The organism is Pontibacter vulgaris, from assembly GCF_022758145.1.
Classification (GTDB): Bacteria; Bacteroidota; Bacteroidia; order Cytophagales; family Hymenobacteraceae; genus Pontibacter; species Pontibacter vulgaris.
The window spans coordinates 1-115,343 of sequence record NZ_JAJVDH010000008.1 but is presented as its reverse complement, the minus strand read 5'-3'; the positions used below and the strand labels follow the sequence as shown (position 1 = coordinate 115,343).

At 44.6% G+C, this 115,343-nt stretch carries 109 protein-coding genes and 1 tRNA gene (1 of these 110 running past the window's edge); 59 read left to right on the top strand and 51 right to left on the bottom strand.

The features are described 5' to 3' along the window. Positions 1-2,491: the 3' portion of a SusC/RagA family TonB-linked outer membrane protein gene (locus LWP20_RS17610; RefSeq protein ID WP_242929497.1), read on the top strand. Its footprint begins 701 nt before the window's first position; the window shows 2,491 of its 3,192 coding nt (coding positions 702-3,192); its start codon lies off the left edge, out of view; it ends in the stop codon at positions 2,489-2,491. Between the two features lie 21 nt (positions 2,492-2,512). Then, on the top strand, positions 2,513-3,979 hold the full coding sequence (locus LWP20_RS17605) for a SusD/RagB family nutrient-binding outer membrane lipoprotein (RefSeq protein WP_242929496.1): 1,467 nt from the start codon (positions 2,513-2,515) through the stop codon (positions 3,977-3,979). Between the two features lie 228 nt (positions 3,980-4,207). Here the strand turns inward: LWP20_RS17605 and LWP20_RS17600 are convergent, their stop codons facing one another. From LWP20_RS17600 to LWP20_RS17580, 5 genes are all read right to left on the bottom strand, one after another. After that, a complete protein-coding gene (locus LWP20_RS17600) occupies positions 4,208-4,924 on the bottom strand; it encodes an SAM-dependent methyltransferase (RefSeq protein WP_242929495.1) in 717 nt (238 codons plus the stop codon). A gap of 192 nt (positions 4,925-5,116) precedes the next feature. Next, positions 5,117-5,887: an alpha/beta fold hydrolase gene (locus LWP20_RS17595; protein WP_242929494.1), complete on the bottom strand. Its 771-nt coding sequence runs from the start codon at positions 5,885-5,887 to the stop codon at positions 5,117-5,119. A 94-nt stretch (positions 5,888-5,981) separates the two neighbouring features. Continuing rightward, positions 5,982-7,034, bottom strand: coding sequence for a selenide, water dikinase SelD (gene selD / locus LWP20_RS17590; RefSeq protein ID WP_242929493.1), 1,053 nt, complete (start codon positions 7,032-7,034; stop codon positions 5,982-5,984). A gap of 2 nt (positions 7,035-7,036) precedes the next feature. Then, positions 7,037-8,065 carry a tRNA 2-selenouridine(34) synthase MnmH gene (mnmH, locus tag LWP20_RS17585; RefSeq protein WP_242929492.1) on the bottom strand — a complete coding sequence of 343 codons (1,029 nt, stop codon included), beginning with the start codon at positions 8,063-8,065 and terminating at the stop codon, positions 7,037-7,039. 2 nt (positions 8,066-8,067) lie between these two features. Further along, entirely contained in the window at positions 8,068-8,781 is a 714-nt protein-coding gene (locus tag LWP20_RS17580; RefSeq protein WP_242929491.1) for a pyridoxine 5'-phosphate synthase, read from the bottom strand. Between the two features lie 168 nt (positions 8,782-8,949). On the opposite strand from LWP20_RS17580, the gene LWP20_RS17575 reads away from it, so the two are divergent. From LWP20_RS17575 to LWP20_RS17510, 14 genes are all read left to right on the top strand, one after another. Continuing rightward, entirely contained in the window at positions 8,950-9,411 is a 462-nt protein-coding gene (locus LWP20_RS17575) for a GatB/YqeY domain-containing protein (RefSeq protein ID WP_242929490.1), read from the top strand. A 114-nt stretch (positions 9,412-9,525) separates the two neighbouring features. Continuing rightward, a complete protein-coding gene (locus LWP20_RS17570; RefSeq protein ID WP_242929489.1) occupies positions 9,526-10,044 on the top strand; it encodes a CvpA family protein in 519 nt (172 codons plus the stop codon). Positions 10,045-10,280: 236 nt separating this feature from the next. Then, a complete protein-coding gene (locus LWP20_RS17565; protein ID WP_242929488.1) occupies positions 10,281-10,850 on the top strand; it encodes an anthranilate synthase component II in 570 nt (189 codons plus the stop codon). Positions 10,851-10,903: 53 nt separating this feature from the next. After that, the gene (locus LWP20_RS17560; RefSeq protein WP_242929487.1) at positions 10,904-11,680 is read left to right on the top strand and encodes an alpha/beta fold hydrolase; all 777 of its coding nucleotides are present in this window, start codon (positions 10,904-10,906) and stop codon (positions 11,678-11,680) included. Next, positions 11,677-12,342 carry a CBS domain-containing protein gene (locus LWP20_RS17555; RefSeq protein WP_242929486.1) on the top strand — a complete coding sequence of 222 codons (666 nt, stop codon included), beginning with the start codon at positions 11,677-11,679 and terminating at the stop codon, positions 12,340-12,342. The genes LWP20_RS17560 and LWP20_RS17555 overlap by 4 nt, the downstream gene beginning before the upstream one ends. 8 nt (positions 12,343-12,350) lie before the next feature. Further along, positions 12,351-13,742: a BamA/TamA family outer membrane protein gene (locus LWP20_RS17550; RefSeq protein WP_242929485.1), complete on the top strand. Its 1,392-nt coding sequence runs from the start codon at positions 12,351-12,353 to the stop codon at positions 13,740-13,742. 11 nt (positions 13,743-13,753) lie between these two features. Continuing rightward, positions 13,754-14,641, top strand: a complete 888-nt coding sequence (locus LWP20_RS17545; RefSeq protein ID WP_242929484.1) for an NAD kinase — start codon at positions 13,754-13,756, stop codon at positions 14,639-14,641. A 119-nt stretch (positions 14,642-14,760) separates the two neighbouring features. Then, positions 14,761-15,750 carry a DUF6089 family protein gene (locus LWP20_RS17540; RefSeq protein ID WP_242929483.1) on the top strand — a complete coding sequence of 330 codons (990 nt, stop codon included), beginning with the start codon at positions 14,761-14,763 and terminating at the stop codon, positions 15,748-15,750. Positions 15,751-15,797: 47 nt separating this feature from the next. Next, positions 15,798-16,562 carry a type IX secretion system protein PorG gene (porG, locus tag LWP20_RS17535; RefSeq protein WP_242929482.1) on the top strand — a complete coding sequence of 255 codons (765 nt, stop codon included), beginning with the start codon at positions 15,798-15,800 and terminating at the stop codon, positions 16,560-16,562. Positions 16,563-16,622: 60 nt separating this feature from the next. Then, complete coding sequence (uppS, locus tag LWP20_RS17530; RefSeq protein ID WP_242929481.1) at positions 16,623-17,366, top strand: undecaprenyl pyrophosphate synthase; 744 nt, start codon at positions 16,623-16,625, stop codon at positions 17,364-17,366. An 8-nt stretch (positions 17,367-17,374) separates the two neighbouring features. Further along, a complete protein-coding gene (bamA, locus tag LWP20_RS17525; protein WP_242929480.1) occupies positions 17,375-19,852 on the top strand; it encodes an outer membrane protein assembly factor BamA in 2,478 nt (825 codons plus the stop codon). Between the two features lie 15 nt (positions 19,853-19,867). Then, complete coding sequence (locus LWP20_RS17520; RefSeq protein WP_262914634.1) at positions 19,868-20,551, top strand: OmpH/Skp family outer membrane protein; 684 nt, start codon at positions 19,868-19,870, stop codon at positions 20,549-20,551. 27 nt (positions 20,552-20,578) lie between these two features. Next, positions 20,579-21,199, top strand: a complete 621-nt coding sequence (locus tag LWP20_RS17515; protein ID WP_242929479.1) for an OmpH/Skp family outer membrane protein — start codon at positions 20,579-20,581, stop codon at positions 21,197-21,199. A gap of 85 nt (positions 21,200-21,284) precedes the next feature. Beyond that, positions 21,285-22,313 carry an RluA family pseudouridine synthase gene (locus tag LWP20_RS17510; protein ID WP_242929478.1) on the top strand — a complete coding sequence of 343 codons (1,029 nt, stop codon included), beginning with the start codon at positions 21,285-21,287 and terminating at the stop codon, positions 22,311-22,313. 143 nt (positions 22,314-22,456) lie between these two features. On the opposite strand, the gene LWP20_RS17505 is transcribed toward LWP20_RS17510, so the two are convergent. The 9 genes from LWP20_RS17505 to mazG all read right to left on the bottom strand — a co-directional run bounded on the left by LWP20_RS17505 (position 22,457) and on the right by mazG (position 30,640). Further along, positions 22,457-24,067, bottom strand: coding sequence for a tetratricopeptide repeat protein (locus LWP20_RS17505; protein ID WP_242929477.1), 1,611 nt, complete (start codon positions 24,065-24,067; stop codon positions 22,457-22,459). Between the two features lie 52 nt (positions 24,068-24,119). Then, positions 24,120-25,067 (bottom strand): PstS family phosphate ABC transporter substrate-binding protein, encoded by a 948-nt coding sequence (locus tag LWP20_RS17500; RefSeq protein WP_242929476.1) that lies wholly within the window; start codon positions 25,065-25,067, stop codon positions 24,120-24,122. After that, positions 25,048-25,239, bottom strand: a complete 192-nt coding sequence (locus tag LWP20_RS17495) for a hypothetical protein (RefSeq protein WP_242929475.1) — start codon at positions 25,237-25,239, stop codon at positions 25,048-25,050. Before LWP20_RS17495 ends, LWP20_RS17500 begins: the two co-directional genes overlap by 20 nt. A gap of 196 nt (positions 25,240-25,435) precedes the next feature. Then, a complete protein-coding gene (locus tag LWP20_RS17490) occupies positions 25,436-26,266 on the bottom strand; it encodes an energy transducer TonB (RefSeq protein ID WP_242929474.1) in 831 nt (276 codons plus the stop codon). Between the two features lie 189 nt (positions 26,267-26,455). After that, complete coding sequence (locus LWP20_RS17485; RefSeq protein WP_242929473.1) at positions 26,456-27,280, bottom strand: energy transducer TonB; 825 nt, start codon at positions 27,278-27,280, stop codon at positions 26,456-26,458. Between the two features lie 3 nt (positions 27,281-27,283). Then, complete coding sequence (locus LWP20_RS17480) at positions 27,284-27,751, bottom strand: ExbD/TolR family protein (RefSeq protein WP_367615756.1); 468 nt, start codon at positions 27,749-27,751, stop codon at positions 27,284-27,286. A gap of 78 nt (positions 27,752-27,829) precedes the next feature. After that, positions 27,830-28,435 carry an ExbD/TolR family protein gene (locus LWP20_RS17475; protein WP_242929471.1) on the bottom strand — a complete coding sequence of 202 codons (606 nt, stop codon included), beginning with the start codon at positions 28,433-28,435 and terminating at the stop codon, positions 27,830-27,832. 18 nt (positions 28,436-28,453) lie between these two features. Further along, positions 28,454-29,326: a MotA/TolQ/ExbB proton channel family protein gene (locus tag LWP20_RS17470; RefSeq protein ID WP_242929470.1), complete on the bottom strand. Its 873-nt coding sequence runs from the start codon at positions 29,324-29,326 to the stop codon at positions 28,454-28,456. Positions 29,327-29,830: 504 nt separating this feature from the next. Continuing rightward, on the bottom strand, positions 29,831-30,640 hold the full coding sequence (mazG, locus tag LWP20_RS17465; RefSeq protein WP_242929469.1) for a nucleoside triphosphate pyrophosphohydrolase: 810 nt from the start codon (positions 30,638-30,640) through the stop codon (positions 29,831-29,833). Between the two features lie 197 nt (positions 30,641-30,837). On the opposite strand from mazG, the gene glmM reads away from it, so the two are divergent. The 4 genes from glmM to LWP20_RS17445 all read left to right on the top strand — a co-directional run bounded on the left by glmM (position 30,838) and on the right by LWP20_RS17445 (position 34,703). Further along, the gene (glmM, locus tag LWP20_RS17460; RefSeq protein ID WP_242929468.1) at positions 30,838-32,229 is read left to right on the top strand and encodes a phosphoglucosamine mutase; all 1,392 of its coding nucleotides are present in this window, start codon (positions 30,838-30,840) and stop codon (positions 32,227-32,229) included. A 145-nt stretch (positions 32,230-32,374) separates the two neighbouring features. After that, a complete protein-coding gene (locus tag LWP20_RS17455) occupies positions 32,375-33,517 on the top strand; it encodes a cysteine desulfurase family protein (RefSeq protein ID WP_242929467.1) in 1,143 nt (380 codons plus the stop codon). A gap of 102 nt (positions 33,518-33,619) precedes the next feature. Continuing rightward, the gene (locus LWP20_RS17450) at positions 33,620-34,201 is read left to right on the top strand and encodes an LOG family protein (RefSeq protein ID WP_242929466.1); all 582 of its coding nucleotides are present in this window, start codon (positions 33,620-33,622) and stop codon (positions 34,199-34,201) included. 16 nt (positions 34,202-34,217) lie between these two features. Further along, positions 34,218-34,703: a hypothetical protein gene (locus LWP20_RS17445; protein WP_242929465.1), complete on the top strand. Its 486-nt coding sequence runs from the start codon at positions 34,218-34,220 to the stop codon at positions 34,701-34,703. A gap of 75 nt (positions 34,704-34,778) precedes the next feature. Here LWP20_RS17445 and hemH read toward each other — a convergent pair whose 3' ends face one another. Continuing rightward, on the bottom strand, positions 34,779-35,807 hold the full coding sequence (gene hemH, locus LWP20_RS17440) for a ferrochelatase (protein WP_242929464.1): 1,029 nt from the start codon (positions 35,805-35,807) through the stop codon (positions 34,779-34,781). 228 nt (positions 35,808-36,035) lie between these two features. Here hemH and era point away from each other — a divergent pair, with 228 nt between their 5' ends. The 4 genes from era (at position 36,036) to LWP20_RS17420 (ending at position 38,985) form a co-directional block, all read left to right on the top strand. Further along, the gene (era, locus tag LWP20_RS17435) at positions 36,036-36,923 is read left to right on the top strand and encodes a GTPase Era (RefSeq protein WP_242929463.1); all 888 of its coding nucleotides are present in this window, start codon (positions 36,036-36,038) and stop codon (positions 36,921-36,923) included. Between the two features lie 72 nt (positions 36,924-36,995). After that, entirely contained in the window at positions 36,996-38,306 is a 1,311-nt protein-coding gene (gene der, locus LWP20_RS17430; RefSeq protein ID WP_242929462.1) for a ribosome biogenesis GTPase Der, read from the top strand. Between the two features lie 77 nt (positions 38,307-38,383). Beyond that, on the top strand, positions 38,384-38,584 hold the full coding sequence (locus LWP20_RS17425) for a hypothetical protein (protein WP_242929461.1): 201 nt from the start codon (positions 38,384-38,386) through the stop codon (positions 38,582-38,584). Positions 38,585-38,781: 197 nt separating this feature from the next. Continuing rightward, a complete protein-coding gene (locus LWP20_RS17420; protein WP_242929460.1) occupies positions 38,782-38,985 on the top strand; it encodes a hypothetical protein in 204 nt (67 codons plus the stop codon). Between the two features lie 77 nt (positions 38,986-39,062). On the opposite strand, the gene LWP20_RS17415 is transcribed toward LWP20_RS17420, so the two are convergent. Next, a complete protein-coding gene (locus LWP20_RS17415) occupies positions 39,063-39,632 on the bottom strand; it encodes a hypothetical protein (RefSeq protein ID WP_242929459.1) in 570 nt (189 codons plus the stop codon). A 277-nt stretch (positions 39,633-39,909) separates the two neighbouring features. Between LWP20_RS17415 and LWP20_RS17410 the strand changes: the two genes are divergently transcribed. Then, entirely contained in the window at positions 39,910-40,998 is a 1,089-nt protein-coding gene (locus LWP20_RS17410) for a hypothetical protein (RefSeq protein ID WP_242929458.1), read from the top strand. A gap of 80 nt (positions 40,999-41,078) precedes the next feature. Here LWP20_RS17410 and murQ read toward each other — a convergent pair whose 3' ends face one another. From murQ to LWP20_RS17390, 4 genes are all read right to left on the bottom strand, one after another. Then, complete coding sequence (murQ, locus tag LWP20_RS17405) at positions 41,079-41,897, bottom strand: N-acetylmuramic acid 6-phosphate etherase (RefSeq protein ID WP_367615755.1); 819 nt, start codon at positions 41,895-41,897, stop codon at positions 41,079-41,081. Between the two features lie 52 nt (positions 41,898-41,949). Next, on the bottom strand, positions 41,950-42,822 hold the full coding sequence (locus LWP20_RS17400; RefSeq protein ID WP_242929457.1) for a hypothetical protein: 873 nt from the start codon (positions 42,820-42,822) through the stop codon (positions 41,950-41,952). A gap of 44 nt (positions 42,823-42,866) precedes the next feature. Then, positions 42,867-43,139 (bottom strand): cytochrome b5 domain-containing protein, encoded by a 273-nt coding sequence (locus tag LWP20_RS17395; protein WP_242929456.1) that lies wholly within the window; start codon positions 43,137-43,139, stop codon positions 42,867-42,869. Between the two features lie 122 nt (positions 43,140-43,261). Continuing rightward, on the bottom strand, positions 43,262-44,419 hold the full coding sequence (locus tag LWP20_RS17390; RefSeq protein WP_242929455.1) for a formimidoylglutamase: 1,158 nt from the start codon (positions 44,417-44,419) through the stop codon (positions 43,262-43,264). A 235-nt stretch (positions 44,420-44,654) separates the two neighbouring features. Between LWP20_RS17390 and LWP20_RS17385 the strand changes: the two genes are divergently transcribed. From LWP20_RS17385 to LWP20_RS17360, 6 genes are all read left to right on the top strand, one after another. Further along, positions 44,655-46,418 (top strand): AMP-dependent synthetase/ligase, encoded by a 1,764-nt coding sequence (locus LWP20_RS17385; protein ID WP_242929454.1) that lies wholly within the window; start codon positions 44,655-44,657, stop codon positions 46,416-46,418. A 238-nt stretch (positions 46,419-46,656) separates the two neighbouring features. Continuing rightward, the gene (locus LWP20_RS17380; protein WP_242929453.1) at positions 46,657-47,091 is read left to right on the top strand and encodes a MarR family winged helix-turn-helix transcriptional regulator; all 435 of its coding nucleotides are present in this window, start codon (positions 46,657-46,659) and stop codon (positions 47,089-47,091) included. Between the two features lie 24 nt (positions 47,092-47,115). Beyond that, positions 47,116-49,518: a 3-hydroxyacyl-CoA dehydrogenase NAD-binding domain-containing protein gene (locus tag LWP20_RS17375; RefSeq protein ID WP_242929452.1), complete on the top strand. Its 2,403-nt coding sequence runs from the start codon at positions 47,116-47,118 to the stop codon at positions 49,516-49,518. A 34-nt stretch (positions 49,519-49,552) separates the two neighbouring features. After that, complete coding sequence (locus tag LWP20_RS17370; protein WP_242929451.1) at positions 49,553-50,731, top strand: acetyl-CoA C-acyltransferase; 1,179 nt, start codon at positions 49,553-49,555, stop codon at positions 50,729-50,731. Between the two features lie 42 nt (positions 50,732-50,773). Continuing rightward, entirely contained in the window at positions 50,774-52,570 is a 1,797-nt protein-coding gene (locus tag LWP20_RS17365; protein WP_242929450.1) for an acyl-CoA dehydrogenase FadE, read from the top strand. A 201-nt stretch (positions 52,571-52,771) separates the two neighbouring features. After that, positions 52,772-53,503, top strand: a complete 732-nt coding sequence (locus LWP20_RS17360) for a glycosyltransferase family 2 protein (protein WP_242929449.1) — start codon at positions 52,772-52,774, stop codon at positions 53,501-53,503. Position 53,504: 1 nt separating this feature from the next. On the opposite strand, the gene LWP20_RS17355 is transcribed toward LWP20_RS17360, so the two are convergent. The 7 genes from LWP20_RS17355 to mutY form a co-directional block, all read right to left on the bottom strand. After that, positions 53,505-54,962 carry a hypothetical protein gene (locus LWP20_RS17355; RefSeq protein ID WP_242929448.1) on the bottom strand — a complete coding sequence of 486 codons (1,458 nt, stop codon included), beginning with the start codon at positions 54,960-54,962 and terminating at the stop codon, positions 53,505-53,507. Positions 54,963-55,495: 533 nt separating this feature from the next. Then, complete coding sequence (gene recG / locus LWP20_RS17350; RefSeq protein ID WP_242929447.1) at positions 55,496-57,592, bottom strand: ATP-dependent DNA helicase RecG; 2,097 nt, start codon at positions 57,590-57,592, stop codon at positions 55,496-55,498. Positions 57,593-57,765: 173 nt separating this feature from the next. Next, positions 57,766-58,242 carry a Riean_0653 family protein gene (locus LWP20_RS17345; protein ID WP_242929446.1) on the bottom strand — a complete coding sequence of 159 codons (477 nt, stop codon included), beginning with the start codon at positions 58,240-58,242 and terminating at the stop codon, positions 57,766-57,768. Between the two features lie 216 nt (positions 58,243-58,458). Next, the gene (gldD, locus tag LWP20_RS17340; protein ID WP_242929549.1) at positions 58,459-59,010 is read right to left on the bottom strand and encodes a gliding motility lipoprotein GldD; all 552 of its coding nucleotides are present in this window, start codon (positions 59,008-59,010) and stop codon (positions 58,459-58,461) included. 25 nt (positions 59,011-59,035) lie between these two features. Then, positions 59,036-60,319, bottom strand: a complete 1,284-nt coding sequence (gene gldE, locus LWP20_RS17335; protein ID WP_242929445.1) for a gliding motility-associated protein GldE — start codon at positions 60,317-60,319, stop codon at positions 59,036-59,038. A 113-nt stretch (positions 60,320-60,432) separates the two neighbouring features. Beyond that, positions 60,433-60,894: a single-stranded DNA-binding protein gene (gene ssb / locus LWP20_RS17330; RefSeq protein ID WP_242929444.1), complete on the bottom strand. Its 462-nt coding sequence runs from the start codon at positions 60,892-60,894 to the stop codon at positions 60,433-60,435. Positions 60,895-61,004: 110 nt separating this feature from the next. Beyond that, positions 61,005-62,096, bottom strand: coding sequence for an A/G-specific adenine glycosylase (gene mutY / locus LWP20_RS17325; protein ID WP_242929443.1), 1,092 nt, complete (start codon positions 62,094-62,096; stop codon positions 61,005-61,007). Positions 62,097-62,438: 342 nt separating this feature from the next. Here mutY and LWP20_RS17320 point away from each other — a divergent pair, with 342 nt between their 5' ends. The 3 genes from LWP20_RS17320 (at position 62,439) to LWP20_RS17310 (ending at position 65,507) form a co-directional block, all read left to right on the top strand. Then, positions 62,439-62,744 carry an HU family DNA-binding protein gene (locus LWP20_RS17320; protein WP_007655567.1) on the top strand — a complete coding sequence of 102 codons (306 nt, stop codon included), beginning with the start codon at positions 62,439-62,441 and terminating at the stop codon, positions 62,742-62,744. Positions 62,745-62,809: 65 nt separating this feature from the next. Further along, a complete protein-coding gene (locus tag LWP20_RS17315) occupies positions 62,810-63,697 on the top strand; it encodes a tetratricopeptide repeat protein (protein ID WP_242929442.1) in 888 nt (295 codons plus the stop codon). 211 nt (positions 63,698-63,908) lie between these two features. Then, on the top strand, positions 63,909-65,507 hold the full coding sequence (locus LWP20_RS17310; protein WP_242929441.1) for an Rne/Rng family ribonuclease: 1,599 nt from the start codon (positions 63,909-63,911) through the stop codon (positions 65,505-65,507). A 70-nt stretch (positions 65,508-65,577) separates the two neighbouring features. Here LWP20_RS17310 and LWP20_RS17305 read toward each other — a convergent pair whose 3' ends face one another. Then, entirely contained in the window at positions 65,578-66,249 is a 672-nt protein-coding gene (locus tag LWP20_RS17305) for a porin family protein (RefSeq protein ID WP_242929440.1), read from the bottom strand. A 76-nt stretch (positions 66,250-66,325) separates the two neighbouring features. On the opposite strand from LWP20_RS17305, the gene gldB reads away from it, so the two are divergent. Together gldB and LWP20_RS17295 are read left to right on the top strand one after the other, a co-directional pair. Then, a complete protein-coding gene (gldB, locus tag LWP20_RS17300) occupies positions 66,326-67,315 on the top strand; it encodes a gliding motility lipoprotein GldB (protein ID WP_242929439.1) in 990 nt (329 codons plus the stop codon). Positions 67,316-67,343: 28 nt separating this feature from the next. Continuing rightward, a complete protein-coding gene (locus LWP20_RS17295; protein WP_242929438.1) occupies positions 67,344-68,555 on the top strand; it encodes a glycosyltransferase family 4 protein in 1,212 nt (403 codons plus the stop codon). Between the two features lie 16 nt (positions 68,556-68,571). Here LWP20_RS17295 and LWP20_RS17290 read toward each other — a convergent pair whose 3' ends face one another. Further along, on the bottom strand, positions 68,572-69,144 hold the full coding sequence (locus LWP20_RS17290; protein ID WP_242929437.1) for a pentapeptide repeat-containing protein: 573 nt from the start codon (positions 69,142-69,144) through the stop codon (positions 68,572-68,574). Between the two features lie 182 nt (positions 69,145-69,326). Between LWP20_RS17290 and LWP20_RS17285 the strand changes: the two genes are divergently transcribed. Beyond that, on the top strand, positions 69,327-69,788 hold the full coding sequence (locus LWP20_RS17285) for a DUF4890 domain-containing protein (protein WP_242929436.1): 462 nt from the start codon (positions 69,327-69,329) through the stop codon (positions 69,786-69,788). 97 nt (positions 69,789-69,885) lie between these two features. Here LWP20_RS17285 and LWP20_RS17280 read toward each other — a convergent pair whose 3' ends face one another. The 8 genes from LWP20_RS17280 to LWP20_RS17245 form a co-directional block, all read right to left on the bottom strand. After that, positions 69,886-70,440 (bottom strand): YdeI/OmpD-associated family protein, encoded by a 555-nt coding sequence (locus LWP20_RS17280; protein ID WP_242929435.1) that lies wholly within the window; start codon positions 70,438-70,440, stop codon positions 69,886-69,888. A 106-nt stretch (positions 70,441-70,546) separates the two neighbouring features. Beyond that, positions 70,547-71,239, bottom strand: coding sequence for a hypothetical protein (locus LWP20_RS17275; protein ID WP_242929434.1), 693 nt, complete (start codon positions 71,237-71,239; stop codon positions 70,547-70,549). A gap of 192 nt (positions 71,240-71,431) precedes the next feature. After that, the gene (locus tag LWP20_RS17270; protein ID WP_242929433.1) at positions 71,432-72,040 is read right to left on the bottom strand and encodes a hypothetical protein; all 609 of its coding nucleotides are present in this window, start codon (positions 72,038-72,040) and stop codon (positions 71,432-71,434) included. Between the two features lie 180 nt (positions 72,041-72,220). Next, the gene (gene nth / locus LWP20_RS17265) at positions 72,221-72,904 is read right to left on the bottom strand and encodes an endonuclease III (protein WP_187033989.1); all 684 of its coding nucleotides are present in this window, start codon (positions 72,902-72,904) and stop codon (positions 72,221-72,223) included. Between the two features lie 19 nt (positions 72,905-72,923). After that, complete coding sequence (locus tag LWP20_RS17260) at positions 72,924-73,154, bottom strand: hypothetical protein (protein WP_242929432.1); 231 nt, start codon at positions 73,152-73,154, stop codon at positions 72,924-72,926. After that, positions 73,129-73,731, bottom strand: coding sequence for an RNA polymerase sigma factor (locus LWP20_RS17255; RefSeq protein ID WP_242929431.1), 603 nt, complete (start codon positions 73,729-73,731; stop codon positions 73,129-73,131). Before LWP20_RS17255 ends, LWP20_RS17260 begins: the two co-directional genes overlap by 26 nt. A gap of 481 nt (positions 73,732-74,212) precedes the next feature. Beyond that, complete coding sequence (locus LWP20_RS17250; protein ID WP_242929430.1) at positions 74,213-74,578, bottom strand: group III truncated hemoglobin; 366 nt, start codon at positions 74,576-74,578, stop codon at positions 74,213-74,215. Positions 74,579-74,806: 228 nt separating this feature from the next. Continuing rightward, a complete protein-coding gene (locus LWP20_RS17245; RefSeq protein ID WP_242929429.1) occupies positions 74,807-75,148 on the bottom strand; it encodes a hypothetical protein in 342 nt (113 codons plus the stop codon). 416 nt (positions 75,149-75,564) lie between these two features. Between LWP20_RS17245 and LWP20_RS17240 the strand changes: the two genes are divergently transcribed. Next, positions 75,565-76,833 carry an MFS transporter gene (locus LWP20_RS17240; protein WP_242929428.1) on the top strand — a complete coding sequence of 423 codons (1,269 nt, stop codon included), beginning with the start codon at positions 75,565-75,567 and terminating at the stop codon, positions 76,831-76,833. An 86-nt stretch (positions 76,834-76,919) separates the two neighbouring features. Here the strand turns inward: LWP20_RS17240 and LWP20_RS17235 are convergent, their stop codons facing one another. Together LWP20_RS17235 and LWP20_RS17230 are read right to left on the bottom strand one after the other, a co-directional pair. Beyond that, on the bottom strand, positions 76,920-77,054 hold the full coding sequence (locus LWP20_RS17235) for a 30S ribosomal protein THX (RefSeq protein WP_242929427.1): 135 nt from the start codon (positions 77,052-77,054) through the stop codon (positions 76,920-76,922). Positions 77,055-77,193: 139 nt separating this feature from the next. After that, the gene (locus LWP20_RS17230; protein WP_242929426.1) at positions 77,194-78,258 is read right to left on the bottom strand and encodes a T9SS type A sorting domain-containing protein; all 1,065 of its coding nucleotides are present in this window, start codon (positions 78,256-78,258) and stop codon (positions 77,194-77,196) included. Between the two features lie 465 nt (positions 78,259-78,723). Between LWP20_RS17230 and uvrA the strand changes: the two genes are divergently transcribed. The 8 genes from uvrA to LWP20_RS17190 all read left to right on the top strand — a co-directional run bounded on the left by uvrA (position 78,724) and on the right by LWP20_RS17190 (position 91,309). Beyond that, complete coding sequence (gene uvrA / locus LWP20_RS17225; protein ID WP_242929425.1) at positions 78,724-81,528, top strand: excinuclease ABC subunit UvrA; 2,805 nt, start codon at positions 78,724-78,726, stop codon at positions 81,526-81,528. A gap of 107 nt (positions 81,529-81,635) precedes the next feature. Then, positions 81,636-81,941: a hypothetical protein gene (locus LWP20_RS17220; RefSeq protein WP_242929424.1), complete on the top strand. Its 306-nt coding sequence runs from the start codon at positions 81,636-81,638 to the stop codon at positions 81,939-81,941. Between the two features lie 238 nt (positions 81,942-82,179). Further along, positions 82,180-82,941: a triose-phosphate isomerase gene (tpiA, locus tag LWP20_RS17215; protein ID WP_242929423.1), complete on the top strand. Its 762-nt coding sequence runs from the start codon at positions 82,180-82,182 to the stop codon at positions 82,939-82,941. Positions 82,942-83,035: 94 nt separating this feature from the next. Beyond that, a complete protein-coding gene (locus LWP20_RS17210) occupies positions 83,036-83,398 on the top strand; it encodes a 7(1) septoil knot domain-containing protein (RefSeq protein ID WP_242929422.1) in 363 nt (120 codons plus the stop codon). A gap of 9 nt (positions 83,399-83,407) precedes the next feature. Further along, entirely contained in the window at positions 83,408-84,238 is an 831-nt protein-coding gene (gene prmA, locus LWP20_RS17205; RefSeq protein ID WP_242929421.1) for a 50S ribosomal protein L11 methyltransferase, read from the top strand. A 10-nt stretch (positions 84,239-84,248) separates the two neighbouring features. Continuing rightward, positions 84,249-89,057, top strand: a complete 4,809-nt coding sequence (locus LWP20_RS17200) for a hypothetical protein (protein WP_242929420.1) — start codon at positions 84,249-84,251, stop codon at positions 89,055-89,057. A gap of 157 nt (positions 89,058-89,214) precedes the next feature. Beyond that, entirely contained in the window at positions 89,215-89,859 is a 645-nt protein-coding gene (plsY, locus tag LWP20_RS17195) for a glycerol-3-phosphate 1-O-acyltransferase PlsY (protein ID WP_242929419.1), read from the top strand. 88 nt (positions 89,860-89,947) lie between these two features. Beyond that, the gene (locus LWP20_RS17190) at positions 89,948-91,309 is read left to right on the top strand and encodes a dipeptidase (protein ID WP_242929418.1); all 1,362 of its coding nucleotides are present in this window, start codon (positions 89,948-89,950) and stop codon (positions 91,307-91,309) included. A 61-nt stretch (positions 91,310-91,370) separates the two neighbouring features. On the opposite strand, the gene LWP20_RS17185 is transcribed toward LWP20_RS17190, so the two are convergent. The 10 genes from LWP20_RS17185 to LWP20_RS17140 form a co-directional block, all read right to left on the bottom strand. Continuing rightward, on the bottom strand, positions 91,371-92,009 hold the full coding sequence (locus tag LWP20_RS17185; RefSeq protein ID WP_242929417.1) for a porin family protein: 639 nt from the start codon (positions 92,007-92,009) through the stop codon (positions 91,371-91,373). Between the two features lie 143 nt (positions 92,010-92,152). Continuing rightward, on the bottom strand, positions 92,153-92,815 hold the full coding sequence (locus LWP20_RS17180) for a porin family protein (RefSeq protein ID WP_242929416.1): 663 nt from the start codon (positions 92,813-92,815) through the stop codon (positions 92,153-92,155). Between the two features lie 195 nt (positions 92,816-93,010). Then, positions 93,011-93,604 (bottom strand): porin family protein, encoded by a 594-nt coding sequence (locus LWP20_RS17175; protein ID WP_242929415.1) that lies wholly within the window; start codon positions 93,602-93,604, stop codon positions 93,011-93,013. 189 nt (positions 93,605-93,793) lie between these two features. Then, positions 93,794-94,384, bottom strand: a complete 591-nt coding sequence (locus LWP20_RS17170) for a porin family protein (RefSeq protein ID WP_242929414.1) — start codon at positions 94,382-94,384, stop codon at positions 93,794-93,796. Between the two features lie 243 nt (positions 94,385-94,627). Next, complete coding sequence (locus LWP20_RS17165) at positions 94,628-96,166, bottom strand: YifB family Mg chelatase-like AAA ATPase (protein WP_242929413.1); 1,539 nt, start codon at positions 96,164-96,166, stop codon at positions 94,628-94,630. 110 nt (positions 96,167-96,276) lie between these two features. After that, positions 96,277-96,954 (bottom strand): hypothetical protein, encoded by a 678-nt coding sequence (locus LWP20_RS17160; RefSeq protein ID WP_242929412.1) that lies wholly within the window; start codon positions 96,952-96,954, stop codon positions 96,277-96,279. Between the two features lie 97 nt (positions 96,955-97,051). Next, positions 97,052-97,624, bottom strand: a complete 573-nt coding sequence (lpcA, locus tag LWP20_RS17155) for a D-sedoheptulose 7-phosphate isomerase (RefSeq protein ID WP_242929411.1) — start codon at positions 97,622-97,624, stop codon at positions 97,052-97,054. Between the two features lie 12 nt (positions 97,625-97,636). Then, positions 97,637-97,972, bottom strand: coding sequence for a hypothetical protein (locus LWP20_RS17150; RefSeq protein ID WP_242929410.1), 336 nt, complete (start codon positions 97,970-97,972; stop codon positions 97,637-97,639). 129 nt (positions 97,973-98,101) lie between these two features. Continuing rightward, complete coding sequence (locus LWP20_RS17145; protein WP_242929409.1) at positions 98,102-99,940, bottom strand: ABC transporter ATP-binding protein; 1,839 nt, start codon at positions 99,938-99,940, stop codon at positions 98,102-98,104. A gap of 276 nt (positions 99,941-100,216) precedes the next feature. After that, positions 100,217-101,893 (bottom strand): hypothetical protein, encoded by a 1,677-nt coding sequence (locus LWP20_RS17140; protein WP_242929408.1) that lies wholly within the window; start codon positions 101,891-101,893, stop codon positions 100,217-100,219. A 340-nt stretch (positions 101,894-102,233) separates the two neighbouring features. Between LWP20_RS17140 and upp the strand changes: the two genes are divergently transcribed. Together upp and LWP20_RS17130 are read left to right on the top strand one after the other, a co-directional pair. After that, on the top strand, positions 102,234-102,890 hold the full coding sequence (gene upp, locus LWP20_RS17135) for a uracil phosphoribosyltransferase (RefSeq protein ID WP_242929407.1): 657 nt from the start codon (positions 102,234-102,236) through the stop codon (positions 102,888-102,890). 210 nt (positions 102,891-103,100) lie between these two features. Further along, positions 103,101-103,508 carry a small multi-drug export protein gene (locus LWP20_RS17130; RefSeq protein ID WP_242929406.1) on the top strand — a complete coding sequence of 136 codons (408 nt, stop codon included), beginning with the start codon at positions 103,101-103,103 and terminating at the stop codon, positions 103,506-103,508. A 64-nt stretch (positions 103,509-103,572) separates the two neighbouring features. Here LWP20_RS17130 and LWP20_RS17125 read toward each other — a convergent pair whose 3' ends face one another. After that, positions 103,573-104,916 carry a DEAD/DEAH box helicase gene (locus LWP20_RS17125; protein WP_242929405.1) on the bottom strand — a complete coding sequence of 448 codons (1,344 nt, stop codon included), beginning with the start codon at positions 104,914-104,916 and terminating at the stop codon, positions 103,573-103,575. Positions 104,917-105,160: 244 nt separating this feature from the next. On the opposite strand from LWP20_RS17125, the gene LWP20_RS17120 reads away from it, so the two are divergent. The 6 genes from LWP20_RS17120 to LWP20_RS17095 all read left to right on the top strand — a co-directional run bounded on the left by LWP20_RS17120 (position 105,161) and on the right by LWP20_RS17095 (position 109,337). Further along, entirely contained in the window at positions 105,161-105,598 is a 438-nt protein-coding gene (locus LWP20_RS17120; RefSeq protein WP_242929404.1) for a hypothetical protein, read from the top strand. Between the two features lie 297 nt (positions 105,599-105,895). Next, the gene (locus LWP20_RS17115) at positions 105,896-107,230 is read left to right on the top strand and encodes a dihydroorotase (protein ID WP_242929403.1); all 1,335 of its coding nucleotides are present in this window, start codon (positions 105,896-105,898) and stop codon (positions 107,228-107,230) included. A gap of 2 nt (positions 107,231-107,232) precedes the next feature. Beyond that, on the top strand, positions 107,233-107,601 hold the full coding sequence (locus LWP20_RS17110; RefSeq protein WP_242929402.1) for a DUF6980 family protein: 369 nt from the start codon (positions 107,233-107,235) through the stop codon (positions 107,599-107,601). Positions 107,602-107,863: 262 nt separating this feature from the next. Then, a tRNA-His gene (locus LWP20_RS17105) sits at positions 107,864-107,940 on the top strand. A 128-nt stretch (positions 107,941-108,068) separates the two neighbouring features. Further along, on the top strand, positions 108,069-108,992 hold the full coding sequence (locus LWP20_RS17100) for a PfkB family carbohydrate kinase (protein ID WP_242929401.1): 924 nt from the start codon (positions 108,069-108,071) through the stop codon (positions 108,990-108,992). Between the two features lie 144 nt (positions 108,993-109,136). Then, positions 109,137-109,337: a hypothetical protein gene (locus LWP20_RS17095; RefSeq protein WP_242929400.1), complete on the top strand. Its 201-nt coding sequence runs from the start codon at positions 109,137-109,139 to the stop codon at positions 109,335-109,337. Positions 109,338-109,418: 81 nt separating this feature from the next. Here LWP20_RS17095 and LWP20_RS17090 read toward each other — a convergent pair whose 3' ends face one another. Then, positions 109,419-111,140: a M61 family metallopeptidase gene (locus LWP20_RS17090; protein ID WP_242929399.1), complete on the bottom strand. Its 1,722-nt coding sequence runs from the start codon at positions 111,138-111,140 to the stop codon at positions 109,419-109,421. A 161-nt stretch (positions 111,141-111,301) separates the two neighbouring features. On the opposite strand from LWP20_RS17090, the gene rpmH reads away from it, so the two are divergent. The 5 genes from rpmH (at position 111,302) to LWP20_RS17065 (ending at position 114,949) form a co-directional block, all read left to right on the top strand. Continuing rightward, the gene (rpmH, locus tag LWP20_RS17085; protein WP_242929398.1) at positions 111,302-111,460 is read left to right on the top strand and encodes a 50S ribosomal protein L34; all 159 of its coding nucleotides are present in this window, start codon (positions 111,302-111,304) and stop codon (positions 111,458-111,460) included. Positions 111,461-111,495: 35 nt separating this feature from the next. Further along, a complete protein-coding gene (locus tag LWP20_RS17080) occupies positions 111,496-111,912 on the top strand; it encodes a ribonuclease P protein component (protein WP_242929397.1) in 417 nt (138 codons plus the stop codon). A 28-nt stretch (positions 111,913-111,940) separates the two neighbouring features. Continuing rightward, positions 111,941-113,590, top strand: a complete 1,650-nt coding sequence (locus LWP20_RS17075; RefSeq protein WP_242929396.1) for a S41 family peptidase — start codon at positions 111,941-111,943, stop codon at positions 113,588-113,590. A gap of 140 nt (positions 113,591-113,730) precedes the next feature. After that, positions 113,731-114,429, top strand: coding sequence for a tRNA (adenosine(37)-N6)-threonylcarbamoyltransferase complex dimerization subunit type 1 TsaB (gene tsaB, locus LWP20_RS17070; RefSeq protein WP_242929395.1), 699 nt, complete (start codon positions 113,731-113,733; stop codon positions 114,427-114,429). Positions 114,430-114,436: 7 nt separating this feature from the next. Then, complete coding sequence (locus LWP20_RS17065) at positions 114,437-114,949, top strand: DUF2480 family protein (protein ID WP_242929394.1); 513 nt, start codon at positions 114,437-114,439, stop codon at positions 114,947-114,949. The last annotated feature ends 394 nt before the right edge of the window (positions 114,950-115,343 follow it).

Genomic DNA, 115,343 nt, shown 5'->3' with positions numbered 1-115,343 from the left:
TCCTACAGTAGAGCTGAACCTTTCCGCTGCTTTTGAAAACCCATCGGTAACCATGCCTTACCAGAATAGTTATGCAGGTGGTTATACTTCTAACGCTAAATCTCCGGGTACTACCTACGATGCTGAAGGTTATTACATATTCAGATATAAGCCAGGAACGCACCCTGCAGAATGGGCCGCTTTTGATGGCCAGCGTATATTAGACTATGGTGCCGATGAAAGCTGGGGTCCTAAAATGAATGGCCAGCCTTATCGCCCATACTATTCATGGTACCCTGGCGCTGACTTTGGTAAGCTAAGCCCGCTTACTCCGCAGCCGGATAACATCAAGAACTTTTACAAAACAGGTAAAAACTTAAACAATAGTATCGCTTTCAGTGGTGGTGCTGATAATTATACTTACCGCCTGACCTACGCTAACCAGCAGCGTACGCTTATCATACCTAATGCAGAGCGTAACCAGCACCAGGTAGGTTTAAATACCACGTTGGATGTTACTAAAAAGCTGGCAGTTTCTGCTGATATGAGCTTTACATCAAACAAACAGGATGGTCGTCCGCAAGAAGGATACCGCCTGGATGGTTTGAACGTGACGCAGAACTTTAACCAGTGGTTCCAGCGCCAGCTTGACCTGGAAAGATTGAAGAACTATCGCAACGCAGATGGCTCGCTTCAGTCATGGAACATAGGCGACCCGAATGGTACAGGCGATCCGTCGTTATACCTGGCTCCACAGTACTGGGACTCTCCATACTTTGTAGTTAACGAGAACTATGGTACATCAAACTCTAACCGTTTGGTTGGTAACCTTGGATTAAACTATAAAATAAACGATTACTTCAGCTGGCAGTCTTATGCCCGTATGAGCTTAAGAAATGGCGAAGGTGATTTCCGTATCGCTTCAGGTGGTTTGAACACAGACGAATACTCGCTCTACCAGAACACCTTCCGCGAAATGAACTACGAATCGAACCTGAACTTTAAGCGAGCGTTCGGCGATTTTTCAGTAGACGCCCTTGTGGGTGGTAACCTGCGCAAGGATAGCTACAACCAGCTGGAAGAAGTTACGCAGGGTGGTTTGTCTTTCCCTAACTACTTTGATATTAACGCTTCTATTGCCCGCCCTTACATAGCAAGAGGTTATTCTAAGAAACAGGTTCGAAGCGTATACGGCCGTGCATCGTTTGGCTATAAGAGCTTCCTGTTTATAGATGCCTCTACAAGAAACGACTGGTCTTCGGTACTTCCGGTTAAAAACAACTCCTTCCTGTATCCATCTATAGGCGGTAGCTTTGTATTTACCGAACTGATGAAGAACAGCCCGATCACTAACGTGCTGACAACTGGTAAATTAAGAGCCTCTTGGGCACAGGTTGGTGCAGACTTAAGTCCTTTCCAGGTTTATACTACTACAGATAATAAATCGCCTTACGGTTCTACTCCTTCTGCTGAAGTGGGCAATGAGTACAGAACAGGTAATATTATGCCTGCGCTTACAACATCAAGAGAATTTGGTGCCGATTTACGCTTATTTAACGCTGTAGGTATTGAATTTACTTATTACCAGGATGATAACACAGACCAGATCCTGCCTCTGAACATCGACCCTTCAACAGGTTTCAGCAACTACCAGATTAACGCAGGTAAAATACAGCGTAAAGGTATAGAGGCAAGTATAAATGCGACTCCTTTAAACGGCGATTTCAAGTGGGATGTAAGCCTGAACATGGGTAGAAACCGCTCAAAAGTAATTGAGCTTTCTGATGGCCTTACAAATTACTTAGCAGGTACACAGCGTAACGATACCCGCCTGGAGCACCGTGTTGGTAAAGAGTGGGGTATGCTGGTAGGCCGTATGTGGCAGCGCGATGAGCAGGGTAATGTTAAAGTTGGTTCTAACGGTATTCCTCTGTATGATATTAACAAAGAGAGAGGTACTATACAGCCAGACTTTACCGGTGGTTTGTTCAACAACTTCAGCTACAAAGGCTTTAACCTTGCCTTCTCTATCGACTTCCAGAAAGGTGGTTTGTTCCACTCGCTTACTAAAATGTACGGATATGGTACAGGTCTGCATGAGAACACAGTTGGTGTAAACGATAAAGGCCACGATTGGAGAGATTTCCCATCAAATGGTGGTGGTATCCTGATCCCGGGCGTTTATGCTGACGGCAAACCAAACACGACTTACATTCCTGCGCGTAACTACTTCTATACTTCACTTCAGCGCGATAACATCAACCAGATGGTTATAGATGCTTCTTACCTGAAACTACGCGAAGTACGCCTGGGTTACGACCTTCCTAAATCATTACTTGGTAACACAATCAAAAGTGCTAACCTTGGTGTAATGGTAAGCAACGCATGGCTGATCAGCGCTCCTGGTAAAGAGTTCGGCGTTGACCCATCAGAATTGGAAGAAACATGGTTCGAAGGTGGCCAGTTGCCATCTACCCGCACAATGGGTATTAACCTGAAAGTAAGACTGTAATTTTTTAAAGTTTGATCTTATATGAAAAATAAATTTATATTATTCATCGCGGTGCTTTTTGCTATGGTCGCGTGCGATCCTAGTGATTTTGACGACACGAACGTCGATCCAAGACAGGTGAAAGAAGCGCCTACACGCACCCTTTTAACGTTTGCCTTACAGCAGCTTCCTTTCACGGTTTGGAATGCTCCAATCCGTAACGTAGCCGGCTATGGTACCGAGTACCTGGACCTGTATGCCCAGCATTTGGCTGAAGGCCCGTATCCTGCCAGCTCGTTGTATTCAGTTAGAAACCTGTCGTGGACGGCATGGTATACAGGCCCGCTTTACAACCTGCAGACCATCATCAACCTGAACAACGAAGACAGCAAACTGGCTGATATCGGTAACGGCTCTAAAAACAACCAGATTGCTGTAGCCCGTATCATGAAGGCTTATTACTTCTGGTTCCTGACTGATATTTATGGCGATATTCCTTACTCTGATGCGCTGAAAGGCAACCAGGTACTGCAGCCAAAGTATGACAAGCAGGAAGATATTTACAACGACCTGTTTAAGGAGCTGAAAGAAGCGCAGGCTATGATCAATACTGGTGAGGCTGGCGTTACCGGCGATATCCTGCTAGGTGGAGACATGGCTGCCTGGAAGCGTTTTGCTAACACAACCCGTTTGTTCATGTCGCTTCGCCTGATGAAGAAGAACCCTGCAAAGGCTCAGACTGAAATGACAGCTGCTTTAACTGATGGTGTAATTGAGAGCAATGCACAGAACATTACCTATAAGTTTATCGGCGGAGACCCTAACAACTGGAACCCTTGGTACGAGAACTACTCTAATGACAACCGTAATGACTATGCCATTAGCAGCACTTTAGGTAACTACATGCTAGCTAACAACGACCCACGCGTGTTTGTATATGGTGAGGTTCTTAACGGTTCTGAGGTTAAGCCTTTACCATATGGTAGCTCAGCAGCTAAAAACATACCTGGTATCTACAGCCGTATAGGTGCACGCCTACAGGCTTCCGATACAGAAGCGCCAATCTTTACTTATGCACAAGTTCAGTTTGTAAAAGCAGAAGCTGTACACAGAGGCTTTACAATTCCGAACGGCGGTGCTGTAGCAGACCTGTATAACAGCGCGATCAAAGCTTCTTGGGAATTCTGGGGTGTGTATGACGAAGCAGCTTATAATGCTTTCATAGCTGATGCTGACATAGCTTATACTACTGCCAATGGTTTAGAGAAAATTATCTCTCAGAAGTGGGTGCACCAGTACCTGAATGGCTTTGAGTCATGGACAGACTGGAGAAGAACAGGTTTCCCTGTACTTGCACCAGCTCCTGATGCAGTAGACTCAAGAGGTATTCCGCGCAGAATGGGTTATCCATCAAACGCGAAAGCACTGAATGAGGCTGGCTATACTGAAGCTGTTACCCGCCAGGGTGCTGACGACAACTACACCAGAGTATGGTGGGATGCACAATAGCCTAAAAGATATTTTAAGTTAGTAAAGTGAATAAATTAGAAAACTAAGTAGTAGTCTTCTTCACAAGACAAAGGCCTCCGGACTCCGGGGGCCTTTTCTATTTTATACTTTAATCGATTTAGAATTTAAGTTCACGTTAAATTAGCTGGCCAATAAATGCTCTCGCTCACCTCTGGCGCGTGTGAGCATCAGCTGGAACTTAAAAACGTTAATCTAAAATCGAGGGGACTATTTATAGATCAGGAACACGGCTGGCTGCTTGTGAATGTCGGGTAGTTTGCCTTTCCATTCTGCTATGGTTTTAGTTTGGATAAGCTCGTGCTCAGGTGATGTGATGTTGGCTGCGATGCAGAGACGCGTGCTGCCACTTAGGTTATGCACCAGATCTTCGAGCAGCTTATTGTTGCGGTAAGGCGTCTCCATGAAAATCTGTGTCTGGTCGCGCTGGAGCATTTCTTTTTCTAGCTGGCGAAGGGCCTGCAGGCGCGGGCCTTTTTCTATGGGCAGGTAACCATGAAAAGCGAAGTGCTGCCCGTTAAATCCGCTTCCCATTAAGCTTAAAAGTATAGCCGAAGGTCCGGCAAATGGCACCACTTTTATACTTTTCTGGTGGGCATACTTTACAACTTCGGCACCTGGGTCGGCTACGCCGGGGCAACCAGCTTCCGAAATTATACCGGCATCTATACCTTGTTCCTGCAATGGCTTAAGCGAAGCCTGTACCTGTGCAGGCGTGGCATCTTTATCAACCTGAACAAAATTCAACTCCTCTATAACCAGCTCAGGGCAAATGCTTTTTACGAAGCGGCGGGCCGTGCGCAGGTTCTCAACTATAAAATAGGTAAGGTGTCGAACCGTGTCTTTTACTTGTGGCGAGATCACCTGCTCAGCGGTGCCTTCAGCAAGTATGGTTGGGATTAAGTATAAAGTGCCGGATTTTTTCATGGTGCAAAAGTATAAAGTATAACGGTGCCAAAATAAAAAAGCTGCCACAGCCATTTTGCCGCGACAGCTTTTAAGTTATCTGCAAGTATGCAATTTAGGTTTTAATTGCTTTTACATCTTCACAGGTATAAATCTGGGCCAGTAAGGAAGGTGCAGATGCAGTTTGAAAATTTCTGGTAAATCAGTATTTGTTTACTGAGCTTCCAAAAAATTTGAAACCAGTTCGTATACCTGGTCGGGTGCTTCGGCATGTACCCAATGGCCGGCATTTGGCACAGTTTCAACCTCAACCAGCGTAAACAAATGCTCTATGCTGCTGTAAATATCTTCCGGCAGAATATACCGGGACCTGCCACCTTTTATAAACAGGGTGTGTTTTTTGAAAGGAACATCTGACGTAATAGCTGCAGCAATTTTACCGTAGTTCTTCTCAATGGCATCCAGGTTCATGCGCCAGCCGAAAGTGTTATCTTCTTTGCGGTACAGGTTTTTCATCAGGAACAGGCGCACCTCATCTTCTTTAATAGTTTTAGCCAGCTGTGCATCTACTTCGCCACGGCTTGTAACAGTGCTTAGGTCTACCGACTGCAATGCGTCTATTATCTCATCGTGATGCGGTGGGTAAGCTTTAGGCGCAATGTCTACAACTATAAGTTTGGTAAGACGGGTTGGGTATTTAAGCGCATAATTCATGGCTACTTTGCCGCCCATCGAGTGGCCCATAATGGCTGGTGTTGGAATTTGCAACTCATCTACGAGCGCCAGCACATCGGCTGCCATTACATCGTAGTCGTGCTGGTCACTGTGTGGCGAGCGGCCATGGTTTCGCAGGTCTACAAGAAATACGTTATAGTTTTCAGCCAAACGCTTGGCCAGTGTTTGCCAGTTATCGGATGTGCCAAACAAGCCGTGCAATATTAGCAGTGGTTGTCCATGGCCCATTTCGCGGTAGTGTAATTTCATACTTTCAGTTAACAGTAAGTACAGTGAGCAGTTATTAGTAAACAGTAATCAGTTTTAAGGCTTACGCAAGTATAGGCTTATTAGATAGCAGCCTTTATACTACCTGAATTAATTTCTCATCAGCTCCGCGCTCTTTTAAAACACCTAATGGCTGAAGGTCCAGGTTATACTTTGCAAAAAGCTGCAATACTTCTTCACGGCCGGCAGGGTCAACAGCTACTAGCAAGCCGCCGCTGGTTTGTGGGTCGCAGAGCAGGTGTTTCTGGTCTGGGGTGAGGGCTGCAATTTTGTGGCCGTAGCTATCGAAGTTACGGTTTGTGCCGCCAGGTATAGCTTTCTGTGCCAGGTACTCCAGCGCCTCAGGTATAACCGGTACTTTATCAAAGTATACTTCTGCTGTAAGGTTGCTGCCTTCGCACATCTCTGACAGGTGGCCTAACAAACCAAAACCTGTAACATCGGTCATGGCTTTAACCTGCGGTAGCTTACCCAGTTCTTCCCCAATTTTATTCAGCTGCATCATTTGCTGAGGTGCCAGGTGCGTGTGCTCCGGCTTAAGTATGGCTTTTTTCTGCGCGGTGGTAAGTATGCCTACGCCAAGCGGTTTTGTTAAGTATAATTCGCAGCCAGCGGTGGCGGTATCGTTTTGTTTCAGGTTAGGGATATCGAGCATGCCGGTTACAGCCAGGCCAAAAATAGGTTCGGGGCTATCGATGCTGTGGCCTCCGGCTAAAGGTATACCTGCTTCGTGGCAAATACTGCGGCTGCCTTCTATTACGCGTTTAGCTACTTCAGGGGCCAGTTTATCAATGGGCCAGCCTAATACCGCAATGGCCATAGTTGGCGTGCCTCCCATGGCATAGATATCCGAAATAGCGTTAGCCGATGCAATACGACCAAAATCATAGGCATCATCCACAATTGGCATAAAAAAATCGGTGGTGCTGATAACGGCGCGGCCATTGCCAATGTCGTACACGGCGGCATCGTCGCGGGAGCTGTTGCCAACCAGCAGGTTTTTGTTTTCGGGATAAGTGATATCGGTGTGCAGGATAGTATCGAGCACTTTAGGCGATATTTTGCAGCCGCAACCAGCGCCGTGGCTGTATTGGGTAAGCTTTATTTCTTGTATTGATGTTTCTTCCATAACTAAATCAGCTGATGCATTTTTGCAAATTCTACTATCTGATGTGCATTCTCTTCCGGGTTTATACTAGGTAAAGGGAGCGACAGCACACGTTGTTTTTTGTCGAGGTCAAAATTATAGGCTTTGTCGTAGTAGCTTAGGGCAATGTCTACCATCTTCTCCATATCGCCGGCGGCAATGGCCTCAAGCGCTTCTTTGGTAGCCAGGCCACCGAGGCGTTTCTGAATTTTAAGTATGGCTGTTTCCAGAATTGCTTTATCGGTATGGCAGTATTCGGCGGCTAATTTCTGCACGCGCGCTGCCTTCGGAATCTCTAGCTGTATAACAGTAGCCTGCTGCATCTGGTCGTAGAATGGTTTGGGCATAACTACTTTGCCTATGGTTACACTTTCATCTTCCAGCCAAAGCGGTTGCTTCCGGTTAATTTTTAATAGCTCTGTGCCCAGCAGGTTCTCAAACATTTCGGTGGATGGTTGCGGCGGCATGTGTATACTTCCGAAAGCCGAGCCTTTGTGGCAAGCCAGCCGTTCCAGGTCAATTGTTTGTTGCCCTAGTTTTTGCAGGTAAGGCAGCAGGTCGGTTTTGCCGCTTCCGGTAAGGCCGCCAAGTATAACCAGGTGCTGCGGACCCGAGAACTGCTCTTGTATAAAATGGCGGTATGACTTATAACCGCCCTCTAATAAGTTTACTTTGAAACCGGCGAAATCAAGAAGCCAGGCCATGGCACCGCTTCGCATACCACCACGCCAGCAATGTACAAGCAGTTCTTTTTCCGGAGCCAGTTTAGTTGCTTCTTTCACAAACTCCGACATTTTTGGGCCAAACAAGTCCAGGCCTATTAGTACTGCCGGGTCGTGGCCTTGTTGTTTGTAGGCAGTGCCAACAGTGGCGCGCTCTTCATCCGAAAAGATAGGAAAGCTTCTGGCTACCGGGATATGGCCTGTTGCATACTCTTTGGGTGCACGGGCATCCAACACTGGCAGACTTTTGGCCTTCTCCAGAAACTCCTGTATGGTTATCGTATTTACCACGGTTATTTAAGCTGGCGCAGGTAAAGCTGAATTGTATTCTCCAGCCCAAAGTATAGCGCGTCGCAGATCAGGGCGTGGCCTATACTTACTTCCAGCAGCCCCGGTAATGTATCTTTCAGGTATTTCAGGTTATCCAGATCAAGGTCGTGTCCGGCGTTCAGGCCAATTCCAAATTCCTGTGCCTTGATGGCAGCCGCTAAGTATGGTTTTATGGCTTCTTCACGGTTGCTGTGGTAGTTGCTGGCATATGCTTCGGTGTAAAGCTCTACCCGATCGGTGCCAACCAGTGCCGCACCTTCAATCATACTTTCCTCCGGATCAACAAAAATAGAAGTTCTGATGCCCAGTTCTTTGAGCTCCAGAATTACATCCGTCAGAAAATCTTTATGCTTAAGCGTGTCCCAGCCGGCATTGGACGTGATGGCGTCAGGTGCATCGGGTACTAATGTGGCCTGTTCAGGGCGCACTTCTTTTACAAGCTTTAGAAAGTCAGGTGTCGGGTTGCCTTCGATGTTAAATTCTGTCGTAACTATGTCTTTCAGGTCGTATACATCGCGGTAGCGAATGTGGCGCTCGTCGGGGCGCGGATGCACGGTTATACCTTGCGCACCAAAGCGTTCGCAATCTTTGGCAACCTGCACCACATTGGGCCTGTCGCCGCCACGGGCGTTACGCAGCGTGGCTATTTTGTTTATATTTACACTCAGTTTGGTCATGTGTATGGTAATGGCGGCTTTTGGGGCCGGGTTATACTTTCTGTTACAGCAGACTAAATTAGCTGAATTTTGTTTAAGATGATAACCTAAAGCTACGGCTATAGTAGTGTATAAAATACAGGCAACACCTAAGTGCCTCGTCTTGAAGTATAAATTAACATTAAAACTATGAGCTTAAAACAAAGAATTGAGGCAGACATAAAGCAGGCCATGCTGGCAAAAGAAAAAGGCCGCCTGCAGGCATTGAGAAGTATAAAATCGTTGATACTGCTGGCCGAAACTGAAAAAGGCGGTGGCGAAGGGCTTACACCAGACACGGAGTTAAAGTTACTTACAAAAGCTGCGAAGCAGCGCCGCGAATCGGCGGAAGTATACGCCAAGCAAGGCCGCGCCGACTTGGAAGAAATTGAATTGGCAGAATTGGCCGTGATTGAGGAATACCTGCCAAAGCAACTGGATGAAGGCGACCTGCGTGCAAGATTGCTTGAAATTATTCAGCGTGTAGGTGCTACCGGCCCGTCTGATTTAGGGAAAGTAATGGGTGTTGCATCGCGTGAGCTGGCTGGGCAGGCAGATGGCCGTGCAATTTCCAGCGCAGTAGGCGCCTTACTGAACAACACAGATTTTTAAGTTTTAAAAGAGCTACTACAGCTGCAAAAGCTATTGAGTAGTGCTTCTTTTTAAAGTATATTTGAAGGCAGAAGTGGCTGGTGTTTGGCTGCTTCTGCCTTAATTTTTTCTGTTGTGAGCACGTTTGATATTTTCTTAGCCATCCCGATTGCCTTCGGTGCTTTTCAGGGTTTCCGGAAAGGTTTGTTATTGGAACTGGTGTCGTTGGTAGCGCTGGTGATTGCTATACTTGGCGGCCTTAAATTACTGGATACGGCATTGCCCGTAATGCGCGGTTTTTTTGGCGATGCCGGTGGCCTGTTGCCTTATGTTACTTTCCTGGTTGTGTTTGTGGGTATTATTCTGCTGGTAAGATTAGCAGGCATTATACTTAAAAAAGCTGTTGATTTCACGCCTTTCGGCATGTTCGATAACCTGATGGGCGCTATACTTGGGGCGCTGAAATGGTGCTTTGCTTTAAGCCTGCTCTTCTACGTTTCAGGTATGGCAGGTATAAGTATAACAAAAGGCACAGCCGATGCTTCGATCATTTACCCGGTTGTTCTTAAATCCACTCCTTACGCATTAGATACATTGGGCTATGTACTTCCGTTTATAAAAGCGCTGCTGACATCCCTGAAAAATAATTTCTAATAACTGAATTTGAAGCTACCGGACAGAGTTTATACTTATAGTATGAGTATGGCTCGCTCGTCATTTTATACTTTGAAGCTGTTTACGGATGTAAGTTATAGCCATTGGTTGGCATTTTTACCAACAATCTATAAATGCAGTTTTTCAGAAGCTATGAAAACTATAAGTCCAACTATAGAAATCATTTGTAAATAGTAACGCATTAAATAATTTACACATTAGCACATTCATCACCCATGTTGCTGCTGCTCGATAATTTTGATTCTTTTACCTATAACCTGGTTGATTATTTCGGGCAGCTAGGGGTGGAGGCGCATGTAGTCAGGAATGATGTGCCACTGGAACAAATTACGAAGTTACCGGTAACTGCCATTGTGTTGTCCCCGGGGCCGGGCACGCCTGAAAATGCCGGCATTATGATGGACGTGATCAGGTATTACCATGAGCAGGTGCCCATGCTGGGTATTTGCCTTGGGCACCAGGCGCTGGGCGAGTTTTTTGGAGCCAGACTTGAGAAAGGCATAAGGCCTATGCACGGCAAAATTTCAGAAATGATATGTGAAGAAGACCTTATCTTTGCAGGCTTGCCAACACAAATGCCAGTGGTACGCTACCACTCGCTGGTGCTGCGGCATTTACCCGAAAGTATACTTGCACTGGCCCATACGCAGGATGGTGAACTGATGGCTTTCAGGCATAAGGAGCTGAATTTGTATGCTTTGCAGTTTCATCCGGAGGCTGCTCTTACCACTTATGGTTTGCAGATGCTCAAAAATTGGGTTAGTATTGTTAATATTGCATCATAATTACACCGTATACCAACTTTTACACGTTGGGTATACATTAGTTTCTTTACAACATGAATCTACAGGTCAGACAAGAAGGCGATTTCCAATACATTGATGAAGGCGAAGGTGAAGTATTGCTGTTGTTGCATGGGCTCTTTGGGGCTTTAAGCAACTGGCATGGCGTTGTAGATCATTTCTCGAAGCAGTATCGTGTGGTTATTCCGCTGATGCCGATTTACGAAATGGCGCTGCACAAAGCCGGCGTTCCTGGCCTTGTATCTTTTATTGAAGACTTTGTGAAGTTTAAGCAGCTGGATAACATGACGCTGCTGGGTAACTCGCTGGGTGGCCACGTAGGTTTGGTTTATACATTAGACAATCCGAAAAAAGTGAAGCGACTGGTACTGACCGGAAGCTCTGGCTTGTTTGAAGACTCGATGGGTGGCTCGTTCCCGAAGCGTGGTAACTATGATTATGTAAAAGAGCGTGTAGCGTATACTTTCTATGATCCGGAAACGGCCACAAAAGAACTTATTGACGAGGTGTTCAACATTACGAATAGTAATGCTAAATGCCTGCGCATAGTAGCAATTGCAAAATCTGCGCAACGACATAATATGGCCAAAGATGTCACTAACATTAAGGTGCCAACGTTGTTAATATGGGGACTGAATGATACGATTACACCGCCTGTAGTAGCACATGAGTTTAACAGGCTTATCGAAAACTCCGAACTCCATTTTATAGATAAGTGCGGACATGCGCCAATGATGGAACATCCCGATAAGTTTAACAGTATCTTAGATAAATATCTAACAAAAACAGCCCAAACAACCACCGCCACATGATAGCAGAAGAGCTCATTAACCAAATGATTCCACCGCTGAAGTACTACGATACCGTAGAAAAGGCTTTGCGTTGGATGGATGAGTTTCGGGTAAATGAGCTGCCTGTGGTAAAAAACCGCAAGTATATGGGGCTGGCCACCGAGGGTAACCTGGTAGAACTGAATGACCGTTCCCAGAACCTGGAGCAGGTGCCGCTTGAGTTTCAGGATGTTCATGTAATGCATTTCCAGCATTTTTATGATGTGATGGAAGCTGCTATCAAAAATAAAATTCAGGTAGTACCCGTGCTGGATGAAGAGCAGGAGTACATGGGCATTATCACGATTAACGATACGCTGGCGGCTTTCGGGCAAATGTCGGCATTGCAAGGGCAGGGAAGTATACTGGTGCTATCGATGCCGGAGCGCGATTATTCCCTCAGCCGCATCAGCCGCCTGATAGAAGAAGAGAACACCAAAATTCTGAGTGCCTATGTATCTCCGGATGAGTTGGACCCTTACAGTATTAAGCTTACCCTAAAACTCAATACAACCGATCTGAGCCGCATTATTGCTACACTGGAGCGTTTTGAGTACCGCATTACAGCTCAGTTTAACGATGGCAGCAAGTATGATGTCGGCCGCGACCGACTCGACATGTTGCTCAAGTACCTCGATATTTAGCCAGACAGGTGCAGCCGCGCTACTTCCTGTTTTTTATACTTTCATTGTTTTGTACTGGCTTGGTGCATGCAATGCCCTGTGCTGTTTCGGTTGCTGTAATTGATAGCGTTAGCCTGAATGGCAACGATATTACCAAAAACCAGGTGCTGCTTGCCGAACTTACTTTTAAAGTTGGCGATAGTATTGCCACATCTGACCTGGAGCAGGTACTGGAACAAAACCGAAAACGTATCTCAAACCTTCGCTTATTTCATGAAGTGAGCTATACTTATACTTGCACGGAAGGGCGGGTAGCTGTAGTATACACTATGCAGGAGCGTTGGTACCTTTACCCGATTCCTATACTTGAACTTGCCGACCGGAATTTTAATGCCTGGCTCGAAAAGAAAGATTACAGCAGAATTGATTACGGTATAAACCTGGTCAGGCGCAATTTCAGAGGGCGCAACGAAGAAGTGCGTGTGCGATTACAACAGGGCTTTAATAAAAGGCTTGAACTTGGTTACCGTGTGCCATACATTAGCCGCACGCATAAAGTAGGTATAGATCTGGGTGTAGCAGATTATCGCAGCCGGACTATAAACTATACTGTCCGGAATAATAAACAGCGTTTTTTTGAACAACAAAATGGTTTGCCAATCCATAGAACTTCTTTTTCGGGTGCGGTAATACGGCGGCAAAGTGTGGAGCGGCAAGAAGGCCTGCGTTTATCGTATCATCAGGAAAAAATTTCAGACTCAGTAGCTTATTTAAACCCTGATTATTACCGGGATAATATTGAGCAGCGGCAGTACCTGAGAGCAGAGCTTTTTAAGGCCATTAATTTGCGCAATAACTTCGCTTACCCCTTAACAGGCAGCTATTTTGAGGCAGCTGTTTCGCATACTTTGTTCCTTAACCAAACGGGCAGTGCATTTACAGCTTTGAGGGCAAAGTATGTTAACTACAGCAAATTATCGGAAAAATTTTATTATACTGTGGGTGCCGAAGGCCAGCTTCGCCTTGCAAAACGCCATGCCTTTGCTGATAACATAGCATTAGGTTATCGCGCATTGGTGCGGGGTTATGAGCTTTATGTGGTAGGCGGGCAGCATTACGCATTGTTTAAGCAAGGGGTGTCGTATGAGCTTTTGAAGCTGGAAAGCATGCGTGTAAAGCAAATTAAGAACCCTAAATTTAACCGTATACCGATAGCAATATACATGAATGCGTTTACCGATGCGGCCTACGCAGCTGATAAAGTATACAATCAGGAAAACCCATTAGCCAACCGCTTGCTTGCCGGTGGCGGGTTTGGGTTGCATTTTGTAACGTTTTATGATATTGTGCTGCGGCTGGAGTATACTCTTAACCGCGAAGGCGACAGAGGATTTTACCTGAACGGCAGATTCCCGTTTTAACACATTGGCTTATGAAAATTGCTATACTTGGAAAACCTTTTGAAGACAACATAGCTCCATTTATACAAGCGCTTTTTGATGAACTGGTACGCCGCGGCGCAGAGCTTCTGGTAGTAGAGCATTTTAAACTATACTTGGGCAACACCATTAATCTACCTTCTGATATAGCAATTTTTAGCAGGGGCGATAGTTTAGTTGGTGTAGATGTGGTTTTAAGTATAGGCGGAGATGGAACCTTGCTGGATACAGTAACTTATGTAGGAGCAGACCAATTGCCTATACTTGGAATTAACACCGGGCGCCTGGGATTTTTAGCAACTATACCTTACGATAGCATAAATGCTGCTATTGATGCGTTGTATAAAAATGAATATACGCTGGATGAGCGTAGCCTGATCAGAGTAGATGCTAACCAGGATGTTTTTGATGGTATTAATTTTGGCTTAAATGAGTTTAGCATTCAGAAGCGCGATACATCAGCCATGTTGGTGGTGCACACGTATATAGATGGTGAATACCTAAACTCCTATTGGGCTGACGGGCTTGTTGTAGCCACTCCTACCGGATCTACTGGCTACTCATTAAGCTGCGGTGGCCCATTAGTGCTGCCTAAAACCAACAATTTCATTATTTCACCCGTATGCCCGCATAACCTGAACGTACGACCTATGATCGTGCCGGATAGTAGTGTGATCTCTTTTGAAGTAGAGGGGCGCAGCAGCAGCTTCCTGGCTTCTCTCGATTCACGGTCGGTGCCTGTTGATATGACTGTACAACTTTCCGTGCGGCGGGAGGATTTTGTGGCTCGACTTGTAAAGCTACATCATGTTGATTTTTTATCGACTCTTCGTAGCAAACTTAACTGGGGACTAGACAAAAGGAATAATCTTCTTCGCTAAATAATATTAAATATATCATATTGTTTTTATGATAGTTATTTATCTTTATTTTTGTAACGGTTAAGTAGGGGAGAAGTATTTTGTTTTGAGGAATTACCACAAAAAAGATATCACATTTTATGAAAAAATTAAGTACCCTTTTTCTGCTGCTTATTGCCGTTGTATTGGTAACTGCTATTGATGCAGATGCACAGCGATTTACTAAACGTAAGCGATATGGCTCAATTGGGGTAAGCCTTAATGCCATGAACTACTTCGGTGATATAGTGCCGGAGCCTGATTTTACCAGCTTACGATTTAAGTCTACGCGCCCCAATGTAGGATTAAGCTATACTTATCGTTTCTATCCGCGTGTGTCTGGCCGCGCCAGCCTTAACTGGGGCCGCATAACAGGTGATGACATGAAAAGTGCCTCTGAGAATGAGGGCGAAAACGTAGGCCGTTTCAAAAGAAACCTGTCCTTCAGAAACGATATAGTGGAATTAAGCGGCGTTGCAATCATCGACTTATTCGAGAACCGTAGTTTCTATCGCCGTCGTCCGGATTTTGTACCATATGGTTTTGTGGGTCTTGCTGTTTTTCATCATAACCCTAAAGCATACTACGAAAGAGGTTCGCACCCCGGCCTTTCCGGCAACCAGGATATCCCAACGGGCTGGTATGAATTGCAACCACTTGGCACCGAAGGGCAGTATGCTAATGGCGAAGGTTATCCAACACCTTATAAGCGCTTACAGGTTTCCATACCTTTTGGCTTAGGTGTAAGATACAGGCTGGACAGAAACTGGGATATGAGCTTTGAAGTGGGCTGGAGAAAAACATTTACAGACTACCTGGATGATGTAAGTACAGACCATGCTTCGAAAGCTGAAATACTTGCTGGAGGTGGAAGTAACCCTAAAGCAGCAGCTATATTAGCTGATAGAAGTGCAGAAAGTGGTTTTGCTACCCGCCCTGATCCTAGTGGCACTCCATATAGCAGCGTGCCATACTATGGTGAAAAAGGTGATATCCGAGGCAACAATTCAGATAAAGATTGGTATATCGTATCTGGTTTATCAGTAAATTATATTCTTGCACCACGAATCAGAAGCCCGAAGTTTAGATAATACAACAGGCAACTATTCGTTGTTCTCCTAAACTCCGCTTTGAATACATGACGTTACATACGATTAAACAGGCACTCCTTATTTGTTCAATGCTGCAAATAGGGAGTGCTTTTTTTGGCACTTCTGCATTTGCGCAAAACTCTGTTACCACCAGCGAAGTTGGTGTTGGTATAGGTGGCGCAAATTACAAAGGCGAATTAGCGCCTAACTACAGGTTTTTAAATAACCAGCCTGCCATCACAGCCTTCTACAGGCGCGATATCTCGGCACCTATCACCTTGCGTGGAGGTGTTATGCTCAGCCACCGTATTTTTGATGACAATACCATCAGCGACGAATCTTATGATCTGCCGCTCCCCAATCATCGTCAGGCTGAAATGCGCCTGAGCCTGGCGGAGCTATCTGCTGTAATGGAGTACAATTTTCTTGATTATTACGACCTGAAGCAGAAGCCACGCGTATCTCCGTATTTTTTTGCAGGGGTAGCAGGGTTGCTCTATAACATTAAGACTACTATTGCTAACCCAGAGTATGAAGATGTGAACGAGCCCTTCAGAACACGGCTTACGTTTGCAGTACCGGTAGGTGTGGGTGTGAAATATGCCCTAAACAAGTACTGGAATCTTGGACTGGAGTTCGGAGCTCGTAAACTCTTTAACGACCGCCTCGACAACCTGGCAAAGCAAGATAAGCGAATCGCCAACCCATACGACAAAGACTGGTATTTCTACAATGGCATCAGCCTGTCTTATACTTTCTATAGAATCAATTGCCCTGCTCCTTATAAGCGCACACCAGGAATTCTGGATTAGCATGTATAAATTTCACAAATTTGTCTTGCTTTTTGTAACTTGCAAGGAAATTGCGATTAAATGAATCTTAGGGAGCAAGTTGATTTAGACAATTTACCTAAGCACATTGCCGTTATTATGGACGGCAACGGGCGATGGGCAAAACAGAGGGGCGGACTACGCATTTTTGGTCACAAGAGTGCCATTACTGCAGTACGTGAAACAGTTGAGGCAGCTGCTGAACTCGGAGTTGATTACCTGACACTGTATGCATTTTCTACCGAGAACTGGTCGAGGCCTGCCGGAGAGGTAACCGCATTGATGCAGCTTTTGGTTTCTTCTATCAGAAAAGAGACATCTACGCTAAACAAGAATAATATCCGGTTGCTAACTATAGGAGATACAGCCAGTTTGCCCTCTTCTTGCCAAAAGGAGTTGCGTGAGGCAATGGATATCACTAAAAATAATACCCGGATGACGCTGGTATTAGCACTTAGCTACAGCGGCCGCTGGGATATTACGCAAGCCGTTAAGAAAATGGCGCTTGAAGTAGAACAGGGTAATCTTACTGCAGGTGAAATAGAGGAATCTACCATAGCGCAATATCTTGCTACAGCCGGCATGCCAGACCCTGAACTCCTTATCAGAACAAGCGGGGAGCAGCGCATTAGTAATTTCTTGTTGTGGCAAATGGCTTATACCGAACTATATATTACCGATTTGCTTTGGCCTGACTTCAGAAAAGAGCATCTTTACAAAGCAATATTAGCTTATCAGAGCCGCGAGCGTCGCTTCGGCAAGACCAGTGAACAACTAATCAAGTGAAAATATTAATGACAAGATGCATCTGGGTGCTTGTGTTTCTGCTAATCACAGGCACAGCTTCGTCTCAAGTGTTAAAAACCCCTACACAGACTAGCCCCATCGATTATTCACAGCCGAAACAATATCGCATTGGTGGTATTACTGTAAGCGGTGCCAATTTCCTGGATCCTAATGCGCTGGTTTCTGTAACCGGCCTGAAAGTGGGTGATGAAATTACAGTGCCTGGCGAAGATTTAAGCCGTGCTATACAGAAACTATGGGACCAAGGTATACTTGGCGATGTGGAAGTATACATTACTAAAATCGAAGGTAACCAGATTTTCCTTGATTTTAATTTGAAAGAGCGCCCGCGTCTTTCCCGTTTTACTTTCTCAGGTATAAACAAAACGCAGCAGGATGCCCTGCGCGAAAAAATAAACCTGATAAGGGGCAAGGTGGTTACAGATGCTGTGCTAAACAGCACACGTAATGTTATCCGCAATTATTACCTGGAAAAGAGCTACCTGAATGTAAAAACCACCATTACACAGAAGCCCGATTCTTTGCTTCCTAACAGTGTGGTATTAAACATTGCTATTGATAAAGGCGATAAAGTTAAAATAGCAGAAATTGATTTTGTTGGCAACGAGGCTTTTAAAGAAGCTAAGCTGGCAAAACAGATGAAGAAGACGAAGGAGAAGCGCATCTACAAGTTTTTCACTTCCTCTAAATATCAGAAGAACGAGTACGAAGCGGATAAAGAAAAGCTGATAGCCTTTTATAACAAAGAAGGTTACCGTGACGCAACCATCGTTTCTGACTCAGTTTACAAGATCAGCGAAGACCGTTTAGGCATTCAGATAAAACTAGATGAAGGCCAGCGCTATTATTACCGCAACATTACCTGGAATGGCAATTACCTGTACGATGACGCATACCTGTCAAGAGTTTTAGGTATCAGCAAGGGCGATGTATACAACAAAGAAGAACTGGATAAGCGACTAAACTATAACCCGACAGGTATAGACGTTTCAGCGCTTTACCAGAATGACGGTTACCTTTTCTTCAACATCGATCCTGTAGAAGTGAACGTTGATGGCGATTCTATTGACATAGAAATGCGCATGACTGAAGGCCCGCAGGCAACTATAAATAAGGTAACTGTAAGTGGCAATACAAAAACCAGTGACCACGTAATTCTTCGCGAAGTACGTACGCTGCCTGGCCAGAAGTATAGCCGCGACGACCTGATCAGATCAAGAAATGAATTGGCTGCACTTGGTTATTTTGACCCTGAAACTATAGGGCTTAACCCGATTCCAAACCCGGCGGAAGGTACAGTTGATATTAACTATAGCGTAGTAGAGCGACCGAACGACCAGATTAGTTTATCCGGTGGTTGGGGTGGCCCGATCGGTGCTGTAGGTACTGTAGGTTTAACGCTTAATAACTTCTCTACCCGTAAAATTACTAAGCTATCAGAGTGGCGGCCTATTCCGAGTGGCGATGGCCAGCGCTTGTCATTGAATGTGCAGGCAAACGGTAAATACTATCAGTCTTACTCATTGTCGTTTACAGAGCCATGGTTGGGAGGCCGTAATCCGAACTCGTTAACTGTAAGTATATTTAAAACAGTACGCCGCGACCCTAACTCTGACGTAGATAGCAGGTTAAATGTAGATGGTGGTTCTGTTAGCTTAGGCCGCCGTTTAAACTGGCCGGATAACTACTTCCATATGAGCCACTCGCTATCTTATAACCGTTATAACCTGAATAACTTCAGACTTTTTGGCGAGTTTGATAACGGAACATCTAACAGTATATCGTTTGTTAATACAATATCGCGTGTAAGTATAGATCAGCCAACATTCCCACGTCGTGGTTCTTCTATCTCGCTAAGTCTTAACCTTACACCACCTTATTCACTGTTTACAGAGCAACGTAACAACTATGAGTTTGTAGAATTTAACAAATGGATGTTCGATGCATCGTATTTTATAAACTTGGCAGGGAATTTGGTGTTGAATACAAGAGCACACTTTGGTTTTCTGGGCAAGTATAGCTCTGAAACAAGTATAGGTCCTTTTGAGCGATTCAGATTAGGTGGCGCTGGCTTAGGTGGTGGTAACATATTTGTTGGTACAGAATACATTGGCTTGCGTGGTTATGATGATGAGAGCGTTGTGAATAACGATGACCTTACGTTACAGTCTGCTGGCGGTATTGCGTATAACAAATTTGTACTGGAGGCGCGTCAGCTTATATCTCCGAACCCGGCAGCTACCATTTATGGTCTGGCGTTTTTAGAGGCTGGTAACAACTTTGGTTCGTATGATCGTTACAATCCGTTTAAGCTGTACCGCTCAGTAGGTGTGGGTGCTCGTATCTTTATGGCTGCCTTTGGCCTACTTGGCTTCGACTATGGTTGGAGACTGGATGATGTGCCTGGCCAGCCGGATATGAAACGTGGACAGTTCCACTTCATTATCGGACAGCAGTTACGCTAACAAGAAGGAATTTGTATGAAGAAGTTTTTGTTCATCTTTTTAGCAGGGTTTTTACTTTCCTATGTTTCGCAAGCACAGAAGTTTGGCTATATTGACTCAAATTTTATTTTGAGCAAGATGCCTGCTTATAATAAAGTGCAGCAGGAACTGGATAAGCAAGCCGAAGCCTGGCAGAAAGATATCGAAGGCATGCACCAGAACGTGGAAAAACTCAAGCAAGAGTATAAAGCGGAAGAGGTGCTGCTGACCGAGGAGATGAAACAAAAACGGCAGGCTGACATTGCTAAAAAAGAAACAGAAGTACGGGATTACCAGCGCAAGATATTTGGTTACGAAGGTACCATGTTTAAACGCCGCCAGGAGTTGATCAGGCCAATACAGGATGAAGTTTTTACTGCGGTTGAGAAAGTAGCCAAGGCCAAACAGCTTCAGATCGTATTTGATAAATCCGGAGATCTGGTAATGATTTATACAAACCCGGTACACGATTATACAGAGTATGTGCTGGAAGAATTAGGGCTTGCATCTGATAAACAAAATGCACCTGCAGCCAAACCAGCAGCCGGCGCTGTAGATAGCCCTGAAAACCTGCCGGAAACTAATGACACGGATGCTGAAAACGAACAGCAAAAGCAACCGGAAAAGCAAACTAAAACGCAGAAGACAAAGCCTGCGCCTAAAAAGAAGTCTAATAACTAACTACTATATTAATTAATCAACCCAACCATGAACAAAATTAAAACTTTAGTTGTAGCGTTCTTATTGATCAGCTTCGCCTCTTTTGCTCAGACAAGCGATAAGCCAATTAAAATCGGTTATACTAACGTAGAATATATCCTGCTTCAGATGCCAGAAAGCAAGCAGATCGAGTCTCAGCTTAAAGATCATAGCACACAGCTTGAGAATCAGTTAAAGAACAAATACTCTGATTACGAAGCTAAAATGCAGGCTTACGAAAAGGGTGCTGCAACTATGGATAAAGTAGTACGTGAGGATAAAGAGAAAGAACTGATGAACCTGAACAACTCTATCCAGGAGTTCCAGCGTAGTGCTCAGGTTTCTTTACAGCAGAAAGAGAAGTCTTTGGTTGATCCGGTTATCACTAAAATTGATAAGGCAATCAAAGAAGTAGCAAAAGAGAACGGCTATACTTATGTTATCAGCAACCAGGCTTTATTAGCAGGTCCTGAGGATGGGGATATCTCTCCGCTTGTACTTAAGAAATTAGGTGTTGACCCAACTAAGGTTAACACTCAGCAGCCAGCAGCTGTTAAACCAGCAGCAACTGCTCCAGCTAAAACTACAACAACTACTAAGTCTTCAAAGAACACAAAGAAGAAGAACTAAGTAAAATCTTGATTTTATAGTTTGAAAGCCGATGTGTTAAACTTCGGCTTTCTTTTTTGCCATACCATTACCAGCTTAATTAACAGTGATAGATTACGAGGAACAAGAAACTGCTGAAGATTCGGACGAATTATATGAGCACCACCGCATTGTAGTAGACAAGGGGCAGGCTTTACTTCGCGTAGATAAGTTTTTGATGGACCGCTTGCCTAATGTAACGCGTAATAAGTTGCAGAGTGCCATTAGGTCAGAATCGGTGCAGGTGAATGAGAAACCAGTAAAGGTAAGCTACAAGGTAAAACCGCTGGACGTGATTACGATTACGCTGGCTGAGCCCCCTCGCGACACCGATATTGTACCTGAAAATATTCCACTTAATATACTTTACGAGGATAACGAGCTGCTGCTTGTAAATAAAGCTGCCGGCATGGTGGTGCATCCTGCCTATAACAATTGGACAGGTACTTTAGTAAATGCCCTCACATACCACCTGCAGAACTTACCTACCACCCGCAACGGCGAGGGCAGGCCAGGTTTAATACATCGTATTGATAAGGATACCTCTGGCTTACTAGTAATTGCTAAAACCGAGTATAGTATGGCGTACCTGGCAAAGCAGTTTTATGACCATAGTATAGAGCGAACCTATTACGCTTTAGTTTGGGGTGTGCCTAAACAGGATGCCGGAACTATAGTTGGGCATGTTGGCCGTAGCCCCAAAGACCGCAAAGTAATGACTGTGTATCCAGAGGGCGATTACGGGAAGCATGCTGTAACGCATTACAAGGTGCTCAGGAAGTTTAAATACGTTAGCCTGGTACAATGCAACCTGGAGACTGGCAGAACGCACCAGATACGTGCGCATATGAAGTATATCGGGCACCCGTTATTTTCAGATGCAACATACGGAGGCGATAAAATACTGCAGGGCGTTCCTAATGGTACCTATAAATCGTTTGTTGAAAATGCATTCAAAATAATGCCCCGGCAAGCATTGCACGCTAAATCGTTAGGTTTTATACATCCTGAAACAAAAGAATTCCTACAGTTCAACTCTAATCTGCCAGAAGATTTCAGGAGCGTTCTGGAGAAATGGGAATTATATGAAGAGTAATAAAGTATAATTAGTTAAAATGCCGATAAGGCGAGGCTTTAAGGTTATACTTTTTCAGGCTTAATAAAAGTTTATTATCTTAAGTATAAAAACAAAAAGGCCGGTTCTATCAGAACCGGCCTTTTTGTTTTTATACTTAAGAATTACTTCTTCTTTTTTGGCTTAGCAGATTTGTTGATTTCGGCTAAAGCTGTATTTGCTTGCTCGTTTGCTGGGTCTAAAGTTTTAACTTCTGTCCAGTGCTTCACAGCATTTTCTCTATCACCTTTCAGGTAGTAGAAGTAACCCAGGTAAGAGTTAGCTTCAATCAGGTCTTTCTTATACTTGTCCTTTTCACCACCTGTCAGCTTAATAAACTCCTCGTAATGAGGTTTAGCAAGGCCTTTAGTAGTTTCAGGGTCTAAGTTAGCCTGCGCGCGCGCTCTCCATAAGTGACCGTAAGCATACGTAGGGTTCTTGGTAGTTATCTGGCTGTATGTTTCATCAGCTTTCTGATAGTTACCAGCCATCATGTAAGCATTACCTAAGTAATAGAAGTCTGTATTAGCTACGCCAAGTTTTTCCTGTTTCTTGCTATAAACTTCTATTGCCTTGTCAAACTGCTTGTTGCTGGCATACATGTTAGCCAACTCGTAGTACAGTTCCGGCTTGTCAGGCTGTAATTCAATTGCCTTATTCAGGTTCTCGATTGCTTGCGCTGTTTTACCGTTTTTAGCTAAGATTCTGCCATAGTACTCATAGTCGCTGGAGATAAGTTTGTTCTTATCAACTTTAGACAGGTAAGTTTCCATGGCTTGCATAGCTTGCTCAGGCTGTCCTAACTCCAGGTATGAATATGCCTGAAGGCGATTCATAGTGGTGTTGTTAGGATCAGTTTTAAGTACTTCCTGAACTTCTGCTAATGTACCTTTATAGTCTTTAGTCAGGAACAGGAACGAAGCATACTTTGCGCGTGTTTCAGGCGTTTTCTCAGCCATGTCCACATATTGCTTAAATGTAGATAAAGCTCTGTCATACTGGCCTGCAAAGTAGTAAAGCTCGCCCAGGTCGCGGTAAGCCGGAGCATACTGCGGATCTAATTCAATTGCTTTTTTGTAAGCTTCTTCAGCCTCGTTATAGTTACGTGAGCTGGTATAAAGCTGACCTCTGCGTAAGTGAGCTTTTGTATACTTAGCATCTATCTGAGTAGCTCTGTCATAAGCAGTCATTGCTTCGCCACCATTTTTAAGCTTCAAATAGGCATCACCCAATACTACATAAGCCATAGCGTTATTTTTGTCACGCTTTACAGCTTCTTGTAAGTAACCAACAGCTTTGTTCAGGTCTTGCTCAGTTGAAGCTTCATCTTCTACATAGGCTTCTGCAATCATAGCCAATACATAAGGATCTTTCTTCTTGCTGGCTTTTAAAGCTTTGCCAAACTGGTTCTCAGCCTCTGCCTTATTGCCTTTTTCTAAAGCAATTTTACCAAGGCCTACCATGTTTATAGCAGACTTAGAATTTTTAGCTAAACCCTGGTTAAAGTATATAGCTGCTGAGTCTGGTTTTTCTGTTCTAAGATATACATCGCCCAATGCAAAGTATGCGTTATCTGCTTTTTTTGCACCAAGCTGAGACTTATAGTATGTTTTAGCCTCCTGATATCGCTCTAAATCTACGGCTCTGCGACCTGCATCTCCTCCTGTCTGTGCAAATGCTGCTGCAGTAGGGAATGCTGTCGCCATCAGCAGGATGTACTTCCAGTTATTCGTCATTTTAATTAAAGTTTAGTTTTTAGTTTGTAATAGTTTTATTTAGAGTTAGGGACTAACGTAAGCCTACTATACGTACTGGCATTGTGGCAGGTACTAATCCCGACTTAAGAATTATACGTTGTCCTTGGTCTCCGGCTACAAAAGCTACAAAACCTGTGCCAAGTCCTGCGCGGCCTTCTGTATTGATAATGTATAAGTTACGTCTTAATGGGTATACAGCCTGTGCAATATACGCCTGGTATGGCTGATAATAGCTTTCTGTAGTAAGTGGGGCAGGGTCTGAGCTTATGCCAACAACTTTTACTTTTTTCAGGAAACCTACTGCTGTCGAGTCATCCTGGTCGCTTATCCAGTTTACACCGATTACACCTATGGCATTATTATTTTTAGCAACGTAATCTATCAGCGCTTTATTTGAATTGGCTGCGAAAGTATTCGCCGGCAATGGTACTTTATTCAGTAAGGAGTCTTTTACAAAGCGAGCTGTGCTGGAACTGTTATTGTCAAAAACTATAGTAACATTCTGTAACGGGTTTTTTGAATTAAGCTTGTTCCAGTTGTTTACCTTACCGCTGAATAACGATTTCACTTGTTCCATTGTCAGCAGCGTATCCGGGTTATTGTTGTTAACTATGAGTGCTATTGCATCAACAGCAATTTTCGTAACCCGCGGAATTTTCTTTTGCTTTTCAAATACAGCTTTTTCGTCAGCACTCAGCTCTCTTGATAGTACTGCAATTCTAATGCTGTCGTTAAGTAAATCTTTTACAATAGCACCTTCTGCTTTATACGATGGCGTTATTGATGCGTACTTATATATACCTTCAAAAGTATTTACCTGACTTTCTAAAATAGGTTCAAAAGATTCGTCAACACCAATTTTTAATTCGCCAGAGGTAGGTGTGTTGTCAACTTTACCAGACTGGTTACATGACATTACCAGCCAGGCCATACTTGCTGCCAGTAAGTAGTTTAATCTGTTAATCTTCAAACCTGCCATGTTTTTGTTGCTTGTGTTGTTGATATGTTCTTACAAATCTAACAATTCCATATAAAATCAATGTTCCACCAAGAATATTTTTGGCAGTATCCGGCATATCCAGGTTCATTTGCTGTTCATTAGCGAATATAATGAAGAGCCCAGCGCCTACATAAACCAGTGTCATGATCATGCTAAAATAGCGCACGAATTTATTGAATGTTGAAGACACATCTGGCCTTTCTTTTCTGGGTCTTATCATTTGGCAGGTAGCTTATACTTATACTACGTATTTTGATTTTTTAAAAATAAGCTACTTAACCCAAAAATGAAAGCAGGAGCCATAATTGATCCTTTATGTGCTCCTGCTTTATACTTTAACTTATACTTTAACGTTGCAGGCTAAACCTGATTGGTAATGTAAATCTTACGGGTACAGCTTTTCCGTTTTGTTTACCCGGGTTCCAGTCCGGCATTTTGTTTATTACACGTAGTGCTTCTTCGTCTGTACCATAGCCCAGGCTCTTTATTACTTTAGCTTCGGTGATATCTCCTGATGGCGCAACTATAAACGTTACTACTACCAGCCCTTCTATTTTTTCCTGTTGCGCTACATGCGGGTAGCGAAGGTTTCTGGATAAGTATAAACTTAACTCTTTCTCGCTTTTTCCGAAAGATGGCATTTCCTCTGCCCAGTCAAGTGTTGTAGGCTCTTCTGCTGTCGTTGTGTTTTCTATTCCTGTTGGTGGGCCTTCGGCTAATGCAATTGAAGGGTTTTCTCCGGTTCCTGCTTGTGTCGCTGCTGCCGTATTTACACCTTGAAAAGCACTGTTGTCCTGTTGTATTTTTTCTTTATCAGGGCTGTTATCGGGCACAATTTTCTGCTCAACAAATGTTTTGGTTTCTGTTTTTGGAGAAGTAGGTGCTGCTGTTTCTGTAAGAGGTTTTATTTCTCTTTGCGGTGGCGGTGGTAGAATCACCGGTTCTACCAGTTCAAAAACAGTAGTATAGTCTTTGTCGGTTGGTGGTGTAGGGGCAAGCCTTGCTTTTACTAGCGGTATTACCAAAGCTGCTGAAAAAGTTGCTGTTGCCAGTAGGGCAGCTAACAGTAGATTTTTACTATACTTCCGGCGCAGGTAATAGGCTCCGTACGCTTTGTTTCGGCCTTGAAACACAATGTTGTTAAAGACCATGTTGAGTAAATCGCTGCTCTCTTTCATAAGCTTTGGGGTTTATGGTTAGTAAAATATTAATCCGGCATTGTTATCTGTTTTTTGTTTGTGATTGGTTATAAATATTAAGTATTGTTAATATACGTAATTATTAATAATAGTATGCATGCAGCATAATTTATTTTTAAATAAAAAAGGCCCTGTTGCTGCAGGGCCTTTTTGTTGAGCTTTATAAGCTTACTTAATTGTAAATCGTACTGGAAGTGTGTAGCGAACTGGTACTGTTCTGCCGTTCTGCTTACCTGGAGTCCACTTCGGCATTGTTTTCACAACACGTACTGCTTCTTCGTCGGTACCAGAACCAAGGTTTTTGATTACCTGAATTTCAGAAATCTCACCTGTTTTGCTAACTACGAAAGAAAGAACTACCAGACCTTCTACACCGGCACGTTGCGCGGCTGCTGGGTATCGGATGTTTTTGCCCAGGTACTTAAGCATTTCACTGTCTCCACCAGGGAAAGACGGCATTTGCTCAACATACGTGTAAGGCTTCTCCTCTACAACTTCAGCAACTACATCGCTGGTACCATCAATATCACCAAGATCAACTTTAGCATTAGGGTCACCTTCTACTGTTTTAGTACCGGCGTCTATTTCTGCTAATTTCTCCTGATCCGGAATTTCTTCCTCTTCTCTTACTTCTTCGTCACGCTTTACAACCGGAGGTGTAAACTTAACCGTTGCACGTACTGGCGGCGGCGGTGGCGGAAGATCAGGTGGCGGCGGCGGCGGTGGCGGCGTTGCCTCATCTATTGGAGGTGGTTGGGCCAGTTCTACTTCTGTCACAACTCTGTCAATTGTTTCAACCTCTTCGTCGCCTTCAATCATTTTCTTAATCAGTGGAATACTGATGAAGAAGAAAAATAATAATGAAGCGATTATAGCGGCTTTAGTAATATGACTGTTGTACAGTTTGCGTAGTAGGTAGGCGCCGTATGCTTTGTTTCGTCCGGCAAAGACGATATCATCAAGCGATGCGTTTGCTAACTTACTAGATTCCATATTCTATTGTCCTAATTTTGTGCTTACCAATTTTTTGTCGTTCTCAGTTATGTCAACTAAGGCAAACTTTTTGGTGTCCGTGATTTTCATCTCATCCAGAATATCAACTACGTTTTTGTAGCGCGACTTCTCCATTGGTTTGATCAGAACTGTCATCTTATCGTTGCCTCTCACTTTTGGCGAGATCAGAACTTTTCTGATGCCATTAGCTGAGTAGTCTGACTCAATAACTTCTGGGTTATCAGCCGGATCTCCAAGACCGTAATAATAAAACAACTTGTCGTTTTCCCCCATGATGATCGTCAAGGCATTACTAGCTTTAAGAGGCATTTGTTCCTCTTCGTTCTCAGGCTTAACAGGCATGTTAATTTCCATGGTCTGTGGCTTGCTGAACGTAGTAGTAAGCATGAAGAACGTTAATAGAAGGAAGGCAAGGTCTACCATTGGCGTCATGTCGATCTTAGTCGACATTTTCTTGGCACGTTTCTTTCCTCCTTTACCGGAGTCGGCCTGCTGTTGTACTTCTGCCATTGTATTATGTCCTTTCTATTAAAGTTTAGCCGGTCTGGTTTCCATATCTGTAACCAGGTTAAACCTGTTTACTTTCTGGTCTTGCAGCGTTTTTACCACCTTCTGAACCGTTTCATAGTTCACGTTAACATCACCTTTGATAGCGATAATCACTTTCTGGTTTAGTTTACGTGTCTCCAGTATCCAGTCTTTCAGTTCATTACGAGCTGAATCTACCGGTATACCTGGCTGATTAACTTTCTTACGCTCCGGAGTTTCCATTGCTAAGTAAGACTTAAGCTGGTTTACCGGTACGCCGAAGTTGGTCATCAGAGAGAATGTTTTGGTCTCTTCCGGGGTAAAGTTGACACCGTACTTTTCGCTTATTTTGCCAAGCAGGGCTTCCTTTGTCTGCTGACCATCTATACCAAAGAATACCCGGTTTTCGCCGTCAACACTAAGCGTGATAACGTTTGAGTCGGGCAGTTTGATCTCCGAAACAGAAGAAGGCGTATCTACGATAACAGCTTCTTCCGGAGCAAACTTTGTAGTCAGCATAAAGAAAGTAACTAGCAAGAAAGCCAAGTCCACCATTGGCGTCATGTCCAATGAGGGGTGGGTTCTTTTTACTTTTACTTTAGGCATTTCTTTTGGTTAAGATGATTATACAGTGTGTTGTCTGATCGGAGCACCAGTTGTCTCGTGCTGAGAAGCAAAGTTAGAGATGATGCTGAAACCAGCTTCGTCGATGCTGTAAGTCAACTCATCAATTTTGCTTGTGAAGTAGTTGTAAGCAATGATCGCAAGAGCAGAACCAGTAATACCGATCGCTGTGTTGATCAAGGCTTCAGAGATACCGTTAGAAAGAGCTGTTGCATCCGGAGTACCTGCTGCTGCAAGAGCGGCGAAGGCCTTGATCATACCAAGTACAGTACCAATCAAACCAGTAAGCGTTGAGATAGAAGCGATAGTAGAAAGAACTACTAGGTTTTTCTCAAGCATTGGAAGCTCCAGTGCAGTTGCTTCTTCGATTTCTTTCTGGATAGCAGCAACTTTCTCAGCTTTTAAAAGCTCAGGCTCGTTCTGCATTTCTCTGTACTTAAGCAAACCAGCTTTAACTACGTTTGCTACAGAACCTTTTTGTGAATCGCAAGCAGCAAGAGCACCGTTCAGGTCGCGCTGACCTAATTTGCTAGAGATTGTGCGAACAAACGCAGGAACGCTCTTAGTACCTTTTGCTTTGCTGATAGTCATTACACGCTCGATAGCGAAGATAAATACCATCAGTACTAGTGCCATCAGGATAGGAACTACCCAACCACCTTTATAAACTATACCCAAGTAGTTACCTGGCAGTGGGTGATTAGCGTTGTCTCCACCTTCGAAGTTAGCAGGGTTGCCCAGTACAAACATATAGATAAGTACGCAAGCAATGATAGACAGCGGAATTACGATACTCGCAAATATAGAGCCTGCTGTGCTGCTCTTTGCATCTACATTAGCATCCTTGCTTACTACTGCAGTCTTTTTTTCCATTTTCTTAAAGTTTAAAGTTTAGCTGTTTGTGTTGTAATTATTTTGTTGTGTAATATAAAAATGTAATTGTTTCGTTTTTAGTTCTCTAAAGGTTTTGCAATTTCTGCTTTTTCCTGAGTATTCAAACAATTGAAGACTTTAATATTTTACATCTGGCATTCTCCCAATATCAGGAAAGGCCCGTAATCGTTTTTTATAGTTAAATTCCGTGTGGCAACAATAACACCATTACAAATGTAAAAATTATAGTATTCTTTTCAAAGTTGTGGCCAGAGCTGTTACCTTATTGCCTTATCATGTTACTGCATTAATGAAATTTTAAATTGCTGGTTATTCAGTATTATAAAATTTCACTACATGGTGGCATAACCACAATACTGTTTATACTTACGTTTCTTCTAAAATATAATTAGCCAGAAGGAGCTGCCTTTTGAGTATTATACTTGATTTTAGTGAAAAAAGTGCTTTAAATATAATAGGTGTAGATTTAAAATGTATGCTAGCTTACATTTTTTTCGCCTTATTCCAGTAAAAATCCATTTCTTCCAAGCTCATGTCCTTTAACTGTTTGCCATCTTTGGCTGCTGCAGTCTCTATAAAGCGGAATCGCTGGATGAATTTCAGGTTAGTTTTTTCAAGCGCTTCTTCCGGGTTTATATCTATAAAGCGTGCAAAGTTTATTAACGAAAACAAGAGGTCTCCAAACTCACCGGTTGCTTTTTCTTTATTTATAGTTGCGGTATCCTGTACGTTAAATTCTGCTTCAAATTCTTCCAGCTCCTCCTGTACTTTCTGCCATACCTGCGATTTATCGTCCCAATCGAACCCGGCGCCCCTAGCTTTCTCCTGTATACGCATTGCCTTTACTAAAGCTGGCAATGAGGCCGGGACTCCGCCTAATACTGATTTATTACCTTCTTTAAGTTTAAGTTGCTCCCAGTTTTTCTTTACCTCTTCTTCGGTGTCGGCCTTGGTATCGCCGTAAATATGTGGGTGCCTGAATATCAGTTTCTCGCAAAGTGTATTCAGAACATCTGCTATGTCAAAGGCCTTCTGCTCTGACGCTATCTTGGCATAAAACACCATGTGAAGCATAATGTCGCCCAGTTCTTTCTTGATCTCCGGCATATCCTCACGTAAGATGGCATCCGAAAGTTCGTAGGTTTCTTCAATGGTAAGGTGGCGGAGACTGGCTATAGTTTGCTTACGGTCCCAAGGGCATTTTTCGCGCAGCTCTTCCATAACATCCAATAATCTGTTAAAGGCTTGCAGTTGTCTGCCTCGCGGGCTATCTTCAAAATGTGTATTCTCCATAAGGGCAAATATACTAAAATCCTGTCAGGTCGTTTTAAAGCTGCTATTAGGTGCACCCGGCATAGTTTGGTCTTCTTTAGTATGTTAAGTATAAAGCAGGAATCAGGTTTATGCATACTGTTAAAGTTTTAACAACTTTATACTTCTGAATGTAGAACTATAATTACTACTTTTGTGATCGTAAACATATACTTCAAGTGGCTTTAATAAAATCAATTTCAGGAATCAGAGGTACAATAGGCGGACAGGCAGGTGAGGCACTTACCCCTTTGGATGTTGTTAAGTTTTCCGCTGCTTTTGGTACCTGGGTGTTGCAGACTACAAATAACAACACCATAGTAGTTGGCCGTGATGCACGTATCTCCGGCGACATGGTAAACAAGCTGGTATGCGCTACGCTGCAAGGGCTGGGTATAAATGTGATAGACCTGGGCTTATCTACCACGCCAACTGTAGAAATGGCAGTGCCTGCACGCAAGGCCGGTGGTGGTATTATACTTACAGCCAGCCATAACCCCAAGCAATGGAATGCGCTGAAGCTGTTAAACAGCACAGGCGAATTTATATCGGAAGAGAACGGTAAACTGGTGCTGGAACTGGCCGAGAAAGAAGCTTTTGACTTTGCGCAGGTAAATGACCTGGGCTGGTATGAGCAAAGCAACACTGAGCTTAAAGATCATATCCAGGCTATACTTGATTTGCCTTTGGTAGATGTGGCAGCCATTAAAGCAAAAAACTTCAGAATTGCTATTGACTGTGTTAACTCAAGTGGCGGTTTTGCTGTGCCGATGTTACTGGAAGCACTGGGTGTTTCTGAAATAGAAAAACTATACTGCGAGCCGGATGGTAATTTTCCGCATAACCCGGAGCCGTTGCCAGAAAACCTGCGCGAGATATCTAAACTGATAGAAAAAGGTAAGTTTGACCTGGGTATAGTTGTAGACCCGGATGTAGACCGCCTGGCGCTGATAAACGAGGATGGCAGCATGTTTGGCGAAGAGTATACTTTGGTAGCTGTAGCTGATTATGTGTTAAAGAACACGGTAGGTAATACAGTTTCTAACCTCTCCTCAACAAGGGCGCTGCGCGATGTAACCGAAAAAGCCGGTGGTAATTATTATGCTGCTGCAGTGGGCGAAGTTAACGTGGTGAACATGATGAAAGCTAATAACGCTGTAATTGGTGGCGAAGGTAACGGAGGTATAATTTACCCTGAACTACACTACGGTCGTGACGCGTTGGTTGGCATTGCCCTGTTCCTGACACACCTGGCTAAATCAGATATGAGCATTTCGCGTTTGCGGGCATCATACCCTAATTACTTTATCTCAAAAAATAAAATTGAGCTTACGCCGGATGTAAACGTGGACGAAGTGCTGGTGCAAATGCAGCAGCGTTATGCCAAGCAGCCTATAAATAAAGTAGATGGTGTTAAGATCGAGTTTGGTAAAGAGTGGGTGCACCTGCGCAAATCAAATACAGAACCTATCATCCGTATTTATGCCGAGTCTGACAGCAATGCCACTGCCGACCACCTGGCTAATAAGATCATAGCCGATATCAAGGAAATAATTTCGGTTAAAGCCTAATGTGTTGCTGTAAGCACATAGCAAATTATAAGGCGTAACAGGTTGCGCCAAGGGAAAAAGAGAAACACCTCTTACCCTTGGCGCAACTTTTTTTTATAGATTAGCGGTTCATTAAGTATAGAATATTAAAAAGTAAACTTGCCCCATGCGTGTATATTTAGATAATGCTGCCACCACTCCACTTGATAAAGAGGTTTTTGATGCTATGGCTCCCTTTATGCTGGAACATTTTGGCAACCCTTCATCCATTCATTCGCATGGGCGCGAAGTAAGGGCAGCTATAGAGAATGCACGTAAAACGGTAGCGCACCTGCTCAACACATCACCAGCTGAAGTTTTCTTTACTTCGGGAGGTACCGAGGCTGATAACTCAGCTATTGTCTGTACTATCCGCAGTCTGAACATCAAACATGCCATTTCTTCACAACTGGAGCACCATGCTGTGTTGCATACATTGGAATCTTTGGCAAAAAGCGATGAGCTTGAACTAAGTTTTATCCGACACGATGACCGCGGCGTGCTGGATCTGGAGCACCTGGAAGAAATGCTGGCATCGCAACCTCAAACGTTTGTGTCGGTAATGCATGCAAACAACGAGCTCGGTAACCTGAACGATATCGAGGCAATCGGTGCGCTTTGCAAGAAGTATAATGCGATCTTCCATTCTGATACTGTTCAGACAATGGGGCATTATAAGCATGATCTGCAAACACTGGGCGCAAATTTTATAGTTGGCTCTGCGCATAAATTTCATGGACCTAAAGGCGTAGGTTTTTTATACACCGATGCCAGCCTGAAAGTACAGCCACTTATACATGGCGGAGCCCAGGAGCGTAACATGCGTGGCGGTACAGAAAACGTGTATGGTATTATTGGCCTGGCCAAAGCCCTTGAAATTGCTTACCGCGACATGGCTGAGCATCAGCAACACATTCAGATGCTGAAAGACCGCCTGATCTTTAAATTAAGAGAACAACTCGAAGATGTCAGCTTTAACGGTATGTCTGAGTTTGGTGATAAGAGTTTGTATACAGTATTAAATGTAAGCCTGCCGCCATCCGAAATAAATGAGATGCTGTTGTTCAGCCTTGATATAAACAAAATTTCAGCATCAGGCGGAAGCGCTTGCAGCAGTGGCGCCAATGCCGGTTCGCATGTGCTGCGCGCTATTAACGCTGATCCAGATCGAGGTTCTGTTCGCTTCTCTTTCAGCAAGTATAACACCGCCGAGGAGGTGGATTATGTAGCTGAAAAAGTAGCACAGCTTTATAAGAAAGTAACAGTGTAAGCCCGCTTATCTGCAAAGTATAAAAGGCTCCGGCAGTAATGTCGGGGCCTTTCTTTATCTAAAAGTATAAATTCAGATTTTAGCCAAAGTATAAAGTATAAAATGAAAAGTATTGGTGTTTTCTGCGGAGCTAATTATGGCAGCAACCAGGTATACCGGGAAGCAGCCGACAGATTTGGCCAACTGATGGCCGCACAAAGTATAGCGTTGGTGTATGGTGGTGGTAATGTGGGGCTGATGGGCCAGATTGCTGATGCCGTACTGGCTGGCGGTGGAGTTGTAGTTGGTGTAATTCCGCAGAGCCTGGTAGACAGAGAGGTGGCGCACCAGGGCTTAACAGAACTACATGTAGTACAGACCATGCACGAACGCAAAGCCATGATGGCTGCCCGCTCCGATGCGTTTGTAGCCATGCCAGGTGGTTTTGGCACCTTCGATGAACTCTGTGAAATTGTAACCTGGAATCAGTTAGGCATTATTCGCAAGCCGGTAGCACTGTTCAATGTAAATGGTTACTTCGATAAGTTTCTGGAGATGATTGACCACAGTGTGGCAGAAGGATTTTTGAAATTTGACCAGCGCGAGAACCTGATTGTGGAAACAAATGCCGAGGTTTTACTGACTAAAATCCGAAATTTTTCGGACGCTACTTCAGATTATTGGGTAGATTTCAAACGCATTTAATAACTGTTAAAAATCTATGCATCTGAAAAGTATAAAACTGAAGCTGCTGTTAGTAATTACAGCAGGTATGTTTGCCAGCGAGGTAAAAGCACAGGATGCTTTCTCGGTAGGCCCTATGTTGCATTATAATTTTGGAAGTAAGAAACCTAAAATAAGCTGGGGCGTGGAGGCTGCCGTTTGGTGGTATGAAAATGGTTTTCCTGTGAGTGGCAACTTTGGCTTCGATCGCCGGAAAGGCAGTACAGCGCTTTATACGCAGGTGCAAACCGGTGTAGGTGTTGTGGGTGTTGCAGCCGGGCCTTATGTAGAGTTTAGAAAAGAAGAGTCTGCTATACTAGGTTTCCAAACCGATTACTGGTTAAATTATTATGCCGGCCTTAACTATAGAATCAGGTATAACCCGGAGCAGCGCCAAAAGGCTTTAGGTGTTTACGCCAAACTGCCTTTAGACCTTGGGCCTGAAGAAGAAAACAATGATGATATTGATTGGGACTGGGACTAACCTGCAGGTATAAAAACAAAAGAGCGGCCGCTGATATTTATCAGCGGCCGCTCTTTTGGTATGCGTATTTTATACTTAGCTGCGCAGGATCATGTCTTTCACGGCATCTACCCAGATCTGCTCAGAATTAAGACTTTCTACCAGCTGCCATTTCTCGCCGCCGGCATGCTCAAACATCTCTTTAAATTCTACGCCAACTTCTATAGTTGTTTCTAAGCAATCGGCCACGAAAGCCGGGCTATAAGCCAATACTTTTTTGATGCCTTTGCCCGGAAGCGTTTTCAGCACTTCATCGGTGTATGGTTGCAGCCACGGATCTTTCAAAAGCCTGGACTGGAATGTTACCGTGTACTGGTCTTCGCTTAAACCCAGCTTCTCGGCAAGCAGCCTGGAGGTGGCAAAGCAGGCCGCGCGGTAGCAATATTTGTTACGCTTGTTATAGGTGTTGCAGCAGGCTCCTAATTGGCAATATCCTTTATCGCTTCCTTTCAGCACTTGGCGTTCCGGTAAACCATGGTAACTAAATATAACGTGATCATAATTATCCTGTGCCATGTGCCGCTTGCCCAGTTCGGCAAAAGCATTTATAAAACCAGGGTCGTCGCAGAAAGAAGAAATAAAGTTAATGCTCGGAATAACCCACCAGTCTTTTACGATTTCCATGATCTTGTCCTGCACTGAACCGGTTGAAGCCGAGGCATACTGCGGGAACAATGGTAACACAATAATGCGGTCAACGCTTTGTTCGCGCAGCTCTTCCAAAGCACTTTTTATACTTGGGCTCTGGTAACGCATGCCAAATGCCACATGGTAGCCATTGCCCAGCTCCTGCTGTAGCTTCTGCTGCAGGTCAAGGCCGTGGTAAAGTAGCGGCGAACCGCGTTCTGTCCAGAGCTGCTGGTATACTTTGGCAGATTTAGGCGCACGAAAAGGTGCGATAATACCATTTATCAGGCCATAGCGGGCAACAGGGTGTATATCTATCACGCGCTTATCCAGCAGGAACTCGCGCAGGTACTTTCTAACGTCAGGTGTGTTGGGTGTATCCGGTGTGCCGAGGTTTACCAGCAGCACCCCGATTTTACCGGTGGCTTTTTTGCTCATCTATACTATAAAAAGTGCTTTTGTAAGGCAAAGATACAAAGTATAATGTGTTAGTTGGTTATCTATAGTTTCTATAACAGCCTAGAAAACCAATTACAATAAAGTATAAACTGCGGCAAATGTTTAAAGTTTTAGGCAAGTGTTTCTCGGCGAGCGAATTTTCTAATTTCCACATTCTCATGCCTTCTCGTAAAAAAGAAGTAATTTTGCATCCTTAAATTTTAGAGCATGGCAGAAACACCGCATAAGGCTGGTTTTGTAAGTATAGTGGGCAAGCCCAACGTAGGTAAATCTACGCTGATGAACGCGCTGGTAGGAGAGAAGCTTTCCATCATCACATCAAAAGCACAGACTACGCGGCACCGCATTATGGGTATCCTCAACGGCGAGGATTTCCAGATCGTGTATTCTGATACACCGGGCATTATAAAACCGCAGTACGCCCTGCACGAATCGATGATGAGCTTTGTGCGCACTTCCCTGGAAGACGCCGATGTTATACTTTTCGTGACGGATATTTATGAAAAGCATGACGAGGATGATGTAATAAAACGCCTGCAATATGCCCAGGTGCCTATTCTGTTGCTCATAAATAAAATAGACCAGGCGACTGAAGAAGAGGTAAAAGAGAAGGTTGCTTACTGGCAGGAGAAAATGAATCCGACCGAAATTCTGCCGATTTCTGCCCTGCACCGCACAGGTTTGGAGTATTTATTTGAGCGCCTGCTGCATTTTCTGCCAGAACACCCGGCTTATTATCCAAAAGATGAACTGACTGACAAGCCTGAGCGTTTCTTTGTGTCGGAGATAATCCGTGAGAAGATTTTCCTTAACTATAAAAAAGAAATTCCTTACAGCTGCGAAGTGGTGATAGAGGAATTTAAGGAAGAGGAAGAGATCATCCGCATCCGGGCCGAGATAAGCGTAGAGCGCAAAAGCCAGAAGGGCATTATTATAGGCCACAAAGGCGAAGCGTTGAAAAAAGTAGGCATGCAGGCCCGCATTGATATGGAAGAATTCTTCCAGAAAAAGATTTTTCTTGATTTGTATGTGCGCGTGAACGAAAACTGGCGAACAGACCAAAGGTTGCTACGGCGCTTTGGCTATAGCGAGTAAGTAGATTTTGCACAGATAAAGCTTCGGAGCAAGGTGCTCCGGGGGCACTTTAACCATTTTTACCAAGTATAGATGTCAAACATCATTGCTATTGTAGGCCGCCCGAATGTGGGTAAGTCTACACTTTTTAACCGCCTTGTCGGACGCCGACAGGCTATTATGGATAACGAAAGCGGTGTAACCCGCGACAGAAGCTACGGCCACGGCGAGTGGTGCGGTAAGTTTTTTACAGTAATTGATACCGGAGGCTATGTACACGGCTCCGATGATATTTTTGAAGGCGAAATTAACAAGCAGGTAGAACTGGCTATTAAAGAGGCTGATGTTATACTTTTTATGGTGGATGTAGATGCCGGCATGACAGGTTTGGACGAAGAATTTGCCAGCGTACTGCGCCGCTCAGATAAGCCAATTTATGTAGTTGCCAACAAAGCTGATACAAACGCCCGCGCACACCAGGTAGGTGAATTCTACTCATTAGGTATTGACGGCGAGATTTTCGCCATTTCATCGCAAAGCGGCTCCGGAACAGGCGACCTGCTGGACGAAGTAGTAAAGCACTTTAAAGACGAAGGCATTGAAGACCCGGATGCAGGCATACCTAAAGTAGCTGTGCTGGGCCGCCCGAACGTAGGTAAATCATCGTTTGTGAACCTGCTGCTTGGCGTAGAGCGAAATATAGTTACTGATATTGCCGGTACAACCCGCGATGCCATACATACACGCTATAAAGGCTTTGGGCAGGAGTTTATACTTGTTGATACTGCCGGTTTGCGCCGTAAAAGCAAAGTAAACGAAGATATCGAATTCTATTCTGTGATGCGCTCGGTGCGTGCGCTGGAAGATGCCGATGTTTGTATTATAATGCTGGATGCAACACGTGGCGTAGAAGCGCAGGATGTAAACATTATTGCCCTGGCCGAGAAGAACCGCAAAGGTATTGTGATACTGGTGAACAAGTGGGACCTGGTAGAGAAAGAAACCAATACAACAAAGCAGTTCGAGGATCTGATCTATGAGAAGATTGCGCCTATGAGCTATGTGCCGATCATTTTTACTTCGGTTGTAACAAAGCAGCGTGTACACAAAGCTATCGAAGTAGCTATGCAGGTATACGAGAACAAAACCCGCAAAATTCCTACCTCTAAGCTAAACGACCTGATATTGCCGGAGATAGAGCGCTACCCGCCGCCATCTGTGAAAGGTAAGTTTATTAAGATAAAGTATGTAACGCAGTTGCCGACACACAACCCTACGTTTGCGTTTTTCTGTAACCTGCCGCAGTACATACGAGAGTCTTATACACGCTACCTGGAGAACAATATCCGCAAGCATTTTGGGTTAGAAGGCGTGCCAATCAAGGTTCTTTTCAAAAAGAAATAAAAAAAAGAGGCGCAAGTAATTAGTACATTTAAATATAGTATTATATTTGTGCCTCATTTTATAAACATCAAAACACCATGAAAAAAGTATTTGGTTTACTTTTCGTTGCTGGTCTGTTTGTTTTCGCTTCTTGCGAGTCTAAGCCAGCTGAAGAATCTACAGAAACTACAGTAGAAGAAACTACTACAGTTGACACTGCTGCTACTACAGTTGACACTACTGCTACTCCAGTAGATACTGCTGCTACTCCAGTAGATACAGCTGCTGCTGCTCACTAATCAGCAACAAAAAAACCACCCGGCAAATGGCCGGGAAAACACAAAAGGCACTCCCAAAGAGTGCCTTTTGTGTTTTTATTTAAACTATATAGCGTTGGCAACGTATTCGATTGCATGTTGTGGTAAAAGCTGCAACTGGCCGCTTGGTTAATCCTGTACGGCGTTTAAACTAACCAATCATACTAAACCCCATTATGATGAAAAAGTCAATTTATTTATTTTTAGCAGCAGGTTTGTTCACATTTGCATCTTGCGAATCGGCGAAAGAAGAACGTGCTGAAGACCAGGCAGAGCAAGTAGAAGAGTCTGCTGAAGAGCAAGGCGAGCAAGTTGAAGAAGCTGGCGAAGAGAAAGCTGAACAGATCGAAGAAGGTGCAGATACTAGCGCTGTAGTGCAGTAATCTGCTTTCGATACATTAAAATAAAAAAGGAGGGGCTTGTAAAGGCCCCTCCTTTTTTATGCGCTATACTTCTGACGCTATATACCCAGGCGTTTTTGTATCATGCCATTTATAAGTGCGAACAGCCGTTTAGGAGTATAAGTACGCCAGTGCACTTCCTCCAGGCTTCCGCCATAGTTTATATAATAGTCCAGGTTATAGTTTTTCATCTCGCTGAGTACAAAGTCCTGGAAACTGATTGCTGCGATCCAGCCTTCCTCCACGTCCTCAAACCATTCCTCATAATAGGCATCATCAGACCCATGAAAGTTGAACACATTCTCACCGATAAGTATAAAGTGCTTGATGCCCTCATGAACCATCGGATCGATGATGTTGCGCTTCAGTTTCATGATATCATTGTGCAGCGTGTCGTTCCACTCGCCTATAAATTCGATAACAGTAAAGGCCAGGTCATAGTCGGTGTATAGTATCTTCAGGAAAAGTGTCTCTGATTCGATATCGTCCCACTGCGGGTGTATATAGTAGCCGTAAATGGTATTGGTAAAGTAGGTAAGGCTGTTTTCAGCGCCGTATAGCGGGGAGCGGGGGTCTTCAGAGGCAGAGTAGAGTTCCAGCCAGTTATAAAACGGTTCTATAGTATGCATGGTAAGTATAAATCTAGTTGTAGCTGCCGGCAGTGGCCTTGCCCAAAGTATAAATTACTTTAAAGCGTAAAACAAAGTTGAGCTAAAAGCAGCTATAACGTATAAGCTTTTCTGTAAACAAACCGGAGAGGTAAAATATGCCAAACTTTGAAGCTTTTTTTCAGGTATAAAGCTTGCGCCGGTGCATCAAAATAGTGGCCGTGCCGGGCCTGTGCAATATAAACCATTCTTTGCGTTATACTTACAACTCTGGTATTCCGAATACAAACTTCTGCTTATGATAACCCTGCCTCATGTAATGCTACGTGGCTTTTTTAAAGTTATACTTCTGGCAACGCTCCTGTTGCTGCTGAGTACGCCGTTTGCGAAAGCAAATGATAACCCCGATTATGTGAAAGCCTATTACCCAACTATAAACCAGGCCGAGTTAAGTATAGTAGAGAAAGACTATGCAAAAGCGCTGGAATATTATGAGCAGGCTTTTAATGCCGTGCCAACCCCCTTTGCAAAGGATATTTATAATGCAGCTGTTTGCGCTACCCTTGTAAATAATGAGAAAGCAGCCTTTGCTTACCTGGATAAACTGTTGCTGAAAGGCGTGAGTCTGCCTTATCTGCAGCGGCAGCAGGCATTCGATACTTTGCGTACTTCTAAGCAGTGGGAGAAATTTGCGAAATCTTACCCGAAGCGGCGCAGGCAGTTTAAGCGCAAAGCCGACCTGGATGTGCGCGCCGATTTAGATGAGCTATATGCCCGCGACCAGTATTTCAGGCAGGCAAAAGGAGGGCTGCGAGTTTACGGCGATACACTGCGTAAAATTGAAGCCTCTAACGTTGATGCATTGTTAAAAAATATCAAGAAGCACGGCTATCCGGGCGAAAACCTGATTGGCGTTGCTGATACTTTGGAAGAGCTGCCAAGATTTAGTGTAGTAATACAAAGGCAAAATAAATTGAACAATGGCCACGATTTTAAAGAGGTGCTGGAACAGGCTGTGCATGAGGGGCAGTTAACACCACATGCAGCTGCTTACCTGATTGAGCAACAGGAAGGCCGGAACCTTTACAAATCGAAAGCATTAGTAAAAGTAAGGTGCGAAAACCCCAACGATTGCAAGGGCAAGAAAAAGCTGAAGACCATTGGCCGCTTCCTGGTAGAAGATCTCAGTAAAAAAGAAATAAAACAAGTAAACGAACTCCGTTCAGAACTTGGGCTGGAAAACCTGAGCGACTATAAAAAGAAAGTGCTTTATAGTTTAGAAGACAAGCGATTTAAGCTGGGTTACTCCTGGTCTGTCGCTAATTATTATGTTCCGAGCCGCGAGGCTGCTGTGGTTATTACAAAAGGCTACGTGGTGGCCGAGTAAAGTATAGCAATAAGCTATAAAAGCAGAACGGCGGCAAGGAGTAATTTCCTGCCGCCGTTCTGCTTTTATAAAGTATAAATTTATGAGTTACCGTTTTCTGTTCGGAAGGCTTCTACGGCGGCGCGTACGCTGCCATACTTTTTTAACAGGGCAGCAGCTTCTGGCCTTGGCAGTTGCAGCTCATCCATCACCATACGCACCCCACGCTCTACCAACTTAACATTAGATAGCTGCATATCTACCATCTTGTTGCCTTTTACATGACCCAGCTTAATCATTACAGATGTAGTAAGTATGTTCAGGATGAGCTTTTGAGCAGTGCCGGCTTTCATGCGGGTGCTGCCTGTTACAAACTCCGGGCCTGTAATTACTTCAACAGGATAGTCTGCATTTTCAGCCACTACACTCCCTGCATTACAAACAATACAACCGGTGGCAATACCCTGTGCTGCGCAGGCTTTTAAGCCCCCAACCACGTAAGGCGTACTGCCTGATGCTGCTAAACCAACTACAATATCCTTGTTTGTGATAGCGTATTGTTGCAGATCCTTCCAGGCTTGTTCAGCATCATCTTCTGCAAATTCCACCGCTTTCCTGATCGCGTTGTCGCCACCGGCTATCAGGCCAATTACCATACCGTGTGGTACACCAAAAGTTGGCGGGCACTCAGAAGCATCAACTATACCTAAACGGCCGCTGGTACCTGCCCCAATGTAAAAAAGCCTCCCGCCTTGCTGCAGGCGGGCAATTGTGGCGTTTACAAGCGCTTCCAGCTGAGGTATGGCTTTCTCAACAGCATGCGGTACTTTTTTATCTTCCTGGTTTATACTTACCAGCAGCTCCCGCACAGACATTTGCTCCAAGTTGTTGTAATAAGAAGCAGATTCGGTAGTCGACACGGATTTATGGAATTACAGATTATTAATTTTGAATAGGGGCTGTAAGTATAAATTATACTTTGTTTGGCGTTCCGGTTTTCTCCAGCAGCTCCTGGTGGTATTTGATCAGGCCTTCGCTTGGGCTTTGGATAACGGTTTCGATGTGCAGGCCATACTTTTGTGCAGCCATTTTCAGGTTATCGGCAAAGTAATAAGCAATAGAGCCTACAAAGTTTACAGGCAACTCCATGTGGCCTTTATACTTTAATACATGGCGCTCAAAGAAATTCTCGAAATTAGTGTAGATCATTTCCTTAATAACCGGATGCTTGCGCTTATCGTGTGCGAATTTGGCAAAAGTAGCCATATAGCGGCTTGGTACTTCAGCGCCATACAGGTTATCCAGGAATTCGTCTTTGCTTAATTTGTATGTGTTTTTCAGCGACTCGGCTAATTCTTCAGGAAGTTCGCGGTAGAAGTATGCGCGCATCAGCAGTTTGCCCAGGTAGGCGCCGCTACCTTCATCGCCTAATAAAAAGCCCAGAGATGGTACGTTATCAACAATTTGAGAACCATCATACAAACAGGTGTTAGAGCCTGTGCCAAGTATACACGCAATGCCTGGTTTGTGGCCGCAGAGCGCACGGGCTGCACTTAAAAGGTCATGGTCTACGTGTATCTCGCTTTCCGGGAAAAGGCGCTGCAAGGCATCCGATACTTTCTGATTACGCTCCGGAGAGCTGCAACCAGCACCATAAAAGTATATAGCTGTTGGTTTTTTGTCTTCCAGGTGCGGAAGCAGCGATTTATCCAGCTCATTGAAGATATCCTCAGATTCCTGGTACATCGGGTTAAAACCTACTGTCTGAACGTTCTGTAATACTTCGGTATGATTTAAAGCGTTCCAGTCTGTTTTAGTTGAGCCACTATCAGCAATTAATATCATTTTTTGTGTTGTGTTAGGTAATTATAAAATTTGCCAGCTTATACTTATTCCTGCCCTTTTGTTGTAATGGTACGGTATCCGGAGTTTTTGATGTAGCCGATGGCTTCAAATTTATCAAAAACATAGGTATCGTGTGGGGCATCCTTCAATTCTTCTGTCAGGTCCTGTCCGGCCCAGTGTTCGTAATGGTTTCCATTGCGCCATAACCTCGATTTTTTTACATCATAGATTACGCCTTTGTAGGCAATCCAGATATCGTCGCGGTCCTGGCCGTTTCGCAGAGCCAGCTGCTGCAAAGTATATTCTGGTAAGCTCATGTATCAGGTTTGAAAACTCGTAAGTGCCAGATTTTTATCTCTGAGCAATTTTATAAAGTAAATGGGTTACAAAGTATAAACATTGAGTCTCATTTTCAAACTCCTGCTGTTCTAAAATAAAATTAACCAATACGTGCCTGTGTCAGAATCCAGCGGTTAGGCACTTCGCCTTTGGTAGCTTGCAGGTAATCTTCGTAGCTGCAGGGCACCACACGCGAGCCTTTTCCATCAGAAAGCGCTTCTACTTCCAGCCACCATTTTTCGCTTTGTTTGCTCTTGTAAAAAATCATTCGGTCTGGGTTGTCGTTAAACGCTACCGCATACTTTGTGAATTTGGTACTGGTAAAGTTGATCTCGTTTTTGCGGTGGTAATAGCCTTCAATAAAATACCAGATCATGGTAGCGATGGTGGAGGCAGTAAGTTCGCGTTCGTCCAGCTCGGGTTGGTACTCATAAATGCCCAGTGAGGTAAGGTTGTCGCTTAGCCCGGCGTACCAGCAAATCTGGCAGGCTTCTTCTGCGGTCAGGCCAAACGGATTGGCCGGCGCGTAGCCCGGTGCATCCTGGTGGCGTAAGGCAGATATATCTATGGTTAATAGATCGGCTACACGTACTACAGGTTCCATTTCCTGCACATTGCGGTGTACTTCGCCTACGCGGTAGGCTTCAAAGTGCAGTTTCTCCAGCGTTGCCATCACTTCCGGCTCTACTAAATACGACTGGTACCCGATCTGGCCTAAACTGAAAAGGTAGTTTGGCTCGTGCATCAGTATCTGGCGCAGCTGCTTTTTATTTGGTGTAGCATCCTGGTCTTCGGTCATGTCTACGCTGCTATCTACAGTAACCATGTTTACCGCGCGCTCCAGGTGTTCATACCCCAGGTACTGGCCATACTCCAGGTCGTGGGAGCCTCCTATAATTACAGGAATCGTGTTATGCGATATCAGTAGCTCTACAATCTCTTTCAGTCGCAGGTAAGTATCATCCAGTGTTATGCCGGGGCGCAGGTTGCCTAAGTCTACAAGGTTGCAGCGGCCGTTGCCTTTGTTTAAGGCGTATAGTTTTTTGCGCACCTCGCGGGCCGGGTAAGAATCCGGTTCTTCGTTTTCATCTGTTCCTCTTCCGCGCGCATCACCGATGCCAAGTATGGCCATATCTGCAGCGCGCCAATCCGGAAACTTGCTTACAAAACGTGTAATGCTGGCGCCTAAGGTGCGGGGTTTATTCAGGGCTGCGAATACATCTTCGTTCAGCGGCTCAAAAAAGATAGAAAGATTCATATTGGCTCGTTCTGGGGAATCAAAAATAGTAAAAATACAGAAGTTTTACTGATAACTACTGCAGAATGAAAGCGATATAGCTTTATTACTTTCTAAAATATAACTTTTGGCAAATATTAATAGGAACTTAGGTGGCAGATTTAAAAAAAAATAATTAAAATGCGTTTAAATAGCGGTATCTGATACCGCCTGGGATCTTAATACAGACCTGTAAAAACTCTCTAATAGAAATTTTATGAATGTAACCCGTACGCTCGACCTACTGCCGTTCCAGCTTCAGAATTTTCCGAAACCGGATTGCCTTGCAGCCAAAGTAAATGGAGAGTGGGTGAAGTATAGCACCCAGGATGTGCAGGATATTGCCAATAAAATCAGCCTTGGCTTGCTTAAGCTGGGCGTGGGCAAGAACGATAAAATTGCTATTATCTCTTTTAACCGCCCGGAGTGGGTGTTAGTGGACTTTGGTATACAGCAGATAGGTGCTGTGAGCGTGCCCATGTACCCTACTATTACCGTGGAGGATTACCGCTATATCTTTAGCGATGCCGAAGTAAAGTATGTTTTTGTATCTGACAGCGAGCTTTATAATAAAGTTGTGTCGGCTACACAGGGCATGGAGAGTGTAAAAGAAATTTATACTTTCGAAGAAATACAGGGAGCCAAAAACTGGAACGAAGTAATTGCGCTGGGCGAGGATGGCGATGTACAGCAGCTGGAGCCCTTAAAAGCAGCCGTTACCCCAGACGATATTCTGACCATAATTTATACTTCAGGCACTACCGGTAACCCAAAAGGCGTAATGCTGACCCATGGAAACCTGGTAAGCAACGTGCTCGGCACTTTGCCTTATGTACCTGTTAATAATACGCACCGCGCGTTAAGCTTTTTGCCGCTCTGCCACATTTTCGAACGTATGCTGTTGTATTTATACATGCGCATAGGTGTTTCTATTTACTATGCTGAAAGTATAGAAAGGGTAGCTGATAACCTGAAAGAGGTGCAGCCGCATGTGTTTACGACAGTGCCACGCCTGCTGGAGAAAGTATATGATAAGATCATAGCCAAAGGTATGGAGCTGACCGGTGTAAAACGCAAGCTGTTTTTCTGGGCGCTTGAGCTCGGCCTGAAGTATGATACCCAGGCAGACCAGGGTTGGTGGTATAACCAGCAACTGGCTCTTGCCAATAAACTGATATTTAGCAAATGGCGCGAGGCGCTGGGTGGTAATGTAATTGCTATTGTTTCGGGTGGTGCAGCGTTGCAGCCGCGCCTGGCACGCGTGTTCTGGTCGGCTAACATCCGGGTAATGGAAGGTTATGGCTTAACCGAGACATCGCCGGTAATTACTGTTAACCGCTTTGAGCCGGAGAACAACATGATTGGCACGGTAGGTATGCCGATTGATGGCGTGGAGGTAAAAATTTCTGAAGAAGATGGCGAGATTCTGACCCGCGGGCCACATGTGATGAAAGGCTATTATAACAAACCTGAACTTACAGCAGAGGTAATAGATAAAGACGGCTGGTTCCATACCGGTGATATTGGTACGCTGGAGAAAGGCAAGTACCTTAAAATCACTGACCGCAAAAAAGAGATGTTTAAAACATCAGGTGGTAAATATGTAGCGCCTCAGCCAATCGAAAATAAGCTGAAAGAATCGGTGGTAATTGAGCAGGCCATGATTATCGGCTCTGGGCAAAAGTATGCTGCTGCGCTTATAGTGCCGGCTTTCCTGGGCTTGCAGGATTGGTGCCAGCACAAAGGCATACCTTATACGTCTGACGCTGAAATGATCAAACATCCTGAAGTACTTGAAAAGTATAAGCGTGAAATAGAAAAAACAAACCAGGGACTGGCGCAATACGAAACCATTAAAAAGTTCAGGCTTATCCCGAACATGTGGACAGTAGAAAGTGGTGAACTGACGCCAACGCTAAAAGTAAAGCGAAAGGCTATTACTGAAAACTACAAAAGCGTAATCGACAGCATGTATAATTAATATAATTACAGTCACTACAGTATTTAGAGCCCTTCCCGCCCAGGAAGGGCTCTTTTTTTGTCTTAAGCTATTTTATGGAATTATAGTAAATCCCATCGCTGCGTTTATAGTATAACTATACCTGTAACCATTTTAATAAAATTTATCAGCTTCACATCTGAAGAGGGAAGAAATATTTTATAAAAAAGGTATGCAAGCATAACATATTTGTTTATATTTGGTATATACCAGTTAACTCATGAAGGCTGAAGAAACCCTAGATTATAATGTAAAAGTATGTTGGCACGCTATATCGCGTATGTATAATGCCGAGGCTGTCAAAAATGATATCACTACCTCTATCGGGTTTGTGTTGCTTAACATAGACCAGGAAGCAGGCACGCCGGCAACAAAAATTGCCCCGCTGCTTGGTCTGGAAGCCCGGAGCCTTACCCGTATACTTAAAAACATGGAGGAAAAGGAGCTGATCTATAAAGTGTCAGACCCTCGTGATAAGCGCCTGGTGCGTATTTTTTTGACGGAGAAAGGGCTTCAGAAGAAAGAAGTATCTCGCCTTACAGTAAAGCACTTTAATAACAAGATGCGTGAGGTTATACCGGAGCAGGAACTGGAAAGCTTTTTTAAAGTAACCAGCCGCATTATCAGCATGATCGAGAACAAAGAAATTTTCTAAAACATAGACAACTATACTTCTGCTATGAACAGAATTATCAAGAAAGTAGCCGTGCTAGGCTCAGGCGTAATGGGCTCGCGCATTGCCTGCCACTTTGCCAACATTGGCGTGCAGGTGCTGTTGCTGGATATTGTGCCTAAAGAGCTGACGCCCGAGGAAGAGAAAAAAGGCCTGACGCTGGAAAACAAAGCTGTGCGAAACCGCATTGTAAACAGCTCGCTGCAGGCGGCCATTGCTGCTAACCCTTCGCCATTGTATCGTAAAGCCGACGCCCGCCTCATTCAGACAGGTAACTTCGAAGATAACATGAAGGACATTGCCACTGCCGACTGGACAATAGAAGTAGTGGTGGAAAACCTGAAAATAAAGAAACTGGTGTATGACCAGGTGGAGCAGTTCCGCAAACCAGGCACTATAATATCTTCAAACACTTCGGGTATTCCGATTCACCTGATGCTGGATGGCCGTAGCGAAGATTTCAGAAAACACTTTTGCGGTACGCACTTCTTTAACCCGCCACGTTACTTAAAGCTCCTCGAAATCATACCTACGCCTGAAACCGATCCGGCCATAGTTGATTTCCTGCTGCATTACGGCGATCTATACTTGGGTAAAACAACTGTTCTGGCAAAAGATACACCTGCCTTTATCGCAAACCGCGTGGGTATTTACGCCATCATGCAGGGCTTGCAGGTAATGAACAAGCTGGGCCTGAACGTAGATGAAGTTGATAAAATATCTGGTCCAATCATTGGTCGCCCTAAGTCAGCAACTTTCCGCACATTGGATGTGGTAGGCTTGGATACCTTGGCTAATGTGGCTAACGGCTTATACCAGACCGGCGAAAAAGATGAAGCACGTGAGTTGTTTAAGTTGCCTGCTTACATCGAAAAAATGCTGGAGAACAAGTGGCTGGGCGATAAGAGCGGACAAGGTTTTTATAAAAAAACGAAAGATGCCAGCGGCAAAACCGAGATCCAGACGCTGGACCTGAATACGATGGAATATGGCCCGAAGCAGCGCGTAAAGTTCCAGAGTATAGAGGCGCTTAAGCCAATAGAAGATCTTCGCAAACGCATTCAGGCTTTCTCCAAACAAAACGATAAAGCTGCACAATTCCTAAACGAATCCCTTTTTGGCCTGTTCCAATATGTGAGCAACCGTATTCCTGAAATATCTGATGAACTATATCGTATAGATGATGCTATGCGTGCCGGCTTTGGCTGGGAGCTTGGTCCTTTCGAAACATGGGATACCCTGGGCGTGCGCGAAACAGCACAACGCATGACAGAAGCTGGTTATGTTCCTGCTGAGTGGGTGATGAAAATGCTGGAAGCTGGTAAAGAGTCTTTCTACATAGTAGAGAACGGTAAGCGCCGCTACTATGACATCGCTACACAAAACTATAAAGCTATACCGGGCACCGAAGGCTTTATTATACTTGATAACCTGCGCAGCAGCAATGTTGTCTGGAAAAACAACGGAGCAACTATACATGATCTGGGCGATGGCATTCTTAACATAGAATTCCATACTAAGATGAACACCTTGGGTGGTGATGTTATCCAGGGCCTGAACAAAGCAGTAGACCTGGCAGAGAAAGATTTCAGAGGCCTGGTTATCGGTAACGATGCTGCCAATTTCTCGGCTGGTGCCAATCTCGGCCTGATCTATATGAGTGCCCTGGAGCAGGAGTACGATGAGATCAACTTCATGATCAAGCAGTTCCAGGATACAATGATGCGTATGCGTTATTCGGCTATTCCGGTTGTGGCAGCTCCGCATGGTCTGGCACTTGGTGGCGGTTGCGAAATAAGCATGCACTGCGACCACGTACAGGCTGCTGCCGAAACTTACATGGGTTTAGTTGAGTTTGGTGTTGGCCTTATACCTGCCGGTGGTGGTACAAAAGAACTTACCATGCGTGCTGCTTTAAACTATGAAGAAGGCGACATCGAGTATAACTCACTTAAAAATGTGTTCCTGACTATAGGTATGGCCAAAGTATCTACCTCCGGAGCTGAAGCGATTGACTTAGGTTACCTGCGAAAGAGCGATGGAATTACAATTAACAACAACCGCCTGATTGCCGATGCAAAAGCGCAGGCTATACTTCTGGCAGAAGCCGGATATACAAAGCCGGTTCAGAAAACAAATATCCGGGTACAGGGGCGTGGAGCACTGGGTATGTTCCTGACAGGTGCTAACGCCATGATGACGGGCCGCTACATGTCTGAGCACGACCTGAAAATTTCGCAGAAGCTGGCTTACGTAATGTGCGGCGGCGATTTATCAGCACCTACAGAGGTTAGCGAGCAATACCTGCTGGACCTGGAGCGCGAAGCATTCCTGTCGTTAACCGGCGAGCGCAAAACACTGGAGCGTATTCAAAGCATCCTGACCACAGGCAAGCCGCTGAGAAATTAAGAACTATAGTATAAACTATAAAAAGAGCATCAAAATGAATAATGCATATATAGTAGCCGGATTTCGTAGCGCGGTGGGTAAAGCTGGCCGCGGTGGTTTTCGGTTTACCAGACCCGATGACCTGGCTGCAGATGTTATCAAACACTTACTAGCCTCTGTGCCTGCCCTTGATCCTGAGCGCGTTGATGATCTTATAGTTGGTAATGCTGTGCCGGAAGCAGAGCAGGGTTTGCAGATCGGTCGTATGATCTCGTTGTTATCCTTGCCAATGTCGGTTTCAGGTATGACTGTAAACCGCTATTGCGGTTCAGGCCTTGAAACTATAGCCATTGCCGCAAACCGTATTTCGGCAGGTATGGCCGATTGCATCATTGCAGGTGGTACAGAATCTATGTCGATGGTGCCGGTAGCAGGCTGGAAAACGGTGCCTAACTATAACATCGCCAAAAATAATCCGCAATGGTACCTGAGCATGGGCTTAACTGCCGAGGCAGTAGCTGCAGACTATAATGTTTCCCGTGAGGATCAGGATGAGTTTGCTTACCACTCGCATCAGAAAGCTATCAACGCCATCAAAAACGGTTACTTTAAAGAGCAGATTGTGCCGATTACAGTAGAGGAAACATACCTGGACGAGAACGGCAAAAAGAAAACCCGCAGCTATGTAGTTGATACCGATGAGGGCCCTCGTGCCGATACATCAATAGAAGCGCTGGCCAGGTTAAAGCCGGTTTTCGCAGCTGGCGGTTCGGTAACAGCTGGTAATTCTTCGCAAACATCTGATGGGGCTGCCTTTGTTATAGTAATGAGCGAGCGTATGGTAAAGGAACTGAACCTGGAGCCTATTGCCCGCATGGTAAGCTATGGTACCGGTGGTGTAGATCCGCGCATTATGGGCATGGGGCCAATTGCTGCCGTGCCAAAAGCGCTGAAGCAGGCGGGCTTAACTTTAAATGATATCGACCTGATTGAGATGAACGAAGCCTTCGCCGCACAATCTATAGCTGTAATGCGCCACCTGGATTTTGATCCGGCAAAACTGAATATCAATGGTGGAGCTATTGCACTAGGTCACCCGCTGGGCTGCTCCGGCGCTAAGCTAAGTATACAGCAGTTTCACGAGCTGCGCCGCCTTGGTAAAAAGTATGGTATGGTAACCGCTTGCGTTGGCGGTGGCCAGGGTGTTGCCGGTATCTATGAATTGCTGAAATAAACTAACCTAAACTGCATCTAAAACATCTAAACATAATCTGCCATGGAAAATGTAACTGATAAAAAAACGGCTACAATTAAAGGTGGTGAGTTCCTGATAAAGGAAACTAACCCGCAGGATGTATTTATTCCTGCTGAGTTTACAGAAGAGCAGCGAATGATGGCGCAGACCTGCCTTGATTTCGTTCGCGATGAAGTGACCCCGCTATTGGACCGCCTGGATAACCACGAAGAGGGCCTGATGGAAAGCCTGATGAAGAAGGCAGGAGAGCTGGGTCTGTTCGCAGTATCTATTCCGGAGCAATATGGCGGCCTGAACATGGATTTCAATACGGCTTTGCTGGTAACCGAATCTGTGGGTGGGGGCCATTCGTTTCCGGTTGCTTTTGCAGCACACACCGGTATAGGTACATTGCCAATTTTATACTTTGGTACAGAAGAGCAAAAGCAAAAGTATATTCCTAAGCTCGTGAGCGGCGAATGGATGTCATCTTATTGCTTAACCGAGCCAGGTTCGGGTTCAGATGCACTGGCAGCTAAAACCAAAGCAGTACTGAACGAAGCAGGAACGCACTACATCCTGAATGGGCAGAAAATGTGGATCACGAACGCCGGTTTTGCCGATGTGTTCATCGTGTTTGCGCAGGTAGATGGCGATAAATTTACCGGCTTTATAGTTGAGAAAGATTATCCTGGTCTTAGCCTCGGTAACGAAGAGCACAAGATGGGTATCAAAGGATCATCTACTCGGCAGGTGTTCTTAACAGATTGCCAGGTACCAAAAGAAAACGTGCTGGGCGAGATTGGCAAAGGGCACTTAATTGCATTCAACATCCTGAATATTGGCCGTATTAAACTGGCTGCCGCTACATTGGGTGCCGCCAAAAAAGTAGCTGACCTGTCGGTTAAGTATGCCAACGAGCGTATGCAGTTTAAGCTGCCAATTGCAAAATTCGGCGCCATCAAGCATAAGCTGGCGGAGCAGGCCATTCGCATTTATGCCGTAGAATCTGCTTTGTACCGTGCAGGTATGGATATTTACCACAAAGAACAGGAGCTGATGGCTGCCGGTAAAAACGAGAACGAAGCATTGCTGGGTGCTGCAAAAGAATTTGCCGTGGAGTGTGCTATACTTAAAGTAGAAGGCTCTGAAGTACTGGATTATGTGGTAGATGAAGGCGTACAGATCTACGGTGGTTACGGCTTCTCTGCCGACTACCCAATGGACCGTGCTTACCGCGACTCCCGTATTAACCGCATATTTGAAGGCACCAACGAGATAAACCGCATGCTTACCGTGGATATGATCCTGAAGAAAGCCATGAGCGGTGAGCTCGACTTGATGGGGCCGGCACAAGCAGTACAAGGCGAACTGATGGCTATACCTGATTTTGGTTCTGAAGAAGAAGGCCTGTTTGCCGCAGAGCATAAAGCCATCCGTAACCTGAAAAAAGCCATACTTATGGTAGCCGGCACAGCGGTGCAAAAGTACATGAACTCGCTGGCTAAAGAGCAGGAAATCCTGATGAACATTGCGGATATGGTAATCAAAACTTACGTGGCAGAATCTACACTGCTACGCGTTGAAAAACGTGTTGGCCTGGAAGGCGAAGCTGCTGTTGCTAACCAGATAGATATTGTGCGTGTAGTGGTAAACGATGCCGTGGATACTGCTTACCTGGCTGGTAAAGATGCCATTGCCTCGATGGCTGAAGGAGATGAGCAGCGCCTGCTGTTTATGGGCCTGAAACGCTTTACAAAGAAAGACCTTTACAACACAAAAGAGGCTCGCCGCAGAATAGCAGCTGCCCTGATCGAGGCAAACGAATACGTTTATTAATATCCTGATAACTCTTATTTAAAACACAGAAAGGTTATCTCCTAAGGAGGTAGCCTTTTTTTATACTCAATTACCGGATAACATTAAACTATAAGTATATTTACTGCGTGTAAACGGTAAATTATTTGCACCATAAAATGGGAAATCCGGCGTTTGTTCACGTATGTTGAAGAACACAAATACAGTAGTATAGAAAGAAGAATGAAAGCCACATGTCTTATACCTTTTTACAACGAAAGGGAGCGAATTGCGCAGGTGCTGGAGGTAATATGCCGTGTAAAAAACATTGGGCAGATACTTTGCGTGGATGACGGATCTTCTGATGGAACTGCTGAGTACCTGGAGGCTGTATGGCCGCAGGTAGAACTGGTGCGCCTGCCAGAAAACCAAGGCAAAGCTGCCGCTATACGCCATGGCCTGCCTGCTGTTAAAAATGATCTGATATTGTTAATGGATGCTGACCTGCAGGACTTACGGCAGGAAGAGATAGAAGCCGCCATAACCGCTATGGATGATCACCGGGCTATCGACATGATTATACTCAGGCGTATTAACTCGCCGTGGTTTGTACGCTGGTACCGCAGTGATATTTTGCTTTCAGGAGAGCGGCTGATCAAGAAAACGGACCTGGAGCAGGTTATGAAGCAGCGCATGAAGCGTTACCAGCTGGAGGTAGCTATAAACCGCTACATGCTAAAGCATAAAAAGATTGTGCGCTGGATGCCATGGTCGGCTATGAATACCTATAAAGTGGATAAGCTTGGCATACTGGACGGCTCTAAAAAAGAGTTTAAAATGTATGTAGAAATTGTGTCGTTTGTAGGCTTCTCGCACATGATGCTGCAACTTACTTCCTTTACTAAAAAGCTGCGGCACAAACACGAAGGAAAACCAGCCTATAAAACCCGCGCCCTCCAGAGTTTAGAAAGTTAAGTTATTTCAGCAGAATGCGACTTAACTGCAGGCTGTTTGCCTTTTTGGTTGGCCGCACCACTGTAATAATATTCCTGTCGGTTAGCCAGGCAGTAAAGTCCTTTACATAAGCTATACTTTTATCGTTTGCCACGTTAAGGCCTATTGCTTTAGGGGCATCGGCTGTGCCCGTGCTTGTGTTAATGCGGCGTAAGTATAAATCATACTTCCCGTTCAGCTCTTCCAGTGTTAGCAAATGCAGGTTATTACCGAATAGCTTAGCCTTGTACGAAATACCTGAAAAAGCTTCATCGGCCGGGGCTTTCTGGTGTTTCATCAGCACAGAGCTCCACGCGTTATCCATAAATTCATCGTAAGCAAATAAATGGATTTCGCGGGCATAGTAAGGCGAGTTTTCTCCGCCTTCGGTATACTTTTTCTCAGCCATTACCACCAGTTTCTGCTCTGGCGTCAGCACTAAATCCGAAAGGTAAATGTCTTCCAGGCGGTCAGGTTTAGTGGCAGAATATTTATCAAGCTGATTTATACTTGCCAGGTAAGTTGGGGTAAATTTAAATTCTTCGGCAAACACCATATCTTCTGCTTCGAAATTAAACTTCACAGCTTTCAAACTATAGTATTGGCCGGAGTCCTCGTCTGAAGTAAGCACTGCGCCATAGAGCTGGCCATCGGGCATCAGTGAAAACTTGCTGTCCATGATGTATACTTTTCTGCCTTCGAACACGCCACCTACCAAAACAGACATCACCTTAACTTCTGTGCCATTCAGCGGGTATTGCTTTACAGTAAGGCGGCGCATGTTATCAGATATCAGGTTAATGTACTGGTCGCCGGTGTTGCTTAACTGCACATCAGCAGAAAGTATGGCGGGCAGATCGGTGAGGTTATAGCTGATATTTTTAATGCTGGCCAGGTTGCCATCATACATTGTGCCGCTTATGCTGCGGAGTTGCTGGTTGCCATCGGTCTGGTAACGGTAAGCTAGTATTTTAGATCCGTCTGCTGATGCTGTTATACTTGCTCTGCGGGCTTTTGAAGGAGCTTCTACCAGTAAAACAGGTTCTTGTTTTGCGCCATTATGCAGGCTGATGCGGTGGCCGTAAAGCTGTTGAGAGCCTTGCCCGTTGTTGCGGTGGGTTATAACTATAGCAGCTTCACCATTTATGAAAAAGGCATCTATGGTTTCGCTGGTGCTAACAGGAAGTGTAGCAGACCAGGCTTTTTTAAGGTCCGTATTAATTTTTTCTACAGCATATTCGCTTTCTGAGCGCCTGCTAAGTATAACAAATTCATTTTGTCCTACTGGTATGGTTTTTTGAGTGATGCGCTGGTTGTAGCGGTCTTCAGAATTATCAGGTATGTAAGCAAAAGGCGAAGATGCTTTTGTTTTAGATTGCGCCTTAACAAGCCCGGAGCTCAGCACTAGAAGTATAAATAGCGGGTATATAAATTTTTTCACGGGCGTAAAACTTTAGGCACAGTATGTTGTTTGTTCTCTTTAAAAGAACAAGGTATAGAATAAATCCTATTTATTAACATAGGGTAAAGCAGAAAATTTTAAGAAGTTAATTGCCACGAAAGAAAAGCTTACGCTCGTCTGCGGTTTCAGGAAGTATACTTAATAATTTCCCAGTCTTTCTTTTAATTTCCCATATCAGGAACAAGTTTAGCATATAAAGTATAAATAAATGCTCCTAAAGTATAAATAGAGGTATTCCTATTATTGGCATATAACTTGAACTATGAATTGGTGTAAATAGATTTACAAATAGCCGGTACCAAATGAATTTTAGATTTCTACTGAAAATTTTGCCCTTTACTATTTTGCTTTTGGCCGGCCGGATATTAAAGGAAGCTTCTGCTACAGCTGCTAAAAAGCCAATTTATAGGGTGGGTGTATTAGCTAAATATACAAAGCAGCCAGACAGCCTTGTATTAATTAACACGACCAAGCAGACCAGAAACGCTACCACAAAAAGCCTTTAAGTATACTTAGCTGATGCGGCTCCAGTTTACGGTGTTGGCACTCAGCGATTGGATGTGGCGTCGCAAATTTTGGTTTTCCGGCTTTTCAAGTTGGGCATCTGCTTCTAAAACACGTTGCGCTGCCGCCCGCGCTTCCTGTAATATAGGGGCATCTTTGGCAAGATCAGCAATCAGCAAATCAAGCACGCCGCTTTGCTGCGTACCCATCAGGTCTCCGGGCCCACGCAGTTTCAGGTCAATATCCGCAATTTCGAAGCCGTTGTTAGTGCGTACCATTGTTTCCAGCCTTGTTTTGCTGTCTTTGCTCAGCTTGTAGCCCGTCATGAGTATACAGTAGCTCTGTTCGGCACCACGGCCAACCCGGCCACGCAACTGGTGCAGCTGCGACAAGCCAAACCGCTCGGCACTTTCAATGATCATTACCGAAGCATTGGGTACGTTCACGCCCACTTCAATTACGGTGGTAGCCACCATAATCTGGGTTTCGTTACGCACAAAGCGCTGCATTTCGTAATCTTTATCCTGCGCTTTTAATTTGCCATGTACCATACTTACTTGGTACTCCGGAAAGGCTCTTCTTATACTTTCGTAGCCATCCATCAGGTCCTTATAGTTTTCCATTTGCTCCGATTCCTCTATGAGCGGGTACACAATGTATACCTGGCGGCCAAGTTTTATTTGATCGCGGAGAAACTGGAAAACACGCAGGCGGTGCGAGTCGAAGCGGTGAACTGTAACAATTTCTTTACGGCCAGCCGGCATTTCATCAATAACGGATACATCCAGATCGCCATACAAAGTCATGGCTAGGGTGCGCGGAATTGGTGTGGCCGTCATGACGAGCACATGTGGGATGACGCGCGGGTTCTTGCGCCAAAGCTTGGAGCGCTGCTCCACACCAAAACGGTGCTGCTCATCCACGATACAAAGCCCCAGGTTCTGAAACTGCACTACATCTTCAAGCAAGGCATGCGTACCCACGATCATTTTCATTTCGCCGGAGCGGAGTTGCTCGTGTAGTTCTTTGCGGTCTTTGGTTTTAGTAGAGCCGGTTAGTTTGCCGATGTTAATGCCCAGCCTGTCTGCAAAAGCTTTCAGTCCAACGTAATGCTGGTCGGCGAGAATTTCGGTAGGGGCCATTAAAACAGACTGCGCACCGTTATCGGCCGCAATCAGCATGGTAATAAAAGCAACTATCGTTTTACCCGAACCTACATCGCCCTGCAGCAGGCGGTTCATTTGCTTGCCTGCAGTCAGGTCTTTGTGTATTTCCTTTATAACCCTTTTCTGTGCACCTGTCAGGTCAAAGGTCATGTGGTTTTTGTAGAACTCGGTTACAGTTGGCACCTGGCTGAAAATCTGGCCGGCCAGGTCGGCACGACGCACGGTTTTCTGGCGTAGCAAGCGTAGCTGTATGTAAAAGAGTTCTTCAAATTTCAGCCTGAACTTGGCGGCATTATACTTTTCCACCGATTCCGGGAAGTGAATATTGATAAGCGCATTGCGCTTGTCCATCAGGCGGTAATGGTCTATAAGTTCAGGAGAGAGGGTTTCCTGTATATTTGGGGCAGCCACTTTCAACAGCATTTCCATCATTTTCATAATGGTTTTGCTCTCGATGCGGTGCATCTTCAGTTTTTCGGTGGTATGGTAAACCGGTTGCAAAAATGCATTGGTTTGCTTTACCTCGCTTAACTCTTCCAGCTCCGGGTGCGCCATGCTGAATTTGCCGTTAAACTCGGTTGGCTTACCAAAAACGATGTACTCTGTGTGGTTTTTTACCGTTTTCTCCATCCACTTCACGCCTTTAAACCAAACCAGTTCGAGTTCGCCGGTTTCGTCTATTAGCTTGGCAGCCAAACGCTGTTTGCGTCCTTCGCCTAAAAGCTCTTTGCCTTTGATGGTACCCTTCACCTGCACGTACGGCAGGCTCTCGTCCATCTCAGCGATCCTATAAAACTGCGTGCGGTCAAGGTAGCGGAAAGGGTAATGCTGGATCAGGTCGCCGTACGTATAAATATTAAGCTCCTTCTGCAGCAGCTCAGCACGCTGCGGTCCCACCCCTTTCAGGAACTCAATCTTGGTATGGAAGAAGTTGCTCACGCTTTCAGCTTAATAAGTATGATTCAGGATAAGTATAGATTACAAAAATACGCAAAAGCCCCGACAGGTGTAAATGCTGCCAGGGCTTTATACTTTGTTTCTTTGGAGTTGTTGGCGAGAACACCAACAACGGCGGTAGTTGAGGAAATAAATTTTAACTATATATAATAACTTTAGAATTCGTAGTAAGTCTTCCTGTTAAAACTTCCATCTGAAATCTCAACAACTTCACCTGTAGTAGAGTTACGGGCTTTAAAATAGAATGTACCGGAGATTGTTCTCTTGGATTTGTCTATTGCTGTGATGGACAAAGAACCCGTATTATTTATGTTTGTACGAAATTCAATATTCGAATCCTTAGTATAATACCCAGCATTATAACCCTCTGCTAATTCATAGTCACCTAATTGAATTCCTCTTGTCGTGTCTCTTACACTTACTAAGATGGATGTGGAACCGTTCTGAGCACTAAACCAAAACCTATTCCCATTGTCCACCAAGTTAAATGATAAAGAATTAACCTTAAACCCACTGCTCGGCCACCACTTCTTCCCATTAATCTTCACGCAAAAGGCTTCATTACAAATATTATCTTTTGAGCAGGAAAGAAGTAGAATAAGACTCGCCAGAAAGCATAGTTTATTTTTCATATATACTAGTCAGAGGGATTAATCTGCTATTAAATATAAAATTAATATTTGGATTAGGAAAGATTGTGACTATGTTGAAGTCAAGTTTGCTGCCTTTTTGAAGAACTTTGAAAGGTTAAGATATAAGTATAAAAGAAAGCATATGAAGTGATGTTGCTTAAGATGCTTTCTTTTCTTTTAAAAGTACGTTCGCATATTTCGAGCGTCTACTAATTATTACTTATCCTTAAACTTTAGCGTGTTCAGCAAATGGATGATATCCTTTTTTACATACTCGATCACCGGCGCCAGCGAATCGTTTTGCGTGGCGGTTTTAAAGTATAAAGCGCCCCGGAAGAAATGTGTAGTGGTATCGGTTACATAAAACTGGAACTGGCTTGGTACTTCGCCCGTCAGTTCGAACACAGAAGCTACATCGCCGTTGGGTGTTTTAATTTCGGTTTCTTCTATAGAATAAGCCTTTATCTGGTGCTTAGATGTTAAGCGGCGCGCATCTTCCGTCAGGTTTAAGAATGCCTTCGGGTTATTGTTGATGGGCATATATGTTATCTGCACATTAGCACCGAGGCTTGGGTAGATAATATTGATCCAGTGCGGACGCGCAATGCTCGATGAATCCGGGCGAATTTTGGCGTATTTAGAGTATTCGAATGTAAACGGATGCTGCTCCTGCAAGGGTTGGTATGCTGCTTTAGGCAGATCGATGCGGTTGTATCCTTTTGGCTTTGGCGTATACTCTGCTCCGCAGGCTACCATTGCCGTTGCCATGGCAAACCAAAGTATAGCTTGCAGGCTAACCGACTTTATGGTACTGCTCTTTTTTGCTTGCGACATTTATCTTTACTCGTTTTACGCGCTTACTGTCCGCCGACTCAATGGTGAAATGGAAGCGACCGAATGCGGTGTCTTCGCCTGCTTTTGGTATTTTTGAAAACAGCGCCAGCATTAATCCGGCTATCGTTTCGTTTTCGCCTTTAACCTCGTTAAAAGTATCAAAAGGCACTTCTGCAATTTTACAAAAGTCGTGCAACGATGTTTTCCCGTCAAAGATAAAAGTATTTTCGTCTAATTGGGAGTAGATAATGTCATCGTCGTCGTCAAACTCATCGTTTATCTCACCCACAATTTCCTCTACAATATCTTCTAAGGTAAGCAAACCCGATGTGGCGCCATACTCATTTACCACAATGGCCATGTGTACGTGTTTGTCCTTAAAGTCCTGGAAGAGCTCTGAAATGCGCTTGTTCTCGGGTACATAAAAAGGCGGGCGTAGTAATTCCTGCCAGTTAAAGTCTGCTCCTTTATCCAGGTAAGGCAGCAAATCCTTTATGTAAAGTATACCTTCTATTTTGTCTGTACTTTCGGTGTAAACAGGCACGCGCGAATACCCCCACTGCACAATCTCAGGCAAAAGCTCGGGCAATGTTTTCGCTGCATTAAAGGCTACAATATCCATGCGGGGGCGCATGATCTGCTTAACCGTAATAGAGCCAAAGTTTACAACACCTCTTAAAATTCGGCGCTCTTCCGGCGATGATTCTTCATTTGTGAGTGCTACATCAAGGCTGTGGTGCAGGTTTTCTATAGTATGGCTGTAAGAGCGGCCCATGTAGCGCTTCTCAATTAAACCACTTATACTTAACAAAAGCCACGTAAGCGGGCTAACCGCTGCTTGCGTGGCCTGTAATAACGTGGCAGTGCGCCTGGCAATTTTAAAACGACGTTTCTGGGCATATACTTTGGGCAACACTTCTCCGAAGAAAACGATGAGAAAAGTTGCTGTAAGCAGGCATGCCACCATGGGCCAGAAAGGTATGGCCGTGGAGCCAACTAACTGCCATGCCAGAAAAGCAAACAGTGTTATAAAGCCAACGTTAATGCCATTGTTAATAATCAGGAAGGTGCCGAGAAGTTTGCGGGGATTTTGTAAAAGCCGGTAAATGCTTTGCTCTTTTGGGTTTGAGCTATTTTTGCAGTTCTCTAATTCCTGCTCTGTGAGTGAGAAGAAAGCGGCCTCTGCCCCCGAGGTGAGGGCAGAGAGCAGCAGTAGTAGTAAGCAGGCAAAAATACCTGCCATATATTCTAGACTAAGTAAAGTTGTTGCACTCTGAAATAATTGCAGCAAACTATAACTTAAGGGGTCTCCGGAATCTATACTTTCCAAAACTGTACTTTTAAGTGGAACTTAGGTTAGAACGGCAAGTCGTCTGGCTCGTCGTTCTGCGCAACACCGGCAGAAGCTGATGTATTGCCAGTGCTATAGTTGGCACTGGCTGCAGCAGGTGCTCCCTGGAAATTGCCGCCTTCCTGCTGGCCGCCTTCGCCACGCGTCAGCATAGTCATGTTGTCGGCTACAATTTCGGTAGAATAACGCTGGTTGCCATCTTTGTCCTGGTACTGGCTTGTTCTGATCTTGCCTTCAATAAACACAGATTGGCCTTTGCGCACATATTTCTCAGCTACTTCAGCCAGGCCGCGCCATAACACAATGTTATGCCATTCTGTTTTCTCCTGCTTCTGGCCGTTTTTGTCTTTGTAGGTTTCTGATGTTGCCAGCGGGAAACGTGCTACAGCTACGCCGCCTTCTAAATGACGTACTTCAGGGTCTTTGCCCAGATTTCCGATAAGGATTACTTTGTTTACACTTGCCATGTCTTTTTTTGTTTAATATTTAGTTTACTTGTGCTACCCCGGCAACCAAGCCGGAGGCAAATTATGGCTTACTGAACTACATAATGCTGTTATACTTATAATAGTTCAGTCTATAAATTTAATAAAATATTCTCATCTTTCAAATAGCTGTTGATAAGAATTGGTTTTGGTAATTGTTCTATCTCATTGGCAGTATAAAGCGCCAGCCTCGCTTCCTGCATAACTTCCTCTCTTAAACGAGATTTGAGCTTAATAAGGTAAAACCGGGCGCCTATTTTCTGGTGACTGAGCACATGTTTATAGTCTTTGGCAGGCAGGCGTAATTGAGTAGGTTTCACTTCTATTCCTGCTGCCTGCAACTCTGCAAGTATGGCTTCAGTTTCGAGTGTTTTATCTAATGTTTCGAAAAGGTAAAAATCGTAAAGACCCTGCCAGATGTCGCCAGCCAGCCTTTTGCGCATGTAATAGTTGCCCTCCCATTCAAAAACAAAATAATGGAAGTAACGCTGCCGGGCTGCTTTGGCCTTCGATTTTACCGGAAGTTCCTGCACCATACCATGGTTAAAGGCAAAGCAAACCTGCTGCAGGGGGCAGAACATGCAATCGGGCATAAGCGGCGTACACTGTATAGCACCAAACTCCATAATGGCCTGGTTAAAAGTATCCGGAGTGTCGGCAGGTACAAGCGAATCTGCTAGTTGCTGAAATACTTTGCGGGAGGCCGGTGCCGCAATATCTTCTGTTAATCCATAAACCCGCGCCAGCACCCGGAACACATTGCCATCTAATACGGCTACCTGCTCCCTGAAAGCAAAAGAAGCTATAGCGGCAGCAGTATAGCTCCCTACACCCCGAAGCTTTAATAACTCATTATAAGACCTTGGGAAATTGCCGCCATACTCGCTTACAACCTGCCGCGCCGTATGGTGCATGTTGCGGGCACGGGAGTAGTAACCAAGTCCTTGCCAAAGGCGCAGTACTTCATCTTCCGGGGCAGCAGCTAAGTCTTGTATTGTTGGATAAGCTTCAGTGAATTTTAAATAGTAGGGCAGTCCCTGGTTCACGCGGGTCTGTTGCAGGATTACTTCCGATAGCCAGATAAAGTATGGATTGGTGGTTTCGCGCCAGGGCAGCGCGCGTTTGTGTTGTTCATACCAGTTAATTATACTTTTTGTAAATAATTGGTTATCTATATTTTGCATGATTTTGAAAGGCTTGGCACGGTACTGGCTTTGCAGAACAGACAAAAGTAAACAATGTTTGATTATCGCTCTTGCTTATAGGTAGAGCCAATGTTGTAACTATAAAATATAATCAGGAACCCCGCGTTTAGGGGGAACGCCTTCAAAGTATAAGGGCATAAGGTATAGATTATGAGTGCAATAAGAGGGTGTCAGAATATCTAATAATTTATGAGTAAAGCTTTTACTTATCGAAAAGTAAAACTACCTTTGTGCCCCGAAATTAAGGAATGAGTAGCTGTGTTCCTGATTTTCAAAGTGTTGGGAAATTAACTTATTTTAAATTTATAAAGATCTAAGAAAGTGACTAAAGCAGAAGTAATATCAGAGATTGCTGATAAAACAGGGATTGATAAAGCTGATGTTCAATCTACCATCGAGGCGTTTTTCAAGGTAGTGAAAGACTCAATGGCAGATGGTAACAACATCTATGTGAGAGGTTTTGGTAGCTTTGTGAATAAGAAGCGCGCTAAAAAAGTAGCCCGTAACATTTCAAAGAATACATCTATCATCATCGACGAGCATTTTATACCAAGCTTCAAGCCGTCTAAAACCTTCATCGCGAAGATTAAAAACAGCAAAAAGATTAAAGAACTGGCTCATTCCTAATTCTTTTGTATCTTTGCCGTTCTAAAACCATTACCAGTTCATAAACAACATCTTAAGCAAAAAGAATGACACGGGCACAAATACTGATTGTAGTAGCAGCCATAGCTTTGGCCGCCGTTATGTTCTTTTTGCCTAAGGTTGTTGTAAATGAAAAGGATAAGCAGAGCTTTGAAAAAGGCGCTACAGCTGCTGTTCCGGAAGGCCACTCAGAAGACGATGGCCATGAACACGGAACGGAGCCGGCTGCCGGAGCACCTGCCACTGCAACCAGTGCAGATGCAGCGCACATGACTGCTACTCCTGAACAATTATTAGAACTTGCCACAGCCAGAGCTAAGTATAACAAAGCTACTGACGGGCAGGCTAAAAGCCGTTTGGCCGGAGAACTGGCAGCAGCTTATGCTACAGCCAGTAAATTTGACAGCGCAGGTTATTACTACGAAATAGCTGCTAAAGCCCGTCCGGGTGAAAAGAGCTACAAGAAAGCGGGCGACCAGTATTACCAGGCATTTACTTTTGCGGCAACGCAGGAGCGTGCGAAGGAACTGGGCGTAAAAGCACGCGAAATGTATGAGCAGGTGTTGAAGAACAACCCGACTGACCTGGATTCTAAGACTAACATTGCCATGACTTACATTGCCAGCGAAAACCCAATGCAGGGAATTATGCTGTTGCGTGAAGTTATTGCCGCCGACCCGAATAATGAGAAGGCACTGTTTAACCTTGGAATTCTTTCCATGCAGTCTAACCAGTACGATAAAGCTGAAGAGCGCTTCCGTAAGCTTGTAGCCGTTAACCCGGAGCATATTGAAGGAACATTCTACCTGGCAGTGTCGCTGGCCGAGACCGGAAAGAAAGAAGAAGCAGTGGCGCTTTTTAATAAGGTAAAGAAAATGAGTAAAGACCCTGCCCTGACAACTTCGGTTGACGAGTACCTGGCAGGACTTAAATAGAACTAAAGAAATTATTCACAAATACAAAACTTCAAGACTATGCCTTGCGGAAAGAAAAGAAAAAGACATAAGATCGCTACCCACAAAAGAAAGAAGCGCTTAAGAAAAAACAGACATAAGAAGAAGTAATTTCTTCTGCGTTTAATGAGGCCCACATTGCTCAGGCGATAGTGGGCTTTGGTCTATACATCCAACTAATCTTTGAGAAAAATTGAGTAACGAGCTTATCATCAATTCTACTCAAGATGGAGAGCGCATTGCACTGCTACAGGATAAAAGACTGGTTGAATATCACCACGAGAAAAAGGATACAAACTACATCGTCGGGGATATTTTTCTGGGAACTGTAAAGAAAGTGATGCCAGGCCTTAATGCTGCTTTTATTGATATTGGCTACCAGAAAGATGCTTTCCTGCATTACCATGATCTGGGAGCCAATATTAAAACACTGAATAAGTTTTTAAAAGTAGCACAGACTCAGAAGAACGCTTCTCCTAAACTTAACCAGTTAAAATTTGAGCCCGAAATAGACAAACTCGGCAAGATATCTGATGTTCTTAAAAAAGGGCAGCAGTTATTAGTGCAGATCGTTAAAGAACCTATTTCTACAAAAGGGCCACGCCTTTCCTGCGAGCTATCTCTTGCCGGACGATACCTGGTGCTTGTGCCGTTTTCAAATACGGTAAGCGTATCCAAGAAAATCGTTAGCAAAGAGGAGCGAACACGCCTGAAGCGTTTGATCACTTCGATCAAGCCTGAAAATTTTGGCGTGATCATTCGTACGGTGGCAGAAGGGCGTGAAGTGGCAGAACTCGACAGAGACCTGCGCAACATGCTAACTAACTGGGAAGAAGGTTTTAAGACACTTAGAGTGGCTAAGCCTTCTGAAAAGATAATAGGAGAACTGGGCCGTTCTTCATCCATTTTGAGGGATTTGCTAAACGAAAGTTTTGACAATATAGTAGTAGACGACGAACAGCTCTACGACGAGATCAAAACATACATCGGCAGTATTGCACCGGATAAGTTAAAGATTCTGAAGCATTACACCGGCAAAACCAAAACCTTCGAACACTTTAACATCGAGAAACAGTTAAAGGCAGCCTTTGGTAAAACAGTGACCATACCTGGAGGCGGATACCTGGTAATTGAGCACACAGAAGCGCTGCATGTAATTGATGTAAACAGTGGGAATAAATCCAATACCGAAACCGATCAGGAGGCCACAGCAGTAAACGTAAACACAATGGCAGCCCGTGAAGTGGCTCGTCAGCTGCGCCTTCGGGATATAGGTGGTATCATTGTTGTAGACTTCATCGATATGAAGTCGCCGGAAAACCGCCAGAAAGTATTTGAGGTATTTAAAGAAGAACTGAAGAGAGACCGATCTAAATCGACAGTTCTGCCAATCTCTAAATTCGGCCTGATGCAAATAACGCGTCAGCGTGTAAGGCCAGAGCAAAACATTGTAACCGGTGAGGTTTGCCCTACTTGCGGCGGTACCGGTAAAATAACAGCCAGTATTCTGGTAACAGATGATATTGATGCAGCGGTAGACGACCTGCTGACAAGCCACAACCATAAAAGCCTTACTTTATACGTGCACCCGTTTGTTTATACTTATTATACCAAGGGTGTGGTATCAAAGCAAATGAAGTGGTTCTTTAAGTATTTTAAGTGGGTAAAACTAGTTAAAGATACATCGCTGGGCATTACAGACTATAAAGTAATGGATGATCGGGGCGAAGAAATTGAAATGCGTTCTGACTCTTCTGAAATTAATGGTGTTCAGGATAGAGAAGAAGAATAAGTATAAACTTAAATAAAAAGGCTCCCCGATTCACATCGGGGAGCCTTTTTGCTTTTTAAAGAAGTATAACTTAGAACTTCACACCAAAATCGATGGATACCCCGTTATTCTTCAGAGAAAAGTTTTTATCGTCGAGGCGGTCACGGTAATAATCGTCGATGTTGGTAAGGCCACGGTGATAAGTTAAGCCGGCAAACAGTTTCGTGCTTTCGCCCATCTGCATTTCAGCGCCACCACCAAGAATTACATCGGCTTCAAAAATATTGAAACGCTTGGATACTTTTTCGCCGTCAATTACCTTCTTATTATTTACCTGTGCAGCTACTTTGGTGTTAAGCGAAGTACCTACCTGGAAGTATAACATGGTGCTTGGTGCTACCTCGTTCGTGAAAAGCTTTAATGAAATGGGAAGCTCAATGTACTGCAGAGAAATATCATCTTTACCGTTCACCTGATCAGCGGTGCCATCACCGTTATCTTTGGTATAGTTGTAAGTGATCTCGCTGCCTTTGCTACGGTACATTAAACCGGTGCTGAAAGCATAATTTTTAGCAAAGAAATAATCGGCTACTACACCTACACCAAGGCGCAGGCTGTTGCTTTCTTTTTCAAAGTTATACTTATCTTCGGAGATAAAACGGTTACCTGAAATAGTAGGTGATACCATCAAACCGATCTCTACTTGCGCCATTGCTGTTAAGCCAAAACATAAAAACAATAGCAGGAGGGTTAGTTTCTTCATTTGCATAGTTAAATTGAAGCAGTTGTGTTACACTAATACGTATAAACAGCCTATTTTTGTACAAATATATGAAGCAATGTATTATAGAATCCTAATACTATCCATACTTCTTTTCGCGTTCGGGTGCCAGAAGAAAGGCTGCCAGATACCGGAAGGGGCGGCTGAAATTCCTGTAACAGTTGAAATAGAGCGACTTGAGCAACCATTCTTTAAGATAAGATCAAAAGAAGAAGTAACTCAGTTCCTGAAGTCGCACCCGCTGTTTGCACGAAAATTTTTACAGCAGGGCCAGCTACCTGACTCCGTTTTGCAGAATTCATTGTACGGATTGGCTACCAACCCGGAACTTAAAAAGCTGGCTTCAGAAGCTGAACAGAAGTTCGGGAAGATGGAGAAGGAAAAAGAGCAACTGGAAACAGCCTTCAAAATCATTAAATATCATTACCCTGATTTTAAGGAGCCACAGGTAAAAACTTTTGTATCGGGCCTGAGCCAGGATTTACTTGTAACAGACAGCCTGCTGGTGTTAGGTATTGATTTCTTTATCGGTAAAAAGGCAAGCTACCGCCCCGATACCTACGAATACATCCTGTCGAGGTACGAGCGCGATTATATTGTGCCTTCTGCTATGCTGCTTTTATCGAACAAGTTTAATAAAGCCAGTTTTTTAGAGCGCAGCCTGCTGGCCGAGATGATCAGTGCCGGCAAGGCTTACTACTTTGTTAAAACGGTAATGCCTTGCACCCCGGATTCGCTCATAATAGGCTACAGTGCCCAAAAGCTGGCCGATGTGAACCATAACGAAGGCAAAATATGGGCGCATTTTATAGAGAAAAGCCTGCTGTATGAGAAAAGCCCTTTTGTGGTAAACAAGTACATTGGCGAGCGCCCGAATACTCCTGAAATTGATGCCACAGCACCTGGCCGCATAGGTACCTGGGTGGGCTGGCAGATCGTGAAAAAGTATATGGAACGTAACCCCGACGTAACGCTGCCTGAGTTAATGGCTAACGACGATTTTCAGAAGATTTTTGACGAGTCTAAGTATAAACCTGAGAGGCGATAGTTCTGTCATAGCCTTATAATTCAATTAAATGCACATAGCCGTTTTTAACCAGCACCACCACAGCCCGGATTGTCCTGCTACCTGCCGGCATTATACTTTCCTGGGAGAGTTGGTGAAGCGGCATGAAATAAGCCTGATTAGCAGTAGCGCCTGGAAGCAACTCAGAATTACAGATAAGTATAGCTGGGTACCGGAAGGTGTACGGCTTTATGAGCAGCATGTGCCTTACTATAACAAGATGGGTATAGCACAACGGCTTTTCTCTTATACCGGTTATGCTGCTTATAGTCTGGCAAAAGGTATAACTATACCCGAACCCGATGTCATCTGGGGCGTGTCTACGCCGCTTTCTACGCCATGGGTTGCGGCCCAGGTTGCAAAGTTGCGTAATGTGCCGTGGGTATTCGAGGTGCAGGACCTGTGGCCAAGTTTCCCGATCGAAATGGGTGCTGTTAAAAGCAAATGGCTACAGCACAGGTTATATGCTTTAGAGAAGAGCCTTTACAAAAGTGCCAGCCATATTATTACCCTATCGCCCGACATGACGGATTATGTAGCCGAGCTGGGTATAAGCAGGGATAAAATAACGACGAACCTGAACGGCACCGACATCGATCTGGTAACAACTATAAAACCTGAGGATGTTGAGCAGCTGCGAACAAAGTATAACCTCGCCGGTAAGCGTGTGGTGCTCTATGCTGGTACGTATGGCCGCGCCAACGATATCCCGACGTTAATGCAGGCCGCACAGACACTGGCCACCGATGAAAGTATAAAATTCGTATTTGCAGGTGGGGGTTTTTACGAACCCGATTTACAGCAACTTGCCCGTAAACTACCCAATGTGTTGTTGCTTCCGCCACTTACCAGGCCGGATATTTTCAGGCTTTTCAGGCTGGCCGACCTGTCTTTGGTTACTTTTAATGATTTGCCGGTACTGGCTGCTAACTCACCTTCCAAATTCTACGATAGCCTTGCCAGCGGCACACCGGCTATTGTTACCAACCCGGGCTGGACAAAAGCTTTTGTAGAGAAGTATAATTGCGGCTGGTATTCGCCGGCTGAGCAACCCGCCATACTTGCCGAAACTATAAAACGCGTATTGGCGAATCCGGATGAACTGCAACAGGCGGGCATACGGGGGGCAGCTGTAGCCACAACCCGGTTCGACAGAAAACAACTTGCCAGGGAAGTAGAAGATGTGTTGCTACAGGTAACCCGCCAGCATGTAATGCGCTAAAGTATAAATAGCCGTATTAGGCTATCCTGATATCATACTTTGCCAAAAGCCCCGCTACTCCCTGCAGTGCAAACCTGGCCTTCCTGATATTATTCTGTTCCGGATCTATTGTGTAATTGAAAGCTGTTGAAAGATCAGCTTCTTTCAGCATGGTTCTGTCAAAAACGGCGCCGGCCAGGTCAGTATTCTCAAACACGGCTTTCTCCAGGTTGGCGTTCTCAAAACTTACATTTTTAAGAGAGCTGTTATTGAAATGGGTTTTCGGCATTTTCCTGTTCATAAACGAAGCATAATCCAGTATACATTGCTCGAAACCCACCGAAAACAAAAAGCTTTCGCATTCACTGAAATTTATACCTGTTAGTTTACACTCCTTAAAATGCACGTTATCCAGCGTGGAGTGATTTAATTTGAGCATAGCAAGGTTGCAGCCTATAAACTGGCAATCGCTGAAACGATTCTGAGAGAAGTTAGAGTCCGAGAGGTCACAGCCCAGGAAAATGCACTTCTCAAACTCCCTGTTTTTTACCTGTTTCCCGGAGTAGTTTATTTTAGTAAAGGTTTTGCCTTCGTGAATCAATGCATCCATACTTTATTTCGATTAATAAGCACTTGCGAACAGCCTGTTTTAGCAGCAGGCTTTATTAAGCTATAGGAATACAGGTTCTTGCTTTCTGGCATAACATTTGGAATAGCGACAACAACAGAGCAAAGTATCCTAGGCCGAAGCTCTGCTAAGTTAACAAACTAACCTTTTCAAGAAGAAAGAAGATGAAAAAGATCATAGCAATGTTAGCGCTTGGTGCGCTGATGGCGGGAACTACATATGCACAAACTACTGCACCTCAGAAAGAAAGAAGACACCGTACTGAGCAGCGTGGCAAACGTGTACAGAAGTATAAGAAAAGCCCTGAAGAAATAGCTGCTAAGCGTACTGAAATGCTTGCTAAAAAGCTGGACCTGAGCAAAAGACAGCAGAAAAAGCTACAGGAGCTAAACCTGAAGCGTGCTCAGGAAATGCAGGCCAACCGCGGTGAAGCCAGAGACCGTAAGAGTATGCGTAGCGACAGACAGGCCAGCAAAGCCCGCTACGAAGCCGAGCTGAAGGACATTCTGAACAAAAAGCAGTACGCCCAATACGAAGCACATCGTGAGGAAATGAAAGTGAAACATGCTCAGAAACGCGACCACCGAAAAGGTGAAAGAGGCGAAAGGCGCCAGCATAGAAGCTAAGGTATAATACCAATAAAAAAGGGAAGCTAAATGGCTTCCCTTTTTTATTGTAGCTGTTATAATAGCAAGCCTTTCGGCTAAGGCTATACTTTAAATCTTAAATCCTATTACCTGCTTGGCTGGTTGCGATTAGTTTGTGGAGTCGGCTTAACTGTGTTTTTTCCTGCTTGCCAGCCATTACCCAATGTATAGCCCGCTTTTTGTAAGAAGGTGCCTGCCCCTGAAAGAATGCCCAGGCATTTGAGTTTGCTTTAAACTGCTCTGTGTAGGCTTTAGAAAGTGCTTCAGGAGCTTTTTCGTAGCTGTAAATCCTGGAGTTGCTTTCTTCCAGCTTGTCGAAACTGGCAAAACCGGCCGGACGCATCAGTCCTAGTTTTGATAGCTCCTCTACTTTTTTGATATTCACAGCGCTCCAGGTGCTTTTAGGTTTCCGTGGCGTGAAGCGGATGCTATAGCTTTCCGCATCAATGTTTCTGCGCACACCATCTATCCAGCCAAAACACAAGGCTTCGTCTACAGATTGCGGCCAGGTTATACTTGGCTTGCCACTTCCAACTTTATAAAAGCCAACCAGCAGTTCAGTTTCTTTTTCATGGTTCTCTTCCAGCCATTTTCTGAAATCATTTTGTGTGGGGAAGAAGGTTGGTAACATGCGAATAAGTAAAATGTAGGATTATAGTTTCGTACCTATCGAAGGTAGTAGTATAGAAGTTCTAGCCTACTATACTTACCTCAAAAAGCTATCTCATAAACAGCGATTATAAAGCAGGCATTATAGTTTGAGAACTTACAGAACTATAATTTATAGTTTCGCGGTTGCGGTCGGCCCAGTACGCCCAGATGATGAGCAGCCACTGCATTTGTCCGCCCCAGGCTACGGCATCCATACTTGGCGGCACCGGCCCGAACAGGTTCATAAAATAGATTACTACTAAAAATATGATCAGTGCCCAGAAGCTATAGATACCGGTTTTGTTCTTCGCTTTCGTGTTTCTCAGGTATAGCCACAGGCCAAGTATAAACAGCAGGCTTTCTGCAAGTATAGTTGCTGTAGTTGATGTCCATAAACCGAGGCCAAGCATGGGAGCATCGCCGGGGTAAAGCGGAAGGTCTGGTACGTGCACTATAAGATCTAAAAGCCAGTGGCTGACAACCAGCAACCCAAGTATAATTGCCGAGCGCGTATCTTTTTTGATGAGCCAGTAAACCACTCCGAACAGTAAACCCCAGCCCAGCACCAGCAGCAAACTATGCGAGATAGGGTAATTCGTAAACTTAAGCGGCACCAGCACACCCGGCTCAGGAGAGATCATAGCTTGCTCCAAATTTAGCATCAGCAACGTAGGCCACAACAGATCCAGGAACTGCGCAGCCATAAATAAAGTACCAAGTGAGGGTTTCGGCGCTGCGGCCTTACCTGCCAGACCAACAGCAAAATGACCTAGAAACATGGGAGTGGGGTTTGGGTTATAGTTTGGTAGATGATGGTTTGTTTTGTTTGTTAATGCTGGTGCGAGCTTGTAGCTCGTACTTATTTCCTTATTGAGAAAGTACGAGCTACAAGCTCGCACCAGCGGAGTTTATTTCAACGTTCTTGGCTATAGTGCATTTATGTACTATAGTTGTTGTTATGCCTATGGCTTTTAATTCAATGTCGCGCTTAATTTTATGATTGTTTTACTTGGTTGCAAGTTTCTTTCAATAACGTAAGCATTATCAACTAGTAGTTCATTTTCAAAGGAAGCTAAATCAATGTCGCCATGGTCCGCTAGGGTAACCTTACCTGAATCAATATCCCTCTTCAGCTCCTCATAATAAAACTCTTTGTCAAGAGCCTTTGCAATCCACAACACTTTTTGATAGACATTAACCCACTGGGAATAATCCGTTTTGTCATTCCTTAGCCTAAATTCTCCTGATATAATAAAATGATTACACCCTCCTCTGGTGACCAATAATGAATCACCTGTCTCTAAAATATAGGTTGCAGTACGTGATGCAAAGTCCCACTTATATCCCTTTAATTCTTGAATACCCTTTAAAAATTCATCTGTCTGTGTGGCTTGGTCAAATATACAATCCTCTGATTTCGCATTTTCCGAAGCAGTTTGTTGAATATTTTCATTTTTAAGCGAATCAGTTATAACAGATGGTCTTTCTTCTATAATCGAAATTTGTTTATTTTCCTGATCCGGATTAGAGCAGGAGGAAGCTATCAATAGTAGAATCAAGCTTAAAATAGTTTTCATCATCGTTTCTTAATTGAGCTTTGCTATAACTAGTTTATAAACGGATGTCCATATGGCTTATTCGTTATTGTCAACAATTAAGTCTAATCGAGTAATCAAATATAGTATATATACTATATACCAACAAAAAAGCCCACTGCAACTATAGTTACAGCAGGCTTTTATACTTTATAGGCTTAAAGCTTAAATTCCGCCCAGCTTATTCTCCGGGTCATCGGGTATGTTGGGGAAGTTTTTCTGGAAGAAGGCGCAGAAATGGGTGAGCGGGCATTCTTCGCATTTAGGGCGGCGGGCTATGCAGATGTAGCGGCCATGAAGTATAAGCCAGTGGTGTGCTTTGGCAATAAGCTCTTCCGGCAGGTTGCTCACCAGCTCCCGTTCTACTTCCAGCGGTGTTTTTGCTTTCTTATCAACCAAGCCTAATCGCTTGCTTACTCTGAATACGTGCGTATCTACAGCCATGGCCGGCTGGTTCCAGATAACCGAAACAATAACGTTGGCAGTTTTACGACCTACGCCAGGTAGCTTTACCAGTTCTTCCACGGTGCTGGGTACTTCGGAGTTGAACTGCTCTACCAGCATGCGGCCCAGACCGGCAAGGTGTTTTGCCTTGTTGTTCGGGTACGATATACTTCTGATGTATTCAAATATCTCTTCTGGTGCGGCGGCAGCCAAAGCTTCTGGTGTGGGGTAAGCCTCGAAAAGGGCAGGTGTAACCATGTTTACACGCTTATCAGTGCATTGCGCACTCAGCACAACAGCAAGTATAAGCTCGTACGGGTTGGTATAGGCCAGTTCTGTCTCAGGCTCCGGAAAGTTATTCGTGAAATAATCGATCAGGAGCTTGTAGCGTTCTTTTTTGCGCATAAAAAAAGTTTGCAGTCGGTTAAGACTGCAAACTTAAGTTTTTTGAGTAATTCAGGATGTTATTTATGGCACGATCTGAAGGTGTTTTGGTCGCGCCATCAAGTAATTGTTGAACCAGCAAGAGGTCAGAGCAGCTTTCGGCAAGCTCGTTGTCGTGCATTAAGGCCGTTTCCAGCTGCTGGCGGGCATCATCTGCCAACTCATCATATACATACTGGATAAGCTCATTCTGAGTAGAGGTTTTTATCATAAGCAATAGTACCGTTAAGCATCTTTTTCCTTAGGTTAATAAGCGCGTAGCGCATACGACCCAAAGCCGTGTTGATGCTCACCCCGGTAGCCTCGGCTATCTCCTGGAAACTCATGTCGGCGTAATGCCGCATCATCAGCACCTCACGCTGCGATTGGGGCAGCGTCTGGATTAGCTCGCGCAAACGAGTGTGTGTGTCTTCTTTTATCTGCAGCGACTCCGCGGAGTCTTCAGCAAACGACAAGGTATTGAACACATTACTCCCGTCTTCGAGGGTGATCATCGGGCTTCGTTTTTCTTTCCGGAAAAAGTCGATCGCCAGGTTATGGGCGATGCGGCAGATCCACGGCGAGAACTTGCCTTCCTCGTTATAGCGCCCGCCCTTCATAGTATGGATAGCCTTAATAAAGGTATCCTGCAGAAGGTCTTCTGCTATATACGTGTCTTTGACAATCAGTAAGATCGTAGTGAATACTTTGTTCTTGTGTCTGTTTACTAGCTGTTCAAACGCATTTTCATTACCTGCGATATAAAGCGTTACCAGTTCGGAGTCGCTTAGCTGGGTAGTTGTATTCATTGTAAAGCTACATTAGTTTAACGTAGAGCTTTATATCATATTGTTGCGTTAAGCTGTTAAAACAAATAATTTTTCAGATAGGTAAATCAAATATAGGTAATGCTTTTTAGCTGTGCAATAAAAACCAACCCTTCAGCCGAAAAAAATTATAAAGGCGCTATATAAACATACTGTAATAGAGCGTTACGCCTCCCAAATTTGATTTTCTATTATACGAGGGTAAAGTTTAAAAATGTATGTGATTTATTTAATTTAGTTTTCCACATATATAAAAACACGTTTATTTTAATAAAAACGCACTTTTTAGAGTTGAAAGATATTTTAGGGCCGTTGGCAAGATCTAAATCCGGAAGAAATAAACACGTAGTTGGAGCAGTTAAGTACGGAGGCTTAACCTAAGTATAAACCCTCTTAAAAGCTAAAAGCCGAAACAGCTATACTTGCTATTCCGGCTTTACCCTTTTATAAATTCTTATTTGTTTTAATGCAGCAGCCCCATGCGCAACTGAAATATCTGGGCAATGCTGGTTGCTTTCTGTTTTGCTTCTGTAGCGCTTTCGCCTTCAAACAGTTCATCTACGGTAGCTGTAAATAACTCTATCCAGCGGGCAAAGTGGCCGGGGTCTATAGGCAGGCGCATGTGTTTCGGAAAAGGCTGGCCTTTGTAGGCCATACTCCCAAATAGCACGGTGCTCCAGAAAGTATACATGACAGGCAAATGGTGGTCCCAGTCTATCTGGGCAAAATCATTGAATATAGGCGATAGCAGCTCATCAGCATTTACTTTATCATAAAAAGTATCGACCAGTAGCTTTATGTCTGCTTCGTTTTCTAAGGCTTTCTTCATCTTTCGGTCTTCTTTTTCTCTAACACCACATGGTTACAGGTTGGCAAACTATAGTTCTGTGGTTTATAGCAGGCTTTTGTTAAAGAATTTAGGTGCAAGTTTAGGTACTTATACTTTTATAAAGAATGATATTTGTCAACCTTGGGCTAGGCTAGAACCGAAAGGGCATAAAAAAAACCTTCGGAAGAATTGGCTCTTGCGAAGGTTTTCTGCATTATAAGTAAGTGTTTATTTCCTGCTATATCCTTTCAATCGGTTTAATATTAAAAGCAAGCGGCGGTTTATTTCGCGTTCCTCAACAGGTTTGCACTGTGCCGTAATATCAAAAGGCTGCTTCAGTTTTTGCTCCACAGCCTGCAAATGCTCTAAGTAGCACTCAAGGGTAGTGCACGGCACGTTCTGTAAGAAAGAGTCGATATCTGCACCGTTGTCTTTTTTATATTTCAAATTGATTGCGTTGGCAATCTCGGCATTGATCAGCTTTGTTACATCTTCGCCAGATGTAATTTCCTGCTGGTACACCTTCTTCTCGATGCTTTCCAATAATGTTCGGATGTCCAGTTTTTCCATAGGATCAGGGTATATAAAGGTTAATAAAAAGTGAAAGTAATTCCGTTCGCAGGGTTTATGTGCCTGCGTTGCCTGTATTGCTACTAAAAGTAGAATTAATTAATTGGTTACTGTGCTGCTATACCAGCAGCAAATTGATACTTTAACAGAAAGGTTTAAGCCCGGTTTTGGGATGGAGACAGGGTAATGTTTGCCGTTCTGTAAAAAGTTATACTTCTGTTTTTGCTGTAGTGTTACAGAAAAATGCGATAATAATAGAATGTTAACTATATAGATTGGTAAAAGGATTAATGCGGCTGGTAAGTGGCAGAATATGGCGCCAGGCTTACCGCAATTTTAACTAAGTATATACACGCTTATTTTGCTGTTGTTAGCGTAGCTTTGCAGGGCATTCACTTTGTTAAAACAAACTTAATATGCGTAACAGCCCTGAGCGCAAGCACGACCCTTATGCTGTACTCCGGATACCGGATTTCAGGCTTTATATTTCGGCCAGGCTATGTATTACGCTGGCCATGCAGATACAGGCTGTAATTGTAGGCTGGCAGATTTACAATATTACAAAAGACCCGCTATCGCTGGGTTTGATCGGTTTGGCCGAGGCGATACCCTCTATTGTGGTGTCGCTTTATGCTGGCTACCTCGCCGACATGGTGCCTCGCAAGAAGATAATAATGGTGGTGGTTACTGTGCTGTTGCTATGTTCGGGGGCGCTGTTATACTTTACCCTGGATATGAGCCATACTTTAAACTTGTTTGGGGCGCTGCCTATTTATATTGTAATCTTTATAAGTGGTATTGCACGTGGCTTTATGGGGCCTGCCGTATTCTCGTTTATGCCGCAGCTGGTAGCCAATAAGCAACTTTATGCTAATGCTATTACCTGGAGCAGCACTACCTGGCAGGCAGCCTCGGTGGGTGGGCCGGCGCTGGGTGGTCTTATCTATGGTTTTTTCGGTATTAGTGCTGCTTATACTACCGATGCTGTGCTGGTACTGCTGGCGCTAGTTTCTTTTTCGATGATCGGCTCCAAACCACTGCCTGAGAATGTGAACCCACAGAACCTGAAAGAAAGCCTTCGCTCCGGTATCAGTTTTGTGTTCAACAATCAGATCATACTTAACGCCATTTCACTTGACCTGTTTGCCGTGTTGTTTGGCGGCGCGGTAGCTTTGTTGCCCATTTTTGCTTCTGAAATATTAATGACGGGTCCGCAGGGCTTAGGCTTTTTGCGGGCAGCACCGGCTATTGGCTCTGTTTTGATGGCTGTAATTATGGCCTACTATCCGATTTCGGCGAACGCCGGGCGTAAAATGCTGATCTGCGTAGCAGGCTTCGGGGTTTGTATTATCCTTTTCGGGCTTTCAACTAACTTCTGGTTCTCTTTGCTGCTGCTGGCTCTTAGCGGTGCTTTCGATAGTATAAGTGTTATCATCCGGTCTACGCTTATTCATACCCTTACACCAGAATACATGAAAGGCCGGGTGTCGTCGGTTAACAATATTTTTGTAGGCTCGTCCAACGAAATAGGCGCATTTGAATCTGGTTTTGCTGCAAAGCTGATGGGTGTGGTGCCATCGGTGGTTTTTGGTGGCATTATGACGCTGCTGGTAGTTGGTGTTACTGCGTTTAAAGCCGATAAACTGCGCCAGCTGCACTTAACTCCGGAAGCGGAAACCGCCTGATAGCTGGCTTCTAATAGATGGCTTCTAGATAAAAAGCAAACGCACCGCCTGGTATATAAAGCGGTGCGTTTGCTTTTGGTAGTGTGTTACTCAGCTGTGGCGGCAGCCTCTTTCTGAGCCGTGTGTAGTTGCTCGGCTTTACCAGGTTTATGTGGTCTGCTGTTGCCGTAGCTACCCTTCTTAATTTTACCTTTCTTGGATTTTTTATCTCCTTTTCCCATAAATAGATTGGTTATAACGTTTGGTGATTAACTTCCATACGGGTATAAGGCGGGCACAGGTTCAAATTTATGCTTCTGCTACCATACTTTTTGCACCGGTTTATTAACGCTAAATAAGCATGCGGGTCAATATAAAGCTTTATTCCAGCACTACCCGTTTATGCATTACAGCATTGCCTGAAGTGGCCGATAAAATATACAGCCCCTTAAGTTTAGCCAGATCCTGCATGGGTAGTTCTACTGTTTCGCTTTGGCCATTTACCAGCTGCTCATATACTACCCGCCCCGATATATCTTTTAATTGAACTCTGGTTTCCTGGCTGCCGGCAGGCTTGCGAATACTCAACGTGCAGTCGCCGTTCTGGCAAGGGTTTGGTGCCACACTAAGTTCTATGGTATGGGCATTTATACTCTCGCGTGTAATAGCTATGATGGGCGAATACTCATACGGCCCGCTAAAATCTACCTGCTTTAGCCTGTAGTAACTGGTGCCACCAAGCGGGCTGGTGTCAGTTAAAGTATAGTTTATGGGTGTAACTGAATTGCCATGGCCTTCCACAATTGCGATTTGCTCAAATGTTTTGCCATCGGCGCTGCGCTCTACTTCAAAATGCTTGTTATCTATTTCACTAGCTGTGCGCCACTCCAGCGATACGCCACTTTCGGTAGTTTTGCCTTTAAAGTATACCAGCTCTACTGGTAGCGGAACAATGGCTATGCAAGGTTCGCCCCCAGGCTCCAGGCCGGTTACAAGTGTTATATCATAAAATATATTGACGTTAATGTTGATGTTAAGAATTGGCAGTACAAATCTTACCCGGGAGTGCGCATCAATCCGGATTTCAGGGTCTGCCAGGAAATCTTCTCTGTTAACAAACAAGACTACAAACTGCTCGCCTTCAACTATTTCATTAGTATTTAAATTAACAGGCGATCCTCCTGTTGCTTCAGATTTGATGTTCTGAAAAGTGCCGCATGTCCCACCTTCGTTAATGTCATATAAAAGCACGAGCCTTAAATCGTCAGGGTTATCAGGCGAGGGGTTAATCTCGTCTATTCTGACAGATAAGCATGGCGTTTCAACTATACAGGAACCCTCAATTGGAGGAAGGTTTATTCCATTTTGAGCAATAGCATTTTTTGGCAGGCTTATATACAACAGGCAACAAATAAGTATACCTTTCAGGAGGGTAAATATCTTCATGAGGCAGCGCATTACGGTCATTTCTCACACACACACACACACATAGCAACAGGCAGCGTACCCGCAAGAGCGGGTAATAGAAGGAAGTAAGCAGGCATAAGTCACATGTAGCCTGGCTATTTTTCCGGAAGGTGAGGGTGCGCATTTCCGGAATTGTTAAAATTCGGATATACAGCTATTTATAATACGTTAGGGTGGTAGGGGCGTTAATGCAGGTTACAGCTTTTACGTGAAGTATAGCTTGGTATGGGCAAAGCCGGTAAACAACTTAGTAGCACAAGGGCCAAATTGCACCGGCTTTTAAATTTCCGTGTAAAGTAGTAGTCAATAATACGCCTCAGATGCAACCAAGGCCTTCAAAAAGAGGTTATCTATTCGTATCTTTACATCTTATAAAAACAGCAAGTTTAAGGGCTTTCCCTGAAGTATAAATTGTTGTGCTTCTGTTGCAAAGGCCACTTTCTTATGGCAAACATACCTGAAAATAACCTCGATACATTAGACCCCCGCCAGAACATCATTATTAAAGGCGCACGGGTACATAACCTGAAAAACCTGAGCGTGGCACTACCGCGTAACCAGTTTATTGTAATTACAGGCCTTTCGGGCTCGGGCAAATCATCGCTGGCTTTTGATACTTTGTATGCCGAAGGGCAACGCATGTACGTGGAGAGTTTAAGTTCTTACGCCCGCCAGTTCCTGGGCCGTATGGATAAGCCCGATGTTGATTATATTAAGGGCATCAGCCCGGCAATTGCCATTGAGCAAAAGGTAAGTATAAAAAATAACCGTTCTACAGTTGGCACCAGCACCGAGATCTACGATTACCTCAAATTGCTTTATGCCCGCATAGGTAAAACTATTTCGCCGGTTTCAGGCGAGGTAGTGCAGAAAGATACTGTGGCCGATGTGGTAGATTATATTTTCTCGTTGGAGGATGAAGCGCGTGTTATGATACTGGCGCCACTGCTGCTATCGCCGGAGCGTACCCTGGCTAAAGAACTGGACCTGCTTTTACAGAAAGGTTACTCCCGTATTTATGCCGATGGCCAGGTATACTTTATAGAAGAATTGCTGGCGCAGGAAAAGCCGAAGCTTGGCAAGGAAGTATACATTCTGATAGACCGTGCGGTTGTTTATAAATCCGATGAAGACCTGCAGTTCAGAATTGCCGACTCCGTGCAGACCGCTTTTTACGAAGGTCACGGCGAATGCCGCGTCATGCATGGCGACGATGTACGTGTTTTCTCCGACAGGTTTGAGCTGGATGGCATAGTGTTCGAAGAGCCTTCTGTAAACTTCTTCAGCTTTAACAACCCTTACGGTGCCTGCCAGACCTGCGAAGGTTTCGGAAGTGTGCTGGGCATAGACCCTGACCTGGTTATACCTGATAAAAGCCTGACAGTTTATGAAGGTGCCATTGCGCCCTGGCGTTCCGATAAAATGAACGAATGGCAGCAACCGCTTATCAAAAATGGTATTCGTTTCGATTTTCCGATACACCGCCCTTACAACGAGCTATCGGAAGCCGAGCAGGAATTACTCTGGACAGGTAATAAATACTTCGAGGGCCTGAACGCCTTCTTCAAACATTTACAAAGCCAGACACACAAGATACAGTACCGCGTTATGCTGTCTCGTTACCGTGGCCGCACCACCTGCCCGGATTGCAAAGGATCGCGTCTGCGCAAAGATGCCAGCTATGTAAAAGTAGATGGCAAAAGTATAACTGACCTGGTATTGCTGCCGATTACAAAAACACTTGAGTTTTTTGAGAACCTGCAAATAAGCGAACACGATCAGAAAGTTGCCGACCGACTGGTAGTGGAAGTAACAAACCGCTTAGGCTACCTGAACCGCGTGGGGCTGGGTTATCTCACGCTTAACCGTCTTTCGAATACCTTGTCAGGTGGCGAGAGCCAGCGTATCAGTCTGGCTACCTCGTTGGGTAGCGCGTTGGTAGGTTCTATGTATATCCTGGATGAGCCAAGTATAGGCTTGCACCCGAAAGATTCGGAGCAGCTGATTGGTGTGTTGCGCTCGCTGCAGCAGATTGGTAATACTGTAATTGTGGTGGAGCACGAAGAAGAAATCATGCGTGCAGCCGACCAGCTTATTGATATTGGGCCGGAAGCAGGTTCTGGTGGTGGTAACCTTATGTTCCAGGGTACTTTTGACGAGATCGTTAAAACTGCTGAAACCTATACCGGCAAATACCTGAGCGGCAGAATGGAAATGCCTGTGCCTTCACAACGCCGTAAGTGGCGCAATGCGATAGAAATTACCGGTGCCCGCGAGAATAACCTCAAAAACCTGAGTGTAAAGTTTCCGCTGAATGTCATGACGGTGGTAACAGGGGTTAGTGGTTCCGGTAAATCTACTCTGATCAAAAAGATACTTTACCCGGCTATGCAGAAACTGCACGGCGCCACATCCGAAGCTACCGGTAAATTTGATAAACTGCAGGGCGACTATACTAAAATAGGCCATGTGGAATTCGTGGATCAGAACCCGATCGGTAAATCGTCGCGCTCAAATCCGGTAACATACGTGAAGGCTTACGATGCTATTCGTTCGCTGTATGCCGAGCAACCATTGGCCAAAGCGCGTGGTTTTAAGCCATCGCATTTCTCGTTTAATATTGAGGGCGGTCGCTGCGAAGTATGCCAGGGCGAAGGCCAGGTAAAGATAGAAATGCAGTTTATGGCTGATATTTACCTGACTTGCGAAAGCTGCCACGGCCAGCGCTTTAAGCAGGATGTGCTCGATATCAAGTATAAAGATAAAAGTATAGCAGAAGTGCTGGACATGACCATTGCGGATAGCATCGGCTTTTTCGCTGATCAGCCTAAGATCATGGACCGCCTGAAACCGCTGGATGATGTTGGTTTGGGTTATATCCGTTTGGGCCAGTCGAGCAACACGTTATCTGGTGGCGAGGCGCAGCGGGTAAAGCTGGCATCGTTCCTTACCAAAGGGGCGCAGCCACACCATGAGAATATCCTGTTTATTTTTGATGAGCCAAGTACAGGCCTGCATTTTCACGATATCAACAAACTGTTGTCTGCAATAAATGCGCTTATCGAGAATGGCAACACGGTAGTTATTATCGAGCATAACATGGACATCATTAAATCTGCTGACTGGGTGATAGACCTTGGTCCGGAAGGCGGCACGAACGGTGGACACCTGCTTTTTGAAGGCACTCCGGAAGATATGGCGAAGTTGGAAGATAACCATACTGCCCGTTTCCTGAAAGGCAAATTATAAGGGTAAGAGAACAGTATAAATTTGTTGGGGTAATCGTCTGAAAAAAAACAGGCAAAGTATAAACCTTTTATAAGGGTTCTGCGATATCTATATAAAAGAATATTGTGATGGAAGCCCTTGACGAAAAATACCTGAACTCCATTAAACACCTGAATGGAAACCAAATAATGCTGCGAGCCGAGTTGCTTGATGGCAGTAGAGTGAAATTATACGGCGATGCAGCCATTGGCGAAGACCAGATAAAAATTGTAAATAGCTACGATAAGCACAGGCAATTAAGCGTGCCTGGATTGTACGACTATTATGCTCATATCTCGATGCCCGATCCATGGCAGCTTGAATTGTCTTTTACCAATGCCAAAACCGGCGATAAGGATGTGTTCCCGATCGTGAATTTTGAAGTAGTAGACTAACGAAAGTATCAGGTTCACCTACGTATAAGCGAGCCGAAGAAATAGCAGGTTTCTGTTCTTTCTTCGGCTTTTACTTTGTGTTTAATTTGGCGTGGCCGGAAATCAAATGCCATAAGTATACTTTATCGCATCAAATTGAGAAGTATAAAGTATAGCTCAAAAATAGAAATTGCTAACTTGCCGTAATGCTGTTTAAAAACAGGCCATCTGAAGTATAACAATCATCAAACTATAAAACATGAGAAAACGAATTGTTGCTGGCAACTGGAAAATGAATAAAACATATGAGGACGCACTTTCGCTGGTGTCGGAGATCGATAACATGGTGAAAGACGAAGTGACCGGTGATGTGACCGTGATCGTGGCCCCTCCGTTTCCTTTTCTGCAAAGCGTGGGCAAGCTAACTCAAGGCAACAGCCTGATGCACCTAGCGGCCCAAAACGTAAGCGAGCACGAAAGCGGTGCCTTTACCGGCGAAGTTTCTGCTGCTATGCTTAAATCGGTTGGTACAGAGTATGTAATTATTGGCCACAGCGAGCGCCGCATGTACCACCACGAAGATGCCCAGACACTTTACAAAAAACTGAAAGCTGCTTTAGCGCAAGGCCTGACCCCTATTTTTTGCTGCGGCGAGCCGCTGGAAGAGCGCGATGCTGATAACCACTTTGATTATGTAGGTAAACAGCTGCACGATAGCCTTTCGTACCTGAGCAACGAAGAATTCGACCAAATAGTAGTTGCCTATGAGCCAATCTGGGCCATCGGTACGGGCCGTACAGCCAGCAGCCAGCAGGCACAGGAAATGCACGCCTATATTCGTGAGCAACTATCCCGTATGTTCGATGCCGAAGCTGCTTTTAACTGTTCTATACTATATGGCGGTAGCTGCAACCCGGGTAATGCCAGAGAGCTTTTTGCCCAGCCAGATGTGGATGGCGGCCTGATCGGTGGCGCTTCGCTTAAATCAAGAGACTTCGCCGATATCATTAAATCTTTCTAAAAGTTAAAGTATAAAATTAAAAAGGCTGCCGGTGCACTGCATCAGCAGCCTTTTTTGTTAGCGCATCTGGTTAACTTTGATTAAATTTAGGCCTATGCCTGTATTATTCACTTTTATACTTGCGCTTTTCTCGCTTATGAAAGCGCCAACGCCTGCATTACCCGTGGCAACTGGTAAGGATTTTTGCCAGATTTATGGCTCCGTTTACCTGGAGCGCGACCCCAAGTATAAAAATACAGCTGCTTATACCGTGTTTCTGAATGAAGAAGAGGCTTTTGCCAACATGGTGGTTTACCGCGAAAACAACAAGCTTTTTGCCGATGCTACCGCCATCTGGTACATCACACCTAACAAAGCCTTTGCCGACCACATTATTTACGTAACCGATAACCGCAATTTTGCCGATTTTACAGTGCACTTTACTGATGTGCGCTCTTACGCCACATGCCGCGAATAATTAATTTTTATGGATTTTATAGAAGTAAGCTTAAAAGTAACCCCCGAATTTGCCGACATCCTGACAGCCGAGCTTGGCGAATTAGGTTTTGATGCCTTTGTTGAAAACGAAGAAGGTTTCAGCGCCTACATAGACGAAGACAAGTATAGCCAGGAAGCGCTGGAAGAAGTAATTAACCGCTATGCTGATTTTTCGCAGGTAACTTATACTACACAAAAGATAGAGCGCCAGAACTGGAACGAGGAGTGGGAACGCAACTTTGAACCGCTTTTTATTGGAGGCGAAGTATCTGTAAGGGCATCGTTTCACGAGAAACCGGCTGCTGCAAAGTATGATATCGTAATCAACCCGAAAATGTCTTTTGGCACGGGCCACCACGAAACCACCACCCTGATGATAGAGAACCAGCTGACGCTGGACCACCAAGGCAAGCGCGTACTCGATATGGGTTGCGGCACAGGTATACTGGCTATTATGGCCGGCGAGCTGGGCGCATCTGAAATTGTAGCCGTAGAAATAGAAGACTGGACAGTAGAAAATGCCCGCGAGAATGCTGAACTTAATGGCTACGGAAGTATAGATGTACGTTTGGGTGGTGCCGAAACTATAAAAGGAGACCAGCCTTACGATATTATACTTGCCAACATTAACCGCAACGTGTTGCTCGAGGATATGCCTGCCTATGTGGCTGTGCTGAAGCCGGAAGGCTGGCTGTTGCTAAGCGGTTTTTATACCGAAGATTTGCCTATGATACAGGAGCGAGCCACGGAACTCGGCCTGACATATATTTCACACCGCACGAAAAATAACTGGGTGTCTGCTCTTTTTAAACACAACTAATTTTTACCCTATGAGGCATAAACTTTTACCCTTATTCTTTTTTTTAACGATTCTGACGGCGCAGGCACAGACAAAGTTCTCTGGTAAACCTGCAGATTTTGTTGGCGAAGCGAAGGCGATGCTGTTAGCGGGTAAAGTTGAAAATGCCGAAAAGCTTTCCGCTGACCTGGAAGAAATCTGGAGCAGCGGAAAGCTAACAAATAAGCAGCAGCAGGATGTGATCAAGATCAGCCAGCACATGTACCGCAAGCGTTTGCGCACCAAGCCCCACTTCCAGCAGTTTTATACGATGGTGGTGGCTGGCGTTAATAACCACAACCTCCGTGGCAGCGCCCTCGATAACATGCTGGATGTAACTGACAAAGCTGTGCAACAGGAAGAAATGACAAACCTGGAGCGCTTCCTGCACACCTCAAGCTTATACTTGTCGTCTGGCCGTCTTTTCCAGAATACATACTATACTTTGCGTACTTCGGGTGGTGCCATCAGTTTTGCTTATGAAGGTGGTGCTTCGCCAAAAGACGGTGCCAAGGCAACTGAGAATAACAGCGAATGGGACGATTTTTCATGGGACGATGAAGCCGCTACCAAAGATGAAACTGCCACTGACGATGGTTGGGGAACTATAACCGAGCAACCTAAAAAAGCAGACAGTAAAAAAGCCAGCAAAAACCGGCAGGAAAGTATAAAAAAGCGGTTTATACCTGCCATGCCTAAAGTTAATGGTCCTACGCTTAAACTCGAAAACACTACGCTCACTTTTGTTACCCCCTGGGATTCTGTTTCGGTGAACAATACAAGCGGGCAACTGATGCTTGCGCGTAACCTGTTTGTGGGCGAAGGCGGTTCTTATGACTGGCAACCCGATGGTAAGCCGGCTTCGGTTATACTTCGGAAGTATGCGTTTGATATCTCGTTTGCAGGTTTTAAAGCGCCGGATGTTACACTCACCTATCCTGCTTTGCTGGAAGAGCCGGTAGAAGGCGCTTTCGAGATGATCAGTGGGAAGCGTAAAAGCGGCAACTACCCATACCCAAAGTTTACCTCCTTTACTAATAACGCCAAAGTAAGAACTCATACCAATAATATTGCCTATAAAGGAGGCTTCTCTTTAACCGGCAATATCGCCGGAAGTAATTCTTTAGATGGCAGCCTTTCGGAGATAGTAGTTATGCAGGATGGTGTTCGCAAATTCAGGTCGATGGCCCGTAGCTATACCATGAACGATTCGCTGATTCTGGCAAACCGCGCTTCTATAGCCATTTACCAGCAGAAAGATTCGCTTACGCACCCGGCTATGCAGCTGCGTTTCTCCAAGACAAACAAGGAGCTTATCCTTACAAAAGACAAAGGCCCTTTTAGCCGCACGCCATTTTACGATACCTACCATAAACTCGAAATTGTAGCCGAGCGCCTGCACTGGGATCTGAACACACAGGATGTGAATTTCTCTATTCTGAATACCAAAACACTTATCCCAGTACAGTTCGAGTCTACGCAATATTATTCTAATAACCGATACCAGCAATTGGTAGGTGTTGCCACATTTCACCCGTTACAGGCACTGGTAGCTTATGCAGCAAAAGCGAAGACAAATGAGTTTTACGCTTCTGAAGTCTCAAACTATAATAAAATAAATGAGTCGGCTATAAAAGAGGCGGCCAATAACCTGTCGCGCGAGGGCTACCTGAACTACGAACCACAGTCGGGCTTCATCGCGCTGAAACCAAAAGCCTGGCATTATGTAGGCTCATCGCGCAAGAAAAACGACTACGACCACCTGATCATAAAATCTGTAGTTCCATCTGGCCGCAATGCTACACTTAACCTCGCTGATAATAAACTCACCGTGCGCGGTGTTAAAAAAATAACTTTTAACAACGATACGTCAGCAGTGTATGTGCTTCCGAAGAATAGCGAGATCAGGGTATTAAAAAACCGCGATATCGAGTTCGATGGGCAGGTATATGCCAGCCGCCTTGCTTTTAAAGGCCATGAGTTCAAGTTTAATTACGACGAGTTCATGATTGATTTGCAGAAGCTGGATACAATTGCCATGGTTTCGAAAAAGCGCCGCGCTACAGGCGGCGAAGCTACAGACCAGGTGCTGACCGGTAAAGGCGGAAAATTATCAGGCAAACTTTATATCAATAAGCCCAATAACAAATCGGGTAAAGACTTTTTTCCGGAGTACCCTAAATTCGATGCCCCGATAGGTGCCCGTGTAGCCTTTAACAGACCCGATGTACTGGGTGGTGCTTACGACAGCACCGTATTCTTTGATATGCCGCCTTTTAAACTGGATAGTTTGAGTGCCGGCAAAGGGGCGGTTGCTTTTGATGGTACGTTTAACTCCGGGGGTATTTTTCCGCCCATCAAAACAAAACTGCAGATGATGCCCGACGAAACACTGGGCTTTTACTATAAACCATCCGCTGCTGGTTTGCCGGCTTTTGGTGGTAAAGGAATTGTTTTTGATACCATCATGATGAACTCCGAAGGCATCCAGAGCAAAGGCAAACTGAAGTACCTGACTGCTACACTAGAATCTCCGAAGTATACTTACTACCAGAATGCAGTAGTTACAAAACAAGGCACCAAAGCAAGTATAGCCGAAGGTAAAATAGGAGGGGGCGAGTTTCCGGTAGCAACTTTAACCGGCTTTAATATGAACTGGCTGCCAAAAGCGGATACCATGTACCTGCAAACCCAAAAAGAACCTATGCAGGTATTTAAGGAGCAATATGCCTTTAAAGGGGTAGCCAAATTAGCACCGGGGGGCATGTATGGCAGTGGTATTATGGAAAACCCTGCAGCTACGGTAACCTCCGCCGACCTAGCAATTAAGCAACGCAGTTTCAGCGGTAAGCACGCCCAGATGGTTGTAAAATCGGATGTGGCAGGTAAGGCAGGTATAAAAGCAGATGGCGTACAGTTTGCATACGACCTTACCAAAGGCCAGGTAGATTTCGAGATCGAGAAGAAAGGCGAAGCAAGTATAGAATTCCCGAAAGCGCAGTATAAAACCTCTATGAGTAGTGCCAAGTGGGATATTAAAGCGCAGAAAGTTACGCTGAAAGCAGACGAAAATAACGCTAAAAACTACTTCTACTCGATGCACCCGCAGCAGGATTCGTTACAGTTTATGGCTGCTAGCGGCGATTATAACCTGAAGGATAATGTGATACGCGCAGGTGGTGTGCCTTATATTGCAGTAGCAGATTCTTATGTAGTGCCTGATAGCGGAAAAGTATCGGTAGCGGCAGATGCAACGATAAAAACACTGCGTAATGCCAAAATTCTAACAGATTCTGTGCAGCAGTACCATAAACTATACGCCGGAAACATAGACGTGCTTTCGCGCAAGGCTTTTAAAGGCAGCGCCATACATGATTACTCCAACGCAGCCGCAGATTCCTTTAAACTGCAGTTCTCCGATTTTACTTACTCAAACCCGAGAGGCAAGAAAAACGGGCCGGTATTTACCCACGCCGTTGCCAATATAGGTGAGGCAAAGCCGTTCTATATTTTCCCGAGAACACTGTACCGGGGTAAGGTAACTATGAATGCACCATTGCAGTACCTGGATTTTGATGGCGACCTGAAGTTTAATTTCTCAGACAAAGGATCCGACTCTGACTGGTTCCCATATAAGAAAGACTCTCTTAACCCTCAAAATATACGCATCCCGATAAAGAAAATGCAGGCCACCGACGGCACGCCACTTTATACCGGATTGCACATATCTAAATCTTCAGCCAAACTATACAACACGTTTGTGTCTAAAAAGCAGGATGCCGAAGACCTGGACTTATTTGTAGTGGATGGCCTGCTCTCGTATGATAAGAGCAAAACAGAGTTTAAAATGGGGCGCGAAGAGCGTGCCTATGGCGATTCTTACGAAGGCAATGTTCTGTTATACAACGAAGCTGCTAATACCTTCCGCTTCGAAGGAAAACTTAACCCGTTGAAAACGAACAAGGATTTTAAAATAACAGCATCTGGTAACGGAACCGGTAACGCAGATAGCAGCCGTTATAACCTGGATGCTTTCCTGGCTTTCGACATGACCATGCCTGCTCAGGCACTTACTGCAATGGCTGGTAATATTCGGGGCAACTCGGCTGGGGCTGTAGAGGCCATGGATGGCAGCGATGCCACGCTTTACAAGTTAGGTGAGTTTATTGGCAACCGTGGCGTGCGCGATTACATACAACAAACGGCAACAGGCCACGTGCCACTGCCAAAAGTATCTAAGCAACTGGTACGAAGCCTTATACTTAATAAAGTAAACCTGCGCTGGTCTAACGAGAAAAACGCCTGGTATAGCGTTGGTAAAATAAGCCTGGCCAGTATGCTAAAAGAAGATGTAAACACCCAGCTGGATGGTTACCTGGAAATGCGCCAGGACATGAACGGTGAACCGGCTGTAAATTTATACTTGCAGGCCGACCCGTATACCTGGTACTACTTCAGCTTCTTTGAAAATGGCCTTACGTTGGCTTCGTCGGATGATAAGTTTAACAAAGCGGTACGTTCTAAGTCGAAAGGCGGCCGGGGCACCAGCACCAAGTATGGCATTTATGCCGGCGAAGCTATTGAGAAAAACCAGTTTATTGAGCAGTTCAGATATGATTACCTGAAAGGCAAAGATGGTTTTAAAATAGCCGCAGACCAGCCGCGCATAGACGAAGGAGGTAAGAGCGCTGATTTTACCGAAGAAGAAGCAACTCCTAAAAAAGAGAAAGGCCGTAAGAAAAAGAATAAGAAAAACGACCCGTTTGCTGAAGACCAGGGCGGGGAGTTAAATAACCAGTAATCTTAATATAAGCGTATACAACGGAAAGTCTTTGGCGTTTAAATTAAGTTATAACTATATTTGAAGCCCCTTCCGGGCCGTAAACGGGATGCAGGCTTTTGCACTAATTTGCATTAGGCTTGGTTACAGGGGCAGCATACATATATTTTTACATTACATGGATTTACTTTTGATTGCTATACTTTGTATTGCCGCTTACCTGATAGGCTCCATCTCTACAGCTGTTTGGTTAGGTAAAGCATACTATGGCATCGATATACGGCAGCATGGCAGCGGTAACTCCGGTGCTACAAACACCTTCCGCGTGTTGGGTAAAAAGCCGGGAACAATCGTGATGCTCATCGATATTTTTAAAGGATGGGTAGCTACGTCGCTTGCCGGTTTGCTTGTGATCTTTAATGCGATTGAACCGGATAACCTGGTAATTTTTCAGCTTATACTTGGTGCGTTAGCTGTAGTGGGGCACATTTTCCCGGTGTACGAGCGCTTTAAAGGCGGAAAAGGAGTAGCAACGTTACTAGGCATGATGCTGGCCATACAACCTCAGGTTGCATTGGTTTGCATGCTGATCTTTGTGATTGTGCTGCTTACATCAAAGTATGTTTCGCTGGGTTCTATGATCGCGGCGCTGGCTTTTCCTATTCTGTTACTGTTGCCGCGCTTTCACCCGGATAACCCTATACTTATCATATTTGGTTTTGTGCTTTTTGCCATGGTAGTATTAACGCACCGCAAAAACATAAACCGCCTGCTTACCGGCGAGGAGAGCAAAGCCAATATTAAGCTGGGCCGTAAAAAGTAAGTATAAAATCTTAGCATAAGAAGAAGCCATCCTTTAAACAGGGGTGGCTTTTTTTATTAACTTTAAGCCAAAACCAAGTTTCTGAAGCATGAACCAATATATCTCCGAAAACAAAGACAGATTTGTAAATGAGCTGCTGGATATGCTGCGCATTCCGTCTGTAAGCGCTGACCCGAAATTTAAGCAGGATGTGATTCGCACGGCAGAGTTTGTAGCCGAAAAAATACGCGAGGCCGGTGCCGACCACGTGGAACTTTGCGAAACAGCAGGTTACCCCATCGTGTATGGTGAGAAGATTATCGACCCGAATTTGCCAACCGTGCTGGTATACGGGCATTATGATGTACAACCAGCCGACCCTTACGAACTATGGACTTCGCCGCCTTTTGAGCCGGTAATTAAAGACGGCAAAATATATGCCCGCGGTGCCTGCGACGACAAAGGCCAGATGTACATGCACGTAAAGGCGTTTGAGGTAATGATGAAAAACAATGCCCTGCCTTGCAACGTGAAGTTCATGATAGAAGGTGAAGAAGAAGTTGGATCTGCTAACCTGGGTACCTTTGTAAAGAACAACAAAGAAAAACTGAAAGGCGATGTAATCCTGATCTCGGATACAGGTATGCTGGCTAACGATGTGCCATCTATTACTACCGGCCTGCGTGGCCTGAGCTATGTGGAGGTAGAAGTAACGGGCCCGAACCGTGATCTGCACTCCGGACTTTATGGTGGCGCAGTAGCCAACCCGATAAACATACTTTGCCAGATGATAGCCTCGTTGCATGACGAGAACAACCACATAACTATACCTGGCTTTTATGATAACGTGCAGGAGCTAAGCCAGGAAGAACGCGCCGAAATGGCCCGCGCCCCTTTTGACCTGGAGAAGTATAAAAAAGCGTTGGATTTGGGCGATGTTCATGGCGAAGCTGGTTACAGCACAATGGAGCGCAACTCGATCAGGCCAACGCTTGATGTGAATGGTATATGGGGAGGTTATACAGGCGAAGGTGCCAAAACTGTGATCGCTTCTAAAGCCTATGCCAAAATTTCGATGCGTTTGGTGCCTAACCAGACAGCCGATGAGATTACTGAAAAATTTCAGAAGCACTTTGAAAGTATAGCTCCGGCAAGTGTAAAGGTTGTGGTTAAACCACACCACGGTGGCGAGCCGGTTGTTACCCCAACAGACTCGGTAGCTTACCAGGCAGCATCTAAAGCATACGAAGAAACATTTGGTGTGAAGCCAATTCCGGTACGCAGCGGTGGCTCTATTCCGATTGTGGCTATGTTCAAATCAGAGCTTGGCCTTGATTCTGTGCTGATGGGCTTCGGACTTGATTCAGATGCTATACATTCGCCAAACGAGCATTTCGGTGTTTTCAACTTTATGAAAGGCATCGAAACTATACCATTATTCTATAAGCACTACGCTGAAATGAATAAATAAAATCGGAAGTTATACTTCAAAGCGAAAGCCTTTCTGATAAGACGTCGGGAAGGCTTTTGCTTTAATAATTACTGGCAGCGCGGCTGGGCATAATGTAGCCAATAGATAGTTGCCAGTTAAAGTTACGCTGGTTCAGGTCTTTGGAGAAAGAACTGAAGCCGCCGGTGTTGCGCACACTTACAAAGAAGCCGGTATCAAGTATAAGTCCGCCGCCAACGGCGTAACCATAATCTATTTTTTCGAACTCATCTGTTATAAACTCCCGTTCGCCTAATATGATGGGTTCCTGGCCAGGTTGTAGTTGCAGCCTGTTCACATCGCTCTTCGTGTTCAGCAAAAAACCAATGTAGGGGCCAGCCTCTGCAAATAACGAGGCCTTTTTTACCTGGGCTATTAATGGTATTTCTAAGTAGCGAAGTGCAACATCTCCGGCTAAAGCTTCGCCTTGTTCAGTAGGATAATCGTCGTATGTAAAGCCTTTGGTGCTGTATTGCGGTTCTAGCTGGGTAGCGAAAACTGGCGAGAACTCAAGGTTAAGTATAAGCCCCGAATGTAAACCTGCTTTATAGTTTACATTCGATTTTGCATCGCTGCCAAGCGCATTAGAAAATCCTCCACCCGCCTTTGCACCTACATGAAAGAACTGGGCCTGTACCGGCAACGAAAGTATAAGAACAATCGGAAGTATAAATGCTTTCATAGTTTTACAGCAGATAGGTTGAAGTATAAACTGGCTCTGCTATGTTGTACTATAGTAGCTGCTAAATAGTTAAACGCGAAGTATAAAGCATAAAAAAAGCCCTGCACTAAGGCAGGGCTTTTTCAATATTGGCAGAAATTAAATTATCTGGCTGATGGCAGAGTAAAGCCAAGTGTAACCATTATAGTTGAGTGGCGTGCGTTAGTAAGGTCGCCTTCAAAGTTTACATCTTCATCTACAAAATCGCTGAAGCTGCCGTTGTAGCGAACACCCAGGCTCAGGCCATTACCAGCTGCAAGACCGATACCAGCGGCATAACCTAATTCAAATTCAGCTAAACCTTCTTTGCTGTTTTCGTCGCGGGTAGTAGACTGCAGGTTGTTGTTCACGTAAGTCTTTGTCTCGTTATTAACGCTTAACAGGTAAGATGCCTGCGGGCCACCTTCAAAGTATAGTGGGCCAGCCTTAATACGTGCCAGCACAGGTAGCTCTAAGTAGTTATAGTTTACTTTACCTTCGCGGCGTCTGGTCTGGCCTAAGATAGTTACTTCGCTGTCGCTGTTCTTAAAGCCTTTCTGAGAGTAAAGCAACTCTGGCTGTATAGAGAAGAAATCATCAACTATACCAAAGTTAAGTGTAGCACCGGCATGAAAACCAACCTTGTTCTCAAATCTGTCTTCATCGCGTAAATCGCCAGACAGGTTAGAGATGTTAGCACCACCTCTTACACCAAATTTTACATTCTGAGCCTGTGCCGCCGATACGGTTGCAAAAGCAAATACGATTAAAAATAATAGCTTCTTCATAATTGTTAAGTTTTGTTTTGATACTTGTGATAACACATTTCGTACCATGTAACGCAACGTATACGGCATTTTGGATATGAAAAGATGCGAATTATTAAGAAATAGCTATACTTGCTTCGCAACTCGCTGAGTACGAACCTTAAAAAATTTCAGCAAAAAAATTAATTGCACTGATTTTGTTAGATAAACAGGGGCTTATTTGCTCGGGATGCCGAAGCTTGTTGTAAGCATAAGCAGCGAATTCCTGAACTCCCTGTCATCGATATTATCTACCAGGTTAGATAAATCTCCGTTGTAGCGCATGCCAATACTCATACCTATAGCAGGTATCCGGATGCCGGCGCCTGCTGCATAACTTAGGCTTGTGCGCTTAAAACTGTTGTTTATACTTTCAAGATCGGTGCGGCCACTCTCGTTCTTAAAATTATCGCTTACCTTAAAAGAAAGCTGAGGTCCGGCTTCCATGTAAAAAGGGCCAGCTGTTAGTTGGCCCAGGATGGGCATATCAATATAACCTAAGGTAATGCGCAGGCTATCATCTTCGGTTGCGGCACCTTTCATAGAGTAAATAATATCTGTCTTAATACCGACATAATTTTTTACAACGGGCACAGTTATTATAACTCCCCCATGGCCACCCCAGATTCCTTTCAGGTCAAGCTCTTCTGCATCGGAGCCGGAGAAATTGGAATAGTTGCCGCCCAACCTAAACGCTATACTTGGTTTTTGTGCATAGCATGAAAAGGCTAAGATTGTGAACAAGACCGAAAGCAGTAAAAATTTTTTCATAAGTATACTTTAAGTTTATGGTTTCAAAAAGAAGAACTATAAATCAAGTACTAATGTAAATTTTATTAGCTATACTTTACAACCTGAGGTGTTAAAAATATGCAGAGCTTTAGGTGTATTAGAAAACACAAAAGCCCGGCCTATAGCCGGGCTTTTGTGTTCATAGTTTTATTTGTACTAATGTCGGAATTATCTGGTAGGTATGTTAAAACCTACTGTAAACATGAAAACGGAATTTCTGAATTCAGGGGCATTGTCATTGTCGTTCATTTTAGAAATGTCGCCGTTATAACGCACGCCCACACTTAAGCCAAGCGGAGTAGAGCCTAACCCTAAACCGGCAGCATAGCCTAAGCTTGTAGCCTTAAACTGATCGAGGTCATCGTCTACGTTGGTGCCTTGCACTTCAATATCGCCACCTATTCTGAAAGAAACCTGCGGGCCGCCTTCAAAATAAATAGGGCCTGCATTAACGCGGGCAAGTACAGGAACATCGATGTAGCTTAACTTATACTTCACATCATCATCTTTAGATTCAGCGCCTTTTTTAGAAAATAAAACTTCAGGCTGCACAGAAAAGAAATCTTCTACCAAGGGTACGTTGGCAGTTAAGCCGGCATGAAAGCCAAACATCATATCATCAACGCCGAGGTTATCGGCATCGTCGCCTTCGAAGCCAGAGTAATTGAGACCCGCGCGCAAACCTATGCGCGGAGCCTGTGCCTGGGCAGCTGCAAAAGTTGCCAGCACAAAAACGAATAATAGAATTGTTTTCTTCATAGTAAAGTTGGTTAACTGATAATAGATCAAACACTCAAATCAACAACAAAGGCCTGCACTTGTCTGATGTATGCCTCTTACGGATGCTTTTTATAAAAGTATAACATAATTATACTTTTGTTATGAAGCCAATGCTTGCATTATTACTACATTGGCTACCTTGTTATACGAAAAAGGCAACAACTTAAGTAGTTGTTGCCTTTTTTAAAACATTGGTTTACATGTGTTTACTAATGTGTTGGCTTATCCGGCCCATCCTTCTCTGTCGAGGCTGCGGTATTGTATAGCTTCTGCTAAATGTTCAATTCTTATTTGTTCGCTATTGGCTAAGTCTGCAATAGTTCTGCTTACTTTTAAGATGCGGTCATAAGCGCGGGCAGAAAGCCCAAGCCGCTCCATTGCAGTTTTTAGCAGTGCTTTTCCGGCCTCGTTTATTTCGCAGATTTCTTTTACCATTTGCGACGGCATCATGGCGTTGGAGTATATGTGCGGCACTTCTTTAAAGCGTTCGTTCTGGAGGCGACGCGCTGTTACTACCCTTTCGCGTATATCTTGGCTGTTTTCCGTTTTGCGGGTGGCAGTCATCTCATCAAATGTAACAGGCGTAACTTCCACGTGTAAGTCTATGCGGTCAAGTAAAGGGCCGCTAACTTTGTTCAGGTAGCGTTGCACAACACCCGATCCGCATACACATTCTTTCTCCGGATGGTTATAATAGCCGCAGGGGCAAGGGTTCATACTAGCTACCAGCATAAAATTAGCCGGAAAATCGAGTGTGGTTTTAGCCCTCGATATGGTTACCTTGCGTTCCTCCAGCGGCTGGCGCATAACCTCCAGCACTGTTCTTTTAAATTCCGGCAACTCATCTAAAAATAACACACCATTATGCGCTAATGATATTTCGCCGGGTTGCGGAATGCCGCCACCGCCAACCAATGCCACATCTGAAATAGTATGGTGTGGTGCGCGGTAAGGACGGGTGTAAAGCAAAGAGCCTGCCTCACCTAATTTGCCTGCAACCGAGTGTATCTTGGTAGTTTCCAGTGCTTCGTGCATGGATAGTGGCGGAAGTATAGAGGGCAGCCGCTTGGCAAGCATGGTCTTGCCTGCTCCCGGCGGGCCGATCATAATCACGTTATGGCCACCGGCGGCTGCAATTTCCAGCGCGCGTTTAATATTTTCCTGCCCTTGCACATCGGCAAAATCGGCGGCATACTGATCGGCACTGTTCTGGAATACTTCGCGGGTATCAACTATAAGAGGTTCTATGTGACGCTGTCCATCTAAAAATTCGATGGCTTGTTTTATGTTCTCTACGCCTATAATATCCAGGTTATTAACAATGGCAGCTTCGCGGGCATTTTGCATTGGAAGTATAAATCCTTTAAAACCTTCTTTGCGGGCCTGTATAGCAATAGGCAGTACCCCTTTAATCGGGCGTAACGAACCATCCAGCGAAAGCTCACCCATAATCATATACTGCGAAAGTTTATCGGAAGCTATCTGTCCGGAGGCTGCTACTATGCCCATTGCAATTGTCAGGTCGTAGGCAGAGCCCTCTTTGCGGATATCGGCAGGTGCCATGTTGATAACCACTTTCTGCCGTGGCATTTTGTAGCCGTATTGTTTAAGGGCAGACTCTATGCGCTGCTCGCCTTCTTTAACTGCATTATCGGGTAATCCTACTAAAAAGTATTTTGTACCTGCGCTTACACTAACTTCTATGGTAATGGTGTAGGCATTAACCCCTTGCACGGCGCTGCCAAACGTCTTAATAAGCATGCTTCCTGTTAAAGTATAAATTGGATGATTTTGAGACGCAACAAAGCTCAAAGTTAATTGATTCCAAGTAATACCGGCTTTGTTTTACTTTCTCGTAGTTCCTCAAAAACTTATTCTTTCAGCCGTATCATGTCGGGGTGCAGGGGCAGGTAGGTATCGGTTATACTTTCGCCGGCTTTGTGTATAGTAATGGCTGTGCAAAGGCTGTCGGGGGTGGTTACCTCAAAGGCAATGCCCTGGTCTTCATCATCGTAAATGTATACCTGTTTTTGTTTTTCGTTGGTATAATAAGCCATTGGCTGCAATTTATACTTGCCCCTGATGTTGCTGAGCTTACTGCCAGTGCCAAGGCCGTGCTGGGTTTTAAAAGCCGGAGAAGAAACCTGTATCTGTTGTGCCCGCATGGCTTCCGCTGCGCCATCTGTGCTGCGCACAAAGTATACCGCTACATACTGTCGTACTTTCTTTTCATCCGGATTTATCCAGAAAGTGAGGGCTTTACCCATAGCTGCATCGCCACTATCAGGCTGGCCTAATTTACTGTTTACCATTTCTGCCGTTTCGCCTAAACTTATTTGCCCTATCCGCTGGCCCGGTACAATCATGAATAAGGAATCTGGTTTTTGCGTGGCCGCAGGCCTGGCAGGTTTTGTAGGCGCAGGTATAGCTGCCGTTTTATTTGTCTTTTCTGAAGTTGAAGTGGTTCCTGTTGTCTGCTCTGGCTGGCGGCGGCTTTCGCAGGAGCCAAGTAGCAGAACAAGTATAAAGTAAAGTATAAATCTGTACATGATAGTATAAAGTATAAAAGGGAAGCAACTATACTTGTAGTTACCTCCCTTTTATACGCAATAATATTTGCGCTGTGTCTTGTTACTGAAGTATAACTTACACCAACCTTTTCTCCAGCAACAGTATAAGTATGTGAATTACTTTAATATGAATTTCCTGTACGCGGTCGGCATAGCCAGTGTGTGGTACCCTGATTTCTACATCGCAGAGCGGAGCCAGTTTGCCACCATCTTTACCCGTCAGGCCTACTACTTTCATGCCTTTGGCTTTAGCGGTTTCGGCAGCTTTAAGCACGTTGCCCGAGTTACCGCTGGTGCTTATAGCTAACAATACATCGCCGTTATTGCCTAAGGCCTCCAGGTAGCGCGAGAATACAAAGTCGTACCCATAGTCGTTGCCCACGCAGCTCATGTGGCTGGCATCAGAAATAGAAATAGCCGGAATAGCCTTGCGGTTATCGCGGTAGCGGCCGGTTAGTTCTTCGGCAAAGTGCATGGCATCGCACATAGAGCCGCCGTTGCCGCACGAAATAATTTTTCTGCCGGCAAGTATGGCATCGCCCATTATTGTGGCAGCCTGTTCTATAGCGGCAATGTTAGCCGGGTCAGCGATAAAATTGGTAAGCGTATTCTGAGCTTCTGTTAGCTCTGTAAGTATGGTATTGCTCATTTTTATGATTTATTAGCTGGCTATGGCTTCCTCCATCATGGAGTGGCGGTAGCTGTTGCTTCTAAAAGCCTGTCGTTTTTCGTACAGGTCAGCTTTCAGTTCGTTTATTTTTAATTGCGCCATGTGCAGGTCGTGCTTTACGGCGTTTATGTATAGTTTATTTACCAGGAGCTTAACTATAGCCAGGCCACTTCCTGCTGCTACCAGCAACATGTAAAGGTTAAGGCGCTGGATTTCGGAAGTAATCCTGAAAATCTCGTTCTCATCAAGTACAGCGGTAAGTAGCAGGGCTGTAAATAAAACAAAGGCTACTACCAGAACATCGAAAATTGTTTTGATTGCTTTCATGCTTTTAATTGTTAGAGTTGGGTGCTTGTTCTTGTAACTAAATCTAAAAAATAAATGTGATTATTTGGTTACATTTTCCCCTTTGAAAGCAAAATTCAATGTATGGTGCTGTGTTATATAGGATTATTACTATGTTGTTAGTTGCATCTGAGTTAATTTTGCATAAAGGCCGCTGGTAAGCAGCAGATCTTCGTGCCTGCCGCGTTCTATAATTTGCCCTTGTTGCAGTACCACAATCTCATCGGCATGCTGTATCGTGCTGAGTCGGTGGGCAATTACGATGGAAGTACGGTTCTTCATCAGGTTGGTAAGCGCTTCCTGCACCAGCTTTTCCGATTCCGTATCGAGGGCAGAAGTTGCCTCGTCAAGTATAAGTATAGGCGGGTTTTTAAGTATGGCCCGTGCTATGCTGATGCGCTGCCGCTGACCACCCGAAAGCCTGCCGCCGCGGTCGCCAATCGTGGTCTGGTAACCATCCGGTGTTTGCATGATAAAATCATGGGCATTGGCAATTCTGGCAGCTGCTATTACTTCTTCCTCGGTGGCATCGGTCTTGTTAAACGCGATGTTGTTAAAAATAGTATCGTTGAAAAGTATAGACTCCTGTGTTACTACGCCCATCTTATCGCGTACCGACTCCATGGTATAATCCCGGATATCGTGCCCGTCAATAAGTATGCTGCCGGAAGTAGGATCGTAGAAGCGCGGAATCAGGTCTGCCAGGGTTGATTTACCACCACCCGACGGGCCAACAAGCGCTACAGTCTTTCCTTTTTCTATTGTCAGGTTAATGTTTTGCAGTACTGCTTTATCGCCATAGCCAAACGAAACATTGTTAAACTCGATCTGGTGCTCAAAAGCAGGTAGCTCTTTCGCATTCGGTTTATTCACGATTTGCGGCTTTGTATCGATTACTTGCAATACCCGCTCACCGGAAACCAGGCCGCGCTGGATGTTACTGAACGCCGATGACATTGCCTTGGCCGGCACCAGCACCTGCGAGAAAAGTATAATGTAGGTAATGAACTCGCTGGGCGAAAGCTCCGATTCGTTGTTAAGCACCAGCGTACCGCCAAAGTATAAAAGCCCGGCTACAACAGTTACACCCATAAATTCAGAGAGGGGAGAGGCAAGGTCGCGCTTGTTTGCAATAGAGCGCTGTATGCGTGCGTAGCGGTTATTTTGGTTGTGAAATTTGTTAAGTATAAAAGGCTCGGCGTTAAAAGCCTTGATAACGCGCATGCCGCTCAGTGTTTCATCAATTATAGTAAGTATAAAGCTGAGCGAGTCCTGGCCTTGTTTTGCTTTGCGTTTCAGCCTTTTAGAAATGCCTGCAATAATGCCGCCTGATACCGGCAGTAAAATAAGTGTGAATAACGTGAGCTTTACAGACATACTAAACAGCAGCACGAAAAAGGCAATGATAGAAATAGGCTCGCGGATGATTACTGTTAGCGTACTTACTACCGAGCTTTCCACTTCCTGTATATCCACTGTAAGGCGCGTCATCAGGTCGCCTTTACGCTCGTTGGAAAGGTAGCCCAGGTGCAGTTGTGTTACACGCTCGTACACTGCCTTTCGCATATTTCTTACCACATGCGCGCGTAGCTCCCCAACAATTCTGAATGCCAAGTACCGGAACAGGTTGGCCATAAAAATTGAAACTACCACAATGGAGCAAACAAAAAGTAAAGCACCCTGTCGGCCATTCTCCAGTATAACCTGCCCGAAATAGTAGTTAAAGAAATCTTTGAAGAACTCGATGTTCAGGGCAAATTCTGGGCGCTGCGTTGTCATGATAGCGGCTTCATCGGCACCGACCTGCCCGAATAATACATTGAGCAACGGAATGATGAGCGTAAAATTGAACAGGCCGAAAATGATACCCAGAATGGTATAAAGCGTGTAAAGCGGAACAAACCGGCTATAAGGCTTGGCGTATTGCAGTATCCGGAGATAGGTTTTCATAAAGTATAAGGCCCCGGATTAACTAATCAATGCTTATAGCTACTGAGTACTGAGCTGCAGCATCCGGAGGGATTAAAGTATAAAAGCTTATTTTAAGGCAAACAGATAATTAATTGCTGTTTGCTGCCGCAAAGATAGCCATTTAGTGAATGTGATTTTACAACTATGTGCAAAGTGTGTAGCTATGTGTTGCTGCACTATAATAATGTGAATGAGCAGGCAAATAAAAAAGGAGCCTCTTCTGAAGCTCCTTTTAGTATTAGTTGTTTATGCAGGTTAAAATTCGTGCAGGCGTTGCGGAATATTCCAGCGGAAAGCTACTGAAGTATAAGCTGTGTTCTTGTCGAGTAAATTATCTTCGGCGTCGGTGCGGCGCAGAATCTGTTTCAGATCTACAAACACGTTGTGGCGGAACTGGAAAGAAGCCGTCAGGTCGAGGTGCAGTTGGTTGGTTGTTATGCCTTGCCCAATTTCGTGGCCATAGTCTGTTGGCCGCAGCTCGTACGAGAGATTTACATTATTGCCCCAGTTTATAGTATCAGCAAACGAGATCACATCCTGGCCGTAACGGGTGGCAATGGCTTTGCCGGTCAGGTTCAGGCGTGGGTGCGGCTGGTAACGTACAATCCCTATCAGCTCGTAGAGGTTAGCGCCGTTAGGGTGTGCCAGCGACTGTTTATAGTGCTGATAGTTGCTCGATTGGCTGCGGTGCTGGTAAGTATAAGGCCGGATAACATTTACTTCTCCCTGCAAATCAAAATTAGATAAACCGAATGCATCAATATACTTAGCACCAAGCTGGCCGGCCTGTTTGTTTGCCCACCAGCCATTCTTCGCTTTTACTTCTCGTAGCAGAAATTCATCCAGCATCAGCTGGCCATACAGCTGCACACGGTTGGCAATGTTCCAGCGGAAGTCTGTTCCCAGCATGGCATTGTCTTCGCTGCCCAAGCCATGTTCAACACTTCTATAAAAGATAACCGGGTTTAAATACTGTAACTCGAAGCGGCCTTTACCACGCGCGAAAACTATAGTTTCGAAAGCGCCTATGTTAAAATTATCGGTAATGTTTATCCCAAGGCGGTGCAGGGCCATGTATTTTTTAGGCAACAGCTTATCGCCTCCGCCGCGTACGAAATCAGATGTAAGCTCCTGGAAAAGGTTCATGTAATGCAGGCGCCATACTTTGGTATTCAGTTTCAGGAAAAAGGCCGGCGGGGCGTAATCAGAGTATAACAACGAACGGTAGCCATCGCCCATAAAGTGGCGGTCGTGGCCCAACTGTATTTCCACGTGCTTGCTAACCGCATAGTTTAAATAGCCCCGGGCATTAATGTAATCGTAGCCGTCTCCTTTAAACCGTTTCCAAAAACCTTCGTGTGGCACCACGCCATCGCGCAGAATACGGTCGTTTACATAACCCGGGTAACGTGCCTGGTTCTCGCCAATAAAAGTATAAAAGCCGAATTTGCCATCCAGTGTTCCTTCCAGCTGCACACCGCGTGTGTTCACATAGCGCACGCCATCGGTTTGGTTGTCGTGGCCTAGCTCCAGGTGCATTACCGGGCTAACACGCACCGAAAAATCTTTATCCGTGCTCTCGTAATGGTATAGATCTGTATTGTTGAGGTAAAAGTATTTCAGGAACTTCCATTTGCTGCGGTTATTTTCCTGGTCGGTATAATTCCAGTTGTCGTTCAGCAGGTAAGCGGTGTTAAACTGATCGGCTGCTGTCTGGGCATTCATGGCGCTAACTTCGGCAAGCTTTGCTACTTCCTGGCGGCCAATCGGCTTTACATTAGATTGCAGGTTCTCTAGTTCCTGGCCATACTTTATCTGGTAGCGGTCTATCAGGTGGTAGGTATCGCGGTCGTAAGGTACGTATACATCCTGCGCCTGCAGGTTTAAAGCCATACAAATTACCAGCAGTAGTGCGCCAAGTATAGGTCTCATAAATAATTCCTCGGTTTGAAAAGGTAAAGTTATACTTATAAATTAACTCTGCTAAGAGTGAAAAACTGGATGATACATAACAGGTTGGCAATGCGTCAGGATATGTAACGGCTTTAAGTGCAGGTATAAGTATAAAGCAGCATTAAAGTTTCAGAGAAAACAGGTGTAAATTTAAACCGGTTGATGGTGGAAGGCAAAGTTTAAGATGGCTTAAAACAAAGTATAAATAGCCGAAAAAGAAAAGGCAGCAACAGAAACCAAAGGCGAAATTTTACGGTAACTTTGGTGCTGTGCCGGTACTATGTATATTAGCTAACCAGAACGCGTACAGGCAAACCTCATGAACAAAGAAAACCTTCATATTCTTACGGAAACGCCATCGCTGGCTAATCATTTTGTGGCCGAGCTGCGCGATGTAAACATACAGCACGACAGCCTTCGCTTCCGCAGAAACCTGGAAAGATTAGGGGAGCTGCTGGCTTACGAAATTTCTAAAACGCTGCCTTATACTTCGGCTGGCATAACTACGCCGCTGGCGCAAACGCAAACCCAGTTGCTGCAGGCGCAGCCCGTGCTGGCAACTATACTTCGGGCTGGTTTGCCCTTGTATAATGGCATGTTAAACTATTTTGATAAAGCTTACAGCACGTTTGTTGGGGCTTACCGCGTGGAAGAAGAGAATACTGAGCTGCAGATAAACATGGAGTACCTGGCATCTACTGACCTGCACGATAAGATACTTATACTTGCCGACCCGATGCTGGCTACCGGAAAATCGCTGGTGAAAGCATATAAAGGCATGCTGCGACATGGCAAGCCGGTGCAGGTACATGTGGCGGCGGTTATTGCCTCGCCGGAAGGAGTAAAATATGTGCAGCAGGAAATACCGGAAGCCAGCATCTGGCTGGGAGCGCTGGATGATCATCTCAACGAGAAATCATACATTGTGCCGGGCCTTGGAGATGCCGGTGACCTTGCCTTTGGCCCGAAAATATAGCTGAACTATAACGGGGGTGTGCCTGTTACTAAACAGTTCGCACTCAATACAATAAACCTGACGGTTAAACAGTTGTTATAGTAAAAGTGCTATTATTTTACTGGCCTTGCTCGTATATTTTAGTTTATAGAGTAAGTTTAGATTTTAGATTACAATTTAGATTTTGTGTAGGTGGAGATTTTAAAGTACTTATCGGTTTACCTGGTTAGCATGGTAAAATTTTTTGGTGGCCCTGTGGCCGGAAGCAGCCTCGGGTTATCGTACTTTGAAACGTTCTTGTTTACTGTAGCCGGAATGATGACGAGTGTAGTAATTTTCTCGATCATCGGGCGGGCTTTTTCGGAATGGATGGCAAAGCGGCGTCGCGAAAAAAAGGAACCTGTTTTTACCCGCAAAAACCGCCGTATAGTGCAGGTATGGCAACGGTTTGGTATTATCGGCATTGCTTTTCTTACTCCTATTTTCCTGACACCTATACTTGGTACCGTAGTAGCGGCTTTATTCGGAGCGCCTCGTAAGCTTATTTTCGTGCACATGCTCTGGAGCGCTGTGCTTTGGGGGGCGGCGCAAACCTTACTGGTTTATGAGTTTAAACAACTGGCTGCTACTTTTCTATAACATAGAGTATAACTATAAAATAACAAAGAGGCCGGTGCTGCTACAGCACCGGCCTCTTTGTTTATTAACGTTTCTTCTTTTTGGTTTTCTGCCAGAACGAAACTTTAGGGTCTTTTTTACTGGCTGCTTTCCTGCTTCTTGGTATGGCTTTCTTTTCATGGAAAGCGCCTTTAAAATCCGGGTTGTCGCGCCGCTTCTGGCGGTCTATCTCCATGGCAATTTCCTGTTGCTCATCAAAAGGAGTTTTAAACACTTCCACCTCGGCAGGCAAAGGTAACTGCGGAATCTGCATCCGGATCAGCTTTTCAATTTTAGCCACATGGTACATCTCGGCTTCGTTGGCAAAAGTTATGGCTGCACCCACGTTTTCGGCACGGCCGGTCCGGCCAATGCGGTGCACATAATCTTCGTATACAAAGGGCACATCAAAGTTGATTACATGGCTTACCATGGTAACGTCGATGCCACGTGCTGCTAAATCGGTTGCAACTAAAAAGCGTACATCGCCGCCTTTAAAAGCTTCCATGGAGTTGATGCGCGTGTTCTGGCCTTTGTTGCCATGTATGGCGCGTACTTCGCCGTAGTTGCGGTGTTCTATAAACTTGGATACACTCTCGGCGTTCTTCTTGCTCCTTGTAAAAATAATAACCCGTTTAAGGTTTTCTGTATCCTGAATAAGATGTTCGAGTAGCGCAATTTTAGTACGCAGGTTTGGTACCTGATATAATACCTGGCTTACTGTTTCTACTGGCGTGGCCTGTGGCGTTACTTCAATGCGGGTCGGGAATTCCAAAAACTCTTCTGACAGTTCTACCACCTTTTCGGGCATAGTTGCTGAAAAGAGCAGGTTCTGGCGTTTGCGCGGAATTACTTCCAGGATCTGGCGAATCTGCGGCATAAAGCCCATATCCATCATCTTGTCGGCTTCGTCGAGCACCATTGTCTTCAGCTCTTTCAGTATCAGTTCGCCCTTCATGTAAAGTTCCAGCAGGCGCTTGGGCGTAGCCACAATAATATCAAGGCCTTTGTTGATGATCTCGATCTGCGTTTTGGGGCCTAAACCACCATAAATAGCGGTATGTCGGATATCGGTATACTTGGCGAGCAGGCTTATACTTTCTTCGATCTGCATGGCCAGCTCGCGGGTAGGGGCAAGTATAAGTGCGCGCGGATTTGTGCCCTGCGCATACTTTACCTTCATAAGTATAGGCAGCAGGTAAGCGGCTGTTTTTCCGGTTCCGGTCTGGGCAATTCCCATTATATCGTGGCCAGCCATAATCTGCGGAATGGCTTGCAACTGTATAGGCGTAGGCTTGTCGTAGCCAGCTTCTTCAATGGCATTCAGCAATTGTTTGTTCAGCTGAAAATCTGCGAACGTGGTTATCTCTTTCTCTGCTTCTTCTGCCATGGTACTATAGTTTATACTTAGTGTTAATATGCAAAGGTACGGGATTTTTGCGGGAGGCAGGAATAATGTGTTTAATACAGTCTCAGAATATGCGTATATTGTAAGACTATGGAAAAAGTAGTTAGAAGAATTAGTCTGAAAGATCAGCAGTCTGATTTTGCTTTTTGGCAGACAAAGTCCCCGGAGGAGCGGTTGGCTGCTATTGAGTTGCTTAGAAATCAATATATCAAATTTATAAAGAAAGATGCTGAGCCCGGACTTCAGAGAGTTTGTAGAGTTATTAAACAAACACAAAGTTAATTATCTTATAGTTGGAGGCTATGCAGTTGGTATTCATGGTCATCCAAGGTATACCGGTGATCTGGATGTTTGGATCAGCCCTAATCCCAACACTGCCAAAACAATGGTGCTGATTATGAAAGAGTTCGGATTTGGAAGTTTTGGATTGACAGAAAATGATTTCTTAGCTAAAGATAACATTATTCAGTTGGGTTATCCACCATTTAGAATTGATGTGCTAACAAGTATAGATGGTGTAGCTTTTGAAGAATGTTTCCCCAATAAAGTGGTAATTGAAGATGAGGGAGTACCTGTAAATTTCATAAGTTTAAAAGACTTGCGGAAAAACAAGGAAAGTAGCGGGCGTAGACGAGATCTGGATGATTTAGAGCATTTATCTTGATATGAGTGAGCAAATAATATTATGAAAGGCAGAGATAAGCAGCAGTATTCTAAGCAATACCCTGAAGTACGAAAGTGGCTTAATCAATGTATTGTATGCCAGTCTGAGGGGTATAAGCCTGAACTGCCAGAAACAATTTACCCGGGTTTTTTAGCTGAGAATATCAGAGAATACTACACTCCGTTGGAAGTTAATGAGCTGAAGATTTGTACTGAATGTGCAATGCACCTGCATCAGTAATGCGTTCTTGTCGTAAGCTTACTTCTAACTAATCTCTTCTCTCCGTATCTTAGCATCATGAAATCTATCCTCATAAAGAATGCCCAACTCGTTAACGAAGGAAGTATAACAAATGCCGATGTTCTGGTAAAAGAAGGACGCATTGCGCAGATAGGCCAAAGTATAACAACCGAAGCTGACCAAACTATAGATGCTACCGGTTTATACTTGCTGCCTGGTGTAATAGATGACCAGGTACACTTCCGGGAGCCGGGCCTGACGCACAAAGCAACTATAGGCTCAGAAGCGAGAGCGGCTGTGGCTGGCGGTACTACTTCTTTTATGGAGATGCCGAACACGGTGCCGAATGCTACAACCCAAGAACTGTTGGAGGACAAGTATAACATTGCAGCCGAAACCTCGCTGGCGAACTACTCTTTTTACATGGGGGCCACCAACGATAACCTGTCCGAAGTGCTGCTTACCAACCCGAATACGGTTTGTGGTATCAAGATATTTATGGGTTCTTCCACGGGGAACATGCTCGTAGATAATGCCGAAACACTGGAGCAAATCTTCTCGAAAGCCAAACTGCCGATTGCCGTGCACTGCGAAGACGAGCAGACCATCCGCGATAACATGGCTATCTATGAAGAAAAGTATGGCGATGATATTCCGGTAAAATGTCACCCCGAAATTAGAAACGAAGCTGCTTGTTTTAAATCTTCTTTCCTGGCAGTAAAACTGGCTGAGAAGCACAACACGCGCCTGCACATCCTGCACATCTCAACTGAAGAAGAACTGAAGCTTTTTCGCAACGATATTCCGCTGGAACAGAAGCGTATTACTGCCGAAGTATGCGTGCACCACTTGTGGTTTGATAAGGAAGATTACGACAAGTATGGCACCCAGATAAAATGTAACCCGGCTGTAAAAGAGCATCGCCACAAAGAGGCTTTGCTGAAAGGTTTGCTGGAAGATAAGCTGGATGTGATTGCCACCGACCATGCCCCGCACCTGTGGGAAGAAAAACAAGGCAAGTATAAACAAGCGCCAAGTGGTGTACCACTGATTCAACACTCTTTACAGATGATGTTGGAGTTTGTGAAGCAGGGCAAACTGACTCTGGAGAAAATGGTAGAGAAAATGTGCCATGCGCCGGCTATACTTTTTAACGTGCGCGAGCGTGGCTACATACGCGAAGGCTACTGGGCCGACCTGGTGCTAGTAGACCTGAACAAACCTTACACGGTTACCAAAGAAAATACCTACTATAAATGCGGCTGGTCGCCATTCGAGGGCCATACTTTCAGTTCAACTATAATACATACTATAGTTTCGGGGCATCTGGCTTATAGCAAAGGTGCGTTTGATGAGAGCAAAAAAGGGGAGAGGCTATTGTTCGACAGGTAAGTATGGAGTTAGAGAAGTTTAAAGAATTACACTATAAGTTCTTCGAAAAGGAGCTTCCGGAAGAAGTATTAGAGTCAGAAGAGTATGAAGCTTACGAGGAGGCTATACACGAAGACGAAACCTGCTATAACTGGGCCACTGCCGAAAAGCTGAAAGCCAAAGGCTTCGATTACGAAAGCTACTGCTGCATGATGATGGCCGATAAAGTATTTGAAAGCCTGGACGAAGATGGGGAGATAAAGTATGATGACCCTGAAGTAATTATCAATAAATGGGACGAAGGGCTTTATGGCATACCAGTACACAATGGCGGCGCAACTATGGTGGTAATAAATTACTGTCCGTGGTGCGGCACTAAGCTGAGTAAGTAATAAGGCTGGTATGAGTAAGGGTATGGCGCGAGCGTCCACGCTCGGGACTTGCTATAGTTGGGCCTCCGGCCCAGTTGAGTTATAAACTCAATTTTATATTTAGTCTGGAGATTCGTGGCAGTAAAACTATAGCTACAGCAACTGTCTTTACTTGAAGTAGTTAACTTTTTAAAGCAGTTGCGCGTGAAATTTTTTTAATTAAAAGTGTGTACAAAGTATTGCAAATAACAAAACGTGCTGTATATTTGCACTCTCAAACACGGTGGTTGTAGCTCAGTCGGTTAGAGCACCAGATTGTGATTCTGGGGGTCGTGGGTTCGAGCCCCATCTTCCACCCCAAGCCCTTGAAGCAAACCTTCAGGGGCTTTTTTGTTTTAGTTAATTGCTAACTTGCAGAGTGTTTAAATTACTGGTTTTCAGTTTAAATTATTCACTCATTCAAAAATCAGTCATTCAAAATTAAAAGTATGAGCTTAGTAGTAGTTGGTTCGATGGCGTTTGACGCGCTGGAAACACCCTTCGGAAAAACAGATAAAATTGTAGGTGGCGCTGCAACTTATATTTCATTGTCGGCTTCTTATTTCGTGAAGCCAATAAATGTAGTATCGGTTGTAGGTGGCGATTTCGACCAAGACCACATCAGCCTGATGCACCAGCGTAACATCAGCACCGAAGGCGTGCAGGTTAAGGAGAACGAGAAATCTTTCTTCTGGTCTGGCCGCTATTTTAACGACATGAACAGCCGCGAAACGTTGGTTACAGAGCTTAACGTACTGGGCGATTTTGATCCGATCATCCCTGAAAACTACCAGGGCTGCGATTACCTGATGCTGGGTAACCTGGCACCACAGGTACAAAAAACAGTAATAGAGCGCCTTGTAAAGCGCCCGAAACTGATCGTGATGGATACCATGAATTTCTGGATGGACATTGCCCTGAGCGAGCTGAAAGAAACGATGGCTATGGTAGATGTACTTTCTATAAACGATGAAGAAGCACGCCAGTTAAGCGGTGAGTATTCATTGGTGAAAGCTGCCAAAAAGATCATGGCGATGGGGCCTAAGTTCCTGATCATCAAAAAAGGAGAGCACGGTGCCTTGTTGTTCAATGAAGAGAAAGTATTTTTTGCGCCGGCATTACCTTTGGAAGAAGTGTTTGACCCAACCGGAGCCGGCGATACGTTTGCAGGTGGCTTTATAGGTTACCTTGCAGCTACGGATGATATCAGCTTCGAAAACATGAAGCGCGCCATTATTCATGGTTCGGCATTGGCATCGTTCTGCGTAGAGAAATTTGGTACGGAGCGCCTTAAAAACCTGAGCCAGCAGGAGATTGACAACCGCGTGCAGCAGTTTGTGAACCTGGTTGCTTTCGATACTATACTACAGTAGGTTTAGCAAGTATAAACGATAGGAAAAGGGAGGCGAAAGTCTCCCTTTTTTGTTGCTCTATGGCAGGGGTTTAAGTATGGATTTGTAACCTAACCTTACGAATAGGGGTAAAACTAAAGTATAAACTACTTAAGAAAACAAGCTATGAGCATGCACGATAAGAATAAGAACACGAAGGACGAGCTTAAAAAGAATAACCCGGACCAGCAGGATCCGAACAAGCTGATGGGTAACATTGAGAGTAACCCACCACGCAATGCGCTAAACGAAGATGACACCAAAGTACAGAACCCAAACAGGAACCTGGCTAAAGGTGGCAACAACACACCTTACGATAAAAAGTAAGCGTACCAATAAAGCAAAATTAAACTATGAGATATAGAAGAGGAAAGCGTTAATGCTTTCCTCTTTTTGTTTGTGAAGGGATTAAAACTCTTGCTTCAGCCAAAGTTTAAAATGCTGCTTTTCGGTTTCGGAAGCATCAGAGCGTTTTGTTATTTTATACTTCGGGTAAAAGTGTTTTCTGCTTGCCTGCAGCGTTACCTGCCGCAGTTGTTTATCCCGGAAAAGCGTAAGCGTTACAGGTTGCTGTAAGTCTGACTGCGCTAATAAATGTTGCAGGTTTTGCTCCAGTTTCCGGCCATCTAAAGCAACCAGTTCATCGTCTATACTTAAGGCGGCAGAGGCCGGAGAGTCCGGTGCTATGGCGGTTACTTTTATACTTTGCTCAGCCGATATTTTAAAGCCATACTTGGCTTCATAGTGCAGCAGGTTGTCTTCGTTTTTCAAGCTACAGCCTACAAAGTATAAAGCCTCATCTAAAGCCTGCTCTATAGGTGCGTTTCCTTTAATAAAATTGTCGAAGTATAAACCGAGTGATTTGCCTGCTGCTAGCTCAACTATCCGTTCGTAATCCTGCGCTGTATAACCTATAGTGCGTTTGCCAAAATCCTCCCAAAGTTTCTTTAGTACAGTGTCCAGGCTGGCCTGGTTTTTTGTTTCGCGGCGCAGTTGCAGGTCGAGGAGAAGTGCTGTTAAAGCACCTTTTACATAAATAGATACTTTACGGTCAGGTATGCTGGGTTTGTAACCATCCAGCCACAGGTCAAAAGATGAATCGGCAAGAGAAAGATGCTGGTGGCCATAGTCAGTAAAGTAGCGCTGCAAGGTTGTGTTTAGTTCTGCAAAGTATTGTTCTGTTGTAAATACCCCTGAACGTGCCAGCATATAGTCGCCGTAATAGGTGGTAATGCCCTCGGCTACATACCCCGTTCGGAAGTAATTTTCCTGTTTAAGGTTGTAAGGCAGCATTTCTTTCGGGCGTATTTTCTTGATGTTCCACGTGTGGAATAGCTCATGTGAACTCACCCCGATAAATTCCTTGTACAAGCTGGGCTCCATTAGCAGCTCGCCGGGGCCAAGCGTGATAACTGTAGAATTGCTGTGCTCCACACCATGATAAGTACGGTATGGTAAAATCTGGTTCAGGTAATGATACTCTGTTGCCGGGAAATCGCCGAAAACCTGCAGTTGCTCTTCTGTAAATGCTTTAAAATCGTGTATGATCTTTTGCCAGTCAGGTTTGCAGTCGCCTTGTATCCAGATATGAAATTGCGTGCCTTGTAACTCAAATGCTTCGTGCTTCAGATTGCCACTGGCAATTAACGGACTATCAACTAACTGTTCGTAATTAGAGGCTTCTAAAGTATAATTCGCAGTTTTCTTTAGTCCGCAGGCAATTTGCCAGTTCTCAGGTATTTGTAGAGCAAGCTCACAAGTTTCGTGTTCCCGGTCTGCTACGGCCATCATACAGTTTATCGGGTTCAGGTATAGTTGCTCTTCATCCAGCCACGAGCCGCCGGCATCCATCTGGCGGGCGTAAAAAGTATAGGTTACCGTTATACTTTCTGCACTGCCGGTTTGCACCAGCCAGCGGTCTTTGGTTACCTTCTCTATTGTTATACTTCCGCCGTTAGCTGTGGCCTTTACATCGCGTATTTTCTGGGCAAAGTGCTGCAACTCGTAGCGCCCAGGGCGCCAGGCGGGCAGCTGCAAGTATAATTCAGTTGCTTTGTTATCAGGTATAGTTATGGTTATGGTCAGGTAATGCGACAGCGGATTTGTATAGGAAACGTGGTAGTGTATCATGCACCGGAAATTTGTTGAGAATAAAAAAGTGGCTTTTGAGAGTTATTTAACGCTTTTTGGCCCGAAACTATCATCTTTGTTAAAATATTAGTTAGGATGACTTTGCTAATTTAGAAAAGGTTCTCTAATTTTGCAGGCCATAATAAAACCATTGGCAGACGATGAAAAGAACATTCCAGCCTTCTCAGAGAAAAAGAAGAAACAAGCACGGTTTCAGATCTAGAATGGAAACCGCTAACGGTAGAAGAGTACTTGCTAGCAGAAGAGCAAAAGGCAGAAAGAGACTAACTGTTTCTGACGAGAAAAGACATAAGGCTTAATTCGTAGGTTGTGCTTTGCTTAACCGTAGCTGCTCATGCATATAGAGCCCGCTAACGATAACCAAACAGCGCAACCTTCTTCCTATACATTTTCGAAAGAAGAACGCTTGTGTAGTAAGCGCCTTATCGCGCTGCTGTTCAGCAAGGGTTCTTCTTTTAATTTGTATCCGCTGCGGTTTGTACTCTACACGCCACCCGGAGAGGAGCCGTTACCCGGCTCTACTCAGGTTTTAATTTCTGTATCCAAAAGATACTTTAAGCGCGCAACCGATCGTAACCGCCTGAAGCGGCAAATACGTGAGGCTTACCGCCTTAACAAGCATTTCCTCCTTCAGAACCAGGCACAGGCGCCACGCCTTCTTGCCATACTTTACATTGGTAAAGAAAAAAAAACCTACGATACAATTCAGAAAAAACTAATTTACGGTTTAGAACGTTGTTTGAGTAAGTAACCTTACCTCCGTCCCTAACCTGATTAGTATGTATAAAAAGTCTATTGCCGGCCTGCTGATTGGTAGCGTTGCTATGGGCCTGTTTGCTTTTAAAACAGAGTCTGAACGCTATTTCGAAATAGCCAAGAACCTCGATGTTTTTGCCTCCCTTTTTAAAGAAGTAAATACGTATTATGTAGATGACGTACCCCCATCTAAAATGGTACGCATAGGTATAGATGCCATGCTTAAGTCGCTGGATCCTTACACAAACTACATTCCCGAAGACGATATTGAAGATTTCCGGACCATGACCACGGGCCAGTATGGCGGCATAGGTGCTATTGTTGGCAGCCGCGATGGTAAAGTGGTAGTGCAAATGCCATATGAAAACTCACCTGCTCACAAAGCTGGTATTGTAATAGGCGACGAAATTCTGAAGATAGACGGGGTTAATGTATCGAACAAAAACTCATCTGATGTAAGCAAGCTGCTGAAAGGGCAGGCTAACTCAACGGTTAAACTGGAAATACGCAGCTACGGCCAGACAAAATCCAGAACTGTAGAATTGACAAGGGCCAATATTATGGTAGAGAACGTACCTTATTATGGCATGATCGATAACGAGATTGGTTATTTCCAGCTTTCGGGCTTTACAGTAGATGCCTCGCGCGAAGTGAAGATGGCAGTGCAGAAGCTGAAGGAGCAGGGTGCTAAAAAGATTATCTTCGATTTGCGCGATAACCCGGGCGGTTTGCTGCACGAAGCTGTTAACATCTCTAACCTGTTTGTTGATAAAGGCAAAGATATTGTAAGCACAAAGGGTAAGGTTAAAGACTGGAACAAAACATACAAAGCGCTTGATGAGCCTCTGGATAAAGAAGTGCCTTTGGTTATACTTACCAGTTCTCACAGTGCCTCGGCTGCCGAAATTGTGGCTGGCGTAATGCAGGACTATGACCGTGCTGTACTGGTAGGGGAGCGTACTTACGGAAAAGGTCTGGTGCAGGCAACACGTCCGCTTTCTTATAACTCGCAGTTAAAAGTTACTACAGCTAAATATTATATACCGAGTGGCCGTTGCATACAGGCCATTGATTATTCGCACCGCAACGAAGATGGCAGCGTGGGTACTATTCCGGATTCGGTGCGGGCTGCTTTCAAAACTGCTGCCGGCCGTGTAGTATACGATGGAGGTGGCGTTAGCCCGGATGTAGAAGTAAAACAACCTGATTATTCTGAGATCACCAGAACAATAGCTTCCAAAGGTTACTTCTTTGATTTTGCAAACAAGTATAAAGCCGAGCACCCAAGTATAGCAGCCGCCAGTAAATTCAAACTGACCGATGCCGAATATCAGAAATTTGTTGCTTTCCTGGGAAACAAGGACCTGAACTATACCACTGAGGTGGAGCGTGAATTAGAAGACCTGGCCGCAAAAGCCAAAAATGGCAAGCATTACGAGGATATTAAAAATGAGCTGGATGGTATAAAGAAGAAAGTGTCGCATAACAAAGCCAACGATCTGACCCGATTCAGACCGGAGATACAGGAAATGCTGGAAGCCGAAATAGCATCAAGATACTACCTGCAGAAGGGATATATAGAATCTACCTTCGACGATGATCCGGATATCCTGATGGCAAAACGCGTTCTGAACGATCCGCAGAAATACGCATCTTACCTGAAGGTGAAATAAACATATATAATATAAGAGGAGGGAAGTACTTTAAATAGTGCTTCCCTTTTTTAATATTAGTACAGGCAATACAGAATAGTTGTGACCTTGCTCAGGTTAAGTTAATTTTGCGGAAATAAGTTTTACCAGAATCCATACCCATGTCTTTATTATTAGCACTCGAAACCTCCTCTACTGTATGCTCTGTTGCTCTGTTTAACGATGCACAGCTACTAGGGGCATCAGAGTTGCGGATCGAGAAGTCACATTCTTCGCATATAACGGTTATGGTTTCGCAATTGCTCGAAAACTGCGGCTTTAGTCTTAAAGATTTAAGTGCAGTAGCTATTTCGGGTGGGCCGGGGTCTTATACAGGCTTGCGCATAGGTAGCTCTACTGCAAAAGGTCTTTGCTATTCTTTGGATATACCTTTAATAGAAGTTTCTACACTTTACAGTTTGGCTGCCCAGGTAATAGCAACTATACCAAATCCTGAGAACTACCTGTTTTGCCCGATGCTGGATGCCCGCCGCCAGGAGGTTTATACTTGTATGCTCACACATAACCTGGAAGAAGTATTGCCAATAGCCCCGGTTATACTTACAGAAGATACCTTTAGTAACCAACTGGCACATCAGCAGATAATATTTTTCGGAAGCGGTGCTGATAAGTTTAAATCTATGAAAGCTGGTTATTCGCAAGCCTTATTTATAGAGGGCATTGTGCCTTCAGCCAAACCAATAGGAGAGCTAGCACTTGCAAAGTATAACAACCAGCAGTTTGAAGATGTAGCTTATTATGAACCCTTCTATTTAAAGGATGTTTATATAACAAGTGCAGGTAAAAGCACTACTAATTAATACATATATGTCAGAGTTTGTAAATAAAGTAGCCCAAAGCGCACTCGTAACTCTAAACCTGGAAGAACTGTTGCACCCGGGCGAGCGTGTTATATATGATATAAAAGAAAATCTGTTCCATGGCCTTATACTGAGAGAGAAGGATTTCAGAGCATTTATAAAAGAGCATGACTGGTCTGTGTATGCCGGAAAGAATGTGGCTATAGTTTGTTCAGCTGATGCTATCGTGCCAACCTGGGCTTATATGCTTTTAGCTACAAAACTGCAGGCACATGCAAATTATTATGTATTCGGAGATCTGGAAGCACTTGAACAGGCATTAATGCAGGAGGCAATTTCCAAAATAGATTCAGAAGAGTATAGAGATGCAAAAGTAGTCATCAAAGGATGCGGAAGTATACCTGTACCAACTTATGCCTATGTAGAAATTATGCGAAAGTTGCTGCCAGTAGTTAGTAGCTTAATGTATGGCGAACCATGTAGTACAGTTCCTTTATATAAAAAGCCAAAGGCAATATAAAGTATAGTCTTTACTGAAAAGAAAGAGCCCTGCATTGTTAGGGCTCTTTCTTTTTGTAGTGGATATGAATCAAGGCAGGTATTTTGAGTAATGATTAAGAGTAAGAGAATTAACAAAATTTTTAAATCAAGCAGGAACTTCTAAGTTAATTACTGATGTTATTACTCTGCGCCTGGAAAGAAAGGCTGGTCGGGGAATTAGTGATTTGAAATAATTGAAAAACAATCCCCTTCACCGACAGCGCCTTAGCTGATGTGAGTAGAAAAGTTGGGGCCGGGGGCTTGCTTTCTGAAAACAAAAGGCTACTTTTGCAGCCCGTTCAGCCGGAGCGGGATTTGGGAAAAGGGCTTGTAAGGGCCCGGGGCCACAAAAAAGCTGCTTTTGCTTGTTGCAA

What these genes read in the sequence shown, in the direction of transcription:
- LWP20_RS17605 (WP_242929496.1), top strand. Translation starts at nt 2,513, where the DNA reads ATGAAAAATAAATTTATATTATTCATCGCGGTGCTTTTTGCTATGGTC.
- LWP20_RS17600 (WP_242929495.1), bottom strand. Translation starts at nt 4,924, where the DNA reads ATGAAAAAATCCGGCACTTTATACTTAATCCCAACCATACTTGCTGAA.
- LWP20_RS17595 (WP_242929494.1), bottom strand. Translation starts at nt 5,887, where the DNA reads ATGAAATTACACTACCGCGAAATGGGCCATGGACAACCACTGCTAATA.
- selD (WP_242929493.1), bottom strand. Translation starts at nt 7,034, where the DNA reads ATGGAAGAAACATCAATACAAGAAATAAAGCTTACCCAATACAGCCAC.
- LWP20_RS17580 (WP_242929491.1), bottom strand. Translation starts at nt 8,781, where the DNA reads ATGACCAAACTGAGTGTAAATATAAACAAAATAGCCACGCTGCGTAAC.
- LWP20_RS17575 (WP_242929490.1), top strand. Translation starts at nt 8,950, where the DNA reads ATGAGCTTAAAACAAAGAATTGAGGCAGACATAAAGCAGGCCATGCTG.
- LWP20_RS17565 (WP_242929488.1), top strand. Translation starts at nt 10,281, where the DNA reads ATGTTGCTGCTGCTCGATAATTTTGATTCTTTTACCTATAACCTGGTT.
- LWP20_RS17560 (WP_242929487.1), top strand. Translation starts at nt 10,904, where the DNA reads ATGAATCTACAGGTCAGACAAGAAGGCGATTTCCAATACATTGATGAA.
- LWP20_RS17555 (WP_242929486.1), top strand. Translation starts at nt 11,677, where the DNA reads ATGATAGCAGAAGAGCTCATTAACCAAATGATTCCACCGCTGAAGTAC.
- LWP20_RS17545 (WP_242929484.1), top strand. Translation starts at nt 13,754, where the DNA reads ATGAAAATTGCTATACTTGGAAAACCTTTTGAAGACAACATAGCTCCA.
- LWP20_RS17540 (WP_242929483.1), top strand. Translation starts at nt 14,761, where the DNA reads ATGAAAAAATTAAGTACCCTTTTTCTGCTGCTTATTGCCGTTGTATTG.
- porG (WP_242929482.1), top strand. Translation starts at nt 15,798, where the DNA reads ATGACGTTACATACGATTAAACAGGCACTCCTTATTTGTTCAATGCTG.
- uppS (WP_242929481.1), top strand. Translation starts at nt 16,623, where the DNA reads ATGAATCTTAGGGAGCAAGTTGATTTAGACAATTTACCTAAGCACATT.
- bamA (WP_242929480.1), top strand. Translation starts at nt 17,375, where the DNA reads ATGACAAGATGCATCTGGGTGCTTGTGTTTCTGCTAATCACAGGCACA.
- LWP20_RS17520 (WP_262914634.1), top strand. Translation starts at nt 19,868, where the DNA reads ATGAAGAAGTTTTTGTTCATCTTTTTAGCAGGGTTTTTACTTTCCTAT.
- LWP20_RS17515 (WP_242929479.1), top strand. Translation starts at nt 20,579, where the DNA reads ATGAACAAAATTAAAACTTTAGTTGTAGCGTTCTTATTGATCAGCTTC.
- LWP20_RS17505 (WP_242929477.1), bottom strand. Translation starts at nt 24,067, where the DNA reads ATGACGAATAACTGGAAGTACATCCTGCTGATGGCGACAGCATTCCCT.
- LWP20_RS17500 (WP_242929476.1), bottom strand. Translation starts at nt 25,067, where the DNA reads ATGGCAGGTTTGAAGATTAACAGATTAAACTACTTACTGGCAGCAAGT.
- LWP20_RS17495 (WP_242929475.1), bottom strand. Translation starts at nt 25,239, where the DNA reads ATGATCATGACACTGGTTTATGTAGGCGCTGGGCTCTTCATTATATTC.
- LWP20_RS17490 (WP_242929474.1), bottom strand. Translation starts at nt 26,266, where the DNA reads ATGAAAGAGAGCAGCGATTTACTCAACATGGTCTTTAACAACATTGTG.
- LWP20_RS17485 (WP_242929473.1), bottom strand. Translation starts at nt 27,280, where the DNA reads ATGGAATCTAGTAAGTTAGCAAACGCATCGCTTGATGATATCGTCTTT.
- LWP20_RS17480 (WP_367615756.1), bottom strand. Translation starts at nt 27,751, where the DNA reads ATGTCGACTAAGATCGACATGACGCCAATGGTAGACCTTGCCTTCCTT.
- LWP20_RS17475 (WP_242929471.1), bottom strand. Translation starts at nt 28,435, where the DNA reads ATGCCTAAAGTAAAAGTAAAAAGAACCCACCCCTCATTGGACATGACG.
- LWP20_RS17470 (WP_242929470.1), bottom strand. Translation starts at nt 29,326, where the DNA reads ATGGAAAAAAAGACTGCAGTAGTAAGCAAGGATGCTAATGTAGATGCA.
- mazG (WP_242929469.1), bottom strand. Translation starts at nt 30,640, where the DNA reads ATGGAGAATACACATTTTGAAGATAGCCCGCGAGGCAGACAACTGCAA.
- LWP20_RS17455 (WP_242929467.1), top strand. Translation starts at nt 32,375, where the DNA reads ATGCGTGTATATTTAGATAATGCTGCCACCACTCCACTTGATAAAGAG.
- LWP20_RS17450 (WP_242929466.1), top strand. Translation starts at nt 33,620, where the DNA reads ATGAAAAGTATTGGTGTTTTCTGCGGAGCTAATTATGGCAGCAACCAG.
- LWP20_RS17445 (WP_242929465.1), top strand. Translation starts at nt 34,218, where the DNA reads ATGCATCTGAAAAGTATAAAACTGAAGCTGCTGTTAGTAATTACAGCA.
- hemH (WP_242929464.1), bottom strand. Translation starts at nt 35,807, where the DNA reads ATGAGCAAAAAAGCCACCGGTAAAATCGGGGTGCTGCTGGTAAACCTC.
- era (WP_242929463.1), top strand. Translation starts at nt 36,036, where the DNA reads ATGGCAGAAACACCGCATAAGGCTGGTTTTGTAAGTATAGTGGGCAAG.
- der (WP_242929462.1), top strand. Translation starts at nt 36,996, where the DNA reads ATGTCAAACATCATTGCTATTGTAGGCCGCCCGAATGTGGGTAAGTCT.
- LWP20_RS17425 (WP_242929461.1), top strand. Translation starts at nt 38,384, where the DNA reads ATGAAAAAAGTATTTGGTTTACTTTTCGTTGCTGGTCTGTTTGTTTTC.
- LWP20_RS17420 (WP_242929460.1), top strand. Translation starts at nt 38,782, where the DNA reads ATGAAAAAGTCAATTTATTTATTTTTAGCAGCAGGTTTGTTCACATTT.
- LWP20_RS17415 (WP_242929459.1), bottom strand. Translation starts at nt 39,632, where the DNA reads ATGCATACTATAGAACCGTTTTATAACTGGCTGGAACTCTACTCTGCC.
- LWP20_RS17410 (WP_242929458.1), top strand. Translation starts at nt 39,910, where the DNA reads ATGATAACCCTGCCTCATGTAATGCTACGTGGCTTTTTTAAAGTTATA.
- LWP20_RS17400 (WP_242929457.1), bottom strand. Translation starts at nt 42,822, where the DNA reads ATGATATTAATTGCTGATAGTGGCTCAACTAAAACAGACTGGAACGCT.
- LWP20_RS17395 (WP_242929456.1), bottom strand. Translation starts at nt 43,139, where the DNA reads ATGAGCTTACCAGAATATACTTTGCAGCAGCTGGCTCTGCGAAACGGC.
- LWP20_RS17390 (WP_242929455.1), bottom strand. Translation starts at nt 44,419, where the DNA reads ATGAATCTTTCTATCTTTTTTGAGCCGCTGAACGAAGATGTATTCGCA.
- LWP20_RS17385 (WP_242929454.1), top strand. Translation starts at nt 44,655, where the DNA reads ATGAATGTAACCCGTACGCTCGACCTACTGCCGTTCCAGCTTCAGAAT.
- LWP20_RS17380 (WP_242929453.1), top strand. Translation starts at nt 46,657, where the DNA reads ATGAAGGCTGAAGAAACCCTAGATTATAATGTAAAAGTATGTTGGCAC.
- LWP20_RS17375 (WP_242929452.1), top strand. Translation starts at nt 47,116, where the DNA reads ATGAACAGAATTATCAAGAAAGTAGCCGTGCTAGGCTCAGGCGTAATG.
- LWP20_RS17370 (WP_242929451.1), top strand. Translation starts at nt 49,553, where the DNA reads ATGAATAATGCATATATAGTAGCCGGATTTCGTAGCGCGGTGGGTAAA.
- LWP20_RS17365 (WP_242929450.1), top strand. Translation starts at nt 50,774, where the DNA reads ATGGAAAATGTAACTGATAAAAAAACGGCTACAATTAAAGGTGGTGAG.
- LWP20_RS17360 (WP_242929449.1), top strand. Translation starts at nt 52,772, where the DNA reads ATGAAAGCCACATGTCTTATACCTTTTTACAACGAAAGGGAGCGAATT.
- LWP20_RS17345 (WP_242929446.1), bottom strand. Translation starts at nt 58,242, where the DNA reads ATGAAAAATAAACTATGCTTTCTGGCGAGTCTTATTCTACTTCTTTCC.
- gldD (WP_242929549.1), bottom strand. Translation starts at nt 59,010, where the DNA reads ATGGCAACGGCAATGGTAGCCTGCGGAGCAGAGTATACGCCAAAGCCA.
- gldE (WP_242929445.1), bottom strand. Translation starts at nt 60,319, where the DNA reads ATGGCAGGTATTTTTGCCTGCTTACTACTACTGCTGCTCTCTGCCCTC.
- ssb (WP_242929444.1), bottom strand. Translation starts at nt 60,894, where the DNA reads ATGGCAAGTGTAAACAAAGTAATCCTTATCGGAAATCTGGGCAAAGAC.
- mutY (WP_242929443.1), bottom strand. Translation starts at nt 62,096, where the DNA reads ATGCAAAATATAGATAACCAATTATTTACAAAAAGTATAATTAACTGG.
- LWP20_RS17315 (WP_242929442.1), top strand. Translation starts at nt 62,810, where the DNA reads ATGACACGGGCACAAATACTGATTGTAGTAGCAGCCATAGCTTTGGCC.
- LWP20_RS17305 (WP_242929440.1), bottom strand. Translation starts at nt 66,249, where the DNA reads ATGAAGAAACTAACCCTCCTGCTATTGTTTTTATGTTTTGGCTTAACA.
- gldB (WP_242929439.1), top strand. Translation starts at nt 66,326, where the DNA reads ATGTATTATAGAATCCTAATACTATCCATACTTCTTTTCGCGTTCGGG.
- LWP20_RS17295 (WP_242929438.1), top strand. Translation starts at nt 67,344, where the DNA reads ATGCACATAGCCGTTTTTAACCAGCACCACCACAGCCCGGATTGTCCT.
- LWP20_RS17290 (WP_242929437.1), bottom strand. Translation starts at nt 69,144, where the DNA reads ATGGATGCATTGATTCACGAAGGCAAAACCTTTACTAAAATAAACTAC.
- LWP20_RS17285 (WP_242929436.1), top strand. Translation starts at nt 69,327, where the DNA reads ATGAAAAAGATCATAGCAATGTTAGCGCTTGGTGCGCTGATGGCGGGA.
- LWP20_RS17280 (WP_242929435.1), bottom strand. Translation starts at nt 70,440, where the DNA reads ATGTTACCAACCTTCTTCCCCACACAAAATGATTTCAGAAAATGGCTG.
- LWP20_RS17275 (WP_242929434.1), bottom strand. Translation starts at nt 71,239, where the DNA reads ATGTTTCTAGGTCATTTTGCTGTTGGTCTGGCAGGTAAGGCCGCAGCG.
- LWP20_RS17270 (WP_242929433.1), bottom strand. Translation starts at nt 72,040, where the DNA reads ATGATGAAAACTATTTTAAGCTTGATTCTACTATTGATAGCTTCCTCC.
- nth (WP_187033989.1), bottom strand. Translation starts at nt 72,904, where the DNA reads ATGCGCAAAAAAGAACGCTACAAGCTCCTGATCGATTATTTCACGAAT.
- LWP20_RS17260 (WP_242929432.1), bottom strand. Translation starts at nt 73,154, where the DNA reads ATGATAAAAACCTCTACTCAGAATGAGCTTATCCAGTATGTATATGAT.
- LWP20_RS17255 (WP_242929431.1), bottom strand. Translation starts at nt 73,731, where the DNA reads ATGAATACAACTACCCAGCTAAGCGACTCCGAACTGGTAACGCTTTAT.
- LWP20_RS17250 (WP_242929430.1), bottom strand. Translation starts at nt 74,578, where the DNA reads ATGAAGAAAGCCTTAGAAAACGAAGCAGACATAAAGCTACTGGTCGAT.
- LWP20_RS17245 (WP_242929429.1), bottom strand. Translation starts at nt 75,148, where the DNA reads ATGGAAAAACTGGACATCCGAACATTATTGGAAAGCATCGAGAAGAAG.
- LWP20_RS17240 (WP_242929428.1), top strand. Translation starts at nt 75,565, where the DNA reads ATGCGTAACAGCCCTGAGCGCAAGCACGACCCTTATGCTGTACTCCGG.
- LWP20_RS17235 (WP_242929427.1), bottom strand. Translation starts at nt 77,054, where the DNA reads ATGGGAAAAGGAGATAAAAAATCCAAGAAAGGTAAAATTAAGAAGGGT.
- LWP20_RS17230 (WP_242929426.1), bottom strand. Translation starts at nt 78,258, where the DNA reads ATGAAGATATTTACCCTCCTGAAAGGTATACTTATTTGTTGCCTGTTG.
- uvrA (WP_242929425.1), top strand. Translation starts at nt 78,724, where the DNA reads ATGGCAAACATACCTGAAAATAACCTCGATACATTAGACCCCCGCCAG.
- LWP20_RS17220 (WP_242929424.1), top strand. Translation starts at nt 81,636, where the DNA reads ATGGAAGCCCTTGACGAAAAATACCTGAACTCCATTAAACACCTGAAT.
- tpiA (WP_242929423.1), top strand. Translation starts at nt 82,180, where the DNA reads ATGAGAAAACGAATTGTTGCTGGCAACTGGAAAATGAATAAAACATAT.
- LWP20_RS17210 (WP_242929422.1), top strand. Translation starts at nt 83,036, where the DNA reads ATGCCTGTATTATTCACTTTTATACTTGCGCTTTTCTCGCTTATGAAA.
- prmA (WP_242929421.1), top strand. Translation starts at nt 83,408, where the DNA reads ATGGATTTTATAGAAGTAAGCTTAAAAGTAACCCCCGAATTTGCCGAC.
- LWP20_RS17200 (WP_242929420.1), top strand. Translation starts at nt 84,249, where the DNA reads ATGAGGCATAAACTTTTACCCTTATTCTTTTTTTTAACGATTCTGACG.
- plsY (WP_242929419.1), top strand. Translation starts at nt 89,215, where the DNA reads ATGGATTTACTTTTGATTGCTATACTTTGTATTGCCGCTTACCTGATA.
- LWP20_RS17190 (WP_242929418.1), top strand. Translation starts at nt 89,948, where the DNA reads ATGAACCAATATATCTCCGAAAACAAAGACAGATTTGTAAATGAGCTG.
- LWP20_RS17185 (WP_242929417.1), bottom strand. Translation starts at nt 92,009, where the DNA reads ATGAAAGCATTTATACTTCCGATTGTTCTTATACTTTCGTTGCCGGTA.
- LWP20_RS17180 (WP_242929416.1), bottom strand. Translation starts at nt 92,815, where the DNA reads ATGAAGAAGCTATTATTTTTAATCGTATTTGCTTTTGCAACCGTATCG.
- LWP20_RS17175 (WP_242929415.1), bottom strand. Translation starts at nt 93,604, where the DNA reads ATGAAAAAATTTTTACTGCTTTCGGTCTTGTTCACAATCTTAGCCTTT.
- LWP20_RS17170 (WP_242929414.1), bottom strand. Translation starts at nt 94,384, where the DNA reads ATGAAGAAAACAATTCTATTATTCGTTTTTGTGCTGGCAACTTTTGCA.
- LWP20_RS17165 (WP_242929413.1), bottom strand. Translation starts at nt 96,166, where the DNA reads ATGCTTATTAAGACGTTTGGCAGCGCCGTGCAAGGGGTTAATGCCTAC.
- LWP20_RS17160 (WP_242929412.1), bottom strand. Translation starts at nt 96,954, where the DNA reads ATGTACAGATTTATACTTTACTTTATACTTGTTCTGCTACTTGGCTCC.
- lpcA (WP_242929411.1), bottom strand. Translation starts at nt 97,624, where the DNA reads ATGAGCAATACCATACTTACAGAGCTAACAGAAGCTCAGAATACGCTT.
- LWP20_RS17150 (WP_242929410.1), bottom strand. Translation starts at nt 97,972, where the DNA reads ATGAAAGCAATCAAAACAATTTTCGATGTTCTGGTAGTAGCCTTTGTT.
- LWP20_RS17145 (WP_242929409.1), bottom strand. Translation starts at nt 99,940, where the DNA reads ATGAAAACCTATCTCCGGATACTGCAATACGCCAAGCCTTATAGCCGG.
- LWP20_RS17140 (WP_242929408.1), bottom strand. Translation starts at nt 101,893, where the DNA reads ATGAGACCTATACTTGGCGCACTACTGCTGGTAATTTGTATGGCTTTA.
- upp (WP_242929407.1), top strand. Translation starts at nt 102,234, where the DNA reads ATGAACAAAGAAAACCTTCATATTCTTACGGAAACGCCATCGCTGGCT.
- LWP20_RS17130 (WP_242929406.1), top strand. Translation starts at nt 103,101, where the DNA reads ATGGTAAAATTTTTTGGTGGCCCTGTGGCCGGAAGCAGCCTCGGGTTA.
- LWP20_RS17125 (WP_242929405.1), bottom strand. Translation starts at nt 104,916, where the DNA reads ATGGCAGAAGAAGCAGAGAAAGAGATAACCACGTTCGCAGATTTTCAG.
- LWP20_RS17120 (WP_242929404.1), top strand. Translation starts at nt 105,161, where the DNA reads ATGCTGAGCCCGGACTTCAGAGAGTTTGTAGAGTTATTAAACAAACAC.
- LWP20_RS17115 (WP_242929403.1), top strand. Translation starts at nt 105,896, where the DNA reads ATGAAATCTATCCTCATAAAGAATGCCCAACTCGTTAACGAAGGAAGT.
- LWP20_RS17110 (WP_242929402.1), top strand. Translation starts at nt 107,233, where the DNA reads ATGGAGTTAGAGAAGTTTAAAGAATTACACTATAAGTTCTTCGAAAAG.
- LWP20_RS17100 (WP_242929401.1), top strand. Translation starts at nt 108,069, where the DNA reads ATGAGCTTAGTAGTAGTTGGTTCGATGGCGTTTGACGCGCTGGAAACA.
- LWP20_RS17095 (WP_242929400.1), top strand. Translation starts at nt 109,137, where the DNA reads ATGAGCATGCACGATAAGAATAAGAACACGAAGGACGAGCTTAAAAAG.
- LWP20_RS17090 (WP_242929399.1), bottom strand. Translation starts at nt 111,140, where the DNA reads ATGATACACTACCACGTTTCCTATACAAATCCGCTGTCGCATTACCTG.
- rpmH (WP_242929398.1), top strand. Translation starts at nt 111,302, where the DNA reads ATGAAAAGAACATTCCAGCCTTCTCAGAGAAAAAGAAGAAACAAGCAC.
- LWP20_RS17080 (WP_242929397.1), top strand. Translation starts at nt 111,496, where the DNA reads ATGCATATAGAGCCCGCTAACGATAACCAAACAGCGCAACCTTCTTCC.
- LWP20_RS17075 (WP_242929396.1), top strand. Translation starts at nt 111,941, where the DNA reads ATGTATAAAAAGTCTATTGCCGGCCTGCTGATTGGTAGCGTTGCTATG.
- tsaB (WP_242929395.1), top strand. Translation starts at nt 113,731, where the DNA reads ATGTCTTTATTATTAGCACTCGAAACCTCCTCTACTGTATGCTCTGTT.
- LWP20_RS17065 (WP_242929394.1), top strand. Translation starts at nt 114,437, where the DNA reads ATGTCAGAGTTTGTAAATAAAGTAGCCCAAAGCGCACTCGTAACTCTA.